Source organism: Bacillus sp. NPDC057893 (genome assembly GCF_042796455.1).
Taxonomy (GTDB): domain Bacteria; phylum Bacillota; class Bacilli; order Bacillales; family Bacillaceae_G; genus Bacillus_A.
Window position 1 is genome coordinate 1232074 of sequence record NZ_JBHVNG010000002.1, and the last position, 115343, is coordinate 1347416.

The window sequence follows — 115343 nt, forward strand, 5'->3', positions numbered from 1 at the left end:
TAAATGGTGAACCTGAACAGGAGATGAGAACATGATTGAAGTACTATTATTTGCACATTTGCAAGAAGAAGTAAGTAAGCCGGCCTTGCAAATAGATTGTGAAAATATTACGGTTGCTGAGCTAAAGGATGTTCTTATAAAGAAATACAACGTAGCAATTTCAAACGAGATTATGGTCGCTATAAATGAAGAATACGCAAATGAGGACGACATCATTCAAACTGGTGATGTAGTAGCAATGATTCCGCCAGTAAGTGGTGGTTGATTCTTTTCAGTCTAATCATGTGAGTACGTGATTAGACTGGAGGGAATTAATATAACTATGCATACATAGGAGGGAACAGGATGAAAAGTCCTAATTTTCAATTAAGTTTACAAACTTCTAATCTAGTTATCGGTTTTATGGTATGGGTCATTTTATCATCATTAATGCCATATATTAAAGCGGATATTCCATTAACTGCGGGAGAAATTTCTATGGTCACAGCAGTACCGGTTATTTTAGGTTCTATTCTTCGCATTCCAATTGGTTATTGGACAAATCGTTTCGGAGCAAGAAAGTTATTCTTTATTAGTTTTATTCTATTATTATTCCCTGTCTTTTATATTAGTGTTGCCAATTCTATGATGGATTTAATTATTGGTGGCTTATTTGTAGGGATTGGTGGGGCTGTATTCTCTGTAGGGGTAACTTCTTTACCGAAATACTTCCCGAAAGAGAGTCACGGTTTTGTAAATGGTATTTATGGTGTAGGTAACGCCGGAACAGCAATTACTTCATTTTTAGCACCTGTCATTGCAACTTCATTTGGCTGGAGAACGACAGTACAGTGTTATTTAGTTTTACTTGCAGCATTTGCACTTATGAACTTTTTATTAGGCGATCGTAAGGAAAAAAAGGTGAATACACCATTAATGGAACAAATAAAAGGTGTATATAAAAATGAAAAACTTTGGTTTCTATGTATCTTTTACTTTTTAACATTTGGATCATTTGTTGCATTTACAGTATATTTACCAAACTTTTTAGTATCTCACTTCGGATTAGAGAAAGTAGATGCAGGTATGCGGACAGCTGGATTCATCGTATTAGCAACAATCATGCGCCCAATTGGTGGTTGGCTTGGTGATAAATTTAATCCATTTAAAATATTAATCTTCGTATTTATCGGTTTAACACTTTCAGGTATTATTTTATCATTTATGCCTAGTATGAACGTGTATACATTTGGTTGCCTACTAGTTGCATTCTGTGCAGGTATTGGAAATGGTACAATCTTTAAGCTTGTTCCAATGTACTTCTCTGAGCAAGCAGGGATTGTAAATGGAGTTGTATCAGCTTTAGGCGGACTAGGAGGGTTCTTCCCACCATTAATTTTAACATTACTATTCCAACTGACAGGCCATTATGCAATTGGGTTTATGGCGTTGTCAGAAGTAGCACTTGCTTGTTTAATCATTACAGTGTGGATGTATAGTCAAGAGAAGCTGTTAGTGATGTTAAAGAATAATTAATAGGGGAAAAAAGAACCGTCCCAAAGTATTCTGGGACGGTTCTTTTAGGAATAGGCTTCGTCATGTTTTATCGTTAAGTCGATATAATTACATTTACTATCACTATCTTAACAAAAGCTTGTTTTCTAAAATAGTGTGGTTTTAAAATGAAAAACAGAAGAGTTATGGAATTTTATGTTAAAATATAGATAACAGGTGTTATTCAATTAAAGGGCAGGTTAGTTGAAGAAATGTTAAATCTCTTCCAAAGGTAGAACTAATTTTTAGAATACAAATATTTAATTTGATCGGGGTGTTTAGATGAAAAAATTATATAAGTCTACTCAAGATAAACAAGTATCAGGTGTATTAGGTGGCTTAAGTGATAAGTATGGAATTGATGTTAGTATCCTTCGAATAGTAACTGCATTGTCAGCCTTTTTTACTAGCGGAATAACAGTGTTAATTTATATAATAGCTGCAATTGTTTTGCCTACAGATAAAGAAATTAAGGGATAAATGTATAAAATCAAAGCTAATTCAACAAACGTCTCTCAAAGAACGTTTGTCCAAAGTTAATTAATATTTTATAGCTAAGAAATAGATTACAATTTGCGAGTACGAGAAAGTCTTTTTATAAGATTAGGAAGGACAGAAGTTAACTCTTGCTTCATACGTTTTGTAAACGATGGATCCTTACCTGAAGTTGAAATAGTGACAACATATTCATCATTTCGGATGACACCAGGTGTGTGAAAGGATGATTCTGTACCATCACTTACAACGTTAACCCACTGGAAATCATGAGCAGCTTGTTTGACCATCATATTGACAGCATAATGATTTGTAGCTGCATAAATAAGATGAGCATCTTTAATATCATCATTCGTAAAAGTTTTTTGCTTCCATGTAATATAAGGAAGTTCCTTCATTTTCTCGCAAATCTCTGGGCTGACAACGGTGACAAAAGCGCCTGTATCCTTTAATCCAGACGCTTTTCGATATGCAATTTTACCTCCGCCAATTATAACGACCACTTTCTTATGTAGATTAAACATAAGAGGGTACATGCTATACATACGCACATTCCTCCATTCGTTCTAATAAAGCTGCCTTCATATATGCATCAAATTGAAGACAGTTGCAAGTCGTAACGTGATCATACTTTTTGGTATGCAACTTAATTTTTTGAAGCAGCAAACCGGTAAAGAGAAGGTACGGCATGACATATACATGGGACGCAGTCGATGTTATAGTCCTGAGCTCAGCAGTAAACGAGGGAGTTCCTTTCGTTAAAAAGGAACAACATACTGGCATACCGAGTTTTCGTCCGGCAGCTGCTCCAATTTGTTGTAATTCATAAATAGGCTGAGGATCACTACTACCTCGTCCTACGAGTAAAACGCTACTACTTTGCATTGGTATAGTTTCACGTATTCTTTTCACTACAAGTTCAACCATATGCGGATGCGTACTAAAAGGTGGCGCAACTGAAAATGTTATATGTGGATATTTCTTTTGCACTTGCTCTATTTCAAAAGGAATATCACGTTTATAATGAGCTGCCGCAAATAATAAAACAGGTACAATCATTATTTCAGTTGCTCCCTCTAGTATCGCTTCTGTAACTGCATCATGAATGGTAGGAGTTGTTAGTTCAAGAAAAGCTATTTTTTGAATTCTTTCGTTACGTTCTTTCATAACAGAGTGAATAAAGTGAATGAATTGTTCGTTACCTTCTTGTAGTCGGCTACCGTGTCCAACATATACAATTCCTTTCATCGTGCCACCATGTCTTTCTTCATAACGATTTCTTGTAATTGATGATCTACGTTATGAAACCCGACTTTATTCGCATAGTGTAAAGTTGGAACATCGGTATATGAGAAGGGAAGAGTAAGAATATCTATAAAGCCAAGGCGTTTTACTTCTGATAGAAACGTATCAATTGAAGCACGTCCTTCAAATACAATGCTATCCCATGAGAATTCAGAAAGCATACGGGAATGAATTTCATCGAAGCGATGATCAATTGTATACTCATGAGTCATCATATAAGATCCAGCACCAATTTTTTCTTGAATGAAAGCAATTCGATTAATATTCCGGCCTAAATAAACAGTTGTATCGGAAGAAAACTGTGCTTGTTTACTTAATAGTCCATATTGCATCAGCTTTTCTTGAGTGGCACCGTTCATATATTGCGGTTCTGCCTGTAAGGAACGAATATCTTTATGATGTTTACTACATGATTGCATCAAGATTTCTACACTCTCAGCTGAACAAAATACAAGGCGATTAACGCTAAAAACTTCATTGACTTGTTCAGAGGTTAATGTGTATTTTTCCTTTTTGAAAGTTGGAATTTGATATATTTCTGCACCGTATTCTTGTAACATTTGTTTTATTGCACTTTCTTTATTTGCTGCGGATGCAAACAAAACTTTCTTGCTGTGTAATGGTTTACGTTCTTTCCAAGCGATTTGGTTACGTAAGGAAACGACATCACCAACAATCGTCATGGAAGGGTTAGAAATATTTTCGGTTTTGACGTTATGAACAATGGTTGCTAGTGTCCCTATGACAACGCGCTGCTTTCCTGTTGTACCCCATTCAATGACTGCTACTGGCGTATCTTCTTTTTTTCCTGCTTGTAGTAAGTTTTCACAGATTGTAGGTAAGTTTTTTATACCCATATAGTAGGCGATTGTGTCGCTGTTGTGGGATGAATTATATTTTCCATGATCGGTTAAAGGACCTTTTGCATGTCCAGTTAGTAAAGTGACGCTATTACTGTAGTTACGGTGGGTGAGGGGGATACCTGCATAGCTACTAGCGGCGATGCTAGATGTAATACCTGGTACAATTTCATACGGAATGTCCGCTGCTGCTAAAGTTTCTGCTTCTTCACCAACACGGCCAAAAATAGATGGATCCCCGCCTTTTAAGCGTACAACGGTTTTTCCTTCTTCCGCAAATTGAAGGAGGTGGGCGTTAATCATTTCTTGTCGCATAGTATGATTTTTCGGCATTTTTCCGCAATAAATAAGTTCGCATGTTTCTTTCGTATAATTAAGAAAGGTAGGATTTAATAAGCGGTCATATAAGACAATATCTGCACGCTTTAAGCAGTCTATCGCTTTTTTTGTAATAAGCCCTTCATCACCTGGTCCTGCACCAACTAAATATACATATCCGTTCATATTCGCACCTCATCTATTTTTATTTAAAAGGAAGCCAGGGGAGGCCTCCTTTTGTCGATTACATGTATAGATAAATATCCCCGTCAATAACTTCTACTTCGTACGTTTGAATACAACCGTCATCAGGTTTTTGAACTTCACCTGTTAGTAATGAAATTTTCCAATCATGTAGTGGGCAAAAGACGAATTCCCCAGATACAATTCCTTCGGCTAATGGACCGTTTTTATGAGGACAACGATTTTCTACAGCTCGAACATCGCCATTTGAGAGACGAAATAGGGCGATAGACATACCTTTCATTTGCACCTCTTTACCAATTTGAATAGGAAGGTCTTCCGCACGCATAATTTTTATTTTTTCTTTCGTTTGTAACATATAGTGCACGCTCCTTATTTTACAGTTTCTACTTCATACATCGCTTTTAGTGACTTCGTTTCAAGTGCTTGTCCCCATGCTTCTGTATATGTGCTACGAGCTGTTTGGAAACGCTCATTTAACATAGTGATCATACTTGTATCTTGTAGTATTTCTTTTATGTGATCGAAGCTTAATCGTTCTGTCCAATAGGCAGTACGTTCACCGTAAATACCAGTTTCACGATAATATTGCATGTAAGCTGTAGCGATGCGAAGAACATCATCTTCAGTAGGAACAATCATTACAAAATCAGCTTCACGTACTTCTGTACCACCATTTCCGCCGATATACAGTTGATATCCATTTTCGACACAAACAACGCCAAAATCTTTCGTAAGTACTTCCGCACAGTTACGTGGACAACCCGTTACACCCATTTTCATTTTATGAGGTGTATCTACCATTTCTAATGATTGTTCAAGTAGCATACCAAGCCCTAATGAATCTTTCGTACCGAAACGACAGAAACGAGAACCAACACATGATTTTACATTACGAAGGGATTTTGAATACGCATATCCAGAAGTCATATTTAAGTCAGCCCATACGTTAGGTAAATCTTGTTTCTTAACACCATATAAACCGATTCGGCTCGCACCTGTAATTTTCACAAGAGGAACATTATATTTTTTTGCGACTTCAGCAATTTTCATTAAATCATCTGCTGTTGTAACTCCGCCGTACATACGTGGAATAACAGAAAATGTACCATCATGCTGGATGTTACCGTTCATTCTTTCATTAACGAAACGGGATGATTTATCATCTGCATATTCTTTCGGAATCGCCATACGTAAATAGTAGTTTAATGCAGGACGACATTTCGAACATCCGTCTTCATGTACAAAACCAAGTACATTTCGTACTTCTTTTGGTGATTTTAAACCTTTCTCATGAATCGCCGCTACGACTTCATCACGTGATAAAGTTGTACATCCACACATACCGGTAGATTGCGTTGAGGCATCAAAAGCATCTCCAAGTGTATGAGATAAAATTTGTTCAACAAGTGGGCGACATTTCCCACAAGACCCTGCAGCTTTCGTGCATCCTTTAACTTCTTCAAAAGTTGTTAAGTCCTGTTCTAAAATTGCATGAACAATTGCACCTTTTGTAACACCGTTACAACCGCAAACAGTGTCATCAGCACTCATAGTAGCAACGTTAAGTTCACTTTCTTCACCAGCTTTGTGAAGAAGGGAAGCGGATGTATATTCTTGTATATCTTCTTCTTTCTTTAACATGCTAAAGAGGCGTGTACCATCAGCAGTATCACCATATAAAACAATACCAACGACTTTATTGTCACGAATCAATACTTTTTTATAGGAACGTTTACATTCATCAAAGATTGATATTGCTTTCGTTTGATCATCTTCATAAATTTGGCCAGCAGAGAATAAATCACAACCTGCAACTTTCAATTGTGTACCAACGATACTACCCACATATCCATCAGTTTGTAAATTCGTTATATGCTTTGCTAATATTGCGCCTTGTTCATAAAGGGGAGCAACAAGTCCATATGCAATACCGTCATGTTCTGCACACTCTCCAACCGCATAAATTGATTCTTCATTTGTTTGCATGTAGTCATTGACTACAATGCCGCGATTTACAATTAAGCCAGCATCTTTTGCTATTTGAGTATTCGGACGTATTCCGACAGCCATGACGATTAAATCACAATTTACAATTTCACCATCTTCAAATTGAATAGCCTCAACATGGTCTGTACCAAGAATCTTCACAGTTTTCTTTTCCATAAGAAACTTCATGCCTTGCGCCTCTAAATCCTCACGCAGTAGGGAAGCAGCTTTGGAATCTAGTTGTTGCTCCATTAAGTTCGGCATTAAATGAACAACATGTACGTCCATTCCTAAGTCAATGAGGCCCCTTGCTGCTTCTAAACCAAGTAATCCACCACCAATGACAACGGCCTTTTTCTTATCTTTAGCGGTATTAATCATAAATTGTGTATCTTCAATTGTTCGAAACCCTGTCACACCGGAAAGGGCGGAACCTTCAATAGGCAATATAAAAGCACTAGAACCTGTTGCGATAATGAGTTTGTCGTATGTAAGAGTACGACTTTTTTCTGTGACAATAACCTTTTCTTCTCGGTCAATACTTTGAACTCTCTCGTTTGTATATAAAGTTATCCCATTTTCTTCGTACCAACTATATTCGTTCATAATGATATCTTTCATATTTGTTTTGCCTTGTAGAACATGAGAGAGCATAATGCGATTGTAGTTTGGATGCGGTTCATCTCCAAAAATAGTAATATTATATAAATCACTATCATGTTTTAATATTTCTTCCATACAGCGTATTCCAGCCATACCATTTCCGATCATAACTAAACGTTTTTTCATATTCATTTCCCCTTTTATGTGAAATGTTGAACAAAGAATTATATTTCTATTATAGAAAATCAAAAAAAGGGGAGATGTGATATTTATCACATTTTTATAATGATTCACAAATTGTTAAAATTCGGATGTATGTGAAGGGGGAAGCGAAAGGATAGACGGATGCTTAATAGTCTGTAGGGGAATGAATAAACTCCCATTGATTAGAAGTTTTACTTAATGAGAGAATATGTTTTTTAGTGGAATTAAAGAAGAGAGGAAGGAGGAATAATCAGTTTGGAATGAAGAATTCTCCATAATAGGCTGTAGTTATTCTTCTGAAAGTTCTTTAAAGAGGAAGACCTCTCGTAAATGTTTTTTAATCATTTTTTCTTTCATAAATACAACTCCTTAATGCTACCTGATATATTCCTTCGATAAATTAAATTATATCAAGCTGTCCAGTGAAACGGTGGGGGAACGTGTGAATAGTTTTTACAAAATGAAAAGCAGGACATGAGTAAAAATGCTCATGTCCTGCGCCGTAATTATGCTTTTGTAATTGCACGCGGAAATAAAATGTTATTTTCCAAATGAATATGCTCAAATAAATCAGATTCAAGAGCTTCAAGGCGCTGGTAAACAAGGCGATAGGTGCCGCAAGCTCCTTCTGGAGGAGTAAAGTCATTGGTCACTTTACGAAGTTCTTTAATAATATTGCCAGCATGGTTATGCTCATTTTCCAGCTCATCTACTACTTTACGTAATTTTACATAGTTTTCATCAGTTGGATTTTGTTCGAATTCTAAAATTAATGGGAAATCTTCCGTTTCTTCTTTAATTAGATGCTGTTCTAATTCAATCTTAAGTTCATGAAATAGCTTATGAATTTGGGCTAAATGAGGCTGACCTACCCCATGAACGCGTAATACTTTCGTCACATATGGACTTAACTGTGGCAACTCTTCATTTAAATAGCGATGATGCTTATTTATAACATAATCAATCAATTCGCGATAAGAAGCATTTTTCCAATCAATTTCCGATTCGTTTAATAGTTTCGTTTTATGATAAAGCGTGTTTAATTTTGTGATTACCTCTGTTGCTGATAAATTTCTTTCATTAATTGCATCAATAAGTGGTCTATTTCCACCACAACAAAAATCTATTCTATATGATTTAAAAAGATCACTAGCTTTCGGAAATTGTGTAACAATTTCACCAACAATAGAAGTTTCAGTAAATGTATGTTCCATATGAATGCCTCCATAGAGTTTAAATTTAATATCTAGATCAAGAATAGCGATAAATTAAAATCAATGTGGTGATTTAAATCACTTATTATGTGTCATTTTTGAGAATAATAAAAGGAGTTTTATTTAAGTAAGAGGAAGCGTAATTCGTCGCAATACTTTACGATAATAAAAAAAGAAGCTTAGTAGAAGCTTCTTTTTTTATTACTATCTTTCACACGCAACTCCATCGCCATCACGATCAAGTTTAGAGCTATATCCTGGTTGGTCTCTATATAATGGAGCTTTCCCAGCATTTTTAACTTCAGTACAATTTTTGAAATATGTATTACTATTGCTTCCAGCAGCCGGTTGTGTTTGAGTTTGCTGTGCTTTTTGTTGTTCCTGTTGTACGCGAGCTTGCTCAGCAGCTTGACGTTGTTGTTCTTCTTGTTGTTTGTGAGCTTGTTCAGCAGCTTGACGTTGTTGCTCTTCTTGTTGTTTGCGAGCTTGCTCAGCAGCTTGACGTTGTTGCTCTTCTTGTTGTTTGCGAGCTTGTTCAGCGGCTTGACGTTGTTGCTCTTCTTGTTGTTTACGGGCCTGTTCTTCAGCTTGACGCTGTTGCTCTTCTTGTTGTTTACGAGCTAGTTCTTCAGCTTGGCGTTTCTCATCTTCTTGCTTACGAGCTAGTTCCTCAGCTTGACGTTTCTCATCTTCTTGCTTACGAGCTAGTTCCTCAGCTTGACGTTTCTCATCTTCTTGTTTACGAGTTTTTTCGTCATCTTCTTTCTTTTCTAATTCCTTTTTCTTTTCGTCATCTTTTTTCTCTTCACTATTAGAAGCGACTTGTTTATTCGTTGCTGTCGTTTTTTCAGAAGAAGGACTTGAAATACCTGATAGCGCAACAAAAATGACAAATAAAACAGCTGTAATTATAAATTGTTTTTTTGCTACACCTGTTTTCTTAATAACAGATAATATTGCAAGAACAAGGAAAAATATAAATAGAATGAAACTTAAAGTAGAAAAAAATTCGACGACTGGGTGTTCAGATTCTGTTGTGCCGGTCACCATTAAGACAATTGAAATCATAAAAAGAATAACAGTTGGACGACCATATTGTTTTGCTTTTCCATTTTTCTTAAAGAATGAAATGATACATAAGATTAAAAGAATGATAGCAATCAAAAATAAAGCTACACCAATATTACTCAAAATAGCCATTTTCATACCTCCATTTGTAAGATTTTCTCTATTGATTATATAGGAACTTATTGGATATTACACGTTTTATATAAATTTAGAAAATTAATATTTTTAATAGATAAATAAACATTTATTTTATATATAAGGAAAAATAGATTTAATTCCTATTACCTTTTGAAAAGATTTTCATAGATTATAGTATCCCATTTGAAAGGAGGAGATTTGAATGGAATTTCAATTGTTAGTTAATTGTGTGTTACAAGAAGGGAATGCTTACTTTTTAGTAACAAAAGTAGATGATGTTATTACGTTGAAGGTGCCAATTACAGCAGGAGTAGCAGGTTTATTTTTAGCTTTAGGTGTACCAAGATGTTCTTAATTTAGATTTCTATAGTAAAAGGATGAGGGACAAGCCTATCCTTTTACTATTACATAATTTTATTATGTAAACTAATTAAGTTTTGCTGGTTTTTTATACTAATTTTGCAATAGCACGTTTAAAATGGACATGCATATACTATAATGTTTCATCGGCCTTTGATGATGAACGATAGTTTTAAAAAGTGTATCGAAAGTAGAAGTGATACTCTTTTCAATAATGAAAATAGAAGAGGTGCTAGTATATATGAAAAGACGAACGTATGAAATTCCAATCGCGTTGCGAAGAGAATGGTTTTTAATAGAGTTAGCGCATTTAACAAAAAAATATGGAATCGAAATTGCAACTAGTAAAATAGAAGATGCACCATTCCTTAGAGATCAAGTTACAGAATTGAGAATAGGAGCTGGTTTGCAATACGATAAATATGATGATGAGTACATCATCGAATTTTAAACAAAGAAGCTGCGTATAAAAGGTTATTAAAGAGACCTTTTATACGCAGCTTTTTTTGTAAAGAGAAAGCTTTATTGAGAAATACTCAAAACGCTTATTGTAAAAAGGAATGAAGGAATGTTGAGAGAATAACGTTTGATAAGAAAGGAATGCGGCTATTAAGTTCTTATTATAATGTATCGTAAAAGTAATTGATTAAATGGAATTTAAAACACTTGGTGTCCAATTGAATGGTAACGCTTTCTTTCGGGCGGAAAAGGGGGATGTTAATGGGAATTATGAAAAGGAGTATAGCATTATTTATTGTACTTTGTTTTATGAGTCCGGTGGTTTTTAGTACAAATGTACACGCGGAGGTTGTAACAGAGCTTAAGACTGGTTTTCCAGATAAAGAAGTATTTACTCCTGGAGAATGGTTTTTAGGTCAGAAACCTGCTAATTATGATGAGAATAAACCACCAATTCTCTTTGTGCAAGGAAGAAACGGTAATGCGGATAGTTGGTATGGAAAGACGGTATATCATGATATGAATGATATGTACGACTACGCTTTGAAAGCAGGCTATCAAACTGTATTTATTCAATTATACGATGCTGCTGGGAAAGGATCAGCTAGCCAATGGGACAATGGAAAATTGTTAGCACAAAAGCTTGAAGAAATTTATAATCATTTTGGTAAAAAAGTAAATGTTGTAGCTCATAGTAAAGGTGGTATCGATACACAAGCTGCGTTAGTTGGATATGGAGCGAATCGATTTGTTGGAAATGTTATTACACTTGCCACTCCGCATTACGGATCAAATTTAGCGGATTTATCATATAGTTGGTGGGCAGGGTGGCTCGCCTCTATATTAGGTCAAAAAGATGATGGGACATATTCATTGCAAATAGGTGAAATGGCAAAGTTTCGTTCTACAATAGATAATAATCCTGCAGCTAAATTAAACCGTTACTATACGGCTACTGGGACAAGCTGGGGACCTGTTTTTTCAGCATTATCTATGGGCGGCTTGTATTTGTCATCATACGGTTCTAATGATGGATTAGTGAACGAATGGAGTGCTAAGTTACCATATGGAACACATTTATTTACAGATTCACGATTTGATCATGATAATATACGAAAAGGTTCAGCCGTTTTTGCACGAATTGAACCATATTTACGGACAGCAACTGTACCAGTACCAGCTTTATTAGCCCCGAGTAATAGTTCAGAGGAAAAGGTAGAACAATTAAACACAACTTCTAATCAAGCTATTTTAGGAGGAGAGTTGTCACAAAATCAGTGGGTAGGACAAACTGTCGCAGTTGATAAAAAAGCAGAAGGGGTAGTTTCTGTTTTAACAGCTTCTTCGGATGTAGAAATACAACTAATATCTCCAAAAGGAAAAGTTTATACAAATAAAGATAGTGCTGTATCTACTGGTGAAGATGAATCTTTCTTTAAAGGGGCGACTATAAGAACATTTAAATTTGATAAAATGGAAGCAGGAGAATGGCAAGTTAAAATGATGGCGAAGCAGCCGAAAGATGCATATTTAATCGTGACCGATTACAAAAAAGATGCTCCGTTCGTCCTTCAAATGCCGGCAAAGGTTAAAGTAAATAAAGTAGAGTATAAACTCAAAAAATCACCTGCAGCTCCAGAAATGAAAGGCGATCTTTCAGTAACAGTAAGAGTAATTAATAAAGATGGAAAATTAGTTTCTGAATCAAATGAATCGCAAAATATTAATACAACTACATTTACAGGTGCTTTGAAAAATATAGAACAGCCAGGTGTATATAACGTTACAATTGATATGAAAGGGATGAATAAGGAAGGACAACCTTATAATCGTACGATAGTTAAATCGGTTTATGTGGAGAAGTAGGAAAGAATGAATCTGTTTTAATAAAAAAAGTGCCGAATTCTTGTGGTAGAAGGATTTCGGCACTTTTTCATGTTTACTAGATGAATAGAAAAGTGAAATAGGAGTTTATGTTCTATAAGAGGACGATAGGAATCAAAAAAACGTTATGCAATAAAAAAAGATGCTGAATTAGCATCTGAATGTGAGGGAATAGTATTAACTTAGTTTTGTAACTGTTAATTCAACTGAATTTATACCATTATCACAAGTTACAATACTTTGATGATTAAAACCACTATTATTTCTAAGTTGAAGAGTTGAATTAGCTGGTACCGTAACAATAGTTTCGCCAACTAGTTGAAGGCATTCGTTATTTGATGAAGTATTCATTTGAAAAGTGAAATCACCTTGGCTATTAGCAAGAGGATTGTTATTTAAAAATATAGTTATGACTGGAATATGGGGAAATACAGGATTTAAGGTAGTGTTAATACTTGAAATGAAAGAAACTCTATAATCACCAGCTTTACTAAATTGTATAGTAGTCGGATTTAGTAAGGAAACTCCTCCTGCCAAAGGGCCAACGTGATTAAATGGAAAAGAATCGCCAAAAGGAACAGTTATAAACTCAGTTTGCCAAAAGTGCCGTAAGCTGGTTTAGATGATTTATGTGAATGGTCGCATGAACATTTTTTATACGAACTGGAAGATTGATGGCATGAACATTTTTTATACGAACTGGAAGATTGATGGCATGAACATTTTTTATATGAGCTTGAAGAATGATAGTATGAACCCAATATACTACCTCCTATTATTAATAAATGTATAACACATAGTAGTCTATGCAATTGAAAAGTAATTGGCGTGTATACTTGTCCATATGTAAGGTGATAGATTTGGGATAAAAAGATAGCATCATATAAAGTGCTCTAATGAGGAGATATAGTTTTCAAAAGAATAGAATTAGAATATTATATGTTATGACTTTTGAAGACGAAAAAGGCTGAAAATTTAGCAGATAACTCTATCCCAGGTTTTAAAATGTTGAGATATGTAAACTTTAAGATAGTATATCGCCAAAGTAAAGAAGAGAAGTATTTAAAGGACAGCATTTTAGTTAAACAGAGAAATGGATAAAGCGATGACTAAATTTCCAACTTAGTCATCGCTTTTTATTTATGCAATTGAGCAGGAAGAAGACAAAAGATATCGAATGAATGTAATTATACAGAATTGTTTGCTTTTGGTATGAATAGTAGTTAAAGATACGTCAGTTATATTTCAAACCGTAAGAAAAGAGAGATTAAATAATAGAGGGAGCAACGTACATGGAAAATATATTAAAGGTATCCTCAAAATCAAGTCCAAATTCAGTGGCAGGTGCAATAGCCGGTGTACTAAGAGCAAGTGGCAAGGTGGAAATTCAAGTAATTGGAGCGGGTTCTTTAAATCAAGCGATTAAAGCAATTGCGATTGCAAGAGGTTTTGTCGCTCCAAGTGGAATTGATTTGGTTCTTGTTCCAGCGTTTCAAGAGGTTACTATCGATAATCAAGAAAGAACAGCAATCAAACTAATTGTAGGTCCTAGAAGGAGAAGGTCTTAATAGCGAACACTAATATAAGGGGATTTGAAAAGGTCAATAGACTCCAAAAAGTTAGACACGTTATTTCATTTGACAGTTCCTTGGGCGTGGATACAGTATTGTACCGGATTTATGACTATTAATTCTCTCTTATATTTAGCGGGTTTTTCTAGAAACTTAAAAATGCCAAATCCTTTGATACATAAGGGATTTGGCATTTTTGAGGTTTTTATGTTTTTTAAAATCAACAATTCTAAAACTGCTCATTCTTCTCCCAAGATTCTACAATATAATGAGCAATCGTTGGGTTGAATCCTTTACCAACTAAGAACATAATCGCAGCAACTTCTGTTAAAGCATGTTTGTGTGATGTATGTTTCGCTTCATTTAAACCGTAATCTACCCAAGGTTTTACGAAATCAAGTACAGGTTTTTTTAAAGGTAAAAACTGTGTACCGACAACTTGTTGGATTTGTTGTTGCGTTGGTTCTGTAATAGGTCCTGGTGGTAAAATTTGTGGCTGCGTAATATCGAGTGTCGGCCCAGGCGGTAAAATTTGCGGTTGCGTAGGATCGATAGTTTGCGGTGCTGGCGGTGAGACACGTGGGTCATAGTTTGGCTGATACATTTGTTGTTGGTATTGCGGTTGTTGTGGCTGAGTTGTGTATGGATTTTGTTGATATTGTTGTTCTTGAGTGTACTGAGTTGTGTATGGATTTTGCTGATATTGTTGTTCTTGAGTTGGTGGTGCTGCATATGGATTTTGAGGATATTCATAATTTGGACGTGTGTCATATGGATTTTGTTGATATTCAGTTTCTTGAGTTTGCGGTGTTGCGTATGGATTTTGTTCGTATTGAGGCTCTTGATGTTGTGTCTCTTCCTCCCCATGCTGTTCAGCATATCTTTGTTCCTGATGTTGAGGGGAAAAAGGTTGTTGTGGGTAAGGCGGTTGATTATTATAGAACATGTTTATTCCTCCTTCATAATGATGCCTACCACCTAGTGTATGGGCAGACAAGAAAATATGTGATGAAAAAATGCGGGCGTGTTACAATAAGTAACTGGGTGAAGATAAAATGATAAAACAAGAAAAAATTCAAAAAACAATAACTTTCGTAAAGCATATTTTAGAAAAAGATGCGAGTGGGCATGATTGGTATCATATTGAACGCGTACATAAATTGGCGATTTCTTTATCTGAGCAAGAAGGGGGAAATCGTTTTATAATTGAAATGGCAGCATTACTTCACGATGTAGCAGATGAGAAGTTAAATGTGAGTGAAGAAGCAGGAATGAAAAAAGTTTCTGATTGGTTAGACGAGTTACATGTTGAAGAAATGGAAAGTAGACATATTCTTCACATTATTATGAATATGTCTTTTAAGGGTGGACATGGTGGTAAAGTAGAATCATTGGAAGGGAAAATTGTTCAAGATGCGGATCGTTTAGATGCTCTTGGTGCAATTGGAATAGCTCGGACATTTGCATACGGAGGGGCGAAAGGAAGATTAATGTATGATCCAACTATTCCGCCTCGAGAAGTGATGACGAAAGATGAATATAGAAAAAATAATGATCCATCTTTAAATCATTTTTATGAAAAACTTTTAAAACTAAAAGATTTAATGAACACGAACGGAGCAAAACAAGAGGCTGAAATTCGTCATCGTTATATGGAACAGTTTATTGAACAATTTATGAAAGAGTGGAATGCACAAATATGAAAATGTTAACTGTGGAGAACTTATCGAAATCATATGGAGAAAAACCGTTATTTGATGGATTATCATGTAGTATTACAGAAGGACAACGTGTCGGAATTATTGGTGTAAACGGTACTGGTAAATCGACATTATTAAAAATTATTGCAGGATTAGAAACTCCTGATATAGGTGATATGACGCATTCACGTGGTTATACAATTAGTTATTTATCACAGCAACCAGAGTTTGATGAAAAACTAACAGTATTAGAGCAAGTGTTCCATGGTGATACACCTTTAATTCGTCTTCTTCGTGATTATGAACAATCGTTATTAAATATCGAAAAAGATCCAAGTAATGAAAAAGTACAGGAACAATTATTTGCAGTGCAGCAACGTATGGATGCAATGAGTGCATGGGAAGCAAATGCAAATGCGAAATCTCTTTTAACGAAATTAGGAATTACAGATTTTACGGCAACTGTTGGAAATTTATCTGGTGGACAGAAAAAACGTATCGCAATGGCACAATGTTTTATTGAAACACCTGATTTATTAATTTTAGACGAGCCTACGAATCATCTTGACCATGAGACAGTTGAATGGTTAGAAGAATATTTAGCAAGATATACAGGTGCGGTATTACTTGTAACCCATGATCGTTATTTCTTAGATCGTGTGGCAAACCGTATTTTTGAATTAGATAACGGTAAACTATATAGCTACGAAGGAAACTATAGTACATTTTTAGAAGCGAAAGCACTTCGTGAAGAGCAAGAATCGGCACAAGAATCAAAACGCCAAAATTTATATCGTCGTGAACTTGCTTGGATTCGTCGTGGTGCAAAGGCCCGTTCTACGAAACAAAAGGCACGTATTCAGCGTTTTGATGAACTAAAGGGACAAGAAGGACCAGCAGCAAAACAGTCAGTTGATATTGCATTAAGTGGAAGTCGTTTAGGAAAGAAAGTACTTGAATTAAAAGATGTAACGAAAAAATTTGGTGATAAAACAGTATTACATAACTTTAATCATATTGTGAAGCCTGGTGATCGTATCGGAATCATCGGAGCAAATGGAAGCGGAAAATCATCACTATTAAATATGCTTGCAGGAAAACTATCTCCTGATAGTGGTGAAATTGAAGTTGGGCAAACTGTAAAAGTTGCTTATTATACGCAAGAAAATGAAGAGATGAATTTAAATCAGCGTATGATTGAATACATTAAAGAGATTGCAGAAGTTATTCATACGACAGACGGAAAAGTAATTGGCGCATCTCAAATGTTAGAACGTTTCTTATTCCCACCGCATTCACATGGAACAACGCTTGGTAAACTATCTGGTGGCGAAAGAAGACGTTTATATTTATTGCGTATTTTAATGGGAGAACCAAACGTACTATTACTTGATGAGCCTACGAATGATTTAGACACACAAACATTAACAGTGCTAGAAGATTATTTAGAAGATTTCCCAGGTGTCGTTTTAACTGTATCGCATGACCGTTACTTCTTAGATAAAGTAGTAGATGAATTGTTCATCTTTAATGGCGAAGGCGAAGTGCGTGAATTCCTAGGTAGTTATACGGACTATTTAGAAATGGAAAAGACGAAAGAACTTATTGAGAAGGCGGAAGTTCAAAAAGAGAAAAAAGTAGTAGAAGAAGCTCCAAAACAACAACGTAAACGTAAACTTTCATACAATGAGCAGCGTGAATGGGAAACAATTGAAGATACAATTGCCGAACTAGAAGAGAAAATTGAGTCAATTGGAGAAGAACTTGCGAAAGTTGGATCTGACTTCACAAAGGCACAAGAATTATCTGAAGCACAGCAGAAAACAGAAGAAGAGCTAGAAAAAACGATGGAAAGATGGAGTGAACTATCAGACATCGTTGAAGGATTAAAATAAAAACAAGCTGCATATATTGAAAAGTAAAGAGAAAAACTTTACACTATTGGTAGAACCTATTTTAGGAGGGGAAAAAAATGAGAACATCTAATCCAATGTTGAAAAAAGAGGCATTCCGTAAAGAAGGAGCAAATGCTTCTGCGATGACTATTGGCGGAACAGTAGGCAAAACGTTTATCATGCTTATCTTGCTGCTTGCAACGTCTGTCTATTCATACATACAGATGACGCAAGGTACGATGAAGATGCCAGTATTAATTGGTGCTTTAGTTATTGCGGCAATCGTTGCGTTTGCGTCTATATTCTTCCCACGCATATCACCTATCGGTGCACCAATCTATGCAGCGGTAGAAGGGGTAGTATTAGGAAGTATTTCAGCGGTTTATACAATGAAATTTGGCGATACTATCGTTTTAAACGCTGTATTACTAACAATTTCTATTCTATTTGCGATGTTAGTTTTATATGCAACGCGCGTAGTAAAAGTAACTGATAAATTCCGCACAGGTGTAATAGCAGCGACAATGGGAATTGCGGTAATGTATTTAATCGTATTCTTACTAAACATGTTCGGTGTAACTGTTCCGTATATTCACCAAGGTGGTACAATTGGTATTATCATTAGTGCAGTTGTTATCGTAGTTGCTGCATTAAATTTATTACTAGATTTCGATTTAATCGAAAGTGGTGCACGTAGCCAAGCTCCAAAATATATGGAATGGTACAGTGCAATGGGTCTAATGATGACGCTAGTATGGCTATACTTAGAAATTCTTCGTTTCGTTTCTTACTTTACGAAAAATGACTAATGAAAAAAACCTGCATGAAATATGCAGGTTTTTTTGTTTTCAAAGATAAATTGAAAATATGGATGTTGGCGACTTGAATTGAAGGGGGATGGAATATGATGAAAGAGAAAAAAGGAATTATGAAAAAACTATTTTCTAAAAGTTTTTTCATAGAACTAGATGACGCTTTAACATATCCGTCAGCAGAAGTCATTCGTTCAGCTATTGAAGGATATGGGGCTGAATGTAATGAACAATTAAAATTTGAGAGTAAAGTTAAACCGATTACTTTCTACTTAGAAAATGTAATGTATCGCGCTAAAATAAAGATGGCTCGCGGAGGATATTACATATCTTGCAGTGAAGTATAATATTTTTGGAAACCTTACATGTTTAAAATATGTAGGGTTTCTTTTTTAGTTTTGTATGATATAAAGTAATATTTTTTATTTACAAACATGCCGTTTTGTACTTTTTACCCTTCCAACATTTTTCTTTACAATGAAGAAAAATATGTGAGGTGGTATAACTTATGATGAATCGAGTTGTATTAATCGGTAGATTGACAAAGGAGCCAGAATTATACTACACAAAACAAGGAGTTGCTTATGCACGAATATGTGTTGTGGTGAATAGAGGTTTTCGAAATAGTATAGGTGAACAACAAGTCGATTTTATAAATTGTATTGTTTGGCGAAAATCGGCTGAAAATGTAACAGAATATTGTATGAAGGGCTCACTTGTTGGGATTACCGGGCGTATTCATACGAGTAATTACGATGATGAGCAAGGAAAGAGAGTATATAGAACTGAAGTTGTGATTGAGAGCATTACATTTTTAGAGAGAAGGCGGGAGGGTGCATCGGGGGGAAATGTAAAAGAGCATTAAAAATTAAGAGGGCTATGTAGCATAGCCCTCTATTATTTTTGATTGATACCTTCCCAAACAACATCTAACTGTTGATTGAGTATATTTTTCGCGTTTGTTTCATTAGAATCTAATAGCGATTGGGACAGGAGTGTATAAAAATAGGTACCCATAATAGTAGAAGTGATAATATTTATATCCCATGGACTATTTAATTTTCCTGTTTCTTTCGCTGCTGTAATAATCGAAGACAAACTTTCTTGTAGCTGTTGTATACTTTTTAATTCATTTTCTACTAAGTAGTTAGATTTAATAATTTCAAAAACAGCATGCGTCATTAATTCTCCATGTCCAGTAAATCGGTCCAGTAAATCTCCTAAAACAAGTTTGATTCGCTCTTTCGGATGTTCCACATTTTCATACGTTTTTAAACTTTCATTCCATAACTCCATTTGAGAATCACCTAAAAATAATAATATGTTTTCTTTTTTCGGAAAGTAGTTGAAGAAAGTTCCTTTTGCAATCCCGCATGCAGTAGTAATGTCTTGAACCGTTACATTTTCGTACCCACGTTCTTGAAAGAGTTGTACTGATTTTAGGAATATAAGTTCTTTTAATTCTTTTTTTCTCGTTTCTCTAAGCATATAATCGACTCCTAACACAAACAATTATATCTGTTTATTAGATAATCTCAAACGAAATTGTATTTCATAAATAAATTTACTGTTTAATGAAGTTTGATACAATCATGGGAGTTTTTAGGTCGTGTTGTATTTGAACACCCTTTGTGGATGTAGCGTTAGAGTTAGAGTTTTCCATTATTGTAATTGTATCGTCATCATTTACTAAAATTAATAAAGTTTTTATAGATTGATCTTCATATACAATTTCCATTTTACTTGATACGGATTCCATAGTTTGTTTAGTTAAAGAAACCTCTTTAGGTGTACCTGCTTGAATAGACTTAAGTATTTGTACAATAAATCCTTTATTGTTTGTTTCTGCTTTTACTGTATTATTTTCCTTTACATGTAACAACTTTATATTCGCTACATCCGTTGTTTTTAATGTAAGTTTTGAGTCTTCTTTATTTGAGGCGGAAGAAGTGCATCCAAGTAAATTAATAAATAATACAGTTGAAAGAAGGATAGAGAGAATTCTGTTCATACTTTTCGCCACTTTTCGTTGTAGTTTCGTGTTATAAATGAAAACTGTATAGTTCATGAGCTTGTTTTTCAGAAACCCATTTTGGGATACGTTTCATTACTTCGTTTCTTACTATAGTTAAAGGTTTACTTTCTATTTGCGCCATTTTTCCAACTTTCCACGCAGTATTTGAGATTATTTCAATTCGTGCTCGTCTTTTTTGTTCGTATTCTATAAATGCTTGACGATAGTGGGCGTTTTTTTTGATACATTCAGCAAATATAATAGCATCTTCAATTGCCTGACAAGCTCCTTGACCTAAATTAGGTGTAAGTGCATGGGCAGCATCCCCAATAAAGACGATGCGTTTGTCAAAAAATTGTTTCATTGGAGTGATGTCTACAATATCACGATGAATCATAGTAACGTCCGATGCATTGTTTAAAATATCTGGGATAGGACTATGGTAACTTTTGAAATGATTATATAAATCTGCTGTTGTGTATGCTGTGTATTTTCGGTCCCTAGCTTTAGCATTTATGAGCGCATACCAATATACTTCGTTGTTTGGAAGAGGAACGATACCGAATCTACCGTTTGTTCCCCAAGTTTCAATAAAATCATTTTTTAAAGAAAGATTATGAGCTGGAGTTACGCCGCGCCAACACGTATATCCGGCATAACGATAACCATCGCTTTGTATTACTTGTTTTCGAACGACAGAATGAATACCATCAGCAGCAATGAGTATATTACCGAGTGCTTCACTACCATCTTGAAATAATATTTTTAAGGCGTTTTCTTCATTTTGTTCTATTTTTACGCATTCTTTTCCCCATTCGACAGTACCTTTTTGTAGTTCTGAAAGAAGCAATTGATGTAAATTTTTTCTATGAATGGAGTACATTTTTGGATAACAAGTTGGAATGGTCAATTTACTTAATATAGATCCTTTTTCTGACACAAGGTTAAAACCGTCACTTTCGTTCCCGAATTTTTTTATTTGCTTAGAAATTCCGTATGGTTCAAGTGCCTGCATTGCATTTGGGGCAATGATAATACCTGCACCAGCAACAGTAGGTTCAATATTTTTGTCATACACTTTTACATCTAATCCTATTTTTTGTAAGGAGATTGCTGCGCAAAGACCAGCAATACCACCACCTATAATCATGACATTATTCATGTGTTATCCCTCCATAATTAAGTGACTTAACTCATAAAATGACCGTGGTCATTTTATGAGTTAAGATTAATACCTTTTTTTGTTATTGTCAATTAGACTTTTAACTATAGTTCCGGAACGATTAGGTGAAAATAGAAATAATTGAAATTCTAAAAATGTAGAAGAGGAATTAGTAAAATTAAGCATCCGAGTAGGAGTATAGAGTGATAACATGTTACAATACAGCTAAGAACAAGCAATAAAGGAGAGTTATTTTACGTGAAGATTAAAGCTATTGAACCGACGCCAAGTCCGAATACAATGAAAGTTATTTTGAATGAAGTATTACCATCAGGAGCACGTAATAATTATACAAATGAAAATGCAGAACAAGCACCAGTACAAGTGCAAGAAATTTTGAAGATTGAAGGCATTAAAGGTGTGTATCATGTTGCAGACTTTTTAGCAGTGGAGCGAAATGCGAAGTATGACTGGAAAGTTTTATTACAACAAGTTCGTGCCGTTTTCGGTGAAGAAATAGTAGAAGAAAGCGAAGAACAACAACTTTCTCACTTTGGAGAAGTGAAAGTGTTTATTCAAATGTTCTTTACTATTCCAATGCAAGTGAAGTTAACTGATGGGATGACAGAAGAGCGTGTTGGCTTACCTGATCGTTTTAAAGAATCCATTATGAAAGTGCAAATGTCTGCACCTAACGTTGTGAAAGAACGTAAGTGGGTAGAGCAAAGTACACGTTACGGTAATTTTGAAGAAATCGGGAAAGAAGTAGTAGAAGAAATTGTTGCTGCTTATTCGGAAGAACGTGTAAATGAAACGGTTAAAGAATTATTAGATCAAGCGGGTGCTGTTGAAGTAACGATTCAAAAGCGTGAGCCATATAAAGTAACAGAAGAGATGATGAAGGATTCCGACTGGAAAAAACGTTTTGCAGCTTTAGAACAAATGGATCCTACTGAAGAAGATATGCCAGTATTGAAAATGGCGTTAGATGATGAGAAAGTATCTATCCGCCGCCTAGCAACAGCTTATTTAGGTATGGTAAAAGGTGATGGAGTATTGCCGTTATTATATAAAGCGTTATTAGATCGTTCTGTAAGTGTTCGCCGTACAGCGGGAGATTGCTTATCGGACGTAGGTGACCCAGCAGCGATGTTCGTTATGATTAAATCTCTGAAAGATTCAAGTAAATTAGTACGCTGGCGTGCAGCAATGTTCTTATTTGAACTTGGTGATGAAAGTGCAATTCCCGCATTAAAAGTAGCAGAAGATGATCCAGAGTTTGAAGTAGCAATGCAAGCACGTTTAGCTTTAGAACGTATTGAAGGCGGCGAAGAAGCAAAAGGTTCTGTATGGAAGCAAATGACGGAGTCTCGTAAAGGGGAATAATGTATGATTGTTTTCTATGATAGTTGGTGTCCGATGTGCACGGCAGTGGCAGAACGTACGAAAAAAGTAGATAACAAGGGCAAGATGACATTTGTTTCATTTCGAGATAAAGATGTAGTGGATCAATACGAACTTTCTGAAGAATTACAGCGCAAGATGGAACAAAGATTGTATATTTTTAAAAACAATAAATGGTACGATGGCATTCATAGTATATATGTATTAGCGAAGGCCGTTCCATCTTATTGGTTTGCAGTGCCTTTTATAAAACTATCTATCGTACTTGGATTTGGAAGTAAAGTATACGATTATATCGCTAACAATAGAAAACTTGTCCCAGTCGGACATTGCCGTGAAGGGGTTTGTGAAATCCCTTCAAAAAAATGAAAACGTCACTATCTTTCTTTTGCACCTATTAATAGAGCGTGATATGATGAATTTGGAATGAAAGTTGAAGGAGAGATACAAGATGTCAAATGCTTATGAAGAATACATGCGCCAAATGGTAATTCCAATGCGCCAAGAGTTAGTGCGTTCTGGATTTGAAGAGTTAACTACAGAAGAAGCTGTAACAGAATTTATTGAGAATGCAACAGGTACAACATTAGTTGTTATAAACTCTGTTTGTGGTTGTGCAGCTGGTTTAGCACGCCCATCAGCAGGTCAAGCGGTTGTACGTGCTGAAAAACAACCTGATCATCTTGTAACTGTATTTGCAGGTCAAGATAAAGATGCTACTGCGAAAATGCGTGAATACTTCGGAGAAATTCCTCCATCTTCACCATCTATGGCATTACTAAAAGGAAAAGAAGTTGTTCACTTCATTCACCGTCATGAAATTGAAGGCGCAACAATGGACGAAATTATTACAAACTTAGAACAAGCTTTCGAAAAGAATTGCTAAAGTAGGGGGAGAGTAAATCTCCCTCTTTTCTTTATATAGAGGTGAAAAAATGATAGTAACAACAGCAGGAAGAACAAATAAAGAAATGACAGCTTATGCAAATAAGGTAGCAGAAGAATTAAATTGTTCTTTCGTTTTACGTAATGATATACCTGTGCACAAACTGCATGAGCAGTATGAACAAGATGTGCTTATCGTAGGGAAAAACCGATTAGCTATTTATCCAGAAGGTACGGAAGAGTCGTTTTTCTTTCATCCAAACTCAGCAATGTTTCGTGTGAAAAGGTTAATGCGCGGAGAACACGATCCCTTTGTACAAGCTGCTAAACTAGAGAGCGGAATGACAGTATTAGATTGTACGCTCGGTATGGCATCAGATAGTATTGTTGCTAGCTATATTGTTGGTGAGAACGGAAAAATAACAGGGCTTGAAGGAAACGGATATATGGCGTACATCATGGGAAAAGGCTTGAAAACATGGTCTTCATCCGTTTCTGAAATCGATGAAGCAATGCAAAGAATCGATGTAAAACAAACTGAGCATTTCGCATTTTTAACGCAATGTGAAGATAATAGTTATGACGTCGTATACCTTGATCCGATGTTTGAAGAAACTGTCATCGAATCAGATGGAATAAAAGGGTTAAAACATTTCGCTTTGTATCATGATATTACTGACGAAACAATTGCGGAAGCGAAGCGTGTGGCGAGAAAACGTGTCGTTCTGAAAGATCATTTCCGTAGTTCTAGATTTGAAAAGCACAATTTTCACGTATACAAAAGAAAAAGTGCAAAATTTCATTTTGGTGTAATTGACCCTTGCTAATTGTTTGAAAAGATGTATAATAAGCAATAATTAAATATACTATCTGTGATGAAGAGAGTAGTCTTTTTCAGAAGGAAAGCGAACTAGGGATGGTGTGAGCCTAGTGCGGAAGAAAAAGATGAAGCGCACTTCGGAGATGCTTCTTGAATGAATAGTAGAGTAAGCCGAGGCCCCCTGTCCTCGTTATAAACGGGAAAGTGGTTCGTAATGAACAACAAGGGTGGTACCACGGGTTAAAACTCGTCTCTTTTTTAGAGACGAGTTTTTTGTATTCAAAAAATAAGGAGGTTGTATTATGGATTATAAAACGCAGTTTGCAAAAAGTTTATCGAATATTTTTACGAATGAATTAACGCAAAATCAAATTTTAGATTTAATCGAAACACCAAAACAAGATGAATTCGGAGATGCAGCGTTCCCATGTTTTTCACTAGCGAAGCAATATAGAAAATCACCAGCTACTATCGCAAAGGAAGTTGCGGAGAAATTAAATGACCCATTTTTTATGAAAATAGAGGCTGTTGGCCCGTATGTAAACGTCTTTTTTAATCGCCAAACAGTAAGTGATGAAGTATTAAAAACAATTTTAGCGGAGAAAGAAGAGTACGGTCAAAATCATTTTGGATGTGAAAAAACAGTAGTTATCGATTATTCCTCTCCTAATATCGCGAAACCTTTTTCAATGGGGCATTTACGTTCTACAATGATCGGTAATTCGCTGAAACATATCGCCGAAAAATGTGGATATGAAGTTGTGGGAATCAATTATATTGGAGATTGGGGAACACAGTTTGGGAAGTTAATTACTGCATATAAAAAATGGGGAAATGAAGAAATAGTTAAAGAGGATCCAATACGTGAGTTATTTAAGCTATATGTTCAGTTTCATGAAGAAGTAAAAGAGAACAAAGAACTAGAAGAAGAAGGACGCTCATGGTTTAAAAAACTAGAAGAAGGAAATGAAGAAGCAGTCGAACTTTGGAATTGGTTCCGTCATGAGTCTTTAAAAGAATTTTCTCGTATTTATGAACTTCTCGGTGTGGAATTTACAAACTTTCAAGGAGAAGCTTTCTATAACGATAAAATGGAAGACTTTATTGGGATTTTAGAAGAGCACGACTTACTGGAAGAATCAGAAGGGGCATTAGTCGTTAATTTAGAAGAAGAAGGTATGCCGCCATGTTTAATTAGAAAATCAGATGGTGCTACCATTTACGCAACACGTGATTTAACAGCGGCATTGTATCGTCAAAACACATACGAATTTGATAAAGCTTTATATGTAGTAGGACCCGAACAAAGCTTGCATTTCAATCAATTTTTCACTGTATTAAAAAAGCTTGGCTATAATTGGGTGGGTGGTATGGAACATGTACCGTTCGGGTTCATATTAAAAGATGGTAAGAAAATGTCGACACGTAAGGGCAGAATTATTTTATTAGAAGAAGTGCTAGAAGAAGCTGTTGCACTTGCGGAACAAAATATTGAAGAGAAAAATCCGAATTTAAAACAAAAAGAAGAAGTGGCAAAACAAGTCGGTGTTGGAGCAGTTATCTTCCATGATTTAAAAAATGAGCGTATGCATAATATTGAATTTTCATTAGAAAATATGTTGAAATTTGAAGGAGAAACAGGACCATATGTGCAGTACACGCATGCGCGTGCCTGTTCAATTTTAAGAAAAGAAAGTGTGGAATTTGAAACGTGTACTTTTGCATTAAAAGACGATTACAGCTGGAGTGTAGTAAAATTACTCAACAAATTCCCGCAAGTAATTGAGGCGGCCTTCAACAAAAATGAGCCATCGGTTATTTCAAAATACGTATTAGATGTAGCACAAGCGTTCAATAAATATTATGGAAATGTTCGTATATTAGAAGAGAACGAAGAGAAAGAGAGTAGACTCGCATTAGCTTACGCTGTGACGGTTGTATTAAAAGAGGGATTACGTTTACTTGGGGTGGGGGCACCTGAGGAAATGTAAATAAGAATATAATCATTATTAACCCAAGTATATTATAGCAGCGAACTGACAACCCAGGTCTAGGATGAACCTGGGTTGTTTTTTATTAATATATAATTCTTTTGCAAAATCAATTAAAATCTATTTAGAGAGGGTGATTCATATTGATTCGAACTTTTATTTTACAAATTCCTTGTCATAGAAGATCGGAAAGAAGTTTCCTTAAACTACAAAAATACATACCTTTATGTGCGCGTTGTACAGGCATGCTTATCGGTATTTTAATGTTTCCAATTTATTTTTATATGACACCTTCGTTTCTTTTGGCAATAATACTATCATTTTCCGCTCAAATTCCGTTACTTATTGATGGATTTACCCAAAAATGGAAATGGAGAAGCAGTACAAATTTACTAAGAGTAACGACCGGTTTATTAAGCGGTAATGGTATGGGGCTATTTATTGCCTCTAGCATTATATGGATAACATCTAAAAGCATATATTAACGGAAGGAGAACTTTACATGTTTTGGATTTACTCAGTTCTAATTCTTATTTCAGGAGGAAGCGGGATTAGTTTTCTCATTCATGAAAGAAATATAGAAGCAATAATTGCTTTTGTTATTTGTACAATATTTATTGTGTTACTCTATTTTCACCTAAAAAGAAATGACGAACATAGAAACTGTGATTGCAGTACATTAGCTTGTACTGATTATACTGATTGTAATTGTTAAATTATGTGAGTGGGAAAGTTAGTGTATCGTTTAAGGTATACTAGCTTTTTTTATTAGAAGTGTAGGAATGTGACTATTAAATGGAGAACTTTAGTTTTGTATATAAAAGGAGGTGTTGGACCTGGAAGAGTATGATTGGAATAGTAAGCTAGCGTATTTAAGAAATACGAGAGATTTATATTATAACGATGATTATTTAAGTTTTTTAGTCAATTCAGTTTGGAAGATTACTGGACCCGTACATATTGTTGATTATGGTTGTGGATATGGTTATTTAGGTTTAATTTTGTTACCTTTACTTCCAATTGGATCAAAGTATACAGGGATTGATAGGGGAGAAACATTAATAGCTGAAGCGAGAGAGTTGTTTCGTGCACTCCCATATGAAACAGAATTTATTGAGGGGGATGCGACAGAAATTGAATTGAAAAATAAATACGATATAGCTGTCAGTCATGCTTTTTTATTACATATGAATTCGCCCAAAGCAATGTTGCAAAAAATGATAAATTCGATTAAGGAGGGCGGACATGTTATTTGTTTTGAACCACATTGGATTTCTAATATGTCTTCATACGCACTAGGTGGAGTAATTCAATCGGAAATTATCCAGCTTGGTGTTTTGCAGAAGCTATTTGGAGAAGATACACATAGAAGTGGTAAAGACGGCAATATTGGTATGAAAATACCGATGTTTTTAAGTGAATTAGGTGTGAAGAATATTGAATGCAGAGTAAGCGATAAAGTGAATTTTTTAGATTCTAATATAACCCAAAATGATAAGCAAGGATTATATAATTCTCTAAAAGAAGAGGGCATTGCTAGTAATCCAGGTGAAAAACAGCAATTTATAGACCGTTTAATGAGTCGGGGTTTAACAGATATTGAAGCGTTTCATATACATTCTTCTTTGGTGTACGCTCCTAATATGAAAATTACATACGGTGAAATAAGGAGATAAATCTAATATTAGAAAAGTAGGGATATAATGAGAATTGCTACCCTCAACATTTGGAATCATCAAACTTTGTGGTCAGAGAGATTTGAGGCTATTTGTGAGGAAGTTCAAAATGTTGCTCCTCATATTCTAGCTATTCAAGAAGTTAGGAGTCATATGGATGATGAAAAGAAGATAAATGTAGTACAATATATCGCGAATCAAATAGGTTATCCATTTTGTATATTTAAAGAGTATCATGCGTATTTCCGAGTGATCATTACGGTGTTTTTGTAGATATAAAATTTGATAAGTGAAACAACCTCTCTAATATATGAAATAGAAGGTAGGGCAATTGTTGTTTTGTCGGTAAATCGATATTCCTTGTCGGATCGTTGATATATTATGAATTATGATAGATATATTTAAAAAATCATTAATATAATTTCATTTACTGAGAATGACCTCTTAAGAACATACATTATTTCATCAAATTAAACAAAATAACGAGAAAAAGTATCGTTTTTAAGATATTTAGTTATAAACTTGAATAATATTAAATAATATCGTTCATTATATAAGGTTTTAGTTGAATGCATACTATATGATGTGTAAAATCTAAGCAAGTAGGTTAGAATACTGCTTGCAAATGGCAGTATAAATAATAATTTGAGGTGAATGCATGCTAGATTTTAAGCAATTAGAGATTTGTTTGAAAGAAAAAAGATTTGTAGATGGATTACAGGAGATAAATAATGAAATTGCACATATAAAAGAAACGAAAAAGTTATCATACGTGAAGAACTGGCTTTCTAACGTTTCATCATTTGCCGAGTTTGATACATTAATTCGTCTTGCTGATGAAGGGTTGATGCACCAATATAGCTCTTTTTTAATTCGTTATACGTATAAAAAATTCCCAAATATGAGAACGCTCTCTTTATATTGTGATGAGCTAATTGATGAGCGTAAAATTCTTGATGCTGAACAATTGTTAAAAGATTCTTTGGAAGAGGTAAATGAAGAGGAAATTGATGCGGATGTTTTAACGAAAGCATATTTTACGTTAGTTAGATGTTTGTTAGATATGAAGCGCAATGAAGAGGCTTATGCCTATATGCAAAGGGCGGAAAAGTATAGTACACGTGCAGTTTTTGAAAAATGGGGTTACTTATATATACAGACTGGTGAGTGGGAGAAGGCAGAGGAACAACTTTTATCCGGTCAGCAACATAAAGATTGTGAAGAGTTAGCTACGTACTTATTAGCGCAATTATATGCATATAAAGGTGAACAGCAGCGAGCATTACAACTCATTAATGATGCGATTGCAAAGTTCCCTCAAGTACCATATTTCTATTTTGAAAAAGTAAAATATTTATTAGATTTAGAGCGTTATGAAGAAATGTTAGTGGTAATAGATAAAATTAATCATATGCTTCCGCATCATGCATATACAACTTATTTTATACATTTACGTGCAGAAGCATTTTATAAAATGAATAATATTCATGATTTGCAAGCACTATTGAAAAGTGAAAAGAGTTTGAAAAATTCTCTATATCATCATATAGAAAAAAATCCTGATGGAAAAAAGGTGCGCTTACCGATAGTTCCGGTTGTACAAAAGGATAACTATTGCGTTCCGACTAGTTTGGAAATGATGTTAGGGGTATGGGGAGAAAAACGTACGCAAGATGAAATTGCACAACATATTTTTGATGTAACAGGCTCTAAGTTTTCAGATACAGTTACATATATAGAAGAGCAAGGTTACGAATATCGTTATTTTCAAGGGAATGAGAAAAATTATAAGAAATTACTCAATCAAGGTATTCCCGTTTTATTAAGTATAGATATTGAGCACGCTTCCCATGTACAAGTGCTTTCTGGTTATGACGATGTACTGCAAGCTTTTTATATTCAAGATCCGAATTTCTTGGAACCGATTCTTGTGGAATATGATAAGTTGCAAGAAAAATATCGTTATACAGATTGTTTGGCTATTACGTTTACACCAAAAGATAGAATAGAACAACTTTCATTTTTAAATGAGGAAGAACACACTTATTATAAAACAATCTTTTCTCTTACAGATCATTTAGCTGAGCAAGATAAAGAGGGGATTGAAAAGTTAGTATTATTTTTAAAAGAAACAAGTGAAAATCCAAACACTTGGCTATATACGATTAAACATTTAGATGCTGAAGTAGATAAAGAGTTTATTCAGTTTTGTATAGAAAAGTTAATGGAAAAGTTTCCGAGCTCTGACTTTGTGAAATTGCATAGTGCACAGTGCTTTATCCGCCTGCAAGATATGAAGAAAGCAGGACAAATGCTTCAAAGTGTGGAGAAGAAAAACAATCAAGCGTTATATCATTTTATAAATGGACGTTATTCTTTTGAGCAAGATAATTATACAGAAGCGATTGCTAGTTTTCGTTCATCATTACAATTGGATGCAGATCAACCAGTTGCGTGGAGTTTCTTAGCATTATCATACATGTATATGGATCAATCTGAAAAGGGGCTAGAGTATTCTCTAACAGCTATAGAACGTAGCCCTGAAAGGTTTACGCTTGTAAATCACGGTTTAATTTTAATAGATTTAGAACGATATGAAGAAGCATATGGATTCTTTAATGATTTATTAAAAGAATATAAGTATGAAGCGCACATATGGTATGAACGTGCAAGATGTGCTCAGCATTTAGGGAAAGTGTATTTGGCAGTAAAAGGAATTAAAGTGGCGATTCAATTAGATAAAACGGCAGCATATTTATATACGAAGCTTTCGGAAATCTATGAATCAGATTTGGATGATGGGAATAATGCGAAGGAAATTTTATTACAAGGAATTCAAAATTGTGAAGATCAGACATCTTTATATGTTCGTTTAGGAGATGTGCATTTTCAAAATGATGAACTTGAAGAAGCGGAAACTATATATAAGCGTTCTTTAGAAGAAAATAATGAAGATGTATATGCCCATTTCGGTTTAACTCAAGTTTATATGGCAAAGGAACAATATGAGGATGCAAAAAACTATATTGTTAGTATTAATAAGCAATTTGAAGACAATCAAGATTTCCTTATGAATGCTGGCATGGTGCTATGGGATGCTGAAATTGCATTAGGTGGGGATGAAAAAGAGTTAAAACTTGCACTTTCTAAATTAGAGAACGGTATACGAAGAGTATACGCTAATATAGCGATCGTGTTGGATGAGTATGTAAATCGAATAAAAGACACAGCTTTTGTGCAACGAGGCATAGCGTTTTTAAGAACGTTAGAAAAAGAGAAAACGGAAGTAATTGAATACGGTTGTTACGCTGGTGTTTTATATGAATCTATTGGACAGTATGATCAAGCAATGAAGAGATACAACAAGGCAATAGAACAAAAGAGAACTGCATTTCCATATTTTCGAATCGGCGAAACATATATGGTATTGGGACAATTGACAGAAGCAAAACAAGCGTATGAAACATGTTTGGAACTCAATGGGAATTTCACAGGTGTACATGTGCAACTAGCAGAAATATATGAAAAAGAAAAAAATAGTGATAAAGAACAAAGTCATATGGTCCAGGCAATGAAAGAAGAGCCTTTGCATATTAATATGGAATATTTGGCACAGCTTTCAGTAGATTTGAATCTTCATGAAGAATTGCTAGTTGAACTAGAACAATTAGCAGAAGAGGTACCAGAAATATGGCGTTTAGATGCAATTGCATACGTATATGGTGCGATGAATGAGGTAAATAAAGAAAAAGAATATATTGAATGTGCAATGAAAATAGATGAAGAGCATGTGGAAGTACTATATCATTATGCGAAAGTACTTGTTAAAAAGCAGAATGTAGAAGCCATTCAAGTTGCGTTAAAAGTAATGCATAAAGATTTGGAAAGTGAACGTATATTTGGTGTGTACGTAAAAGCAATGGAACAACATAAAAAATTATCCCAAATACGAGACGCACTTCATACGCTAAAGGTGAAAAAAGCAGAAAGAAGTACAGCGTTTATGTATGCAGCTACTGCGGTTGCCGAAAGATTAGTAGAAAGGCAGCAAAATGAGCAACCGAAAAAATCTATATTTACAAGAGTATTTTATCATATGAAAAATCGTGCGAAGGAAATTTCAATGATTACAGTTGTTATCGATTTATTTGAAATCTCCTTAAAGTTAAATCCAAAAAATAGTATGGCAGCGCAGCGTTTCGCAATATTTTATGAGAATGCAGCGATGAATAAAGAAGCGATAGAGGTATTACAAACATCGTTAGAAAATAAGTGGGATTATGATGTAGCGAAGCAACTTGTAAATCTTTTCATTGATTGTGAGGAAGAGGATATGTTACGAGATGCTTTTGAATTAACGAAACAAATGGTTCGAGACCTACCAGATGATTATGATACCCTTCTTTTACAAGCGAATGTATTATGTAAAATCGGAGAAGAAAGAAAAGCAGAAAAAATTTGCGTACAATTAATTGAGAAAACACCATTTGTAAGTAGAGGATTCCTTACTTTAGCAGAAATATACCATAGTCAAGAGAGAATTGAGGATGCGATTCGTTTATTAGAAGATGCTTCTGAACATCATCCAAATGAAACGGCAATTCTTCTTGCTTTAGCATCTTCGTATCATAAAGCTGGGCAAACGACAAAGGCAGAAAAAATAACAAGTGAAATATTAGCAATTGATGCTACTGACTTGTTAGCAAGATACGATCATGCTTGTTATTTAACATTATTAAACAGAAATGAAGAGGCGAAAGAAGAGCTTAAAATTGTGCTTCGTGAAGATGAAACGGGATTTTTTGCTGAACTTGCAGAGAAAGATGAAGATTTAGCGGGATTGCGAGAATTTGAAAAATAATTGTATAGGAATAGAAAAAAAGGATATAAATAAAAATATATTTCGAATTAGTTGACAATTAATTGCCCAATGGCATAAAATAACTTTTAATAAAGTATACAAATCTGAAGACGAGAAAGAGTAAAATAGTGAGCTGTTCCCCAGAGAGCCGGTGTATTGCTGAAATCCGGTGTGCAGACGTTATTTGAAAATCATCTCCGAGGAGCCGTGGCTGAATAAAGTAAGCTCGGACGGATGTCTACCGTTACAAAGAACGCGTATGTTAGTACGTTGCTAAGTGCTATTAGTGGAAAACTAATAGAATTAGGGTGGTAACGCGGGTAAACCCGTCCCTACTTCATAGGGACGGGTTTTTTGTGTGCTTTTAAAAAATTCAAAGGAGTGATTGTACATGAAAAAAGTAGATGTAAAAGAGTCAGCTGTAGGGAGAGAAACACGTATTCGTAAGCAGTGGAACGAACAAAGTATTTTCGAGCAATCAATTCAGAATCGAGAAGGCGCACAATCTTTTGTGTTTTATGAAGGGCCACCAACTGCGAACGGATTACCACACGTTGGCCATGCACTTGGGCGGGCGATTAAAGATTTAGTAGCGAGATATAAAACGATGGCTGGATATAAAGTTTTAAGAAAAGCCGGATGGGATACACATGGATTACCTGTAGAATTAGGTGTTGAAAAACAACTTGGTATTTCAGGTAAACATGAAATCGAAGAGTACGGAATTGAACCATTTATTCAAAAGTGTAAAGAAAGTGTATTCACATATGAGAAGCAGTGGCGTGAATTTACGGAGAGTATTGGATATTGGGTGGATATGGATGATCCGTACGTTACTTTAGAGAATCCATATATCGAAAGTGTATGGAATATTTTAGGGACGATTCATGAAAAAGGCTTGTTATATAAAGGGCATAGAGTTTCACCATACTGCCCAAGCTGTCAAACATCTCTTAGTTCACATGAAGTTGCACAAGGATATAAAACAGTGAAAGATTTAAGCGCGACAGTTAAGTTTAAAGTGAAAGATAGTGACAATGAATATTTCCTTGGATGGACGACAACACCGTGGACACTCCCAGCGAATGTCGCACTTGCCGTACATCCGAATATGGAATACGTAAAAGTGAAACAAGAAGGGTATGTATACATTGTTGCGAAAGAACGTGTACAAGAAGTACTAAAAGAAAACTATGAAGTACTATCTGTTCATAAAGGTGAAGAATTATTAAACACATCGTATACAGCACCGTTTCCAATGAAGGAAGTTACAAATGGATACCGTGTTATTGCGGCAGATTTTGTTACGGCAGATAGTGGTACTGGACTTGTTCATATCGCACCTGCATATGGGGAGGACGATTATAGAGTCGTTCAAAGTGAAGGGTTATCATTCTTACATGTTGTAGATGAGAAAGGTGAGTATACAGAAGCAGTACCCTTCTTAAAAGGAAAGTTTGTAAAAGAATGTGACGTTGATATCGTTCGTTATTTAGCTAAAGAAGGTTTGCTGTATCATAAAGAAAAATATGAGCATAGCTATCCACACTGTTGGCGCTGTGATTCACCATTACTTTATTATGCAGGAGAAAGCTGGTTAATCCGAACAACTGAGATTAAAGAAACATTTTTACAAAATAATGATTCTGTTACGTGGTATCCAGACCATATGAAGCACGGACGCTTTGGTAAGTTTTTAGAAAATATGGTGGACTGGAATATTAGCCGGAATAGATATTGGGGAACACCGTTAAACGTATGGGAATGTGAAAGCTGCGATCATCAATTCGCACCGAAAAGCATTGCCGAATTAAGAAAGCATAGTACGAAAGAAACACCCGAAGATTTAGAATTGCATAAGCCATATGTGGATGAAGTGCAAGTTTGCTGTGAAAAATGCGGAAGTACAATGAATCGTACACCAGAAGTAATTGATGTTTGGTTTGATAGTGGTTCCATGCCGTTTGCACAATATCATTACCCGTTTGAAAATAAAGAGTTGTTTGAAGAACAGTTTCCAGCAGATGTTATCGCAGAAGGAATTGATCAAACACGCGGCTGGTTTTATAGTTTATTGGCAGTATCAGCGCTATATACAGGAAAAGTACCGTATAAACGAGTGTTATCACTAGGGCATGTTCTAGATGAAGAAGGACAGAAAATGTCTAAAAGTAAAGGGAATGCACTAGATCCTGTTGATTTAGTAGAGAAGTTTGGTGCGGATGCACTAAGATGGGCTCTACTCGTTGACAGTGCTCCGTGGAATGCGAAGCGTTTTTCTGAAAGAACCGTACTGGAAGCAAAATCGAAATTTGTAGATACATTAGTCAATGTGTATAGCTTCTACGTTTTATATGCAAATTTAGATGAGTATAATCCGAAAGAAACGTATGATGTAAAGCGTACGAAATTAGATGAGTGGGTATTATCAAGACTGCATAGCACAACAAAAAAGGTAAGAACGGCACTTGATGATTATCAGTTCACGAATGCAGCTCGTGAAATTGCTACTCTTGTAGATGAAGTGAGTAATTGGTATGTACGACGTTCACGTAATCGTTTTTGGGAATCTGGTATGAATCCTGAAAAAGCAGCTGCGTATGAAACACTTCATGAAGTGCTTGTAACAATTAGTAAATTAATCGCACCATTTACACCGTTTGTAGCTGAGGATATTCATCTGAATTTAGAAGGAAGCAGCGTTCATTTAGCAGATTATCCGGTTGTAAACGAATCACTTATCCAGCCTGAGTTAGAAGCGGAAATGGATGCTGTTTTACAAGTTGTTGAACTTGGAAGAAGTAATCGTAATCAACATTCATTAAAAGTAAAACAGCCGTTGGCAGAGCTTGTATTACTTGAGCATAAAGAGAATAATATCGATTGGGAATCTTATCGTGATATCGTAATGGATGAGCTTAATGTGAAAGCATTCCATGTTGAACTCGATGAAACGAAGTATACATCCTATCAATTAAAGCTGAATTTTAAAACGGCGGGACCGAAGTTTGGTAAAAATGTGAATGCGGTAAACGGGTGGCTAAAACAATTATCACAAGAAGAAGTACAAGACTTTGTATCTACAGAAAGAGCAGTTTACGAAGCAGCATCAGGAGAGGAAGTAGTTGTAACGGCTGAAGATGTATTGGTAGAGAAAGTTGCGAAATCAGGATTCTCCAATACGACTAACGGACAATATACGGTTATGTTAGATACGAATGTAACGGAGGAATTGTTACAAGAAGGGGTAGCACGTGAATTTATTCGCGCGGTTCAAGAATATCGTAAACAGTTGAATTTACCGGTTAATTTACGAGTGGATGTAATTCTTGATACAGAAGAAGAACTACAGCAAACGTTAACGAATTATAAAAATCTATTGGAAGAAAACTTACTCGTCAAGCAATTTACATTTGGTCACTTAACGAATGAGGACGATGAACTTTCTTTAGGTGAGACAAAGATCCGAATTAAATTAAACGCGGCTAATTAAAGAAAAAAGGAAGTTGGAATCATTCCAACTTCCTTTTTTGTATGAAGATAAATTAATCAGTTATTTTCCGCATAATCCATTCGATAGGTCCTCTAGAAAAGTTCCTTCGCCATAATACGCTAAATAAAATACTGAAAATGAAAAATGCAGTAGCAAATAATAAAACGAAAAGTAGTGTTTGATGTTCCATACGATTTAATACAATCAATGCGCCAATACCGATAAATACATGACTTACATAATGCGTTAATGTTAATTGTCCTGTTTGTATAATGGAAGTAACAAACCAATTATTTTCATATTTTTCAGCAATGTAGAGGCAAATTATTAATATAGCAATAGCAGATCCTGTAGCGGATGCGACGTATAATATATTGGGTAAAATGGGTCCTGTGTTAAACAAAAATGTAGAGGCTGCTTCACCAATGTATGGGATAAAAAGGTGTGTTAACCCTTTTGATAATAGCTCTATAATTACGGTTACTGTTAAACCCAGTAAGAACAACCAATGTCTAATTTTCCTATTATGAAGATCTAACCTGCCAATTATCATACCGATTAAGAAGAAAGAAAACCATGGGAAAATAGGGTGATAGCCATTAAAAAATAAGTTGCGAAGAAAACCTGTTAAGGTCCAAAAGTCTATATAGTTTATAAATGGGATTGTGCCTCCCCATCCTTCGAAGGCGTTGAAAGTAAGTTGGAGATATTGTGCAGCAAGTAAAATAATGATAGAAAGCCATATTAGTATAGTTCTTCGTACAGTAATTAGTAATGCAGCGATGAAAAGGTAAACGCCGTAGTAGTGTAAAATATCACCCGTCCATTCCGTTACATACAATAATAATCCTAAAATAAATAAGAATAGTGATCGTTTCCAAATCAATATTCGGCTGGTATTGATTTTTATTTTCTCTTGGCTAGCAACAGATGATTTAGTCATTAAAGTTATGCCAATCCCAGCAAGTATAACAAACAAGGCAGAAGCTCTACCTTCAAAAAGCGTCATAAAGGTTTTTAACAGAGGAGGCCCATTTCCTTCCGCCCCTGTTATCACCATGAAATTAACTAGTAACATTCCAAACATTGCCCACGCTCTAGCAAAATCTAAGCCGAAAATTCGTTTTTTAGTTTTCATACGAATCACTTCTTTCGAATATGCTGTGGACAGCTTCAATCCATATTTGTTTATAATTCATATTTACATCAAACATCATGAAGTTTCCGATATTATCAAGAACTAATGCTAACATATGAGCTTTTGAAACTAGATTTTTATTTTGAATGAGTTGAAGTTCATTTGCTTTTGTTAGGAGTGATTCAAATCCGTTTAAATATTCTGTTTGTACAGTTAGTAATCGATCTTTGTACATATCGTTTCTTGAAGATAGTAATACATATTCTTGTAATACACGATTAAAATAAGGATCTTTCTGTTGTTCGTCTATCATTTTAAAGCCAATTTCAACACATTTCTCAATGAAATTCTCTTTCGTAAACTCTTCTGTATGAAAGAATGAGGAGAACTGCATCGCTGCACATAATTCATTAAAAATACTTTCAATTAATGCATCTTTAGATTTAAAGTAATAATAAATAGATGGCTTGGCAATACCAACTTCTGCAGCAATCATTGTATAGGTCGTTTTGGCAATGCCGTGTCCGGCAAATAGTCGATAACTTGCTTCGACTATGGAAGAGAGTGTTTCTTCACTTTTGCTCATAATAAATCCTCCTAAAAAAGGTTACATAAATCGTATCATTCATTAACAATATTTTCAACCTACCGTTAGGTAAAAAATAACCTATTTTTTTACACATTAATTTAAAAAGTATAAGGTAAAGGAATTTACAAAAGAAATATATTTCTACAGTATTTTTCTCGTTTTACACATAAATATTGAGAAAATTTCACTTACCCAAAATGTAAAGGTAATAGAATTGTTTGTATAGAATTACTCGTAGATTCACTTTATTTCGTTACTTGTGGACAGTAATAGCCTTATAGGAATGGGGTAAAGGGTTCAATTTATTAGGGGGAGTGGTTTTATGTTAAACAAAAAAATGGTGGCAATGGCAATGACTATACCATTAGTAATGGGGACAATTTCTACTGTTTCAGCACTTGAAAAACAACAGCAAGTAAAGCTAGAAGCTTATTCACCACAGAAAAAAGCAATTGAATATTTAAAAGGGCATGCTACGGAATATGGATTGAAGGCGGACCTTTCAGACTTACAATATATTTCTACAACAGAAACATCAGTAGCTTCATATGTTAGGTTCCAACAAGTAGTTAATGGTGCTCCTGTATTTTCAAAACAAATTACAGTTACTCTTAATGGACAGGGGCAAGGAATACTGGCTGTTTCTGATTACCAGGCGGTTCAAAGTGTGAAAGAAGTAGCAAAAAAGATTAGTGAAAAAGATGCTGAACAAAAATCAATGGCGTATGTTGGAGGAGAAAGCGAGCAAAACCTATGGGCTCCTACAGAGAAAGAATTCGGATATATTGTTGAAGAAGGAGTCGCTATTCCAGTATATAAAGTTGTAGTCCATTCTAATAATCCATTCGGTGCATGGGAAACATTTATTGATGCGGAAAACGGAAAGTTAATTAAAAAGATCGATATAAACCGAAAAGCAGAAGGAACTGGGAAAGTATTTTTACCTAATCCGGTCGTATCAAGTGGTAGTTTAGCAGGATTAAAGGATAATAATGATGCAGATTCTACAGCGTTAAATAATCAACTAAAAACAGTTACTTTAAAAGGTCTAGATGGTACAGGATTTTTAATTGGTGAGTATGTAACAATTTCTTCAAAAGCGAAGACGAAATCTACAAACTTACAATTTAACTTTACACGTGCAAATGATAGTTTTGAAGATGTTATGTCGTATTATCATATTGATACATTACAACGGTATATTCAAGGATTAGGCTTTAAAAATATTAATAATCGTTCGATTAAAGTGAATGTAAATGGTACAACTGATGATAATTCATTCTATTCACCATCAACGAAAGCTTTAACTTTCGGTACTGGTGGAGTAGATGATGCGGAAGATGCAGGCATTATCGCGCATGAATACGGGCATTCAATTCAAGATAATCAAGTGCCTGGATTCGGAAGTTCACCAGAAGGTGGAGCGATGGGAGAAGGGTTTGGAGACTTCTTAGGTGCTACTTATGAAGATGCAGTGTCGACAACAGGTTACGGAAAAGCATGTGTTGGAGAATGGGATGCGACTGCTTACTCTAGTTCAGATCCGACATGCTTACGCCGATTAGATAATAATAAAGTATATCCGAAAGATATTACGAATGAAGTACATGATGATGGGGAAATTTGGGCTCAAGGTCAATATGAAATGGCGCAAGCTTTTGGGCGTGATGTAGCAACAAAAATTATTTTACAATCACATTGGTCATTAACGCCAAATGCTAAATTCCGTGATGGTGCAAAAGCAATTAAGCAAGCGGATGCTCTTTTATACGGCGGACAACACGCAGCTGAAATTGATCGAATTTGGACAGCGAGAGGAATTAGTACGAATTAATATAAAACGTCGTGGCATTTATAAGCCACGACGTTTTTAATTTGTTCAAGGACTGGTACTAGTAAATTAAATTATATCAGTGATAATATAAATTTATTGGCGATTCATTTCATACACTAACGATTCGACAAAATTACTATTTTTCTTCTTTAAAAACAAAATGCTCTTTAAACTTTCTAGCTTCAACTTTTTGACCGTTTCGCATAGAGCGGAAAGGATGTTCTTGCCACGTAATGATAACGTTAACCTCATCTGCTTTTGTAGAAACTGGGAAGTTAGCGTGTTCAAATCCAGTTTTTCCACTTGCTAAACGACTTTCCTTTAGGGAAAAGAGTTCATATTTCGTTTTTGTGTTTGGCTCGTTGCGGAAGACTTCAACTTGTACGTTATACACTTCGCTTTTTCCGATATTTTTTACAGAGAAATGATATGTTTGAAATACACCTTTTTTAGGTTGCAACAATTTTTCACTCGTTTTTTTCACTTCATCAATATTCACGTGCCATTGATCAGAGTTTTGAGAGATTGGTAAAGATTTTGGTGAATATGCGTACGTTTCATTTACTACAATTAGGCAAAACAAAAGGAAGAAGAAACTAAGTGCTTTTTTCATATACACACCTCGCTATAAAATTTTTTATTAATATGCGTAAATGGAATGGAGGTTATGTAATAAAATGGAAGTTGGGTGGTAATTTGATTCGAATACATTTAAAGAAACTTGAAGAAGTAGTAGGCGGTGAAGGGTTACAAGATTCATTTCATCATATAGAGATGCATGGCGTCTGCATTAATTCCAAAAAGATTAAAGAAGGAAATTTGTTCGTTCCAATTATTAGGGTGAAAAATGGACATGATTATGTGAAAGAGGCAATGGATAACGGAGCTGTAGCTTCGTTATGGAAAAAGTCTTACGGAATTCCGCCAAAAGGGATGCCGATTATATTTGTAGATGACACTTTGGCTGCCTTACAACAATTGGCATGTTATTACCGGAATGAGTCAAACGTGAAAGTAATCGGTATTACAGGTAGTAACGGAAAGACAACAGTGAAAGATATAATAGGTGCAATTTTAAATTCTACTTATAAAGTGCATAAAACGCAGGGGAATTTAAATAGTCAATTTGGTTTGCCGCTAACGATTTTAGAAATGAAACAGGGTACAGAGTTTTTAATACTAGAAATGGGGATGAGTGAAACAGGACAAATTCGTAACTTATCACAAATAGCGCAGCCGGATGTAGCGATAATTACAATGATTGGGCAGTCTCATTTAGAAACGTTAGGATCAAGAGAAGTGATTGCGAAGGCGAAATTAGAAGTGATAGACGGATTAAAAGATGAAGGAATGTTCTTATATAATGGTGATGAGTCATTACTTTCTCGAAATAATAATATGCCAGGTATAGAATGTAAGTCATTTGGTGAAAAAGGTACAAATGATTTCTATCCCAATAATGTACAATTAGATGAATATGGTGTTCACTTTAAATTAAATGATTCAAAAAAAGTACAGTATGATGTTCCTTTACATGGAAAGCATAATATTTTAAATGCGATCGTTGGAATCGCCGTAGGACAATTTTATAATGTCCCTACAGAAAAAATACAAGAAGCATTGCAGCAAATAAATATTACTCATATGCGTTTTCAGTTTCTAACCGCTAAAACAGGTTTTACGATTATTAATGATGCATGGAATGCCAGTCCATCTTCAATGAAGGCTGCAATTGAAACGTTAGAGAAGTTAAATGCTTATGAGAAAAAAATCATTGTCATTGGGGATATGTTGGAGTTAGGGAAGGAAGCTGAAACTTATCATAGAGAAATTGGTAAAATGTTAAATCAAGAGAATATTTCATATGTGTTTACTTATGGAGAGATGGCAGAAATAGTGGCGGAAGAAGCGATGAAGACATATGCTACAGGACAAGTGCAGTCATATAATAATAAAGCTAAAATAGCAGAGGAAGTATTGAAAATTATAACGAAAAAGGATGTCGTATTATTGAAAGGCTCTCGTGGAATGGCTTTAGAGGAGATTGTGCAAAATTGGATATGAAAAATCAGAATATACTTTAAAAAAGCTTGCGTTTTATAAAATAAAGAGATAGAATACTCTGTAAATATAAAAAGTGATGATTAGGAGAAGTACATGATGCAAGGGTCTACAGAGAGCAATCGGTTGCTGGGAAGATTGCGATACCGCATGATGGAAAGACACCTGTGAGTGTTGCTTTGAACGTGATAATTAGTAAAAGCAAACGGTACCTACCGTTATCAGGACTAAGATGGTCATTATGACAATTTGGGTGGTACCGCGGAAAAAATCCGTCCCTATTTTTAGGGGCGGATTTTTGTATTCTTTGAAAGGAGGTGAGTGACCGTGGATGATGACGATGACAACAATAATGTAAATAAATATAAAATTATTGGAGGGAAATATAATGGATCAAATAATGAAGCGTTCACTCACACGAGAATGTACGGAGCATAGCGGAAAGATTGTATTACTACAAGGGTGGGTAAAAAAGATTCGTCATCTAGGTAATGTTAGTTTTTTATTATTACGGGACCGAACGGGAGTTATTCAATGTGTATTAGAAAACGGGTTAGCTGGATACAAAGTAGATGTTGAAAGTGTCGTCGAAGTAATTGGTGAAATAGTAGAGACACCGAAAACAGAATTAGGTATTGAAGTACTTGCGCGTGAAGTGAAAGTATTAAATGGTGCAGAACCACTTCCATTTGAAATAAATAAAAAGAAGTTACAAGTTGGTTTAGATCAACTATTGAATGAGCGGGTATTATCATTAAGACATGAGCGAATCGCGGCGATTTTTAAAGTGAAATCGACACTCGTTCAAAGCTTTAGTGAATTTCTAATAGAGAACGATTTCACACGTATATTTACTCCGAAAATTGTCTCACAAGGGGCAGAAGGAGGAGCAAATGTTTTTAAGCTTCCATATTTCCAAAAAGAAGCGTATTTAGCTCAATCACCACAATTTTATAAACAAATGATGGTAGCAGGAGGGCTCGAGCGTGTTTTTGAAATTGCTCCTGTGTACCGGGCTGAACATCACAACTCCTCCCGTCATTTGAATGAATATATATCGTTAGACGTAGAGCTTGGATTTATTCATGATTTTCATGAAGTGATGCAATTAGAAACAGATGTTTTACGATATATGTTTCAGCAAGTAGCAAAAAACTGCGAAAAAGAACTACAACTATTACAAATAGAAGTGCCTGTCATTACTGAAATACCTAAAATCACATTGTTAGAAGCTCAAGAAATTTTGAAAAATAAGTACCGGAAAGAATCGCCGATGGGGGATTTAGATACAGAAGGTGAAAAGTTACTAGGGAAATATGTGAAGGAAACATATGATAGTGAATTTGTCTTTATTACACATTATCCGAAAGAAGCGCGACCGATGTATACAATGCCAAATAAGGAGAACGAAGCCATAACGGATTCATTTGACCTATTATATAAAGGATTAGAAATAACTTCAGGTGCACAGCGTATTCATAATCATGAAATGTTATTCGCATCTTTTAAAGAAAAAGGATTACATCCAGAGAAATTTCAATCTTATTTAGATACATTCCGATACGGTTGTCCACCACATGGTGGTTTTGGGATAGGATTAGAAAGGGTTGTGTATCGACTTTTAGAATTATCCAACGTGAGGGAAGCGAGTGCTTTTCCGAGAGATTGTACACGTCTTATACCATAAAAAGAATCTTCGCGATTATCGCGAAGATTCTTTTTTAATGTTCTTTTATTTTTACATTGAAAGTTTATAAAAAACCTTTTCGACAAAAAAAATAATATATACCTTGACAGTAACAAATATAACCGATATACTTCATATTAATTTCAAAAGAAAATATATTCTAAATATTAAAATGTGTTGAATAGGAGTAGTAAGGTCATGTATTTGTGCAGAGAGCTATGGGTTGGTGCGACATAGTCAAATGACATCCTGAACTCGCCTAGGAGCAGTAAGGTAGAACGGAATTACATTCTTAGTAAATCTTAACGGTTAACCTTCGATATTAGGTTTGTAATCAAACGATTACTACTAAGGTGGATTCATAATGGAATCAATAAGGGTGGTACCGCGTTAAGCAAATGGCTTAGCGTCTCTTTATATAAAGAGATGCTGAGCCATTTTTTATTTTATAGAAAAAGAAATGGAGGGTTTATTCGGATAGGTATATAAAATTTATTTATTTATATAAAAAGATTTAAATAGGAGGAAAATAAGATGAAACAGACGGAGCAATGGACTTCGAAATTAGGATTTATAATGGCTGCAGCAGGATCAGCAATTGGACTAGGCGCAATATGGAAGTTTCCTTATATTGCTGGAAAGAGTGGGGGAGGAGCTTTCTTTTTAATTTTTATATTATTTACTGTATTAATTGGTCTCCCGCTATTAATAGCTGAATTTATGATTGGACGCAGTACACAGAAACAAGCAGTTGGAGCATTTAAAAGTATCGCACCAAATACAGGCTGGCACTGGATAGGACGCCTTGGCGTTGGAACTTGTTTTATACTACTTTCGTTTTATAGTGTTGTAGGCGGATGGGTATTAATTTATTTATTCAGAGGAGTAACTGGACAACTTATTACTCCAGGACAAAATTATAGTGCATTATTCACAGAAACAATTGGAAATCCGGTTTGGGGTATTACTGGACATTTCGCTTTTATGTTCATTACGATATGGGTTGTATCAAAAGGGGTACAAAACGGAATTGAAAAAGCAAGTAAATATATGCTACCAGCATTGTTCGTTTTATTTGTCGCCCTTATTATTCGTTCATTAACACTTGATAATGCGATGCAAGGTGTCAAGTTTTTCTTACAACCAGATTTCTCAAAGATTACTTCAGAAAGTATTTTGTTCGCAATGGGCCAATCATTCTTTGCGATTAGTATCGGAATATCAATTATGGTTACGTATAGTTCCTATTTAAATAAAAAAGAAAGTTTACCAAAATCAGCAGTTACGATTGTTGGGTTAAATTTATTTGTTTCTTTATTTGCGGGTCTTGCTATTTTCCCAGCAGTATTTTCATTAGGAATGGAGCCGACGGAGGGGCCTGGATTACTATTTATCGTATTACCATCTGTATTTAGTCAAATTCCATTCGGCGGATTGTTCTTAACTGTATTTCTTGCGCTATTTACATTTGCCACATTAACATCGGCATTTTCTCTACTAGAGACTGTTGTTTCAGCATTAGCAAATGGTGAGCAAGAAAGAAGAAACAAACTATCATGGATTATCGGTTTTTGTATTTTCCTAGTAGGTATTCCATCAGTACTTTCATTTGGCATATGGAGTGATATTACAATCTTTGGTAAAAATATTTTTGATGCAGTAGACTTCTTATCTAGTAATATATTAATGCCACTTGGAGCACTATTTATTAGTATTTTCGTATCATTCAAAATGGAAAAGAAAGTGTTAGAAGCAGAATTTTTCGTGGGTGGAAATTACGGAAAGAAAGTATTTACTTGCTGGGCATTTTTACTTCGGTTTGTAGCACCACTTGCAATAATTATTGTCTTTTTAAATGTAATAGGGATTATTTAGGATTAAATGTTATAATATTCAGTAAAAAAACGAGGTGATGATTATAAAGATGAATTTGATTGAAGTTGGGAAATACATGAACATTAGAGGAAAAAAACTATACGTCGAAACACATGGCTCTCCTGAAAGTAAAGCAGTCTTATACTTGCACGGGGGACCAGGAGAAAGCTGCTATGATTTTTCATTTCATCAAGCGGAACGATTAAAAGATTCCTTATATGTAATTATGATAGATCAAAGAGGAGTTTGTCGATCAGAAGGAATTACTGAGGAAGAACCTTTTGGATTAAATGATTTAGTTGAAGACTGTGAAGAACTAAGAAAAGTATTGCAAATTGAGAAATGGTCTGTAATAGGACACTCTTTCGGTGGATATTTAGCATTGTTATATGCGGCGACATATCCAAATTCAATAGAGAAAATAATATTTGAAGGGCCAACTTTCGATTTTTCATTAACAAGTAGAGCTTTGTTACAAAAAACAGGGGATTTATTAATAAAGTATGGAAAAGAAGCAGAGGCAGAAGAGTGCCTGAATTATTCATCTAATAATGCTAGTTCAGAAGAGTTGCTAGAAGCTTATATAAGATTAAGCTCTGAATTAGAAGAAAGAAGAATGGAGATTTACAATTATAAGGAAGATGAGACGGACGATAGTTTATATAGTGACGAAGAGTGGGAACAATTTTCAAATCGTTCAAAAACCCATTTTGATAGATTAAAATCAGAGGGAGCATGTCATACGTCATTATTATCAAAAATAAAAGATGTACAGAATCCAATGTTATTAATTGTAGGAAAATATGATGTAGTAACGTGTGAAAAGCAAATTGAAGTATTTAATCGAGATTCTCTAAATGGAAAGCATATCATATTCGAAGAAAGTGGTCATACACCACATTATGAGGAAGCAGATCGATTTACTGAAACAGTTATTCATTTTTTGAAATAAAAAAGAAAGGGTGCTTCTAATAATAAGAAGCACCCTTTTTAAATTTCGGGATAAGTGATTGTAACGTTAGGCCATTTGCTTTGCCAATTCTTTTTATTAACCCTATTTTTATACATATGTATTCGTTCTTTCGTTTCAAGAAAATGAAGTGTAGGTTTCACTTGTAATGAAAGCACATCTTCAATTCCGCACGGGGATGTTAATATGACATTATTCTTCTCGTCTAATGTAACACCAAGTGCGGTTGCTGTTTCAGGAAATTTAGAAATAGCATCAACAGCAGAAGAATATGGTGGCATGTTATTCACCACATGCATACGAGCTTGATTCTTAACCGACCAAGGGATAGAATCATTCAAATTTGTCAGTTCCTTTTCTAATGATTGTTCGTATGACTCATCTTTATGTAATGGATCAAAATAAATAACATCGACGTCTGGTGTAGCCGTTCTTGTTTCGTAGTTATGCAATGTGTCCCAAATTTTAGAACGAACAAACCCAGCACAAATCCACCAATCAGGTAGTTGTAATGATTTTGCCATTTGTAATACGTTCATCATCCACGGATCATTTTTTATCAAGTGGATGATATCGTGCTCTGTTTTTATAGTCATTTGTTATCTCACCTACTTTTTTAGAGAGCGAATTAATTCATAAGCTTAATAATCCATGTAATCCAGTAAGCACCTGGTATGAATAATAGTTGCGCTAATAATGTACCGAGAAGTCTAGAAATCATTAGCCAACCATACATCTTACTCATTGCTTCAGCACCTTCTTCTGATTGAAGAGCCCGTTCTGTTAAAAGAGCGATACGTGGATCTAGTAAAACTGTTAATAAAATAGTAGCAAAACCATTAACAAGACCAGAAGCTGTAGTAGCTTTTGTTGCATAAGTCGGATTTAAAAAAGAAGCATATAGTGCGGAAAGAACACCAGCTGTATAAATGGCAGTGGCAAACATATTAATAAGCATAATTCGCTTCGGAATTCCGCCAATACGCATTCGATGAATCATCTCAAACTTTGGAAAGCGTACATATTTTTTTGTGTACTTTAATTTTTGAATGTTATTCGTCTTCATCATTCGAATGAATGAACCATCTGTTTCAAAGTTTTGAATGACGTATCCAAATAGCTTTGTCAAAGTTGGATAGAGTATAATCGCGAGCAATGTACCGACAGAAGCAGATAATAGAACGAGCCGTATAATATGCTCTAAATCAATAGAAGAATCTAGCTTTGCTTCATCGACAATACCACCAATTAAAAAAGCTTGTAGTAAGTTAGATGTTCTTGAAATAAGTAGTACCATTCCTACGATGGATAAGGCAACGACAATCTTTTTTAAACGGACACCAGCTAATCGAATACTATAAGAGCTAGTTTCAACTGCGTGGATAACAATTGTGAAAGCCATTATAAAAATTAACGTAATTGACATGTGATTCACCAGTTTCTATTAAATTAATTATAACTTTTTCACTTTATCATATCTTTCGTGATTTTGTAACTGAAAGTATAAGGGTTAGAAAGAACAATTTTCCGAAAAGTTAAATAGTGATATTATAGTAAAGGTGTAAGTAGGATAATGGCCTTAATGGGGTACATATAAAATCAGTGGGGGAATGAAATATGTATACAACATTTCTATTTGATTTAGATGGAACATTAACTGATCCGAAAGAAGGGATAATAAATTCTGTTCTATACGCGTTAGAAAAAATGGGGATTGAAGAAGTGAATATAAGTGAGTTAGATTCATTTATCGGTCCACCAATTCAACAATCTTTTGCAGATAGATATAATATGAATGAAATAGAAGTAGAACGAGCAGTGTTTTATTTTCGGGAATATTTAAAGCAAAGTGGTCTATTAGAGAATAAAGTATACGATGGAATTCCAACCCTATTGCAAGAATTAAAGGATGCTGGCAATCGTTTGTTTGTAGCAACTTCAAAGCCTACTGTATTTGCGAAACAAGTAATAGAGCACTTTCAGTTAACATCTTTTTTTGAAGAGATTGTTGGGAGTGATTTAGATGGGACAAGAATAAAAAAGGAAGAAATAATTGCTCATATTTTACAAACAAATGAAGAACTTCAAAAAGAAGAAATGGTGATGATTGGTGATAGAAAGCATGACGTAATCGGTGCGGGCAGTAACGGAATTGCTTCAATAGGTGTATTGTATGGATATGGTAATGAGAATGAATTGAGTGATGCTAGGGCGATTCATATAGTGAAAGATGTCGAAGAGTTACAAAGCTTCTGTATAGAGAATAGTACGATAAAACTATAGAAATAGAACCTAGAAATCCCTTTATAACATATGACGATGAAATCGTTTTTGTTTAAAGGGATTTTACATATGTAATCGAATACTTATAATTAGACATTTTTAGCATGAAAAATTTGTAATAAAAAGAGGAGGAATGTCATGAGAAAAAAGGGCTCGAAATACGAGTGAAAGTCCGTTGTCAAAAGATTGAATTTTCAGTTTAAAAGGAGGGTTATAATTGGAGCTAGTTATTATTTTATTAGCACTTAGTTTACTCATGTTTGTAGCATATAAAGGATTTTCTGTAATATTATTCGCACCGATTTTTGCATTATTTGCGGTATTTTTAACAGAGCCTAGTTTTGTATTACCTTTCTTTTCTAATATTTTTATGGAGAAAATGGTAGGATTTATTAAACTATATTTCCCTGTATTTTTACTTGGAGCAATATTTGGGAAAGTAGTAGAAATGTCAGGAATCGCTGATTCCATCGCAAAGACGATTGTAGAGTTAGTTGGAGAAAAACGTACAATTTTAGCGATTGTTTTAATGGGAGCTATTTTAACGTATAGCGGTGTTAGTGTGTATGTAGTGGTGTTCGCTATATTTCCGTTTGCGGCTAAGTTGTTTCGACAAGCGGATATTCCGAAGCGTTTAATCCCCGGCACAATCGTTCTTGGAGCAGCAACATTTACAATGGATGCGCTTCCTGGATCACCACAAATTCAAAATGTAATACCTACAACTTTTTTTAAAACTGATATTTATGCAGCGCCGATACTTGGTATTTTAGGAGCAATTTTTGTTTTAACGTTAGGTTTACTTTATTTAGAGAGTAGGCGTAAGAAGGCAAAAGCAGCAGGAGAAGGGTATTTTGGTTTTAACGATGGGAATTCTGAAATGGCAGCATCTTTGCAATTAGAACAAAAAGATATGCCGATATTAAGCAGTATTGAAATTACAAGAGTACAGCAAGTAATTGCGTTTGTACCACTAATCTTAGTAGGTGTAATGAATAAAGTTTTCACAATCATGATACCCAAGTGGTATCCAAATGGTTTTGATTTCTCAGCTATTGGTATGAAAGCATTTGGAAAAGTAGAATTAAGTGCGGTAGTTGGAATTTGGTCTGTAGAATTGGCACTTATTATAGGGATTTTATCAACGCTTTTATTATATTGGAAACGAGTAGTAACTGGATTTCAAGCTGGATTGAATACGAGTATTGGTGGAGCGCTACTTGCAACAATGAATACAGGAGCTGAATTTGGATTTGGTGGTGTTATTGCAGCACTTCCAGGTTTTGCAATTATGAGAGATAGCATCTCTGCAACTTTTACGAATCCATTAGTAAATGGGGCAGTAACAACGAATATTTTGGCGGGTATTACTGGATCAGCATCAGGAGGAATGGGGATTGTTTTAAGTGCGATGGGGGATAAATTTATTGCAGCGGCCAATCAATATGATATTCCATTAGAAGTTATGCACCGCATTGTATCAATGGCATCAGGTGGAATGGATACATTACCACATAATGGTGCCATTATTACTATTCTAACGGTAACAGGATTAACACATAAACAGTCATATAAAGATATATTTGCTATTACAGTTTTGAAAACGTTTGCTGTGTTTTTAGTTATCGCATTCTATACTTTAACAGGAATTTATTAAATAGATATTTTATAGACTAAAACATTAATTAGGGTAAGAAGGGGTGGAGTACTTGCAAGAGGTTGCTGAGTTTCGTATGCCGAAGTCTGTATTATATGGAAGAAATTCGCTTGAAAAGCTGGGGGAGCAATCCAAGAAGTTGGGGAAAAGAGCGTTTATAGTTACAGATACAATTATGGAGAATTTAGGATATGTTGAGAGGTGCATAAAACAACTAAATACGAAAGGTATTACTGTTATTACATATAATAAAGTAAATGCTGAGCCTACAAATATACACGTGTTAGAAGCGTTAACTATTTGTAAAGAAGGAAAGTGTGATTTTATAATTGGTATTGGTGGTGGAAGTTGTATTGATGCTGCGAAAGCAGTTGCAGTGTTATATACAAATGGTGGTGAAGTGGAAGATTATGTCCAAAAGGATATGGAAATAGACAATGATCCGCTACCACTTATTGCAATCCCAACAACTTCTGGCACTGGATCGGAAGTAACAAGTGTAGCAGTAATTACGAATAAACGAACAGATGTAAAAATGATGATGAAGCATCCGAGTTTTACCCCGCAAGTAGCGATTATTGACCCGATTTTAACACGTTCAGTACCACCTCATATTACAGCAGCAACAGGGATAGATGCATTATGTCATGCAGTCGAAGCATATATTTCTAAAGTTTCACAATCACTTACAGATGTACTGGCACTTTCAGCTATTGAAAGTATTATGAAATATTTACGTATTGCATATGAAGATGGAGATAATATGGAAGCAAGGGAAGCAATGATGATCGCTTCATTACAAGCTGGAATTGCATTCTCAAATGCATCAGTTACGTTAGTTCATGGTATGTCAAGACCAGTAGGTGCACTATTTCATGTACCGCATGGTATATCGAACGCCATACTATTACCTACAGTTTTAGAGTTCACAAAAATAAGTGCAGTGAAAAGGTTAGCCGAGATTGGACGCAATTTAAACAAAGATCTCTACTCATATTCTGAGGAAGAAGTAGCGAATTACACGCTTGCTGAAATAAAGAAACTTTGTTTTGATCTTTGCATTCCAAATTTAAAAGAATATGGAATTGATGAAATTGAGTTTGAAAATGCTATTTCTAAAATGGCCTCGGATGCAATTGAAAGTGGTAGCCCAGGAAATAATCCACGAGTTCCTTCTAATAATGAAATTAAACAGTTGTATCGAGAATGTTTTAATTATCAATATGAAGATTCTATAAAAACATTAGGGAGTTAATTTCAGAATATTCTTATAAAATTTCCTTGGAAATAGTTAAAACAAGACTTTATATTATAAATTTAAAGTCTTGTTTTATTGTGTATAATATACATAATAAAACATTGTTATTAGTTTAGAAAAAAGTTTAGGTAGGTGTTGGGGTTATATGAAAACGATAGGGCTTATAGGTGGTATGAGTTGGGAATCAACTTCGGAATATTATCGAATTTTAAATGAAGAGATAAAAAGTAGATTAGGAGGATTACACTCAGCAAAATGTTTGATTAATAGTGTAGACTTTGAAGAGATTGAACGATTCCAGTCTAACGGGGATTGGGATGGAGCAGGTGAAGTATTAGGGAGTGCGGCGTATTCATTGCAGAATGGAGGAGCAGATTTTATAATCATTTGCACAAATACAATGCATAAAGTAGTGGAGAAAATAAAAGAGAATATTAACATCCCCGTATTACATATTGCTGATACTACTGCAAAAGAAATTAAAAGAAAAGGTATTCAAACGATTGGTCTACTTGGAACAAAATATACAATGGAGCAAGATTTTTATAAGTTACGCATAGAAGAGAATCATATAAAAGTAATGGTTCCATCAAAAAAGGATAGAGATAAGATAAACGAAGTAATATATACAGAATTGTGTTTAGGAAAGATAACATCTCAATCTAGAGAGTATTATAAAAGAGTTATAGAAGAGCTAGTACAAGAAGGGGCACAAGGAATCATATTAGGTTGTACAGAAATAGGATTATTAATAAAGCAGGAAGACGTATCAATACCGATATTTGACACAACTCATATACATGCAATTGAAGCGGTTAATTTCGCTTTACAAAATAGATTATAATTATATTATGTAACCTAATTCATGTTTGTGGAAAACATTCAGAAAATATTTTATAATGTAAGTGGTTACATTTAAGGGGGAATGCGTATGTTTTCAGTTCAACCAATCGCATTTGTACATAATGAAAGAAAGGAAATAAAAGATGATGAGTGGGGAGAAGTAAGATCCTATATTACTTTAACTGAAATGTATACAGAGGAAAGTATAAAAGGGATTGAAGATTTCTCTCATATTGAAGTTGTTTTTTATTTTCATAAAGTAACTGATGAACAAATTCAATATTTTGCTAGACATCCTAGAAATAATAATGATTATCCTAAAGTAGGCATTTTTGCACAGCGCGGGAAAAATCGTCCGAATCGCATAGGAGCAACAATTGTAAAGGTGATCAAAAGAGAAGGTAAATCAATTATTGTTGAGGGGTTAGATGCTATTGATGGCACCCCTATATTGGATATAAAGCCGATAATGAAAGAATTTATGCCGAAAGAAGAAATTCTACAGCCTAAATGGGCAACGGATATAATGAGACAGTATTGGAAGGGGAATGGAGTAAAATGAGAATATATGAGGCAACAATTGCAGATTTAGATGGACTAGCATCAGTTTTTAATAACTATCGTATGTTTTATAGACAAGATTCCGATATAGAAGGAGCAAAAGCATTTTTGCGAAATCGAATTGAGAGAAAAGAATCAGTTATTTTCGTGGCAGTTGAAGACGGTGAATATATTGGATTCACACAATTATATCCATCATTTTCTTCTATTTCGATGAAAGAATTATGGATATTAAATGATCTGTTTGTACAAGCCACTAAGCGCGGAGCAGGAACAGGTAAAAAATTATTAGAAGCTGCTAAAGAATTTGCATTAGAAAATGGTGCAAAAGGTGTGAAATTACAAACGGAGATTGATAATTTATCAGCACAGCGATTATACGCTGAAAATGGTTATTTGAGAGATAATCGTTATTTCCATTATGAATTAACGTTTTAAAAAAATATAAGATTAAAGAAGACGTTTTCATTGTGAAAACGTCTTTTTTAATTTGTATTATAGTTGATTTAAAACCCAATTTGTAGCATCTTCAAAGGTTTCTGCAATGTAGTTTGGTTCAATATGTGCCCATTTGTCTCGGTACGTATGTAAAGCATCATATCCAGCGCCTGTTCGAACTAATATCGTTGTCGCATGTACTGTTGCTCCTGCAACGATATCAGTCCAGCGATCACCAATTACAGCACATTTTGTTAAATCAAGCCCGTGTTTTTCAGCTGCTTGCAGCAGCATACCTGTACTTGGTTTACGGCATTCACAACCATCACCGTGCTTGTGAGGACATATGTAAATATCATCAAAGCCGAAACCTTTTAATTCTTGTGTAAAATCAGCTACAGTTGCTATCCCATCTGCGATACCTGGTTGATTTGTGAAAGAGAAAATTTTTATATTTTGAGCTTTTAGTTTTTGCAGAGCTACTTTTGTAAAGGGGAATAAGGTAAAAGATCCAGGATAATGTATTGTAGTGTCGCCGCCAATTGTACCGTCACGATCAATGAAAATTGCTTCGATGTTTGTCATAGTTTTAGTCCTTTCAATTAAAAAGTAGTTTAAAAATGTTTTACAAATCGATATCCATTTACTTCATATCCTAATTTTTTGTAAAAAGGATGTGCTTCTAATCTATTTGTTCCACTGACTAGCCATGTGCCGATACAATTATGCGTCTTTGCTAATTGCTCCGCATAATCCATTAATATTTGTCCAATGCCTTTCCGCCGTATTGTAGAATCAACACTAATAATTGAAATCTCTCCATAACGAGTTACATCTTCTAAATTTTCACGTATACGAAATCCAAGTAATCCAAATATAGTTTTTTCTTCCTCATAAACATATAAAAAATCAAACGGACTCATTTGTACGAATTGCAATCGGTTGTTCATATCTTCATAGGAAATAGAGGAACCTTTTAATTCTTTCGTTAAAGAACAAAGTGCATCTATATCATCTATCATCGCTTCACGAATTTGAAAAGACATATTATTCACTCCAATAAAATGTAATCAACATTTAATATTCTGTTAAAAAATATTTTTTCCTGCTATGAAAATAAATATTTTATAATGATATATAGATAGCTATATGTTATTCTTTTCCTTGATTGTATTGGAAATGGAAAGAAGGGGAACGTATGTTGAAGGTGAATATCCGCTCAGCCGGATATGAAATTGGTGAAAAGACAGTTCATGATATTGCATTTGCAATTGAAAAAGGCGAGTTAGTGGCTCTTATTGGTGCAAATGGCGCAGGAAAGAGTACGACAATTAAATCGATACTCGGTTTGCTTGTCAATACGGATGGTGAAATCTCGTTTGGTGAAAAGAAAAATCCATATGCATATGTACCGGAGCATCCCACTTATTATGATTATTTAACTTTATGGGAGCATATTGAATTGTTAATGGCTGCCCGTGGAAATGAAGAGGGAAATTGGGAGGACAAAGCAAGGGAATTATTACATACGTTTCGAATGGAAAAACATATACACGAATACATATCAAAGTTTTCAAAAGGTATGAAACAAAAATCGATGCTAATATTAGCATTTTTAACAGAGCCAGATTTCTATATTATTGATGAGCCTTTTATCGGTTTAGATCCAGTAGCCACGAAAGACTTTTTGAATTACTTATATAAAGAAAAAGAGCGAGGAGCAGGTATATTACTTTGTACGCACGTGCTGGATACAGCTGAAAGAATTTGTGAAAGATTTTTACTCATTTCGCAAGGTACATTAGTTGCAGATGGGCATTTAGAGGCGATCCGATCGTTAGCAGAAATGCCAGGAAGTACACTGTTAGATTGTTTCGATGCAATTGTAAGGCGGGAACAAAATGATTAAACAACAGTTTAATAAAAGGTTACGTCATGAATTGCAAAGAAAATGGAAAGCGATTCGTTCTGTAACAGATTGGACAGTAGCATTATATATTGTTATTCCCGCACTTATATTTATTGTAATGTATTATCGTTCATTATGGGTAAAAGAACTATCAATGGAAGAGACCGTTTATTTTGGATTAGGTTTACTTGCATTTTACTTTGTTACATTTTCAAGAGGAGTTCGCTCATTTTTTGAACAAGCAGATAGCTTATTTTTAATTTCGTACCCAAATCATATGCGAAGATTAATGAAGCTTGGAATGATATATACGTTAATTCGGATTGCAATAACGAACGCAATTGTAGTATTCATTATGTTGCCTATATTGATGAAAAGTATGGGAGCGACAATTATACAAATCGTACTGTTCTGGATTTTCTTTACTGTTTTTCGATTTATGCTATCTTTGTTGACGAGATTCATAAATGTACGTGTGGGGAAACGATGGGTTTTATTGATTATAAAAGATGTTATATTTTCTTTTAGTTTGATTTTTTTTGGAATCAGTGTATTTTTCATTTATAAAAATCCATTGTATTCCATATTATTTATCGGTCTAGCAGCTTTATTTACTATAGTCTTGGTAAAAGAAAAGATGAATTATAAAAATTTCTTTTTTAAAGAAGTTGAGAAAGAAAAAGAAGAAAGTATGCGTTGGACGGTAGGGATTATGCAAGTTGGTGGCCATGCTGCGAAGCCGAGTAGTTCGAATAAAAAACCGTGGATGTTCCCTCGTTCTAAAAAGATATTAGGAAAAAAATCTGATTCGCGTATTGTAGAAGCTTTTTTAAAAGAATTTTTGCGTACAAGTAGTGCTTTAATGTTTTATGTTCAAATTGTATGTATAAGTACTGTAAGTATTATCGTGACTCCGCAGTGGATAACAGCCATTATTCTTGTATTTGCTATAGTTGCTATTTCTCGCTATGCGCGTGATTATTGGAATGAATTTACGAAGAAAATGTTTCTACATTTATATTGTGATGAAGGAGAATTACTATTATTAAGGTGGAAGGCGGATCGTTATTTGCTCCTTCCAGTCGTATTTATGTACGCAACAGTCATCCTCTCACAGTTTTATTTATTGCCAGCAGTAATTATTGGAGTTATTTTTATAGCATTCATTGGTTGGATTGTATTTTTACCATAGAAAAAGAGCCGGAAATGGCTCTTTTTCTAGTCTGTAACACACTGATAAATAAAATATACTAAAACGAGTATGCTTGCGGCGGAATATATGACATCTAAAGTCATCTGATCGCCTCCTCATTGTTGTTGTATTTCTAGTGTATGAAATCTTACAATTTCATATTCAAGTGGAAAATATGTGAACGTTAACAAATTTGTAAAGTGCAAAAATTACAATCATTTTGTATAATAGAAGAAACAACCGTTATATAAAATATAATGAGTGAAAGGGGAGGGAACATAAATGCCAAATTGGTTTAGAAAAACCTTAGTCGCATTAATTACCGTATTTACGTTTGGTTTAGTGACGCCTCCTTCCATATTGCTTGATAATGCCAAAGCTGCGGACAAGTCTACGAGCACAGCTGGGCAACAAAATTTGGAGAGTACGTCCTATACATATGAAGAAGCGAATGACAGGTTAACCACCGATACTTTTATTACTTATGCAATGCAAGAAGCAGAGAAGCAGTCGATGCAAAAGTTTGGAACTAAAATTGGTCCAGTAATTGAAGATGAGTTTAAAGATGTAATATTACCGAAAATTGAAGAGGCAATTGCTGAGCTTGCCAATGATGTACCAGAGGAGTCGTTACAATCATTATCGATTTCTCAGAAACCAGCTGGTGGAAATAATGAAAAGATTTTTCACGTTTACGATACGAAATCTGGAAATGACTTACTACGATTTCATGTAAGGAGAGATCATCCACCGCAAGATGGTTATTATTTCAATTTCCACTATCATCGTTTTGATGATGGATACTCTGGACATCATGAATTAGGAAATATTTATTGGAATACGAATGTACCGCCAAAATGGCTTTCTTAAAAAGAACAAGAGAAAATCTTGTTCTTTTTTTGTTGATAAAAGGGTAAGACAACTATGTTGTTGAATACCATATGTTTAAGAAAAAGAAGAAAAGGGAGTATGGGGATGCAAAAATATATTGTTTTTGACTTTGATGGCACATTAGTAGATTCACAAAATATATTTGTACCGATCTATAATCAAATTGCTGAAAAGCATGGTTATAAAACGGTAAGGGAAGAAGAAATTGAGCATTTACGTAAATTAACGATGCCAGAGAGATGTAAACAACTCGATGTACCACTGTATAAACTACCGATATTAGCGTTAGAGTTTTATAAATTATATCAACCCGCTATAAAAGATCTTGTTTTGTTCCATGGGATGAAGGATGTATTAGATGAATTACATAAAAAAGGCTACGGGATTGCCGTCATATCATCGAACTCAGAAGAGCATATTCGGGCGTTTTTACACAATAATGGTATCGAAAATATTCAAGAAGTGTATTGTTCTAAAAATTTGTTCGGTAAAGATAAAATGATAAAAAGATTTTTAAAGTCGAAAAAGCTAACAGAACAAGATATGTTGTATGTCGGTGATGAACAACGTGATATTGCAGCTTGTAAAAAAGCTGGTGTGAATGTCATTTGGGTTTCGTGGGGGTATGACGTAATTGAGACGGTAAAAGGAGACGCGCCAGATTACATGGTTAATACGCCAGGGGAAATTGTGCAAGTAGTACAGGCAACACATTCTTAATATAAATAAACTTCGAGCAGGTATTCATCATATTGAATTTTGGGTAGCAAAGTTTCTTACTGGTAATAAGGTGAAGGTTATACGTGGTCCTATTGAAATGAATCATTATTCGGATGGATATACAATAGACTTTTATGACCCGAATGGGTTTATTATAGAAGTAGCGTATACACCAAATGTAGAAATGTAAGGGGAATAAACATGAAAGCAACTACAGCAGGGCAAAACAATATAAAAATATTAAAAGATGCAGCAAATATTGAAGAAATTTCTAAAGGTTTCTCTCCTGATAAGAAATATATAATTACGAATGCGAGTAATGAAAAATATTTGTTACGGACAGGTGATGCAAAAGAGTATGAAAGAAAAAGACTAGAGTTTCACATTTTAAATGAAATGCAGAAGCGAGATGTACAGGCCCAAAGACCGATTGAATTCGGTATGTTGGAAGAAGGTGTATGTTATAGTGTTTTTTCATATATAGAAGGGGAAGATGCGAAGAAGCTATTGCCTACGTATTCACCAAAAGAACAATATAATATTGGTATAGAGGCAGGAAAAGATTTAGCAAAAATGCATACATATGGAGCTCCTAAGGATATACTTCCATGGTATGAAAGAGCAATGAAAAAACACCGAAAATATTTAGAGGCATATAAAACATGTGGAATAAAAATAAAAAATGATGATAAAATCATAAAGTTTATAGATGATAATGAAATGTATTTACAAAATCGCCCAAATCGATTTCAACACGATGATTTTCATTTAGAAAATATAATTGTGCGGGATGGGAAGTATGTAGGTGTTGTTGATTTTAATGGATACGACTGGGGCGATCCACTTCATGATTTCGTAAAAATTGCACTATTTGCAAGGGACATTAGTATTCCGTATTCAATCGGACAAATAGAAGGATACTTTAATGGTAGAATTCCAGAGGAGTTCTGGAAATTATATGCGGTGTACGTTGGCATGACAGTTTTCTCATCAGTTGTCTGGAGCTTACGAGCAGCACCGCATATGTTAGATGATACGTTAGAACGCCTTACTATAGTTTTAGAGGATCATAAAAACTTTGAGTTATTAAAGCCAATTTGGTTTCAACCAGAAAAGATTGATATGAAATAGAAAAGGTAGGTGTGATTCACATCTACCTTTATTTTTTACCATTCTTCGTTTTGAAGCAGTTGTAATGCTAACTTTAAATCCACATCTTCTTGTATATCAGTAAATTGTACTGGTGTTAGTTCTCCTTGTCTCTCTAGTTTCTCAATTGTCTGTAAATAAGTAGTAGGATCGTCCCATCCTTCCTTATCTATACAGCCTGAATAATCGTGATGAGTAATCGAAACTACTTCTTTAAAAATTTCTGTGTACACAGTTTTTCCTCCTTATAATTTAATTAGTTGAATAAAAGAATTCTGTGTTATGTATGTATTATCCTTTATTTGGATAGGGGTTTTATTACAAAACATTAGGAACGAGGAATGTTTGTTACCAAGCTATTTATAGGAAATGCGTTGATGAGATAGCAGAGCTTCTTGCTGTTAATAAGGTAAAATTTATCCGTGGTCCTATTGAAATGAATTATTATTCGGATGAGGACTACTCGATTGATTTTTATAACCCGAATGGAATTATATATACACTGAATGTGGGAAGATAAGGAGAAACTTGACGTCTCCATTATAATAAAAAAAGGGGGTGGGTTATTGAAAATCAGGCAAGGCAAATATGAAGAAATAAAATTACGCGATAGAATTCCAGGAATGGTTGAATATATAGAAGATACAATATTACCTACTGGTTTTCACTATTATATTCCTCCTCACTGGCATAGAAGTATTGAAATTAGCTTAGTCGTATATGGAGAAGTTTTCTTGTATGTGAATGGGCAAAAAAAGAAAGTATCCGCTGGCGAATTTATTTTTGTAAATAGTGGCGATGTTCATGAATTCGAAAAAGTTGAAAATACAAGTTGTGCAGTAATGATGTTAATTATTTCTTATGAATTTCTTAAAGAGGTAAATGGAGATTTTGATAAATATAGATTTAATATAAAAGAATCAGTTGTTCAGAAAACTAATCTCCAGCAAATGTTTTATGAATTAAAGGGGTTAGTCACAAATTCTGATGATTTAACTTACATAAAAATTAATAGTTTAATTTATGAAATTGTTTATATTCTATTGCGATATTGCAAAGATGGGGAGAGTATAGACGATAATTATCAACTTGGAAATAAACAGAAAGAAATGATTACGTATATTTACAAACATTATGATGAGGAACTAAAACTGAAAGATGTGGCTAAACATTTTTTTGTAAGTGAAGAACATTTTTCGCGTATGTTTAAAAAATCATTCGGATCAAATTTTACCACTTTTTTAACGAGATACAGGCTCTATAAAGCTTATGAAGATATTATTAAAAGTACAAATTCTATACAGGATATAGCAGTAAAACACGGATTTCCCAATGTAAAATCGTTTATTTCACAGTTTAAAGACAAATATGGATACACACCATTACAGTATAGGAAGAAAATCATATCAAAAAATGACAATAATCGAATCAAATATGAACAACAATAAAAATACGTTCCATGGTACATTTTGTACATGGAACGTATTTTTATTTAGTAAACGGGAAGTTATATAATCTCGAATGATGAAAGCGCTTGAATTTAGAGGGGAGAAATATTAGATGACTAGAAAATATGACTTAGACTTATTAGAAGAAATTCAAGAAAAACAAGAAACCATCAATGTGCAGGGGGCAAAAGTCTTAGTAAAAAACATACCAGATTGTGATGAAAAAGGTGCGATGGATCCACGTCTTTATAAGGACATGAAGGTTCAAATGAATGTAATGAGGTTTATGCCTAAAAATATGATGAAAATGGATGCTTCTGAAAAATCAGTAAAGAGTATGAGGAAGCAATTTAATACGATTAAAAGTGTTCCCATTGTCACTAAAGACATTAATATTATGCATAAAACTGTGAAAGCAGAAGATGGATTTGATATTCCAATCAGAATTTATAATAGTAGTTCTAAACGAGAGAATGCACCAATTCTATACTTCATTCATGGTGGCGGATTCATGGCGGGATCACCAGATGTGGTTGAAGAACTTGTGAAATTAATTGTAGAGAAAACAGAAATACTAGCCGTTTCTGTAGATTATCGATTAGCTCCAGAAAATCCTTTTCCAACTGGGCATACAGACTGTTACACAACTTTAAAGTGGATTTATGAGAATGCTGGTACATTAGGCGGTGATAAAAATAATATTTTTGTGGCAGGTGATAGTGCAGGAGGGAACTTAACACAGTATTGTACAACTAGAGATTTGGAAGATGGTAGGAAGTACGTGAAGGGACAGTTGCTACTGTATCCTACAATTAATATGTGTGATTATGAAGATGAATTTTATTCTTGGAGTATAGATAAATATGAAATTGCTCCAAAGTATAAAAAAGGATTAGAAAAAATGCTTACTATTATGCGTTCTATGGTTGGAGGTATGTCAGAAGTACTGGGTACGAAAGAAATTGATTCTAAGTATTTAAGTCCATATGTTGATGTATCCCCAGACTATCCAAGTACATTTATTACGGTAGGAGAGCATGACTTTTTAATGATAGAATGCTTAGCTTATGCAGCTAAATTAACTAGCAAAGGAGTTGATACCGAAACAGTCCTTTATCGAGGTTTAGGGCACGCTTATGGAGATAACGTAGGCGTTTATCCTCAAAGTGAAGATTTAGCAATTGAGATGGGGAATTTTATATTAAAGCATAGTGGAAAGTAGGAGAATGATGAAAAATAGAAAAGTGATGTCAATTGCTAGCTTTGCTATTTTACTATGTATCTTTGCATTTACAGACTTACAAATATCCAATAGTTTATATGAACCAACTAATAAGATTGCTCTTTTTTTACAAGCTAAAGGAGTATTTTGAGCTTATATAATGATGAATGGTTTGAGTAGTACTAAAGTATCATTTGTTTAATTAGATAAGTAAATTAATGGTTTTAGATGGAATTTCTACTTGTGAAAAAATAGAGAGAAGCGAAAGCTTCCCTCTATGAAATTAACTATTCAATTTTAGTAAATGTAAGCGGCTGAGTACTTAGCATAGCGGGCACATGTAACTGAAGTGATGGGAATTCACCATTCACATTCATTTCATATGCAAATAATAGATTCATTTTTGCTTGGAACAAGTCAACTGGTGCGGAGAAAATGTCGTAATGATGATGCTGTAATTGAATCTCCATCTCCATAAATTGTACGTGTAATGAATCATCCCGTTTATATACTTGTAATGCTCCATAAGCAGGATGCTCAAAAGTACCAGTGTAGTCCTCTAATTTGTGAGAAGGTGCAGTCCCTTTAATTTGTTCAGGAAGGGATTCAGTTGCTTCTTTCATCATTTCCTTCATTTTTTTAGTATCTTCTACAGCACGTTTATGCCAATCGATGCCTTCTAATTCAAGTAGATCGTCATAAATTTGGTTAGCAAGATAAGTAGGGAGTAATGTGCCTCCAGCATTCGTTAAAATGACAAGGCCTACATTTTCTTTTGGCATGAATGAAACAAGTGCCGAAAATCCATCAATATTACCGCCATGATGAATCACTTTATTACCACGATAAGCGCTAATAAACCAACCAAGGCCGTAACTATTTAATGGAGATTCAGGGAGTGATAGAACTGGTTGATCTGGAATGGAATTGTGTGGTGTATACATTTGTTGTAATAATTCAGAGGAGATTAATTCATGATCTCCAAACTTTCCTTCGTTTAAGTGAAGAAGTACCCAATTTGCCATATCTTCAATTGTAGAATTAATACACCCAGCAGCGCCAACTGTATCAATGTTACGGAATGGAACTTCTTTTATTTCACCGTCATTTTCAACGTAAGGTAAAGCGTGATTATCTGTATTTTGTGAGTCTGTAACAGAGAAGTTTGTTTGATCCATATTTAAAGGCTCTAAAATATGTTCTGTAACATATTGTTCCCATGTTTGATTCGTAATGTTTTCTACAATATAACTAATTGTCGCATACATTAAGTTGTTATAAAGAAATGCTGTGCGGAACGGAGCATCAAGTGATAAATGTTTTATTTTTTCTACTATATCTTTTCGAGTTAAAGAAGAGCTGTACCAAAGAGCATCATGACGACTTACCCCAGTACGATGAGAAGCTAAGTCTCGTCCTGTAACTTGTGAGCTAGCAAGTAGTTCAGATAAAGAGAAGTTAGGTATATAACTCTGGACAGGAGTATCCCAATTAAACTTTTTTTGCTGTGCTAATAAACTTAATGAAAGTGTGCCAAAAGCTTTCGTTGAGGAACCAATTGCGAACCGAGTACTCGGTGTAACAGCCTCTTTTGTCTCTATATTACGATAGCCGAAACCTTCCGAAATAATAACTTCACCGTCTTTGATAACAGCTACAGCAGCACCAGGAACATTTAAATCCTTCATCATTTTTTCAACCGTTGTTTGTAAAGAAGTCATAACAGGAGTTTCAATTTTAGACATACTTCTAACCTCCAAATATAAATTTTATCCTACCGCACTATACTTTCGGTAATAGAAAATGAAAACCTTTATAAATGTGGAAAGTTAATAATTTTGTAAGAATTACTGAAATAATTTTTATTTATCAAGATTATTAAATTCGCTGTTTTTCATGTTATGATAAATTGCATATAAGATTGAAAGAAGGTTTTTCTACATATGAAACATGCTGAATATGAATACTTAAATTTATGCCGCCATGTAATGGAGCACGGTACGAAGAAAGAAGATCGTACAGGGACAGGAACAGTATCTGTATTTGGATATCAAATGCGTTTTGATCTGAGTAAAGGATTTCCTTTATTAACGACAAAGAGAGTACCATTTCGCCTTGTAGCAAGTGAACTGCTTTGGTTTATGAAAGGTGATACAAATATTCGTTATTTATTGCAACATAATAATAATATTTGGAATGAATGGGCGTTTAAGAGCTGGGTAGAAAGCGATGAGTATACTGGCCCTGATATGACAGATTTCGGTCTTCGCTCACAACAAGATGAGGAATTTAAGCAGCAATACGATGAGCAAATGGAATTGTTTAAAAAGAACGTTTTAGAAGACGATGAATTTTCAACGAAATTTGGATATTTAGGAGACGTATACGGAAAACAATGGCGTGCTTGGAAAACGACAGCTGGTGAAACACTTGATCAGCTAAAAGATGTAATTGAAATGATTAAGAAAACGCCAGATTCACGTCGCTTAATTGTTTCTGCTTGGAATCCTGAAGATGTACCAAGTATGGCTTTACCGCCTTGTCATACGCTATTTCAATTTTATGTAGCGGACGGAAAACTTTCTTGTCAGCTATATCAAAGAAGTGGAGATATATTCCTTGGAATTCCATTTAACATTGCAAGTTACTCATTGCTAACACATTTAATTGCACATGAATGTGGTCTTGAAGTAGGAGAATTTGTTCATACAATTGGAGATGCACACATTTATACAAATCATTTTGAACAAGTAGAAAAGCAATTGGCACGCGAACCACGTCTATTCCCGAAACTTACATTAAATCCAGATGTAAAATCTGTGTTTGATTTTGAAATGGAAGATTTAACTATTGAAGGATATGATCCGCATCCAGCAATTAAAGCACCGGTTGCAGTGTAATTGTAGAGGAGATGACAAAATGATTGTTTCATTTATGGTCGCAATGGACGAGAATAGAGTAATTGGGAAAGATAATAACTTACCTTGGCGTTTACCGAGTGAATTACAATACGTGAAGAAAACGACGATGGGCCACCCGCTTATTATGGGAAGAAAAAACTATGAAGCGATTGGTAGACCGCTTCCAGGAAGACGTAATATTATCGTAACACGTAACGGTGATTACCATGTAGAAGGTTGTGAAGTTGCTCATACCGTAGAAGAAGTGTTTGAACTATGCAAAAATGAAGAGGAGATTTTTATTTTTGGCGGAGCGCAAATTTATGATCTCTTTTTACCTTACGTAGACAAGTTATATATAACAAAAATCCACCATGCATTTGAAGGTGATACATTCTTCCCAGAAATGGATATGACAAATTGGAAAGAAGTTTTTGTTGAAAAAGGTTTAACAGATGAAAAAAATCCGTATACGTACTACTGCCATGTATATGAGAAGCAACAATAATAATAAAGATTGATGTGAAAATCCACATCAATCTTTTTATTTGTATCCATCAATATAAGTTTATAGATGATATTCGATAGTGCTATAATGAAATATAGCATGTAAAATATGCTAAAATTTTCAAAAGTATTCATGTAGAAAGAGGAGGAGAATCGATTGAGAAAGATATGGGGGATTCTATTTCTTTGCTTAACATTCATGTTAGTCGGATGCGGCAAAGAAGAAAAACCACAAGAAGCGTTTGATACATATGTAAAAGCATGGAATAAACAAAAATTTGCAGATATGTATGATCAATTATCAGAAAATGCAAAAAAAGACATTTCACAGAAAGAGTTTACTGAGAAATATGAAAAGATTTATTCTGGTATTGAAGTGAAAGACTTAAAGGTAGAAACAGGGGAAGTAAAAGAAGATAAAAAAGATGAAGGCCCTGTTCCTTTTAAAGTAAGCATGGATACAGTTGGTGGTAAAATCACTTTTGGCCATGAAGCAAAAATGGTGAAAGAAAAAGATGGGGATAAAGAGTCTTGGAAAATAGATTGGACTCCTGATTTCATTTTCCCTGGCATGACAAAAGATAGTAAAGTGCGTATGCAGACAACACAACCAAAACGTGGTGAAGTTTACGATCGTAATGGAAAAGGTCTTGCGACGAATGGTAAAGCTTCTGAAATCGGAATGATTCCTGAAAAGTTAGGGGATGCTGCTCCGCAAACGAAGGAAACGGTAGCGAAGTTGTTAAATATGTCTGTAGAAGAAATTGATCAAAAACTAGCTGCTAAATGGGTAAAACCAGGGTATCTCGTACCAATTGGAATTTTGCCTGAGGGAGCAACGCAAAATACCTACATTGATTTACCAGGTGTAGCAACAAAACCTGTAAATGTTCGTACATATCCGTTAGGGGAAGCAGCAGCTCATCTAACTGGTTATATCGGAAAGGTGAATGCTGAAGATTTAAAAACGCTACAAAAGAAAGGCTATCAAGCCGATGAGCCAGTTGGTAAAGCTGGTTTAGAGCAAGTATTGGAAGAACAGCTACGCGGGAAAAAAGGTGGCCGTGTCTTCATGGAAGATGCGCAAGGAAAAGAAATTAAAAATTTAGTGAAAACAGATGCTGTTGATGGAGAAAATGTAACTTTAACTATTGATAGTGCTACTCAAGAAAAAATTTATAATGAAATGAAAGGAGAGGCTGGATCAAGTGCTGCAATTAACCCGAAAAGCGGGGAAACGATTGCACTTGTAAGTAGTCCAGCATACGATCCTAATCTTATTGCGAGAGGGACATCAAAAGCTCAACGTGAAGCTTGGAATAATGACCCGAAAAAACCAATGACGAATCGATTTACACAATTATCGGTTCCAGGTTCTGTATTTAAGCCGATTACAGGTGCAATCGGTCTTGAAACGAAAACAATTGATCCAAAAGAAGAGTTGAAAATTGAAGGATTGAAATGGACAAAAGATTCTTCTTGGGGTAATTATTATGTAACACGTGTGAAAGATGCGAATCCGATTGATTTTGATAAGGCGATGAAATACTCGGATAATATTTATTTCGCGCAAGAAGCTATGAAAATCGGAAAAGACAAATTTATGAGTGAAGCAAAAAAATTCGGATTCGATGAGAAATTACCAATTGAATATGGATTCCCAGCTTCTAAAATCGCAAATGATGGTATTAAAAATGATATTCAAATGGCAGACACAGGTTATGGACAAGGACAAGTGTTAATGACTCCTCTTCATTTAGCTTTAACGTATGCGCCAATTGTAAATGATGGAACGATTCCCACGCCGTATATCATTAAAACAGATAAACAACCAAAAGCTTGGAAGGAAAATGTGATTTCTAAAGGAAATCAAGATATATTGAAAACGGCTTTAACAAAAGTAATTAATGATCCAGATGGTACAGGGAAAATTGCTAAAATTGATGGAATGACTCTTGCTGGAAAAACAGGTACAGCGGAATTAAAAGTATCTAAAGAGGCCGAAGGAAAAGAACTAGGCTGGTTCGCTGCATTTGATTTAAATTCACCAGATATGGTCATTACAATGATGATTGAAGATGTAAAAGGTAGAGGCGGAAGTAACATTCCAGCTGAAAAAGTGAAACATGTTTTTCAAAAGTAATAATTGATGAAAACTATCTCCATGAAATATGGAGGTAGTTTTTTTATTTTGGTTAAAATCTTAATATTTATATACAAAAACAAGAAGAAGCAATATAAATTATTAACTTACGAAAAAAAAGTAGCTATTTTTTATTGACATTAGTTGAAAGTTTTTATATCATACTTACATAAGGTAAGTTATTTACTTTAAAATTATAAATCTCAAATTAAAGATAAAATTAAAGGGAGAGAATACAATGACAAAAGTACTATTTATTACAGCAAACCCAAATTCAGCAGAAGGTTCTTTCGGAATGGCAGTAGGAGAAGCTTTCATCGAAGCTTATAAACACGAGCATCCACAAGACGAAGTTGTAACAGTTGATTTATTCAATACTACTGTACCAGCAATTGATGCAGATGTATTTGGTGCTTGGGGTAAATTTGCAGCAGGTGAAGGCTTTGAAACTTTAACAGAAGTTCAACAACAAAAAGTTGCAGCAATGAACACAAACTTAGAAACATTTATGCATGCAGATCGTTATGTATTCGTAACTCCAATGTGGAACTTCAGCTACCCAGCAGTAGTGAAAGCATACTTAGATAACTTATCAATCGCAGGTAAAACATTCAAATATACTGAAAATGGTCCAGTGGGCTTACTAGAAGGCAAAAAAGCACTTCATATTCAAGCTACAGGCGGCGTTTACTCTGAAGGAGCATACGCATCTATGGACTTCGGTCGCAATCACTTAAATGCAGTATTAGGATTCATGGGTGTATCAGACACTGAATATATTGCAGTTGAAGGAATGAATGCAAATCCTGAAAAAGCACAAGACATTAAAGAAGCAGCAATTGTAAATGCACGCGAATTAGCAAAACGTTTCTAATATAGAAAACTTCAAAATGTCCAAACACTTGTTGTTTGGACATTTTTTCTTCTTTTTCCTTCGTTTGTCTAGTATAATGAAGGTCGGAATGATAATAGGTGGGGGTTCTGTATGATTCAAACGTTTTTTAAAATCTTTTATTTAATTTTAATCGTAATTGCGATTACACCAAGGTTGTGGCGTATAAAAAGAAAAGTAAATACGATGTCACCGCAAGAAAAAGATAGTGTTGTGTATAAAACCACAAACTGGTTTGGTAAGAAAATGGTGGGTGTAACTGGATCGACTGTAGAAGTAAAGGGACTTGAAAATGTTCCGAAAGACAAGCCGGTACTAGTTGTAAGTAATCATCAAAGTAATATGGATATTCCTGTTTTACTAGGTTACTTAAATAAGCCAATTGGATTCGTTTCAAAAGCGGAAATTAAAAAGTTTCCGGTTGTACCAACGTGGATGGAACTAATGAATTGTGTGTTCATGGACCGCAGTGATCGCCGTCAATCTCTTAAGGCAATTAAAGATGGAATTGAACTGTTAAAGAACGGACATTCTATCGTAATTTTTCCAGAGGGAACGAGAAGTAAGGGTGGCGAAATCGGTGAGTTTAAAGCAGGGAGTTTTCACCTTGCAGTAAAATCTGGCGTATCTATATTACCAGTAACTTTAGATGGTACATATAGGATGTTTGAGGCTAATGGAAATCGTATGAAACCAGCTCATGCAACATTAACAATTTCTAAGCCAATTACACCTGAAGAATATGCAAGTATGGATGCTAAAGAGTTAACCCAGCATACAAAAGATATTATTGCATCTCAATTACATAAGTAATAAAAAAGTTTCAGCTTAAACAAGCTGAAACTTTTTTTATGCTGCGGGTAAGACATAAAACAGTACGCAGAAAAACATCATTGTACTACCGCCTAGTACGAAGAGATGCCAAATGGCATGATTGAACGGAAGCTTTTCCCAAAGGAAGAATATAGCTCCGACAGAATACAAAATGCCGCCTATTAATAGTAGTGAGAAGCCGTGACCGGTTAAATTTTCATAAAGGGGTTTAATGGCAACGATGATGAGCCAACCCATAATGATATAACATAATGTTGATGTTTTAATAAAGCGACGAACAAAGAAGATTTTGAAAATAATTCCACCAATCGCAAGGGTCCAAATAATTGCGAGTAAAGTCCAACCGAGCGGGCCACGCAGTGTAATGAGTAGAAATGGTGTATACGTGCCGGCAATTAATAAATATATGGCGGAGTGATCTAAAATGGTAAATAACTTTTCTACTTTTGGATGATGGATACTATGTAGCAGTGTAGAAAATAAGTATAGCAAGAACATGCTTACGCCATAAACGGTAAAGCCAACAACAGCAGATGCTGTACCATGTTTGGAAGCATGAATAATTAATATGATTAAGGCAGGGATGCTTAAAATGGCACCGATACCATGGGTAATTGCATTCGCAATTTCTTCTTTTACAAATTGGGTCATTCTTGTAATTTTTTGCGTCATAATGTTAATCCCTTTCACTGTATTGAGATAAGTTATATTTTCCTTAACCATATCATATACAAAAGGAATAGAAAATGATATTTGTATAATTGATTTTATTTTTGAATTTTTTTGACAAAAGACAACGGATACATTGACGTTTACGGAATTTTTTGACAAAATGAACTTATGGAATAGTAGGACAAGGAATCTACTTATGAAGGGGATGGGGAAATGTTTTCAAATATTGGCTTTCCAGGGTTAATTTTAATTTTAGTAGCAGTGTTAATTTTATTCGGCCCAAAAAAGTTACCGGAAATTGGGAAAGCTTTAGGGGAAACGTTAAAAGAATTTAAAAAATCAACAAAAGAATTGACTGATGAGGCATTTCAAGAGAAGGAAAAAAATAAATAAAAGAATATGATGAAGTTTTTCTCGGAATGGATAAATAAAGTGTGGTGAACGAGATGGAAGATCGGGAAATGAGCGTAGTAGAACATATTGTTGAGCTTCGCAAACGAGTAATATATACAGTATTATCCTTTGTATTATTTTTAATTATTGGATTTACTTTTACGAAGGATATTTATTTTTGGCTTGTAAAAGATTTACCAATGAAATTAACTGTTCTCGGTCCAAGTGATGTGTTGTGGATTTTTTTCTTGATTGCTACAGTATTTGCTATCGTTTGTACAATTCCTTTTGCTGCGATACAAATTTGGTTATTTGTAAAACCAGGTTTACATCCCAATGAACAAAAAATGACATTAATGTATATACCGGTATTGTCTATATTATTTATAGCAGGCCTATCTTTCGGTTATTTTATCGTCATGCCATTTTTATTTCATTTCCTAACTACAATTGGTAATGAGATGTTTAATACAATGTTTACAACGGAAAAATATTTTCATTTCGTATTAAATTTAACAGTTCCGTTTGCTGTTATATTTGAATTACCTGTAGTTGTTATGTTTTTAACGAGTATAGGTCTTCTAACGGCAGAATTTCTTCAAAAAATAAGAAGATATGCTTATGTCGTGTTGATTATAATTGCATCGTGTATATCGCCGCCAGATTTTTTATCACATAGTTTAGTAGCGGTACCGCTTATTTGCATTTATGAAATTAGTATCGCTTTATCAAAGATAGTTAGTAAACGAAAACAGAAAAGAGAAGAAGAAACACAGTCGAAAAGTGCCTCGTCATAAAGGCACTTTTTAATTTATTTGTTATACTCTAGCTATAATTGTATACAATATATAGAAGGAAAAAATTATAGAATCTCCAAAATTTAGACAAACTTTTCATTTTTATAAGGTTATACTGAAGTTATCAAGCTATATATGGGTAATAAGACTCCCGTCTCAAAGTATATATAGGACAGGGTTCGAATTAGGTGGATATAAATGAAGTATTAACTTCTAAACGGGGGCGGCTTAAGGATATTTTAGTATTCATAGGAAACCTACACTAAAAAACGTGTTAAAGAATAAAGTGGAGGAAGTTCAAAAATCCAACGAAAAAGAGGATTGATATTGTGATTACGAAAAGTTTTTATTTCACTCATGCAACAGGGAATTGTATTAAAATATTTGAAATCCCTGTCCTACAAACACAGCATCCATTAGCGTTTCTAATTCAGTCTCGTCTTCAATTGTTTATTGCAAAGATTCAAAAACATAAAAACCCAAGAGTCTCGTACTCTTTCCGTGAATATTTACAAAGTTGTTTGAAGTGGAATGATTATTCAAATGTATATAAAACAAATACTCTTGAAAAGAATGCATAATATACAGCAGGGACAGAGTTAGGTAGGCTCTGTCTTTTTCATTTTAGGTATAAAAATATAATTAATTTGGTGAAATTTATTCGAAATTGTTGAAAGCATCAGGAATGCTAGTATAATAACAGGGAGAGCGTATTGGAAAGGGAAGAATATGATATGCAAAAAATTAAAATTGTAACAGATTCAACGGCAGATTTAACTCAAGAAGTGATTGAGAAGTATGATATTCATGTTTTACCATTATCTATTTCTGTAAATGGACAAACATACTTAGATCGCGTTGATTTACAACCAGATGAATTTATTGAAGAAATGGCGAAATCAGAAGAATTACCAAAAACATCACAACCAGCTATGGGTACATTTGTAGAAATGTATGAAAAGTTAGGGGAAGATGGAAGTGAAGTGCTTTCCATTCATATGACAGGTGGAATGAGTGGCACAGTTGCAACAGCAAATAGTGCTGCATCAATGACAGATACGAAAGTAACAGTTGTTGACTCTCAATTCATTAGCCATGCATTAGCATATCAAGTAATTGAGGCTGCTAAAATGGCAAGAGAAGGAAGCTCATTAGAAGCTATTTTAAAACGTATTGATGAAGTGAGAAAAAATACTCGTTTATACGTAATCGTAGATACATTAGAAAACTTAGTAAAAGGTGGGCGCATTGGTAAAGGTAAAGCACTTATTGGTTCTTTACTTAATATTAAACCAATCGCAAGTTTAGAAGGCGGCGTATATAATCCGGTAACGAAAGTACGTAGCCAAGGGCAAATTGTAAAAACATTGGCTAAAATATTCGATGAGGATACTGCTGGAAAAGTGGTGAAAGCTGTTGCGATTCCACATGCTAAAGCAATTCCTTTAGCAGAAAGTGTAAAAGCTGCTGTTGAAAAAGTGAATGGATTCACTCAATCAGAGATTTTCTATACAACACCAGTTATCAGTACTCATACAGGACCAGGAGCAATTGGTTTTATGTATTTAGCAGAGTAATAAAGAAGCTACTTGAAATGAATTTTCAAGTAGCTTTTTTATGTGTATATGAAGTAAGAAATGAGAAGGGCAATACAGGCGCTTCCGCTAATGATATAGCGAGTCTGTAAATAATCTTTCATGGAAAACACCCTTTTCGATTTTTTAAAGTATATGATAAATTACTCGGAAAAATTAGTTCTATTATACATGAGAAGTTTCTGTGATTTTTACTGGTTCTTTATCTGGGACAATAGGGCTATAAGTGAAAGTTTGACCTAAAAAGAGAACATGTAGTTGTTCCCACGGTAGCATTCGTAAATTCCAGTTATTTCGTAGTCGTGTTACTGCTTCCCTTGGTGCTTCATCTGCTAAAGCAAAAGTACCGTAGTGCATGGGAATGAAATGTGTAGCTTTTATATCTAGATAAGCTTGCACAGCTTCTTCTGGTGAAACGTGAGACACTTTCATAAACCATTCTGGTTCATAGGCACCAATTGGCATAAGTGCAATATCGATTGAAAAACGTTTGCCAATCTCTTTAAATCCTTGGAAATAACCACTATCACCACAAAAATAAATGGTTTCTGAAGAAGTCATATTATCAATGATCCATCCTCCCCAGTGAGAGGTGTTCATATCAAATAATGTTCTTCTCGTCCAGTGCTGGGCAGGTACGAAGTGAAAAGAGACTTCATCAATTATTGTACTTTCCCACCAGTTGTATTCTTCTACATTGGTGAATTTTTTACGAGTAAACAATTTTTTTAGCCCAATAGGAACAAGGTATAAGGCATCATCATTTAGTTGACGAAGAGATGAAAAGTCTAAATGATCATAATGACCGTGTGAAATAAGAACAATATCGATTTTAGGTAGTTCTTTTATAGTGAGCCCGGGCTCAGTAAGTCGTGGAACTAACTTTAATTTATTAGCCCATACTGGATCTGTTAAAATATTTAAGCCGTTCGTTTGAATGAGAAAAGTTGAATGACCAATCCATGTGACAGTCGTTTTTTTAAAGTTATTTAGCAGAAATTTACTTTGTTTAACAGGTGATTGTTCTACTAGAAAAGAAAAGTCTTTTTTGTTTTGCTTTCTCTCTTTACGCCAGCGTAAGAAGGAGCGAATTGATTTTTTTGTACTTACATTATCCATATTTTCATAGCGCTTTGCCATGAACATCACCTCATTTAAAATCGTTGTAGTTGTATTGTACCGAAATGTTGTTAAGGAATACAGTGTTTAACATGGATTAATGTTTAAGTAATTGTAAAAAAATAGGGGGAGGTATTTACAAATTTAACAATGAACTTCGTTTCGCAAATAATGTTTAGAAAAATAATAGTAGTAAAATATATTTTGTCTAGTACTTAGCTTAAAATAAAGAAGTAACATACGTAAATTCGTACGATTTCGTGAACAAATGAAGTAAACAATTTTCTCATAGTATTTACTTTTGTTATGATGTACATAACTTACATAAATTAAGGAAAGAGAAAAGAGGTTTAATAATGAAGCATTATCAAAAGTTAATTGGTCTTATGGTTATATTTTGTCTCTTTGTACTTGCAGGTTGTAGCAGTTCCGGGTCAAAATTACGTAAACCGTTAAACTGGGATTTAGAAACTTTCCAATTTACAAATCAAGAAGGAAAGCCGTTTGGTACAAAAGATTTAAAAGGGAAAGTTTGGGTAGCTGATTTCATGTTTACAAACTGTCAAACGGTTTGTCCGCCAATGACTGCTAATATGGCAAAATTACAGAAGATGGCAAAGGAAGAGAAGTTAGACGTTGAGTTTGTATCGTTTAGTGTAGATCCAGACCTTGATAAGCCAGAAAATCTGAAAGCTTTCATTCAAAAGTTTACAGAAGATACTAGTAATTGGAATTTATTGACGGGTTATTCGTTAGAAGATATTACAAAGTTTTCAAAAGAAAATTTCCAATCGCTTGTAGATAAACCTGAGAATGGTCAAGTTATTCATGGAACATCATTTTTCTTAATTGATCAAAATGGGAAAGTAATGAAAAAATATAGTGGCATTAGTAATACGCCATACGAAGATATAATACGTGATATGAAGCGGTTAGTGGATTAAAGAAGAAGGGTGCATGGCACCCTTCTTTTTTTCATTAGTCTATAGATAAAATGTCATGTTGCTGCGGAAGTTTCGGTGCACGAATTTCTAACACACCATTTTGATAGGAAGCTTTCGCTGCTTTTTTATTAATGGAATATGGTAACTTAATCATTCTTGCTGCTTCTGAAATGGAACGTTCTCGGCGATAATAGTTATGAGATGTTTGTTCTTCTGTCTCTTCAAGGATATCTTCTTTTACAGAGACTTTTAAGTATTCGGTTTGTATTTCAATTTGAATTTGTTCTTTTTGTATACCCGGTAGTTCAGCTGTAACAACGAGTTCTTCACCAACTTCATATAAATCTACAGGAAATGTTAATAAACGATTTCCTTTTTGGAAAAAATGATTCAAATCAGCGATTACATTGCGAAGTGGTGTTTGCTCAAAAAAATCATCAATTTGCTTTAAATAATTGCGAACCGGTGGGCGAGAAGTATCTTTTTTTTCTTCACTCATGGTATTCCCTCCTAGAAATCAATTTGCAATATCATATGACAAAAGCGGAGAAAGGTGATTGCCTAATTTTCATGTTTTCATAAAAAATTGTTAAAAATGTGAAATGGAGTGATTTTTTTATAGTTTTTGGTCGCCATATTCAGCTGATTATGCTAGTATAAATAGGGTTGATATATAGTATAGAAACAGAATGAAAACCGAAAGAGGGTAAGAAGTATGTGTGGTTTTGTAGGATGTTTATGTGAAAACCCTAGAGGATTTTCAGAAACAGAAAAACATCAATTTGAAAATATGAACACGATGATTTTCCACCGCGGTCCAGATGACGAAGGATATTTTCGTGATGAACATGTACAATTTGGCTTCCGCCGTTTAAGTATCATTGACTTAGAGGCAGGACATCAGCCGCTAACTTATGAAAATGATCGATATGTAATTATTTTTAATGGTGAAATTTACAATTATGTAGAACTACGTGAAATGTTACTTGAAAAAGGTGCAACTTTTGCTACACAATCTGATACAGAAGTTATTATTGCATTGTATGCACATATGAAAGAAAAATGTGTAGACTACCTTCGTGGTATGTTCGCATTTATGATTTGGGATCGTGAAGAAAAGAAACTTTTCGGTGCACGTGACCACTTCGGTATTAAACCTTTATACATCGCACAACAAGGTGATACTACATTCTTCGCATCTGAGAAGAAAAGTATTATGCATGTAATGGAAGACAAAGGGGTAAACCCAAAGTCACTACAACACTACTTTACGTACCAATATGGTCCAGAGCCAGAAACATTAACAATTGATGTTAACAAAATTGAGCCTGGTCATTACTTCGTAAAAGAAATCGGTAAAGAGATGGAAATCCATCGCTATTGGAATCCTTATTTCAACGCTTCAAGCGCAACGAAAGAGGAGCATATCCAAGCAATTCGTGATGTATTATACGATTCTGTAAAAGTACATATGCGTAGTGATGTACCAGTAGGTTCTTTCTTATCTGGTGGTATCGATTCATCTATTATTGCTTCTATCGCAAGAGAAATGAATCCAAATCTATTAACATTCTCTATTGGTTTCGAACAACGCGGTTTCAGTGAAGTTGATGTTGCGAAAGAAACTGCTGAGAAATTAGGAGTTAAAAACCATAACGTATTCATTACAGCGCAAGAATTTATGGATGAGTTCCCAAAAATCATTTGGCATATGGATGATCCTTTAGCGGATCCAGCAGCTGTACCATTGTATTTCGTTGCGAAAGAAGCGCGTAAACATGTAACGGTTGTTCTTTCTGGTGAAGGTGCAGACGAGCTATTTGGTGGATATAACATTTATCGTGAGCCAAACTCTTTAAAAATGTTCTCTTACATTCCTAGCCCAGGCAAGAGTGTTCTAAAGGCATTAAGTGGCGCTCTTAAAGAAGGGTTTAAAGGAAAAAGCTTCTTAGAGCGTGGATGTACGCCAATCGAAGAGCGTTACTATGGAAATGCGAAAATCTTCCGTGAAGAAGAGAAAGCTGAATTAATGAAGTATTACGATGAAAGTGTTAACTATATGGATATCACGAAACCATTGTATAACGAAATTAAAGATTATGATGATGTAAGTAAAATGCAGTACATTGATATGTTCACATGGTTACGCGGCGATATTTTATTAAAAGCTGATAAAATGACGATGGCAAATTCATTAGAACTTCGTGTACCGTTCTTAGATAAAGAAGTATTTGACGTTGCATCTAAAATTCCGACAGAATTTAAAATTGCAAATGGAACAACGAAAGCTATATTACGTGAAGCAGCTCGTGGAATTGTTCCGGACCACGTGTTAGATCGTAAAAAGCTTGGATTCCCAGTACCAATTCGTCACTGGTTAAAAGATGAAATGCACGATTGGGCTGTAAATATTATTAAAGAAAGCAAAACTGAGCATTTAATCGAAAAACAGTATGTATTAAACTTACTGGAAGCACATTGTGCAGATAAAGGCGATTATAGCCGTAAAATTTGGACTGTACTTGCGTTTATGGTATGGCATCAAATTTATGTTGAGCATAAATACGATACGAATAAGTTCCACGAAGAAACAAAGCGTGCGTATAGCTTAGTTTAATAAAAAACCTTAAGGTCGCATTCGATCTTAAGGTTTTTTTCATAAATTGCATTTATTATTGATACAATAATAGTAAAAGGATGGACAACATATGATTACGTTTGAGAAAGTAAATACAGAAAATGAAAGCGCTGTAAAAGAAATGTTTCACTCACACAGCTTAGATGAGAAAAAGGTTCAGTATTGTGTAAAGGTTGATGATACATATATTGGTGTAATAGATTATAGCGTTCAAGAAGAGAGTGCTATTTTGTCACAGTTAATTATTCATTTTGATTATCAAGGTTATGGATACGGGACAAATACGTATTTTACATTTGAAGAAATGATGAAACAGAGAAATGTGAAAGAAATAAAAGTATTGCAAGAGATGTTTACTGAACAAGCTAAATCTTTCATAGAGAGATCTGGTTTTATTGAGGAAAATGGAATATATGTAAAGAAAATATAGTGAATATTGATTGCTTGATGAAATGAATATGGGGTAGGTGAACGTATGACAATGACTGCTGGTCTTGCATTAGTTGGAAGTTGCTTTATTGTAGCAGAGTTATGCCAGATTTTCATTCGAAAAAAAATGTATAAGAAGAGAAGGCCATATGAATTACAATATATACCTGTGTTTGTAATTTTGTTTTGCATGTTATTTGTATTACAAAACGCATCTCATTTCCCGCCTCTTTTGAACATCTTTTTGAAGTTTGGTTTGCTATATAGCGGTGTTGGAATATTTCTTTTGTGTCTTTTATTTTGCGTACGTTACATCCACTATCAATCATACATATTCATTTTAAATTGGTTAAAAAAAAGTGATAGAACCCCCCTTACATAAGGGGGGTTTTTATTTGTACTTGTAACGGAACTTGTACAATTAACATAAAATAGGACGAGTAGAAATGAAAGCTTATTACAATAAAGAAAGGAACGAAAAAGATATATGAAACTTGTTATAGACGCAGGGCATGGTGGATATGATTCTGGTGCTGTTGGTAATGGGTTAGTGGAAAAAGAGTTAACACTTCAAATTGCTAGACGTGTGCGAGATATTTTATCTGCAAATTATCCAATCAATATTAAAATGACACGTGATAGTGATGTGTTTATCTCTTTATCAGAACGTGCTAATATTGCTAATTCATTTGGTGCAGATTATTTTATCTCATTTCACATTAATAGTGGCGGTGGCACTGGAAATGAAAGTTATATTTACAACGCGCTATCTAATAGTAGTTCCGCATATGAAAAGCAACAAAAGATGCATGCAGCAGTCAATCCTGTATTAACAAAATACGGCCTTCGTGATCGAGGAGCAAAAAAGGCAAATTATGCGGTACTAAGGGAGACTGCAATGGATGCAATTTTAACAGAGACTGCCTTTATTGATACAACGTTTGATGCTAATTTATTGAAAAATCCACAATTTATTGAAGATTTAAGCCAAGCATATGCAAACGGAATAGCAGCTATTTTTGGAGTAGCTCCAAATCCGCAGCCTCCAAACCCAGAGCCAACTCCACAAACGAAGGGGATTGCCTATATACTTGGGAAAAATGTGAATTTAAGAAGTGGCCCATCAACGTCTTCTTCAGTTATTCGTCAGCTAAACTCCCCAGAATCGTATGTCGTATATCAGGAAAGTAACGGATGGTTAGACTTAGGAAATGGACAATGGGTGTATAATGACCCTTCGTATATTAATTTTGTAAAGACGAGCAATAGTGATGGAAGCGCAATTGGTGTCGCATATATTCAAGGAACGAATGTGAATTTAAGAAGTGGTCCATCAACATCTTCTTCAGTTATTCGTAAATTAAATAAACCAGAATCTTATTTAGTATTTATTAATCAAAACAGTTGGTTGAACCTTGGTGGAAATCAGTGGGTGTATAATGATTCATCATATATTAAATATAATCAATATTGAAAAATATTTTTTGAAATAAATGAATGATTGAGTGCATCACTTTAAATAGGTGATGTACTTTTTTGTTTAGTTAAATGCAGAAAATTCCTTCTTTTAAGTATGGATAAGTTGTACAATAAAACCAATCATGGAATAAAGGAGTGGGAAGGAATGAAAGCTACTCATAAAGATTGGATTTTGTTTAACGGAAGAATTGTAAATACGAAGGAAGAACAGCCGATGGTTGCCTTAGAAGAGCGGGGACTCCAATTTGGTGACGGCATATATGAAGTATTTAGGCTATACGATGGGAAGCCTCATTTATTAGATTTACATTTGGAACGATTTTTTAAATCTATGAAGGAAATTAAAATTGTTCCGCCGTTTACAAAGGAAGAGTTAGTTGAAGAACTTCATCAAATGATTGAAAGAAATCAATTTCAAGAGGATGGGAATGTGTATCTTCAAATATCACGTGGAGCTCAAGCTCGAAATCATGTGTATGAAAAAGATTTACAACCAACATATTTTGCGAATATTGTTTCGTTTCCAAGACCTACCGCTACTATGGAACAAGGAATAAAGGTTACTGTAGAAGAGGATATACGCTGGAAGTTCTGTCATATAAAATCTTTAAACCTTCTACCTAATATCATGATTAAAAATAAAATAAACGAGCAAGGGTATCAAGAAGCGATATTAGTACGAGATGGAGTTGTAACAGAAGGGTGTCATTCGAATTTCTTTATGGTGAAAAATAATAAATTAATTACACATCCGGCCGATAATTTTATTCTACACGGCATTACTCGCCACTACGTTATTACATTAGCGAAAGCTTTACATATTGAAGTAGAAGAGCGTGAATTCTCATTACAAGAAGTATATGAAGCTGACGAATGCTTCTTTACAGCGACACCACTTGAAATATTCCCTGTTGTTCAAATTGGTGATGAGAAGTTTGGAAGCGGCGAAAGAGGACCAATTACGAAAAAACTACAAGCTGCATATGAAGAAAGTATTAGTTTGTTTAAAGTGACAAATTAATAATAAGGAAAAAAGCTGGTATTCCCCCAGCTTTTTTTCATGATATAATTCAACCATAGGATAAATTTTGAAAACGCTGTAAAAAGGGGATTTAATGTATGAATTATGAAGATTTTAAAGAAGTAATTCACGGTAGACGAAGTGTTAGAAAGTTTACAGAACAAGAAGTATCCATTAGTGATATAAAAGAAATTATTGATTGTGCTCGTTATGCACCGAGTGATACGAACTCACAAACGTGGGAGTTCTTGGTCATTATGAATCGAGAGAAAATTAAAGAAATTGAACAAATGACATGGGATGCATTACATAAACTTGCGGCAAAGGCAGCAGAAAATGGAGAAGAGAAAGCAGGGAAATTACTTACACGTTCTTTCGGTCCATATGCGACAGCTTTCTCTGAGGCGCCAGTATTAATTGTATGTTTAGCAACGCCGTACGAGTCAAAGTTTCGTGAAAAGATATTTGATCCAATTGACTTCGTTCCTGATTCAGTATGGGAAGAGGAGGGAATTAAGAGTAGCTGTCTAGCAGCACAAAACTTAATGTTGGCTGCACATGCGAGAGGACTTGGCACTTGTCCAATGACAGGACCTGTATTGTTAGCTCAAGATGAACTGCGAAAATATTTACAAATTGAGCTTCAAAAACAAATTAATATGGTAATTTCACTCGGCTATCCGAAAGATAAACCGAAGAAACTTTCTCGAAAAGAAGTAGATGAGATCACAACATTTATTTTTTAAATGCTATGTGGAAAAGACATTGAAATAACAATGTCTTTTTATTTTGCGTGGATATTTTTTTTATGAATTGGGCTAAAATGATGAATAAGGTGGAATTACTATTTATTTCTTTAAAAAAATTAATGTTCTATTAAGGAAAGTATGGTACAGTAATCGTGAGCAAGCTACTAGTATTTGTTCATGAAAGTGTTAAAAATAGTTTTAAAATTACAAAGTTATTTTTGTATAATGAAATTACAGGGGGGATGAATTTTGAAGAAATTCATAATCGCTGGATTGTCTGTATTGTTATTAGTAGGCTGTGGTGCTCCAAAGGAAAAAGAGGATGCACAGTCAAATCAGGAAGAACAAGTTGTAAATGCGAGTGATGAGAGTATGGTTGTATTTCCTGAAGGGGCAGTACCAGTTGGAGAAGGGAAAGTAAAAGTCATTACACCAGATGGTACTTCTGAAAACGGCAATATACCGACTGTATTTATCAAAAAAGATACTTTAATTCAGCAAGTTGAATTAGAACTTTCTAATTTTCAAAACGATAAAGAAACATTCGTATTTGTAGATCAAATATTTGCAGATAAACATCAAGTAACTAGTACAACACAGACAACAGTACAATTAAAAGAAAAGACACTTGAGACAGGTAGTCATACGATTACTGCAGCTCAGTTTGATAATAATGACCCAAAAGGAAAAGTCATTAGCTTTAATCAAGCGACGTTTGAAACGAAGCCAGCGTCTTAATTATGGATAAAAAGTACATTACTTCAAGTAGTAGTGTACTTTTTAATTTGGATATAATTAGGTTATTGAGAATGATTTTTTCACTTTCTAGTACGTATGAATAGTAAGAAATTACTCTTTACTACTACGAAAGTGAAAGAGGTGGAAGGTGTGCAGCGATTTGTTCGTATCATCTTGCTTAGTATGATGATTTCGATAATCTGGTTTACTTTACAAGAGGTGGTTGAAGTTACGCTCAATTATCAAATCCATGACATGCTAATAGGAACAGCATGTTTTGTCATTGTGTATCTGTTTTATGATAAGCTTAGATTAAGGTAAGTTTTGCAAGAAAAATGTAGGTATTTCATTTGAAATGTCGAATAGTACATACGATGTCGTAATAACAAATTTTCTATTGTTTATTGTGAAACAGGAGAGGGAGAGATAGTAGTTATGAAACGAGCTCTTATTAATATCGATTATACATATGATTTTGTAGCTGAAAAAGGTGCCTTAACTTGCGGGAAACCAGGTCAAGAAATTGAGAAGGAACTTGTACATATAACAAAGCAATATATTGAAAATGGAGATTACGTAGTGTTTGCAATCGATAAACATGAAGAAATTGATGAATATCATCCAGAAGCAAAATTATTCCCTCCTCATAATATAGCAGGTACAAACGGAAGAGACTTATTCGGTGAATTACAGGATGTATACGAAACATACAAAAATTCTGAGAATGTATACTACATGGACAAAACGAGGTACAGTGCATTTGCTGGAACAGATTTAGAGATGAAGCTTAGAGAAAGAGGAATAGAAGAAGTTCATCTTGTAGGGGTTTGCACTGATATTTGTGTTCTTCATACAGCAGTAGATGCTTATAATAAAGGATTTAAAATTGTTGTATATGAAAAGGCAGTTGCATCTTTTAATGCGCAAGGACATGAATATGCACTTGGACATTTTAAATCTTGTTTACATGCAGAAGTGAAGTGAAAAAGAGGCCTTTAAAAAGGTCTCTTTTTCACATTTAAATAGAAACGACTTGCTGTTGAATTAACTTTTTAATGAACGGGCTAATGTTTTCTGGTAGCCCATTTAAATCAAAAAATTGTACATGTAATGATTCAACTCCATCAGCTTTTAGCAAGCCACCTTTAATATCTTTGCAAAGGTAAGCGATTGTTATAGGATAAAATTCATCTCCGTTCGCTAATTTCACAAAAAACTCTTTACCTGAAAGTACACTTACTAACTGAAGTGTACCAATTTCAATACCTGTTTCTTCAAGCACTTCTCGTCTTCCGGCTTCTTCTGTGGATTCACCAAGTTCCACAAAACCTCCAGGAACACCCCACATGCCATTTCGTCTTTGTTGTAGTAATATTTGTCCTTGATCATTTAAAACAGCTACAGCAACTCCTGCTAAATTGAGTGGTCTTGATCCAACAATTTCTCTTAGTTCTTTGATATATTCCATAAATTGTAACCTCCGTGAAAAAAGTATCAAATGAACTATTCGGTGTTATGTGAATGTATTCCTTTGAACGAGGTGAGTATTACAAAGTTGTTTATAAAAATTTCTATTGTAATCTCCCTTTAGATTATTAAAAAGGGTATATTTATAGTAAATAGAAAAGGGCATCAGAAGTTGAAAGATTGATGAAAGGGTTATATTGCTGAAGATGAACTAGGGATACAAATACATAGTTAAGAAAGTAAAATGAAAGGTCAGGGGAAAAAGTTGCAAAAGCAAATTTTGAGATAATCAATAAGTAATTACAATAGATTAGCTCTGCATGAAATTTTTTAAAAATAAGGAAGTGGATAGATGAGTGTATTAACGTATACTGAAGATTTTTTTAATTATGTAAGGGAGTTTTTACTTTTAAGGTTTTTACTATTTGCTTTAGTTCTTATGATTATTTCTTTTGTCATAAACCGCGTTATTGATTGGTTTTTTAGAAAATCAAGCTTTTTTGATGAAGAGGTAGAACAGACGATTCAAAGTGTAATTCGATCTATTTTTAGATATATCATTATCATCAGTCTTATCATATATTTAATTAGTCAATTTGTAGATATAAAAAGTATTATTGCAGGTGCAGGGATAGCGGGAGTTGTCATCGGTTTTGCTGCGCAACAGATGCTAAAAGATGTCATATTAGGCTTTGCGAGATTAGCGGACAAAGAGTTTCGTGTTGGCGATTTTGTTACTTTTAATGGAACAAATTCAGGAACTATTGAGGAAATTAGTATTCGTTTTATGCAAATACGTGAATGGTCAGGAAAACTACTTACCATACCACATGGAGAGATTAGAACGATACAAAATTTTAATAAAGGATGGATGCGAGTAATTGAACGCATCACGGTAAGTTATCAGGAAGATCCTACAAGAGTTAAGGAATTGTTAGAAGACGTATGTGTTATTTGTAATGGAAAATTGGATCAGAGTCTTTATAGAGTAGATGATGAAGCTGTTGAACCATTTAAATATGTTGGGGTTACAGACTTAAATCCTAACCTTAAATATGTTGGATATGAATTTTGTATTACAGGTTTGATTAGGCCAGAAGATTATTTTGAAACTTCTAGACAAGTAAGATTTGAATTAATGTCTATGTTCCATAAAAATCAAGTACAAATGCCAGCAGCGAATATGCTCGTTAACACTGAAAGTTTACAGAATATCCATGTGGGACAATCTTTATCAGACAGTTAATGAAAACTAGCTAATTTCTGTTTTGGTTTAGAATTTAGATTTGCAAATCAGCAGATTTGGATGAAATGTATGGGATATCTCCGAAAAAAGAGCTGAAGGAATTCGGTTCTTTTTTTGTTTGTAGAATTTAGAAATTTCTTAATGTTATAATGATAGTTGGTGATGAGAATGAACTTTGAAGAAAAAGAGATGCATCGTTTAGAAGCATTAAAAGAAATTGCGGAATTGCTAAATGAAGCAACGAATTTACAGGACATGTTAGAAAAAGTTTTACATACATTATTACAAGTTATGGATTTACAAACAGGGTGGATATTCTTTATTGATGAAAGTGGAAAGCATCGTATGCTTGTAGACGAAAACTTACCACCAGCTCTTACGTGGAAAAAGAAGAAGCCGATGTGTGAAGGAGACTGTTGGTGTGTAGAGCGTTTTGTGAATGGCAGATTAGAAAAAGCGACAAATATTATTGAATGTAAGCGAATAGAAGATGCGATTGAATGTAATTGGGGTGAAACAGAAGATGTTACACATCATGCGACAATTCCACTTAGGTCCGGATCAGAGAAATTTGGTCTATTAAATGTGGCCGCACCTCATAAGACTCATTTTTCTGAGGAAGAGTTAGCGTTATTAGAATCGATTGCATTTCAAATTGGAACGACAATACAACGTATTCAGTTAGTGGAGAAAGAACGTAAATACGTAGTTGTAGCTGAAAGAAATCGATTGGCTCGTGATTTACATGATTCAGTTAAACAATTGTTATTTTCTATTATGCTAACAGCAAAAGGAACTCTTAATATGACTGAAGATAGAGAACTTCAGGAGATGCTAGGTTATATTGGGGAATTATCGCAAGAAGCATTACAAGAGATGACGCTATTAATTTGGCAATTAAGACCTGAAGGATTAGAAAAAGGTTTAGCAGAAGCAATTCAAAATTACGGGAAGTTATTAGGGATCCAAGTAGAAGTTCGTATTGATGGAATGGTTTCAATTGGAGATGAAATAGAAGATGTTTTATGGCGTATTAGTCAAGAAGCACTACATAATTGTAAAAAACATGCTTCGTGTGAAAAGGTAAATGTTCGTTTAAGAATGGAAAATAACCAGTTACATTTTCATGTAGAAGATAACGGCATAGGGTTTATACAGAATCAAGTAAGAGAGTCAGCGTTTGGTTTGAAAAGTATGAAGGAACGAATCGAATTAATGAAGGGGAATTTTCGAATAAAAACAGAACTGGAAAAGGGAACGAAAATAGAAATTCAATTACCGGTTTGAAAGGGAGAACGTCTATGAAAATTAAATTACTACTTGTAGAAGATCATCATATCGTTCGAAGGGGACTCGTATTCTTTTTGAAAACGAGAGAAGAATTTGAAATTATTGGGGAAGCAGAAAATGGTGAAGAAGCATTAACTTTCGTTCAAAAAGAAAAACCAGATGTAGTATTAATGGATTTATCAATGCCGAAAATGGACGGTATTGAAGCGACGAAACGTATAAAACAATACGATGAGGCGATAAAGATACTTATGTTAAGCAGTTTTTCAGAACAAGATTATGTTTTGCCAGCATTAGAAGCTGGGGCAGATGGATATCAATTAAAAGAAGTACAGCCAGATCAACTTGTTGCGTCAATTGTTGCGGTATATCAAGGGAATGCGAATTTTCATCCGAAAGTAACACCTGCGCTATTAGGGCGGTCAGTATTCAAGAAAGAAAAAGAAAATCCTTTTTCGATGTTAACGAAAAGGGAGCAAGAAGTACTTCGTGAAATTGCGAAAGGAAGAAGTAATAAGGAAATTGCAGCGGCGCTTCATATTACAGAACAAACGGTTAAAACACATGTTTCTAACGTATTGGCTAAATTGGAAGTAGATGACCGCACACAAGCTGCATTATACGCAGTGAAACACGGGGGAAACTAATAATAAATATGAATAATTGTGTTACATGTTACGCCAGAATACATATGAGAAATTAAAATGTATAGAGATGCCGAATAAAGGTTTTTCTTCTTTCAATAATTAGGTACAATAAAGTGAAACTTTAATCAGTGGGGGGTCCATCCTCACTGATTATTAGTTGAACCAATCGGGTTTTTACGGGCAGTTGATCTCCCATCTAACTCCCTTGCATTCCTCGGATTTTGAGGTGGGAGTCTTACTGCCAGTTAATACGGGATAAAGCTACTATGGAAGGAGAAGATATGCTATGCCTGGTACAAGAAGTGGGATTGGAAAGCTTCAGGCTTCGTTAAATGGTTTATCACCGAAATTACGAAGTATTGCTGAACATATTTTGAAACATCCACAAGATGTTGTACATAAATCGATTACGGAATTAGCGGAAGTTACGAATAGTTCCGAAGCTACGATATTCCGCTTATGTAAACACCTTGGTTTTCAAGGGTTTCAAGATTTGAAAATTACATTAGCTCGTGAAATTGTACATACACCGATGCAAAATATTCATGAAGAAGTATCAGCAGAAGATAGTATGGTAACTGTTGCTAAAAAAGTTTTTCATTCGCATATTACAGGACTGCAAGATACATTGCATTTGTTAAATGACACCGCACTTGAGCAAGCTGTACGAGCTTTGCAAGAAGCGAACCGAATTGAGTTTTACGGAAATGGTGGCTCTGGAATTATTGCGATGGATGCATATCATAAATTTATGAGAACGGGTATTTCTTGTATTTCTCATACAGATTCTCATTTTCAAATTATGGGTGCTGGTTTACTTACAAAAGAAGCAGTAGTCATTGCAATTTCTCATTCTGGTAGTAATAAAGGATTACTGGAAGCATTAGAAGTAGCAAAAGCAAGGGGAGCTTGCATTATTGCGATTACGAGCTATCAAAAATCGGCATTAAGCCAACTTGCTCATATAACGCTATATACTTCGACGCGTGAGACTGAATTTCGTACGGAAGCAAGTTCATCACGATTAGCGCAGCTTAGTTTATTAGATACTTTGTATGTGGGTTTGTCGTTGCAACGACAGGAGGAAACACTGCAAAATTTACAAAGTATACGTGAAACAATTTCAATGAAGCGAATATAAAAAGCTCTTCAAATGAAGAGCTTTTTTATATTGGTGGATAGTTTGATTATATAATCCCTAAATGTAGTTGATTTATTTTCCTGTAGAAAAATGCGACCTACTTATATTCATAAGCGCTCATCTTTAAAAACATTCAGTTAAAAATACTCTATATAATTCACATATGTAAAATAAAAAACCAATTTATGCAATAATTCAAACATTGTTCATAAATTCACAATTCTCTTATGAAATATCATGTTATGATGAACCTGTAATGATGATTGAACACTTAAATTTGGTACAATAATTAGCCAAAATAGTGAGGACAGTAGTTGTGAGATAAACTCATTAAAACTCTAAAACACTAAAGGGGAGATCACATATGAAAGCAGTAGTAGTTAATAAAAACAGCAAAGCAAACATTGAAGTTATTGAAAAGGAATTACGTCCGTTACACTCGGGTGAAGCGCTAGTAGATGTAGAGTATTGTGGAGTTTGCCATACTGATTTACACGTTGCGAATCATGATTTTGGAAACACAGATGGCCGCATCCTTGGTCATGAAGGTGTAGGTATTGTTACTAAAATTGCTGATGATGTTACTTCACTAAAGATAGGTGACCGTGTAAGTATTGCATGGATGTTCCAATCTTGTGGACGTTGTGAATATTGCGTAACTGGTAGAGAAACTTTCTGTCGTGAAGTTAAAAACGCTGGTTATTCAGTAGATGGTGGTATGGCTGAACAATGTATCGTTACAGCTGATTATGCAGTGAAAGTACCAGAAGGATTAGATCCTGCTCAAGCATCATCAATTACATGTGCAGGCGTAACTACATATAAAGCTATTAAAGTATCAGATATTAAACCTGGTCAACCTATCGTAATTTATGGTTGTGGTGGATTAGGTAACTTAGCTATCCAATATGCTAAAAATGTATTTGGTGCAAAGGTAATTGCAGTAGATATTAATGACGACAAATTAGCCTTGGCAAAAGAGGTTGGTGCCGATATGACTATCAACCCAATTACTCAAGGTACAGCTGATAAGATTGTTCAAGAGGAGTTTGGTGGGGCATATGCTGCTGTAGTAACAGCCGTTTCTAAAGTAGCATTCAACTCAGCGGTTGATGCAGTACGTGCCTGCGGTAAAGTAGTTGCGGTAGGTTTACCAGTAGAAACTATGGATTTAAACATTCCACGACTTGTACTAGACGGAATTGAAGTAGTTGGTTCTCTAGTAGGTACTCGTAAGGATCTAGAGGAGGCATTTATGTTCGGTGCAGAAGGAAAAGTAGTCCCGGTTGTTCAAACTTGTCCTTTAGATGAAGTACAAGGTGTATTCGAAGAAATGGAACAAGGTAGAATTCAGGGACGAATGGTAATTGATTTTAAACAACACAATTGTGATTGCAATTAATTCACTTTAAATATAAAAAGCATGAGTCTAGCAAAGGACATTAAAAAAAGTTAGACGGCATAAAGAAGATGATCCCTGTATTCAACAAGGATCATCTTCTTTATATTCCACTAATATCAATGCCGATTAATGAGAAATGATTAAAGGTTTAATTTATTTGCAAACGAAAAAGAATCTTTATGTTTAACAAATTTTTTATGATCTGGAACGGATTGAATTGCTACAGTTTGCGAATCTCTTGCTTTCAGTGCATCTTGAATCCCGATTGTCATAAGCTTAATAAATAGAATCGTAATAAAGAATGAAGCGAGAGTATAAAAAATAATCCACCATGAAAGATTCATTTCATAACGATTTAATCCAATAAGGCCTGCCCAATCATTAGATAGAGAAACAGGTTTGAGCACTCCGTCATAGAGTTCACGCATTTGTATCCCGCCAATTACAATATTAAGCAATGCTAAATGGATAACGAGGATGAGCGTTTGGACGATATGTTCCATAAATAATACAAATAAGCGGTCAAGTAATAAGACTCGTAAGTGTTTTTTGATAATATGAAAACGGCTAGCACCCAGTAATTGTGAACTTAAAATGTAATCTCGTTTCATAAATTCATCAACCTCTGAGGATATATATAAAGAAAGTGTAGGCAGAGCGACGAAAATAAGTACGAGTACTTGATAAAACGTAAATGAAATATTTGGATCTAATCTATCAGCATTTGATGTGATTACAATATTAACGGGCGTGATGAGTATGAATGCGATAAATAGAGTTGGAATATAATAAAAAACTTCTGAGCATGCCTGGAAAAATTCCTTGAATTTTGGAGCATATAAACTTAAGAGGATTCCTATACATGTTCCGCATAAAATTCGAAAGAAGCTAATTGCCACGGCTAATAAAATGGTGAATTTTGCTCCTTCTACAATTTGTAAGAAAACAGACTCTCCAAAACGATCAGTTCCAAAAGGCGGCATTAACGATGGTGGAAAGGGGGCCTTTCCAAGTAATTCGTTATTGTCATTGTAAAGTAACTGAGGAGGTTTTGGGATGTTATCTTTAAAGAACCAACTATAAATAAAACTAGCTGAAATAAGTATGAAAAGATAAGTAAAGCCGATTAAAAAGCGTTTTGATTTCCAAATAGATTTCATAGAGCTGCTCCTTTCAATTGTTTTTGCCATCTATTCATCATAAAAGTGATTATTTGAAAAATAGAATAAAACGGTAAAATAATCATGACGAGTATGATAAATGCAGCAGGAGGTGAAACAAACGCCTTCCTAAATAAAAATTGAATAATGCCTTCCATATTAAAAACAAATTCTAAAATGAATAAGTTAGAAAGTAAGAAAACAAAAATCGTTTTTAAATGGTGAAAGAAGTGGATAGATATATTTTTGAATAAATGAATGCATAGTATATAACTTGATGAAAGTCCTTTTCCATATGCAACCTCTACGTAATGTTTTCCATGTTCTTCTTTTATGTATAACACCATCATCCGAAACATTTGTAATGTAGGTAAGACTGCTAAAGATAAAATGGGGAGTAAATAAGCTCGATTTTCATTAAAAGAAATAATGGTGACAGGAGATTCCCCGAATTTCTGAAGTACCCATATGAAAAATATTTGCAAACAAATCATCATCATCATATCAGGGACAGCTTCTAATATGAACACAATTCGGTTTATCCATTTTTTTATATAATCTTTTGCTAAAAAATAAAAAAATGCCATACTAGATGATAGAAAGAGCGCAAGAAAAAAGGCTATAAATAATACAGTAAATGAATATAGGTAAGGTTCTAAAACAGTTGGAAATAATGGTGTCTTTTTGAAACTACCAAATTTCGGGTCTGATCCGATAACTACTAATGATTCAGGGGAGAAAACCTGTTTTAACATAGTAACGATCTGATTAAAAAAATAAATTGGTTGAAAGGTAAATCCTTGTTGAGTGATAAATAAATAAGGTAAATTTAGTAATAGTAAGAGTGATAAAAGAATTGATGAAAGCTTAATTGTGAATTGAGATATTGTATTTAACATTAAATCCCTCCGACATCTTTTTACAACATTATACAATAAAGTTTATATTTTGTTTTGATTTTTCTGAAAAATATAAATACTATTAGATTTTATAGTATGGAACATATATTTACAAGGTAAAAAGTGATAGTAGGGAGCCGTGCTCTATGTCCATCAAGATAAAAGGACTAGTGAACCTAAAGCAATAAAAAGAGCAAAATGCACAAAATTTCCGTATTGGTGGTAATTGCTTTTCTTAACTTGATGGATATGTGATGTGACCCCTAATAATGAATATTGCTTTTCAACTCCTTTTTCATGCAAATGAGTAGAAAATATGGAAGGACTATGTATGTGTTGTTAATGAGAGGAAAAGAGTGTGTTGCGAAACGAATATAATGCAACTTTACCGCACGGAAAAACTAATTTTAGTATGTAAATGAAATGGAATGAAGAGGTTTATTTTTTTGTCATGAAAAAAATTTTCTTTCTGAAACTTGATTTAAGAAAAAATATTTTATATACTAATTCATGTAAACGGTTTACTAGATCGTATTTTGCTAGAAACGAAGGGAAGATTCGCATGGAAACAAGGGGGAGAGTAATCGGGATTGACATCGGTACCACAAGTACGAAGACGGTTGTGTTCACAGAAAAAGGAAAAGTCGTTGCGTCACATGCAATTGATTATCCAATTATTCAACCGAACGTCGGATGGGCTGAGCAAGATCCTGATGTAATATGTGCCGCTGTATACAAAACTGTAAGCGTTGCCATTGAAAAGGGTAATGTGTTACCAGAGGATATTATTTCAATCGGTATTAGTACAGCAATGCATGCATTAATTACAGTAGATGAAAACGGTGCGCCGTTAACGCGCTCTATTATTTGGGCAGATAATAGAAGCACAAAGCAATCAGAAAAACTATTACAACAAATGAATGGTCATGACATTTATAGAAGAACTGGTACACCTATTCATCCTATGTCACCACTTTCTAAATTACTGTGGATGAAGGAAGAAGAAACGGAGTTATTCAGAACTGCTTATAAATTTATTTCCATTAAAGAGTATGTCATTTATCAATTATTCTCACGCTATGTAGTTGATCATTCAATCGCATCAGCTACTGGGTTATTTAATTTAGAAACATTAAACTGGGATGAAGATGTTTTAACTATGTTAAATATGTCACCAGAACAATTATCAACACCTGTACCAACTACATATATTTTATCGGGAATGAAGCCGGAATTAGCACAAAAGATGGGGATTCATGAAGATACTCCAGTTGTTATTGGTGCGAGTGACGGTGTTCTTGCAAATGTAGGTGTTGGTGCAATATCACCTGGCTCAGCTGCAATTACGATCGGGACAAGTGGTGCGGTTCGAACAATTTCATCGAGTGTTAATACAGATGAAAAAGGAAGAACTTTTTGTTACGCATTAACAGATGAACACTGGGTTATCGGTGGGCCAACGAATAACGGTGGAATATTACTTAGGTGGTTACGTGATGAATTTGGTAGCCCGGAACAAGAGGTAGCGAGGAAGCTTGGGATTGATCCTTATGATTTATTAATTAAGTATGCGGAAAGTGTACCAGCTGGTGCAGATGGATTACTATTTTTGCCGTTTCTATCTGGAGAACGTGCACCCTACTGGAATGCAAATGCTCGAGGTACATTCTTCGGGATAAACCTTCAGCATAAACGAGAACATTTTATACGTGCAGTTATGGAAGGTGTCTGTATGAGTGTATATTCAGTTGCACTTGCAATCCGTGATTGTACAGGGCCACTTACTGAAATACGTGTTTCAGGAGGATTTGCGAAGTCTGCATTTTGGAGACAAATGCTCTCCGATATGATGGGAAAAGAATTGCTTGTTCCTGAAAGTCATGAAGCATCTGCGCTTGGGGCAGCGGCACTTGCTTTATATGCGGTAGGAAAAATTGATTCTCTTGACGAGGTGAAGGATTGGATTGATATTGTCCATCACCATGTACCAAATAAAGAAAATACGGCTATTTATTTAGAAATGTTTTATATGTATGAACGACTTTACAATCGCTTGAAAGAAGAATTTGATTGTATAGCTGCTTTCCAACGTAAACAATAGGGGGATTGGGAGAAATGGTAGTTGGAATCGTACTAGCGGCAGTTGTCATACTACTTCTACTTATTACAGTAGTGAAATGGCATCCATTTGTCGCATTAATTTTAACAGCAATCGGAGTTGGGCTAGCAATGGGGATGCCCTTAATTGGAACTTCACCACAACATCCGGGGATTATCGATTCTATTAAATTAGGTCTTGGTAATACGTTAGGGTTTTTAGCGATTGTTTTAGCTTTAGGAACAATGCTTGGAAAAATGATGGCTGAGTCTGGCGGTGCTGAACGAATTGCTAACACATTAATTGGACGTTTTGGGAAAAAACGTGTTCACTGGGCAATGATGTTCGTTGCATTTATAGTAGGGATTCCGGTATTTTTCCAAGTTGGATTTGTACTATTAATTCCGTTAGTATTTACAATTGCGTTAGAAACAGGGGTATCACTTATTACAATCGGTATTCCGCTAGTAGCAGGTCTTTCGGTTGTACACGGACTTGTTCCACCGCACCCAGCAGCTATGGCAGCGGTAGGTATATTTAAAGCAGATGTAGGGAAGACAATTTTATATGCAATAATTGTCGGACTTCCAACTGCAATAATTGCAGGTCCGCTTTACGGGAAATGGATCGGTGCTCGTATACATAAAGAAGTACCATTAGATATAGCGGAGCAATTTATTGAAAGAGATAAGAAGAAGGAACTTCCTAGCTTCGGAAATACATTGTTTACTATTTTACTTCCAGTATTTCTTATGCTAGGTGCATCGATAGCGGAAGTAGCATTAAATAAAACAAGCCAACTTGCACAAGTATTGCACTTTATTGGAGATCCAATAGTCGCATTATTAATTGCAACGATATATTCTTTCTTTAGTCTTGGCTATGCAAAAGGGTTTTCTAAAGACAAAGTCTTACAAGTTACAAATGATTGTTTAGGCCCAATTGCAAACATACTGTTAGTTATCGGTGCAGGTGGTGCCTTTAATAAAGTGTTATTAGATTCTGGAATTGGAACTACAATTGCGGAGATGGCGAAAGAATCACATATTTCACCAATATTATTAGGGTGGGGAATTGCTGCACTTATCCGAGTTGCAACTGGATCAGCTACTGTTTCTATGATGACAGCAGCTGGAATTGTAGCACCGATTGCAGCAAGTACACCTGGGGTAAATGTTGAACTACTAGCACTTGCAACAGGAGCAGGGTCATTAATATTATCACATGTGAACGATTCTGGATTTTGGATGATTAAAGAGTATTTCGGAATGACTGTGAAAGAAACATTATTAACATGGACTGCAATGGAGACAATACTATCTGTTGTAGCACTTGGACTAATTTTGTTATTAAATATATTTGTATAGAATGGGAGATTGATTAATATGAAACTAGGTTTAATTGGATTAGGAAAAATGGGATTCCCATTAGCTGAACACTTACATGAAGACAAGCATGAAGTAGTTGTATACGATGTAAATAATGAGCTTGTTGAAAAGGCAGGAAAACTAGGGATTACTGCACGTCATACATTAAAAGAAATGATCGCTGAACTAGAAGCACCTCGAACAATTTGGGTAATGGTACCTGCAGGAGAAGTTGTTGAGTCAGTATTAAAAGATGTATATCCATTATTAGAGGAAGGCGATATCGTTATTGAAGGTGGAAATTCATTCTATAAGGATACGTTGCGTCGTGCTGAAGAAGCGAAAAGCTTTGGCTTACATTACGTAGATATCGGTACATCAGGCGGTGTAGAAGGAGCTAGATACGGTGCGTGCTTAATGGTTGGTGGAGAAAAAGAAATCTATGATCAATTAGAACCTTTATTTAAAGACTTAGCAGTAGAAAACGGTTATTCTTATGCAGGGCGCGTTGGAAGTGGTCATTTCTTAAAAATGGTTCATAACGGTATTGAATATGGAATGATGCAAGCAATCGCTGAAGGATTTGAAGTGTTAGATAAAAGTGATTTTGATTTCAATTATGAAGATGTTGCAAAAGTATGGGCGAACGGATCAGTTATCCGCGGCTGGTTAATGGACTTAACTGAAAAAGCATTTGTAGAAGATCCAAAACTGGATGGCATTAAAGGTGTAATGAACTCTTCCGGGGAAGGAAAATGGACTGTTGAAACTGCGCTTGAACTACAAGCAGCGGCACCTGTTATCGCAATGTCATTATTTATGCGCTACCGTTCTCAAGAAGATGATACATTCCATGGAAAAGTAGTTTCAGCACTACGTAATCAGTTCGGTGGACATGAAGTTGTAAAGAAATAAGTAATGTTTTTGAAAAGAAACTTGTGCATAAGCGCAAGTTTCTTTTTTTATATAGTGTAAGAAACTCCTATTTTAAAAATACCAATCAACCATCGTTTTTTTATTACAAATGACAGCTTCAACGCTCATTGATTGAACAATGTATTCTATATGTTCATTTTGTACTGATTGTATCAAATATAAAGCGAAGCATGAAGGATGTCTCCACATAAAAATAAGAATAAATAAAATGAAGTTTTCATAAATAGTAAGAGGGTGCTTATGTCATCAGTGTAGCTATGAAATGGTGTTACATATGAGAAGAGCGTGTTAATAAAATATGAGGTGGTTAAATGGGAAATGAGCAGGTGAAGAATGTAAAGGAAGAAAAAAAGTTATGTCTTTGTATGATTGTAAAAAACGAATCTAGAATTATGGAAAGGTGTTTAAATGCAACAAAATCAATTGTAGACTTTGTTTCTATTTGTGATACCGGATCGACAGATAATACACCAGAGATTATTGGGAAATGGTGTGAAGAAAATGAAATACCGGGAACAGTTCATCATGAGCCATTTAAAAACTTTGGTTATAACAGAAGTTTAGCTGTGTCATTAGCGCAAAAAACATATCCAGAAGCAGATTATTTATTAATACTTGATGCGGACATGATTTTAGAAGTTGAGCCAGATTTTGATAAAAGTAGTTTAACTGAAGATCATTACCTTACATTGCAATATGATATTCATATTAAATATTGGCTTACACGCCTTTTAAAAGCTTCTTTACCATGGAAATCAGTCGGTGTTACTCATGAGTATTGGGATATTGATCGTTCCAAAGTTGGAGCGAATTACAATACGAGAGTAGCTAGGTTAGAGACTCTTGTCGTGAATGATCCTGGGGATGGTGGAAGTAAAGGTGATAAATTTGAACGAGATGAGAGGTTGTTGTTACAGGGGCTAAACGATCCAGAAACAACGCCCGATTTGCATATAAGATATTTATTTTATTTAGCCCAAACTTATTTTCATTTAAGTCAATTTGAAGATTCGATTAAATGGTATAAAAAACGAGTGGAAGCAGGGGGATGGGTTGAAGAGGTATTCTATTCGTTATTACGAATAGGATTTTGTTATGAACAGTTAGCAAATCGTTCAGCCAATAAACAACATGAAGTAACCGATGTGAATGAAAAAGAACAAGTTATGAAACAAGAAGAGCAATATGTAGCTTTAGCGGTTTATTATTTTCAAAAAGCGTGGGAATATAGACCAACTCGGGCTGAACCATTATATCAACTTGCAAGAATGTATCGACTAAAATCTCAAAATAATATTGCTTTGATGTATGCCCTGCAAGGGAAAGAAGTTCCTTTCCCAAAAGATGATCTTCTATTTGTAGATTATCATGTGTATGATTACTTATTTGACTATGAAATTTCTATAAGTGCTTTCTATATACCTCACAAAAAACATTTAGGTGCAAGGTCACAAAAGTATTTGGAATCGAAAAAAGAAGAGATACCGTTGCATATAGCAAATATAGTAGAAAATAATGCGAAATTTTATTAAATACATTTTCGGTTAAAGGAGTAGTGGAGGAATCATGGAATTAATACGATGGGCGATTGAACTAGGGGAATCGGTGCATGGAAATACGTATGAAGAATTGATGCCACTACTAGACTATTATTATGATCGTGATCATTTAAAAGCGTATTGTATCGCAAATCTTCTTTTAGATATGGATGTATCGGATGAGCATCGGGAAAGAATCGAATTAAGAAGATGCATTGCTGCCTATTATGCTGGATTATATAAAGTAGCAAAAAAACATGCAAATGAGTTGTTACTTAAACACCCGGATGTGGATTTATATAAAAATAATTTAAGGTTAATGGAAGCTTATTTGAATAAAGAATATGATTATTGTCTTTTTATATGCCCGAAGACGTACGGTAGTTTCATAGATGTTGCACGAGCTTTGAAATGGCGATTGGAGCAGGAAGGAAATACAGTAATTATATCAGAAACAATACTAGAAAATGTGAAAAATACAATAGTTTTTGGAGCACATACATATGCATATAACCCGAATCTTCTTCCGAAAGATGCAATTATTTATAATTTAGAACAGCTATACGAAGGAAGTCCATATGCGCACCCGCTTTATTTAATATTATTAAAAGATAGAGTGATTTGGGATTATAGTAAACAAAATATAGAATGGTTAAAACAAAAAGGGGTAGGAAAAGAGATTAAGCATGTAGGAATGAACTACGCCCCAACTTTAGAAATAAAGAAAGATGCATTTGAGGATGAAGTTTCGGAAGATATTGATATCCTGTTTATAGGTGCACTCAATCCGAGACGGCAAGCCATTTTCGATCAATTAAAAGTAGTTGCCCCAAATTTAAATATTGTTTTTAAAAATAATGCGTGGGGAATTACTAGAAATGAATTAATTGCAAGGTCTAAAATTATATTAAATATTCATTTTTATTTATCAGGAATTCTTGAAACGCCTCGAGTTTCTCATGCAGTTGCAAACAAGAAATTTATTATTTCGGAAAATAGCAATCCAGAGGACGAAATAGAGTGGCCAGGAATTGTATTTACACCATACGAAAAAATTATAGAAAACGTAATGAAATATATAGAATTACCAGAAGAACGGACAAAATTAGCTAAAAAAGCGTATAACCATTTTGAGGCTAAAGAAAGCATGCTTACACTTAAACATAAAGGTGAAAAAAACTGATTTTGTTAAACTCATACGAAAGTATGAGTTCTTTTTTATTTCTCATACTATTTTATGAAAGCTTTTACCTCTTTTTACTGTGTTTTGTATAGAAATTTCTGATAATATAAAGGTAGAATTTGAAAACAAAGGGGAGAAATAATTATGAAACTAGTCGTTATTAACGGTACACCAAGAAAATTCGGTAGAACTCGAGTGGTGGCAAAATATATTGTAAATCAATTTGAAGGGGAGTTATACGATTTAGCAGTAGCGGAATTGCCTTTATATAATGGGGAAGAATCACAACGTGAATTAGAAGCGGTAAAAAAATTAAAAGCTTTAGTGAAAGCAGCGGACGGTGTAGTACTATGTACACCAGAATATCATAATGCGATGAGTGGAGCGATGAAAAATTCGTTAGATTACTTAAGTAGCAGTGAATTCATCCATAAACCTGTCGCTTTGTTAGCTGTTGCTGGAGGAGGCAAAGGGGGAATAAATGCATTAAATAGTATGCGCACTGTCGCTAGAGGCGTTTACGCAAATGCAATCCCAAAACAAGTAGTACTTGATGGATTACATGTGCAAGATGGTGAACTTGGAGAAGATGCAAAACCATTAATTCATGATTTAGTTAAAGAGCTAAAAGCATATATGAGTGTATATAAAGAGGTGAAAAAACAATTAGGGGTTGAGTGATATGTCCTCTCTTTATCATGATTCTCGTTTGTATTACATTCTAGGGGCCAATAGTTTATCTGCTATTGGTTCCGGGATTGTAATGATAACGATTCCGTGGTTGCTAATCAAGGAAAGTGGGGGAGAGACAACCTTTGGGTATGTTTCTATCGTTGCAACCCTCATTATGTTTTTATTAACGCCGTTTATCGGGCAAAGCATTGATCGTTTTTCAAGAAAATCTTTATTGTTATGTAACGAAGGTATTGGGATAGCGATTATAGGAATGATGGCTATATGGGGATTTACTGGGGAATCATACAATTCTATTCATTACATTATTATTTATATAGCAGGTTCTTTCTATTATCTATTATTCTATCCTACAATTTTTGCATTTAACCAAGAAATCTTTCAAGCAGACCATTATAAAAGTTTAAGTGGCACGATGGAAATACAAGGACAGTTAACACAAGTTATTTCAGGAGCGGCAGCAAGTTTCTTAATTGAAATTGTATCTTTGAAATGGATTTTATTAGTAGATATGTTAACCTTTGCAGGAGCATTTTTTCTTTTCTTATGTATACCGTATGTAAAGAAAAAAGAAGTAAAAGGGAAAGTAACATTTAAGAAGCAATTGTTCGAAGGAATTTACTTTATGAAAAAGCGCCCTAAGTTCTTTTGGTTTTTACTTGCCACTTATATGCCGTTTATCGGTGTTATGATGGCAAATTATTTAATACCAGTTTATATTTCAGATATCCTCAAAGCTAGTGCCTCTGTATACGCGATAGAAGGTATGATGTATGGTGTTGGGGCTGTTATTGCGGGAATCAGTATTCCAATTTTGATGAAATATGTCAAAACAGAAGTTTCAATCGTTATGACGATGTTCATTTATATAATTTCAATTACCTTAATGATCATTGAACCTTCCATAATGTTGTTATATGGACTTGCGATTTTTCATGCGATTGGAAATGCTGGTACAAGAGTGGCGAGAAATGTATTGATGATGGAGGAAATTCCAAATGAAGTAATGGGACGTGTAGACAGCTTATTTCGATTAATTGGTACAGGAATTCGTATTATATTGTTAATGTTATTTACGGTGGGTGTGTCTAAAGTAGGAGTAATGATACCGTTTTATTTGCTAAGTTTCATATTGATCCTTTCATTAGGAATTGCTGTTTACTATGTAATCTCCAAACGTAAAGTGGAAGCGAATGTTTCTAATAAATCAATTGTTTAAAAAATACTTCTGCCTCCTTTTCTTTTTCTATATAATAAAAAGAAAGGGAGTGTTAACTTTTTTATGAACAAATGGATATTGCTTATAATCTTATTACTACCTCCGCTATACATCATTTATATGACGTTTCGAATGAATAAAGTTGCTCGTGAAAAATTGAGTAATCACTCTCCATACGTTCTTATATTAGGTGCAAAGTTATTTGGAGATAGACCGTCTTTATCTCTTCAAAACCGTTTGGATGTGGCGTTGGAATATTTATACTCTCACTCTGAGGTGAAAGTAATTGTTTCAGGTGGTCAAGGGGAAGATGAAGATATACCGGAAGCTCATAGTATGAGAAACTATTTAATGGTACACGGTATAGATGAGAGTCGTATTTTAATTGAAGACCGCTCTACAAATACGTATGAAAATTTAAAGTTTAGTATGGATTTATATGATGTAAAGCATGCGGTAGTTGTAAGTAATACGTATCATTTATATCGAACGAAAATAATTGCAAAGCGTTTAGGAATAAAGATGGAAGCTTTGGCTGCTGAAGCACCGAGTCGTTCCAAGAAAAAAGCGTATGTACGTGAATATGTTGCTATTATGAAGACAATATTATTCGATCGCTAGAGCTCAAATAAGGGCTCTTTTTTTATATAATAAAGCGTATCATTTGAAATGAAGTCCGTATTCCATCAAAATAAAGGAAACAGCAATAAAGGAGTTGTGTTTGTGATTCAGTTTAATTATGTGTCAAAAGCGTATGAAGATGGCACAAAAGCAGTGGATTCATTACATTTAGAAATTAAAAAAGGAGAATTCTTTGTTCTCATTGGTCCGAGTGGTTGCGGGAAAACAACGACAATGAAAATGATTAATCGTTTAATTGAAACGACGGAAGGATCAATTTTGATCGATGGAAAAGATATTCAAGATTATAATATAAACGAACTGCGTTGGAATATAGGGTACGTGTTGCAGCAGATTGCGCTGTTTCCACATATGACAATTGCTGAAAATATTGCAGTTGTCCCTGAAATGAGAAAGTGGAGTAAGAATAAAATAAAAGCGCGTGTTGATGAACTGCTACATATGGTTGGCTTAGAACCAGATGTATATCGTGATCGCATGCCCGATGAATTGTCGGGAGGGCAGAAGCAGCGTGTAGGTGTAGTGAGGGCGTTAGCTGCTAATCCGAAAATTGTTCTTATGGATGAACCATTTAGTGCTTTAGATCCATTAAGCAGGGAACAGCTCCAGAAGGACATTGTACAATTGCAAAAAAAAATCCAAAAAACGATAGTGTTTGTAACGCATGATATGCAAGAGGCATTATCACTTGGTGATCGCATTTGTGTAATGAAAGAAGGAAAAGTAGTTCAATTAGATACACCTGAGGGCATTATACATAATCCGAAAAATGAGTTTGTAGAGGAGTTCATTGGAAATCGTGGACGACCTTGGTATGAAGGGAAGATTGTAGAAGATGTATTGCCGCTAGACGATAGCATACGAGTAGAAGGGAATGTTTTATCTTTAAATTCTCCTTTACAAGAAGCCCTAGTCCGCGTACAAGCTGAAGGTTCTGTACCGGTTGAAGAAAATGGTCAATATGTTGGAGCGTTAACAAGTCGTCATATAGTAAATTACATTGTTGAACAAATGAAGGAGAGAGGCTAAACAGTGACTGATTTTATTCAAACGTTTCAAGAACGAAAAGTAGAATTGCTGAGTGCGTTAAGTGAGCATTTACAAATATCGCTTATTTCATTATTTTTTGCCGTGATTATTGCGGTTCCTCTTGGCATTCTATTAACGAGAAAAGAACGGATGGCTGAATTTATAATAGGGACTTCTGCTGTAATGCAGACTGTGCCATCACTTGCATTACTTGGACTTTTAATTCCATTAGTAGGAATCGGAAAACTTCCAGCCATTATCGCATTAGTTGTGTATGCGCTATTACCTATTTTGCGAAATACGTATACAGGAATACGGGAATTAGATGAATCACTTATAGAAGCGGCGAGAGCTATGGGAATGAATAGCTGGAGAAGATTATGGAAGGTAGAGCTTCCTCTCGCATTGCCAATTATTATGGCTGGTATTCGGACAGCGATGGTATTAATTGTTGGAACGGCTACATTAGCTGCTTTAATAGGCGCTGGTGGACTCGGTAAGCTCATACTACTCGGTATCGATCGGAATGATCATGCGCTTATCATTTTAGGGGCCATACCAGCTGCGTTACTCGCTTTATTCTTTGATATAGTACTTCGCATGCTTGAGAGGCCAAAACGCTCATATAAGCGCGTTATATTAACGATATGTATAGTTGTAGTAATGATCGCTTCGCCATTTCTTTGGAATACACAAAAGAAAGACATAGTTATTGCTGGCAAACTTGGATCTGAACCAGAAATTTTAATTCAAATGTACAAGCAACTTATTGAACAGGATACAGATTTACAAGTAGAATTAAAGCCAGGCCTTGGGAAAACAGCATTTGTATTTGAAGCGTTAAAATCAGGTGAAGTAGATATATACCCAGAATTTTCAGGAACAGCTTTATCTACTTTCGTGAAAGAAGAACCGAAAAGTACAAATCGTGATGAAGTATATGAGCAAGCTCGTATGGGAATGGAAAAGAAATATAATATGGTTATGTTAAAGCCAATGGAGTATAACAATACATACGCACTAGCTATGCCAAAAAAAATAGCAGATCAAAATAATATAAATACAATTTCTGATTTAGGAAATATTTCACAGGAAGCTAAGGTAGGATTTACATTAGAATTTGCTGATCGTGAAGATGGTTATAAAGGTATGCAAAAATTATATAACTATAAGTTTTTAAATGTTAAAACGATGGAACCGAAACTACGTTATAGTGCAATTCAATCGGGGGATGTTAACGTAATCGATGCATATTCAACAGATAGTGAATTAGAGCAATATGGACTTAAAGTACTAAAAGATGATAAAGGGTTATTCCCGCCTTATCAAGGAGCACCATTATTAAGAAAAGAGACGTTACAGAAATATCCTGAACTTGAAAAAGTACTGAATAAATTATCTGGAAAGATTACAGATGAAGAAATGCGAAAAATGAATTATGAAGTAAATGTGAATGGTAAAAGTAGTGAAGAAGTAGCGAAACTATTTTTACAAAAAGAGAATTTACTTCGTTAATTTTACAAGAAATATACAAATTTATATGTTTGAAATGACCGCTCATTACAAAATGAGCGTTTTTTTTGTGCATACTTATACATTTTTTCAAAAAAGTATTCCATTTTTCTTCATTTTCTTTTAGAATAAGTAATGTTTTCCTGAAAAAATATAAGAGAAACGTCTATTAGAGAAAAAGGTGACTTTAATAGTTGAACGAACATAACACCTAGAATGACAGATGGGGTGGTACAAATAGAAAAGAAATTAGGGTTTTTTCCGTTAATCGCATTAGTAGTTGGAACGATGGTTGGTGGCGGTGTTTTTAGTTTACCGCATGATTTAGCAGTAGGAGCAAATAGTGGTGCAACGATAATTGGTTGGTGTATTACAGCAATGGGAATGATTCCACTTGCGCTCGTATATCAAACGCTAGCAAGACAAAAACCGGAGCTTGAGGGCGGGATTTATAGTTATGCACGAGCTGGATTCGGTGAGTATATTGGTTTTAACAGTGCGTGGGGATACTGGTTGGCAGGGATTTTAGGAAATGTCGCAACAATTATGTTACTGTTTAGTACATTAGGTTATTTCTTCCCGATTTTTAAAGGAGGAAATAATGCTGCGTCTATCATTGGTGCCTCTCTTTTATTATGGTCACTTCATTTTCTTATATTATTTGGAATTCGTGAAGCTTCCATTATGAATGTTATCGCAACAATTGGGAAATTAGTTCCAATCGTATTGTTTATTGTCGTGATGGTAACAGCGTTTCGCTGGGATACATTTACACATGACTTTTGGGGCGAAGGAACTATCTCAGTTTCCTCTGTACTAGGTCAAGTGAAAAATACCATGCTCGTAACCCTTTGGGTGTTCATTGGGGTTGAGGGAGCAGTTGTATTATCAGGAAGAGCTAAAAATAGCAGAGACGTTGGAAAAGCGACAGTACTTGGACTTATTTTAGTAATGTCTATTTATATTTTAATTTCTGTTCTGTCAATGGGAGCCATGACAAGAAAAGAACTTTCAGTATTAGAGACTCCTTCTATGGGACATGTATTAGAACATGTTGTTGGGCCATGGGGTGCAATGGCAATTAATATTGGATTAGTTGCGTCACTTGTAGGTACATTAATTGGCTGGTTTTTACTTGTTTCTGAAATTTCTCACGTAGCAGGAAAAGACGGTGTGTTTCCGAAAGTCTTTACGAAAACAAATAAGAAGCAAACGCCGCATATGGCATTATGGATTTCAAATATCGTTGCCCAAACTATATTTATAATCGTTTTGTTTTCACAATCGACATATCAAATTATGTATTTCATTGCGTCAACATCAATTTTATTACCGTATTTATTATCAGCGCTATTTCAATTGAAATTAGTCATCACGAAAGAGCTGAAAGTTGCGAGAGTAAAAAATGGATTGTTAGCATTAATTGCTTCCCTATACTCTGTATGGTTAATTTATGCAGCTGGTTTAAAGAATTTATTACTTGTTTCGATTGTATATGGAATCGGGATTATCGTGTACATGTTTGCAAGAAAAGAAAAAGGGAATCGGTGTTTTGTAGGTATAGAGAGATATGTGATGTGGGCAATTGTTATTGCAGCTATCACATCACTTTATATGTTACTGACAGGAAATATAAAAATGTAAAAGTCCTTTTAATTTAAAGGGCTTTTTTCCTTGTCTAGAGAATATTTAATACATAAGATATTCAGGAGGGATGAAAATGGAAGAAAAAGAACAGTTGTCTAGAATTATGGATTTAGCTAGTGATTTAAGAAAAGTATTAGTGCAAGAATCTTTTTTTAATCATCATCCTGAACTTCGAGGCGTGATTGAAAATTTAGCGAGTTCTGTAGAGAATTTGGCGAGTTTGCAGCAAAATAAAGATGAAAATGCCGAAGATCGATTACGGTACGTACTTGCTAAAATGAAAATCGCTCATAATGCCATTTTACAAGAAAAAAAAGCATTTCCTTCTCATTAATATACGTTTTAATTTTGAACCTGACGGATGACGTCAGGTTTTTTATTTCTAGTTTTAGATTGTAGTTCATACAATAAGAATAGTATGAAAAAAAGAAGGTGACTACGTTGAAATTACATAAAGCTCTTCATCCAAGTTTTATAAAGCGAATGTATTATATGAGGTTTATTGGGAGGTTTGCAAAAGCTGAGGGAGAGAAGAATGGGGAAAATTTCTTTGTACAATGTCTTTCTCCAATACCTTTAACTTTACAAGAGTTATTTCCGACTGGAAAATATTTGTTTGAAGGATTATGCAGTAATAAAAAGAATGAAAAAATCTTTACTGATTTAAAGAAGCGTAAATTAGAAAAGCAACTGGTTATGTTTCGTCTTTATTATGATCGTGGAAATTTATTTCTGGAATTAATATGCACAGAAGAGCCTCAGGAAATAGCATCTTCATATAAATTGATTCCTTCACCAAAGGTCTCAAATTATAAAAAGAGAGCGTCTTTGGAACGGAAGTTAAGCAACGGTTACTTATCATTTCTTATGCCTAAATTACCAAAAGACTTTGAGCCTCCAGAATTATTGTGGCATGAAGGAAGGCTGTATGGAAATTTATCGTTAAAATCATCAATAAGTTCAATTTCATATTTTGAGCAAAGAAAAGAATGCAAATATATTGAAATAAACGATTGGATGAAACATGTAGAAATAGCAGTAGATGATTATTTATATTTTGTAAGTGAAAATGTGTATGATCAACTAAATAAACGAATTGTTGAAGAAGGTAAGTTAGTTGAAGTAGAAGATATTAAAATGCAAAAGGAGGACTGGGAATGGGATGAGCGTGAATCCTCTTTTTTGCAGTATGTACAAAGTATGGTTCGTAATAAAGGGCTATATTTGGATGATACAGATATATATAATTTTCACATTAGTGTTAAAACCAATATGTTAACAATTGTTGGTGGCATACCAGGTGTTGGGAAATCACGCTTTGTGCAAGCTTATGCAGAAGCACTTGGATTACGTTATGGTGAAGAATTAATTTGGATTCCGATTTCACCAGCGTATCAAGAACCACATGATATTCTCGGTTACCTTCATCCGAATGGTAATTTTATTGAAAGTGAAACGAAGTTAGTTCGGACATTGTTAAAGGCTAAAGAAAACCCAAATCAATTGTATATAATTGTGTTCGATGAAATGAACATGTCACATATTGAGCATTGGTTTACTCCGTTTCTATCTGTTCTTCAACTTGAAAAGAAAAATCGTATTTTGAGTTTGTATGAGCAAATACAAGAAATAGAAAATCAAATTCCACCTTCAGTGGAAATAGGTGAGAATATTATTTTCGTAGGCACTGTAAATTTTGATGAAACGACGAAAGAGCTTTCCGATCGATTATTAGATCGAACAAATTTGATTACATTACAAAAAATTCCGTTTTGCGAGATGAATATAGAACATGAGAAAGTGGTTCAGCAGCCCCCGCTAAAAGTAACAACGGGAGAATTTCGACTCAATTGGTTTAGGAATAAAGAGATGATCGAAGTGTTTACTGAAGAGGAATTAGAGTTATTGGATAAGTTACATGATGTATTATCATCACACGATATATCAAAAGGAATTTCTTTCCGATGTGCAAGCGCAATCGCTACGTATTTGCAAAATATACCGTTCCAAAATAATCAGTCCTATATGATTAGCAGGGAAGAAGGTTTTGATTTGCAAATAAAGCAGCGTGTATTAACGAAATTAAGGGGGACAGAAATGACAGTGGGCTCTCTACTTTCTGAAGAAGCAAAAAGGGGAGCGACATTGATACCACTTTTACAGTCTCCGCTTGCAAATCGTGTATCTACATTTGAACATTCTTTAGCTTATATAAGACAAAAGCGTAGAGAACTGGAGCTGTATGGCTATGCAAAATGAGGAGCGTTATGAAACAGCAATCGTCGATACGAAAGAAACGCTCCCATTTGTATTGAAGCTAATTATTGGTACGGAGGGGAAAGGCGATTTTATCCTTTTAAACCGGCTTTGTACGTCTACTACAGCATTAGTTCAATGTATTTATAAAGTACAGGAATTAAAACCACTGAAATTGCATTTCCATTATCAAAATCCAATGGATATTACATTCATATGGAATAAAGTATATGAGGGACAAAAGAATATAAAAGAGTCACAATATGAACTAAATGAAAAAAAACAAAGAGTATTAGTGTATGAACATGGAAAAACTGAATTTTTTTATCCGTGGCGCTGTGGCTTATACCATTTTGAAGTGCGTATAGAAGATAAAACTTATTATGGTGCGTTTCAAGTTGTTCCTAAAAACTTTTTTGATGACCAATTTGAAATGATTCAAGATTATGTGAAGTCAATTTTAAACGAGTTAATTTTAGATAGAGGTTATTACAAGAAAACTTTCTCAGCACTTAGCGATATTGAAGATTCTTCTTATTTGGTATTGTTAAGAAAGTTGCCACAAAAAATGAAAAGAATAAAACAAATTTTTAAGAAAGTAGAATCGAATGCGGAATTTGTACACGAATATGAATGGGAAACGAAAGAGCGGAAGACAACGAGAAAAACTGCTATTATGACAGAAAGAAAGCTTTATGCGAAATATTACAACCGTAAATTTAAGGAGAAAAAAAATAGTATTGAAAATGCATTTCTTAAATTTAAAACGATGCAATTTTATTATTATTTACTTGAAGCAGAAAGTTTTGTACGTAAAACTATTGAAATACTAGAAGGAGAAAAGAAGAAAAAGTCAGACGAATTTCAAGCTGTTAAAACAATTATGAAAACGATTGAACGAAATGGATCCGTGACGGATAGGGAAAAACAAAAATATAGAAATCTACATTTATTGAAAGAAGCAGATTTACGGAAAAGTTCTGTGAAAATACAAGAATATAAAATACTAGCTCATATCGTATATGAAAGCGTGCAATACTTTCGAAATTTATTGTATTCTCCATTTTGGCGGGAAGTTTCTGAGACAGCTACCATTAATTCGAACACTTTATCTATACCACATCAGCAATTAATCCACCATTTAGAATTGTTACCGCAACATACAGAGCAACCCCCATCTTTATTATTCGTATATAAACCAACGTTTTTAGTGTATGAGTATTACGCTTTTTTTATTGTTATTTCTATATTAGAACAAATCGGATTTGAAGATAAGAATCCTATCCGTGAACAAATACAAGAACATTTTTATTTAGACGGATTACAAGATGGAACGACAGTGATTTTACATCGAGATGATATAAAAGTGTACGTCGCGTTTAATGATTTAATTGAAACACACCCTCTTATTGCACTAAGCAAAGGAAGTAATTTTTATAACGGAGAGGATACAAAGAAACCGGATATTCGTTTAGATTGTTATGTAAAGGAAGAAGAGAAGTATGTATATAAATCTTCTATTATTATCGAAGTGAAATACAGCCCTATGTACAATATTTTTCAGCCTGTCGGTAATACAAAAGCAACTGAGCAAATGTATAAATACTGGTCCATTAAGTATGTAGAAGAACAGAATGGCAAAAGAATTTTTAAGCGAAGAGCGATTTATGAAGTGATTTGTGTATATCCAGGTAGCCATATGCATAGTAAAAAAATTGAATCTGGTTGTGGAGTGTTTTTACAACTATATCCATATAAAACGAAACAAGGAGAAGAGAAGTTGGCTGGGAAGCATGGGATGATTCAAATTTTTGAGAAATGGTTAAAAAGTAATAAAATGTAAAAGAAATCCTTTTTAATGAAGGATTTCTTTAGGTTAAGAAGAATTATATGCCATAAGGAAAGAAGCATAACGTGGGTCGAACTTGAAAGGATAAACATTTTTCATTAGAGCAATTAACTTTCTTTGTATGTATGATTGTATAAGAAAGTAAGAAATGGTACATGCGGGGGAAAAGAGTGTGAAATAGGAATTTAATTCAATTTGCAGAATATAATAAGACATAAATATTTTTAGTTGCATACGAAGATTTGTTCTTATATGATAGTGAGTGAAAGCGTTATCAAAAAACAGAACGGCGATGGGAAAGGCGGGTAAATATGTTCCAGCGTGTTCAAACAAAGGAAGAACATTTTTGGTTCGAGCAACTGTGGGGAGATTTTTGTGAAGAAAGAAACTTAATGTTTGTAGAACGTAATTTAAATCCATCACGATTTTTATTAATAGAAGATGAACATCATATTGGTACAGTAGAATGTATTAAGTTTACAGTACCTGAACAATCAAATTCTGAGTTTTTCTATCCGTTTTCTAAAAATGATTTAGTGAAAGATTTGAAAAATGTGTATGAAATAGGAAAGTTAAGTATTGCGAAAACGTCTCGGGGGAGAGGACATTTCAAAAGGCTGGCAGCTATTTTATTTATGCATGCGTTAGAGACGAAAGCGGAATGGTATATTGCAGCAGTTACAAAAAGAATGTATATGTATTTACTTACACTCGGTTTTCCAATTGAACCGATAGATAGTCCATTCCAGTTTCATGATAATTTACAAGGTGTACCAGTGCGGATTCATGCTCGAAAAGGGGCTACACATCTGTATTCTTTGAAAGAATTCCGTGATATTATTCAAGGGAATGCTCATGCGCAGGTACTTATTGCAGAATACAGTAAAAATATTATGTTAACAAAATAAAAATATATGAATATGTATAGTATGAAGAAGGGTGTCATATTACAGTCATCTTTCTTCATACGAAAAAGTAGACCCTTATTTTTGTAATAAGGGTCTACAAGGTTATAGTCCAAATATACTAAAAATCATTTTACGACGCTTCGGTTTCTTTTCTCTTTCATATGTTGGTTTTGCATCAGGAGTAATGTATATTGGTTCTTCTTTTTTTAGGGCAGCTTCTAGTTTTTGAATTCGTTCTAACATTTCTTCCATTTCGCGGCGATGTTGTAAGAGTTGGTATGTAACGACATCATTTGCTTTATCTTGCATTTGTTCTTCCATTCGATCTAGTCTTCTCGTAATTGTGGTTAATTGAGCTGTTAATTGTTTAAAATCATTCGATGATGTATTTTGAACAATTGTGTTTACTTGAGTTTTTAATTTTTCTATATCATTTGAAGATGTTTTTTGAGTAGTTTGAGAGTTTTGAGGCTGGTCCATTTGAGAACGATGGTATTCTAACATTTGATCTAAATCAACTTGTGTGAAAATAAAATGACCATATTTATTTTTTTTTATCGTAAGATTTAATTGTTGTGCAATCCGGACAACAGCCTTTGGGCTAACACCTAATTTCTTTGCGATAAATGGTGTTTTATATTCCAAAATAATCCCTCCTATATACATCCTGTTGAATGATTTCTAGTTATGTAGCAAGTTCCCTTCAGGTGTGACAAAAGAAGTGTGGAATCGGCAAAGAAAGTGTTTTTTCACGAAGTTTAGCTGTTTAGCACATACGATGTATATAAATTATTTTAAAATATCGGAAAATTGGGATTATTATAGTTTGACGATAATAAGCTAATTAGATTATCATAATTATAAATATCTTTTTTATGTATGCATATAATATATAAAAAGGTGGTTAATAATGTAGAATTTTATTAGAGTATAAGAATGCTTACTTCACTTGAATAAATTTAAGTAGGAGGTGGCTTCCTTGCTTACACTGTAAGTAAGGAAAAGTATTTGGACATATATAGTATAAGTATAGTGATTGTTTTAATTGCCTTAACGGCATTTTTCGTGGCAGCAGAATTTGCAATTGTTAAAGTGAGGAGTTCACGAATTGACTATTTAATTGCAGAAGGAAATAATCGTGCACTATCTGTCAAAACAATCATTACAAACTTAGACGAATATTTATCGGCTTGTCAATTAGGAATAACTGTTACAGCTCTTGGGATTGGGTGGTCTGGTAAACCGGCGCTAAAGCACATGTTTGATGTGCTGTTTGCAAATTGGAACGTCCCTACTCAACTCGCAGACATTTTCGCTATAATTTTAGTGTTTTTGTTTATCACATTTTTCCATGTGGTAGTAGGAGAGTTAGCTCCAAAAACATTCGCGATTCAAAAAGCAGAACAAGTGAGTTTCTTTGTTGCTAAGCCACTCATTTTTTTTAATCGTATTGCATTCCCATTCATTTGGCTTTTAAATGGATCAGCTCGGTTAATTACAAAGTTTTTTGGGTTGAAACCACCAAAAGGGCATGCTGAAGTGCATTCAGAAGAAGAATTGCGCTTGTTAGTTTCAGAAAGTTATAAAAAAGGTGAGATTAATCAATCTGAATATAAGTATGTGAATAAAATATTTGAATTTGATGATCGTATTGCGAAAGAAATAATGGTACCACGAACAGAGATGAATATTTTAAATAAAGAAATGCCTGCTGAAGAGGCTTTACAAAAAATGTCTCATGAAAAATATACGAGGTATCCGGTTGTTGATGGTGATAAGGACCATGTAATAGGCTTTGTGAATTTTAAAGATATATTTACAGATTTTGTGAAGCATCGAGTTGTTAGTGAAAAGACAGTGGAGCAATATATTAGGCCAATTATTTTAGTTATTGAATCTATCCCAATTCATGATTTATTTTTAAAAATGCAAAGAGAAAGGACACATATCGCTATATTAATTGATGAATATGGTGGTACATCAGGTCTTGTAACCGTTGAAGATATTTTAGAAGAAATTGTAGGGGATATTCAAGATGAGTTTGATACTGATGAACAGCCGGAAATTCAACAAGTTAGTGAGACGAAAACAATTTTAGAAGGAAAAGTACTTGTTAGTGAAGTGAATGCATTATTAGGTTTGACTATTGACGACGATGATGTCGATACGATCGGCGGTTGGATCCTAACAAAAAATATTGAGATTTCCGAAGGTGATACCATTGAAATTGAAAAGTATAAGTTTTGTGTGAAAGAATTAGATGGACACTATATTAAGAGGTTAGAAGTAACGAAACCTTCAGAATCGATTGTTATTGTAGGAGATGAAAAAAAGATTTCGCTCCAAGAACAAATTAGTTCGTAAACTCTGCTTTGTAGCAGAGTTTTTTTTGAGCAAAATGTTTTTTGGTGTATTAGGGCTATGATACAATTACATAAGTCAGACCTTTCACCAGGTGAAATAAAGGTAATGTATTATTGTATACATATATTTGGAAGGAGAACCACTATGAAAAAGCATTTATATATAAATGGGATATGGAAATCAGTAGGGACGTATAAACCATTGTATGCACCATATTCTGAAGAAACATTAGCGGAGATTGCGCAAGGTACAGAAGATGACGTTAAGGAAGCGGTAGTTTCGGCTAAAAATGCAATGAAAGAAATGAAAAAATTATCTGCATACGACCGTGCAAATATTTTAGAAAAGGTTGCACAAAAAATGGATGAGAGAAGAGAAGAGTTTGCAGAGATTATCGCAAAAGAAGCTGCAAAACCAATTCGTGCTGCACGGGGAGAAGTAGATCGCACTGTTCAAACATATAAGTTTGCAGCTGAAGAAGCGAAGCGAATATATGGTGAGACGTTACCATTAGATGCTGCGCCAGGAGCAGAGGGCCGTATAGCGTATACAATTCGACAACCAATCGGGGTTATTGGTGCTATTACACCGTTTAATTTTCCGCTTAATTTAGTAGCACATAAAGTAGGCCCAGCAATTGCGGCTGGAAATACTATTGTGCTAAAGCCAGCAGACCAAACGCCACTTTCGTCGTATGCATTGGTAGAATTATTTGAAGAAGCTGGTTTACCAAAGGGAGCTTTCAATATAATTTCTGGACCTGGATCTGTTGTAGGTGAGGCATTAGTAACAGATGAGAACGTTGCTAGTATTACTTTTACAGGAAGTCCGAAAGTAGGTATTGGAATTAAGGAAAAATCTGGATTGAAACGAGTGACGTTAGAATTAGGATCGAACGCTGCTGTAATTATTGATGAAGATGTTGAATTGACAGACGAAATAATTGAACGTGTAAAATGGGGCGCGTTTGTGAATAATGGACAAGTTTGTATTTCAGTACAACGTGTTTTTGTGCATGAATGCAAAATGGAGGAGTTTATTACAAAATTAACGAAAGCAATGGAAAGCGTTGTAGTAGGAGACCCGCTTCATGAAGAAACAGATGTATCGGCACTTATTTCAAAAAACGATGTAGAACGTATAAATTCATGGGTGGAAGAGGCAGTTAAGGAAGGAGCAAATGTTGTATACGGTGGTAACAAACGTGATGCAAGGATTTTTGAACCAACTGTATTAACAAATGTTCCAGAGTATGTATCTGTTCAGTGCCAAGAAGTATTCGGTCCACTTATGACTGTAAATACATTTAAAGAATTTGATGAGGCTTTAGAGCAAGTAAATAATTCACGTTATGGATTACAAGCAGGTGTATTTACAAACAATCTATGTAAAGCAATGCGTGCAATTGATGAATTAGAAGTCGGTGGTGTCATGATTAATGATATTCCAACGTTCAGGGTAGATCATATGCCTTATGGTGGTGTAAAAGAGAGTGGCACAGGCCGTGAAGGAATTAAATATGCAATAGAAGAAATGACAGAAATGAAATTAATATGTATTAAAAAATAAAAAGTACACTTTTTTAATCAAGTGTACCTTTTATTTTACTTCATTTCTTGTTTGAAAATATCATCTTCGGCATAAATGTGTTCTTTGTCTACAGCAGTGCTATGAGATAGTACTAAACCGATTGGTGTTTCTGTGCCTTTATTTTGAACAATTGTAAAAGGAACATTTTTTTCATTTGCTAATTTAATGTATTTTGATAAATGTGGGTAAGCAATGCTACCATTTAGGAATAGTTGTAATGCTTGAGAAGAACGCATGCTACCTGTTACTTCTGTATACACATTACTTTGCATTACTTGACCGATGGTTAAAGCGATCTCTACACGCTCACGTAATGTAGTTAAGTACATATTACGTTCTTCTGGTTTGTTTTGCTTTTGGCCATATATGCCTTCTTGGAGATAGTCTTCCACATTTTTATTTACCATATTTTTCACACCTTTCACTTCTTATTGTACGCAAGAATTAAAAAGGATGCAAAAAAGTAGTTTTGAACAGGAAAATAATTTGAAAAATGAGAAGGGAAAAGGGATATATGAATACAACTTATTTAAATAAGAAAGGAAAAATAAATTTTATCAACAGAAATTAACAAAATGTGACAAAAATCTATTAACGAAATGTGTTTTTTGTGTTAATATTCAAAATATAAAGGGTATTCGTCGTATGGAAATGGAGGGAATGGAGGTTTTTCCAATCGATAAGGATATTAAAGAAGTATTTTGTTCGCACTTGAAAAACAACAGGCACCAATTCGTAGAGAACTGGAAAAACAAAATGATAATTTC

At 34.5% G+C, this 115343-nt stretch carries 112 protein-coding genes, 4 pseudogenes and 4 other annotated features (2 of these 120 only partly in view); of the genes and pseudogenes, 86 read left to right on the forward strand and 30 right to left on the reverse strand.

Translation table 11 applies throughout. The annotated features are described in order from the left end of the window. The 4 genes from ACFVQC_RS15125 to ACFVQC_RS15140 form a co-directional block, all read left to right on the forward strand. Window positions 1–35, forward strand: partial view of a molybdenum cofactor biosynthesis protein MoaE gene (locus ACFVQC_RS15125; RefSeq protein ID WP_377893141.1) — the 3' portion only. The gene continues 436 nt to the left of window position 1, outside the view; only the last 35 of its 471 coding nucleotides appear in the window; its start codon lies beyond the left edge, outside the window; the stop codon is at window positions 33–35. After that, window positions 32–265, forward strand: coding sequence for a molybdopterin converting factor subunit 1 (gene moaD / locus ACFVQC_RS15130; protein WP_377893139.1), 234 nt, complete (start codon window positions 32–34; stop codon window positions 263–265). The genes ACFVQC_RS15125 and moaD overlap by 4 nt, the downstream gene beginning before the upstream one ends. 80 nt (window positions 266–345) lie before the next feature. Beyond that, window positions 346–1515 (forward strand): nitrate transporter NarK, encoded by a 1170-nt coding sequence (gene narK, locus ACFVQC_RS15135; RefSeq protein ID WP_377898607.1) that lies wholly within the window; start codon window positions 346–348, stop codon window positions 1513–1515. 300 nt (window positions 1516–1815) lie between these two features. Continuing rightward, window positions 1816–2013, forward strand: a complete 198-nt coding sequence (locus ACFVQC_RS15140) for a PspC domain-containing protein (protein ID WP_033710387.1) — start codon at window positions 1816–1818, stop codon at window positions 2011–2013. Window positions 2014–2099: 86 nt separating this feature from the next. Here ACFVQC_RS15140 and ACFVQC_RS15145 read toward each other — a convergent pair whose 3' ends face one another. From ACFVQC_RS15145 to ACFVQC_RS15175, 7 genes are all read right to left on the reverse strand, one after another. Beyond that, window positions 2100–2573 (reverse strand): precorrin-2 dehydrogenase, encoded by a 474-nt coding sequence (locus tag ACFVQC_RS15145; RefSeq protein ID WP_377893135.1) that lies wholly within the window; start codon window positions 2571–2573, stop codon window positions 2100–2102. Continuing rightward, on the reverse strand, window positions 2566–3276 hold the full coding sequence (locus ACFVQC_RS15150) for a sirohydrochlorin chelatase (RefSeq protein WP_377893134.1): 711 nt from the start codon (window positions 3274–3276) through the stop codon (window positions 2566–2568). Before ACFVQC_RS15150 ends, ACFVQC_RS15145 begins: the two co-directional genes overlap by 8 nt. After that, window positions 3273–4697, reverse strand: a complete 1425-nt coding sequence (locus ACFVQC_RS15155) for a uroporphyrin-III C-methyltransferase (RefSeq protein ID WP_377893133.1) — start codon at window positions 4695–4697, stop codon at window positions 3273–3275. Before ACFVQC_RS15155 ends, ACFVQC_RS15150 begins: the two co-directional genes overlap by 4 nt. 58 nt (window positions 4698–4755) lie before the next feature. Further along, on the reverse strand, window positions 4756–5073 hold the full coding sequence (gene nirD, locus ACFVQC_RS15160) for a nitrite reductase small subunit NirD (protein WP_377893131.1): 318 nt from the start codon (window positions 5071–5073) through the stop codon (window positions 4756–4758). 14 nt (window positions 5074–5087) lie between these two features. Continuing rightward, window positions 5088–7493 (reverse strand): NADPH-nitrite reductase large subunit, encoded by a 2406-nt coding sequence (nirB, locus tag ACFVQC_RS15165; protein ID WP_377893128.1) that lies wholly within the window; start codon window positions 7491–7493, stop codon window positions 5088–5090. Window positions 7494–8017: 524 nt separating this feature from the next. Beyond that, window positions 8018–8725 carry an iron-sulfur cluster repair di-iron protein gene (gene ric / locus ACFVQC_RS15170; RefSeq protein ID WP_377893127.1) on the reverse strand — a complete coding sequence of 236 codons (708 nt, stop codon included), beginning with the start codon at window positions 8723–8725 and terminating at the stop codon, window positions 8018–8020. 204 nt (window positions 8726–8929) lie between these two features. After that, the gene (locus ACFVQC_RS15175) at window positions 8930–9925 is read right to left on the reverse strand and encodes an excalibur calcium-binding domain-containing protein (RefSeq protein WP_377898608.1); all 996 of its coding nucleotides are present in this window, start codon (window positions 9923–9925) and stop codon (window positions 8930–8932) included. 208 nt (window positions 9926–10133) lie between these two features. Between ACFVQC_RS15175 and exsG the strand changes: the two genes are divergently transcribed. The 3 genes from exsG to ACFVQC_RS15190 all read left to right on the forward strand — a co-directional run bounded on the left by exsG (window position 10134) and on the right by ACFVQC_RS15190 (window position 12616). Then, on the forward strand, window positions 10134–10286 hold the full coding sequence (gene exsG, locus ACFVQC_RS15180; RefSeq protein WP_000395676.1) for an exosporium protein ExsG: 153 nt from the start codon (window positions 10134–10136) through the stop codon (window positions 10284–10286). 246 nt (window positions 10287–10532) lie between these two features. After that, on the forward strand, window positions 10533–10742 hold the full coding sequence (locus ACFVQC_RS15185; RefSeq protein WP_377895631.1) for a hypothetical protein: 210 nt from the start codon (window positions 10533–10535) through the stop codon (window positions 10740–10742). Window positions 10743–11005: 263 nt separating this feature from the next. Next, a complete protein-coding gene (locus ACFVQC_RS15190) occupies window positions 11006–12616 on the forward strand; it encodes a lipase family alpha/beta hydrolase (RefSeq protein ID WP_377895629.1) in 1611 nt (536 codons plus the stop codon). A 195-nt stretch (window positions 12617–12811) separates the two neighbouring features. Here ACFVQC_RS15190 and ACFVQC_RS15195 read toward each other — a convergent pair. Then, window positions 12812–13395: pseudogene (locus tag ACFVQC_RS15195) on the reverse strand (preprotein translocase). A gap of 531 nt (window positions 13396–13926) precedes the next feature. Between ACFVQC_RS15195 and ACFVQC_RS15200 the strand changes: the two are divergent. Then, window positions 13927–14202 carry a stage V sporulation protein S gene (locus ACFVQC_RS15200; protein WP_002035358.1) on the forward strand — a complete coding sequence of 92 codons (276 nt, stop codon included), beginning with the start codon at window positions 13927–13929 and terminating at the stop codon, window positions 14200–14202. A 232-nt stretch (window positions 14203–14434) separates the two neighbouring features. Here the strand turns inward: ACFVQC_RS15200 and ACFVQC_RS15205 are convergent, their stop codons facing one another. After that, entirely contained in the window at window positions 14435–15151 is a 717-nt protein-coding gene (locus ACFVQC_RS15205) for a hypothetical protein (RefSeq protein ID WP_377895625.1), read from the reverse strand. A 109-nt stretch (window positions 15152–15260) separates the two neighbouring features. Here ACFVQC_RS15205 and ACFVQC_RS15210 point away from each other — a divergent pair, with 109 nt between their 5' ends. The 5 genes from ACFVQC_RS15210 to ACFVQC_RS15230 all read left to right on the forward strand — a co-directional run bounded on the left by ACFVQC_RS15210 (window position 15261) and on the right by ACFVQC_RS15230 (window position 19477). Beyond that, a complete protein-coding gene (locus ACFVQC_RS15210) occupies window positions 15261–15908 on the forward strand; it encodes an HD domain-containing protein (RefSeq protein WP_377895623.1) in 648 nt (215 codons plus the stop codon). Then, complete coding sequence (locus ACFVQC_RS15215; RefSeq protein WP_377895621.1) at window positions 15905–17800, forward strand: ABC-F family ATP-binding cassette domain-containing protein; 1896 nt, start codon at window positions 15905–15907, stop codon at window positions 17798–17800. Before ACFVQC_RS15210 ends, ACFVQC_RS15215 begins: the two co-directional genes overlap by 4 nt. 77 nt (window positions 17801–17877) lie before the next feature. Then, the gene (locus tag ACFVQC_RS15220; RefSeq protein WP_002148371.1) at window positions 17878–18609 is read left to right on the forward strand and encodes a Bax inhibitor-1/YccA family protein; all 732 of its coding nucleotides are present in this window, start codon (window positions 17878–17880) and stop codon (window positions 18607–18609) included. Window positions 18610–18704: 95 nt separating this feature from the next. Beyond that, window positions 18705–18959: a DUF4318 domain-containing protein gene (locus ACFVQC_RS15225; protein WP_002148369.1), complete on the forward strand. Its 255-nt coding sequence runs from the start codon at window positions 18705–18707 to the stop codon at window positions 18957–18959. A gap of 161 nt (window positions 18960–19120) precedes the next feature. Beyond that, the gene (locus ACFVQC_RS15230; RefSeq protein WP_377895618.1) at window positions 19121–19477 is read left to right on the forward strand and encodes a single-stranded DNA-binding protein; all 357 of its coding nucleotides are present in this window, start codon (window positions 19121–19123) and stop codon (window positions 19475–19477) included. A gap of 32 nt (window positions 19478–19509) precedes the next feature. On the opposite strand, the gene ACFVQC_RS15235 is transcribed toward ACFVQC_RS15230, so the two are convergent. The 3 genes from ACFVQC_RS15235 to ACFVQC_RS15245 all read right to left on the reverse strand — a co-directional run bounded on the left by ACFVQC_RS15235 (window position 19510) and on the right by ACFVQC_RS15245 (window position 21788). Next, on the reverse strand, window positions 19510–20100 hold the full coding sequence (locus ACFVQC_RS15235) for a TetR/AcrR family transcriptional regulator (RefSeq protein ID WP_377895616.1): 591 nt from the start codon (window positions 20098–20100) through the stop codon (window positions 19510–19512). Between the two features lie 76 nt (window positions 20101–20176). Next, window positions 20177–20623, reverse strand: coding sequence for a hypothetical protein (locus tag ACFVQC_RS15240; protein WP_377895614.1), 447 nt, complete (start codon window positions 20621–20623; stop codon window positions 20177–20179). Window positions 20624–20654: 31 nt separating this feature from the next. Then, the gene (locus ACFVQC_RS15245; RefSeq protein ID WP_377895612.1) at window positions 20655–21788 is read right to left on the reverse strand and encodes an FAD-dependent monooxygenase; all 1134 of its coding nucleotides are present in this window, start codon (window positions 21786–21788) and stop codon (window positions 20655–20657) included. 258 nt (window positions 21789–22046) lie between these two features. On the opposite strand from ACFVQC_RS15245, the gene ACFVQC_RS15250 reads away from it, so the two are divergent. The 10 genes from ACFVQC_RS15250 (at window position 22047) to ileS (ending at window position 36918) form a co-directional block, all read left to right on the forward strand. After that, on the forward strand, window positions 22047–23174 hold the full coding sequence (locus ACFVQC_RS15250) for a conserved virulence factor C family protein (protein ID WP_377895610.1): 1128 nt from the start codon (window positions 22047–22049) through the stop codon (window positions 23172–23174). A gap of 3 nt (window positions 23175–23177) precedes the next feature. Further along, entirely contained in the window at window positions 23178–23561 is a 384-nt protein-coding gene (locus ACFVQC_RS15255) for a thiol-disulfide oxidoreductase DCC family protein (protein WP_377895607.1), read from the forward strand. Window positions 23562–23643: 82 nt separating this feature from the next. Continuing rightward, the gene (locus ACFVQC_RS15260; protein WP_219918226.1) at window positions 23644–24078 is read left to right on the forward strand and encodes a BrxA/BrxB family bacilliredoxin; all 435 of its coding nucleotides are present in this window, start codon (window positions 23644–23646) and stop codon (window positions 24076–24078) included. Between the two features lie 49 nt (window positions 24079–24127). Next, the gene (locus ACFVQC_RS15265; protein WP_377895605.1) at window positions 24128–24904 is read left to right on the forward strand and encodes a class I SAM-dependent methyltransferase; all 777 of its coding nucleotides are present in this window, start codon (window positions 24128–24130) and stop codon (window positions 24902–24904) included. Window positions 24905–24940: 36 nt separating this feature from the next. Continuing rightward, window positions 24941–25155: a binding site (T-box leader), on the forward strand. A gap of 44 nt (window positions 25156–25199) precedes the next feature. Continuing rightward, window positions 25200–26888 (forward strand): arginine--tRNA ligase, encoded by a 1689-nt coding sequence (gene argS, locus ACFVQC_RS15270; protein WP_377895603.1) that lies wholly within the window; start codon window positions 25200–25202, stop codon window positions 26886–26888. Window positions 26889–27031: 143 nt separating this feature from the next. Continuing rightward, a complete protein-coding gene (locus ACFVQC_RS15275) occupies window positions 27032–27373 on the forward strand; it encodes a DUF2085 domain-containing protein (RefSeq protein ID WP_002127167.1) in 342 nt (113 codons plus the stop codon). A 351-nt stretch (window positions 27374–27724) separates the two neighbouring features. Continuing rightward, a complete protein-coding gene (locus ACFVQC_RS15280; protein ID WP_377895632.1) occupies window positions 27725–28564 on the forward strand; it encodes a class I SAM-dependent methyltransferase in 840 nt (279 codons plus the stop codon). 27 nt (window positions 28565–28591) lie between these two features. After that, window positions 28592–28837, forward strand: coding sequence for a hypothetical protein (locus tag ACFVQC_RS15285; RefSeq protein ID WP_377898609.1), 246 nt, complete (start codon window positions 28592–28594; stop codon window positions 28835–28837). 385 nt (window positions 28838–29222) lie between these two features. After that, window positions 29223–33425 carry a tetratricopeptide repeat protein gene (locus ACFVQC_RS15290; RefSeq protein WP_377895038.1) on the forward strand — a complete coding sequence of 1401 codons (4203 nt, stop codon included), beginning with the start codon at window positions 29223–29225 and terminating at the stop codon, window positions 33423–33425. A gap of 98 nt (window positions 33426–33523) precedes the next feature. Further along, window positions 33524–33762, forward strand: a binding site (T-box leader). Window positions 33763–33816: 54 nt separating this feature from the next. Then, on the forward strand, window positions 33817–36918 hold the full coding sequence (gene ileS / locus ACFVQC_RS15295) for an isoleucine--tRNA ligase (protein WP_377898610.1): 3102 nt from the start codon (window positions 33817–33819) through the stop codon (window positions 36916–36918). A 52-nt stretch (window positions 36919–36970) separates the two neighbouring features. On the opposite strand, the gene ACFVQC_RS15300 is transcribed toward ileS, so the two are convergent. Together ACFVQC_RS15300 and ACFVQC_RS15305 are read right to left on the reverse strand one after the other, a co-directional pair. Next, entirely contained in the window at window positions 36971–38056 is a 1086-nt protein-coding gene (locus ACFVQC_RS15300; RefSeq protein ID WP_377898611.1) for a DUF418 domain-containing protein, read from the reverse strand. Continuing rightward, window positions 38046–38642 (reverse strand): TetR/AcrR family transcriptional regulator, encoded by a 597-nt coding sequence (locus ACFVQC_RS15305; protein WP_377898612.1) that lies wholly within the window; start codon window positions 38640–38642, stop codon window positions 38046–38048. Before ACFVQC_RS15305 ends, ACFVQC_RS15300 begins: the two co-directional genes overlap by 11 nt. A 325-nt stretch (window positions 38643–38967) precedes the next feature. Here ACFVQC_RS15305 and ACFVQC_RS15310 point away from each other — a divergent pair, with 325 nt between their 5' ends. Further along, window positions 38968–40479 (forward strand): M36 family metallopeptidase, encoded by a 1512-nt coding sequence (locus tag ACFVQC_RS15310; protein WP_377898613.1) that lies wholly within the window; start codon window positions 38968–38970, stop codon window positions 40477–40479. Between the two features lie 136 nt (window positions 40480–40615). On the opposite strand, the gene ACFVQC_RS15315 is transcribed toward ACFVQC_RS15310, so the two are convergent. Next, entirely contained in the window at window positions 40616–41092 is a 477-nt protein-coding gene (locus ACFVQC_RS15315; RefSeq protein WP_377898614.1) for a hypothetical protein, read from the reverse strand. Window positions 41093–41124: 32 nt separating this feature from the next. Between ACFVQC_RS15315 and ACFVQC_RS15320 the strand changes: the two genes are divergently transcribed. The 4 genes from ACFVQC_RS15320 to ACFVQC_RS15335 all read left to right on the forward strand — a co-directional run bounded on the left by ACFVQC_RS15320 (window position 41125) and on the right by ACFVQC_RS15335 (window position 47054). Next, entirely contained in the window at window positions 41125–42543 is a 1419-nt protein-coding gene (locus tag ACFVQC_RS15320) for a UDP-N-acetylmuramoyl-tripeptide--D-alanyl-D-alanine ligase (RefSeq protein WP_377898668.1), read from the forward strand. 67 nt (window positions 42544–42610) lie between these two features. Further along, window positions 42611–42823: a binding site (T-box leader), on the forward strand. A 105-nt stretch (window positions 42824–42928) separates the two neighbouring features. Further along, a complete protein-coding gene (gene aspS / locus ACFVQC_RS15325) occupies window positions 42929–44227 on the forward strand; it encodes an aspartate--tRNA(Asn) ligase (RefSeq protein ID WP_377898615.1) in 1299 nt (432 codons plus the stop codon). A 168-nt stretch (window positions 44228–44395) separates the two neighbouring features. Further along, window positions 44396–44644, forward strand: a binding site (T-box leader). A gap of 117 nt (window positions 44645–44761) precedes the next feature. After that, a complete protein-coding gene (locus ACFVQC_RS15330) occupies window positions 44762–46102 on the forward strand; it encodes a sodium-dependent transporter (protein ID WP_377898616.1) in 1341 nt (446 codons plus the stop codon). 37 nt (window positions 46103–46139) lie between these two features. Beyond that, a complete protein-coding gene (locus tag ACFVQC_RS15335; protein ID WP_377898617.1) occupies window positions 46140–47054 on the forward strand; it encodes an alpha/beta fold hydrolase in 915 nt (304 codons plus the stop codon). Between the two features lie 38 nt (window positions 47055–47092). Here the strand turns inward: ACFVQC_RS15335 and ACFVQC_RS15340 are convergent, their stop codons facing one another. After that, complete coding sequence (locus ACFVQC_RS15340) at window positions 47093–47668, reverse strand: nucleotidyltransferase family protein (protein ID WP_377898618.1); 576 nt, start codon at window positions 47666–47668, stop codon at window positions 47093–47095. Between the two features lie 32 nt (window positions 47669–47700). Beyond that, window positions 47701–48498, reverse strand: a complete 798-nt coding sequence (locus tag ACFVQC_RS15345; protein WP_002189473.1) for a lipid II flippase family protein — start codon at window positions 48496–48498, stop codon at window positions 47701–47703. Between the two features lie 191 nt (window positions 48499–48689). Between ACFVQC_RS15345 and ACFVQC_RS15350 the strand changes: the two genes are divergently transcribed. The 6 genes from ACFVQC_RS15350 (at window position 48690) to ACFVQC_RS15375 (ending at window position 54112) form a co-directional block, all read left to right on the forward strand. Beyond that, a complete protein-coding gene (locus ACFVQC_RS15350) occupies window positions 48690–49355 on the forward strand; it encodes an HAD family hydrolase (protein WP_377898619.1) in 666 nt (221 codons plus the stop codon). Between the two features lie 217 nt (window positions 49356–49572). Next, entirely contained in the window at window positions 49573–51012 is a 1440-nt protein-coding gene (locus tag ACFVQC_RS15355; protein ID WP_377898620.1) for a GntP family permease, read from the forward strand. Between the two features lie 52 nt (window positions 51013–51064). Further along, window positions 51065–52267 (forward strand): alcohol dehydrogenase EutG, encoded by a 1203-nt coding sequence (gene eutG / locus ACFVQC_RS15360; RefSeq protein WP_002148280.1) that lies wholly within the window; start codon window positions 51065–51067, stop codon window positions 52265–52267. 148 nt (window positions 52268–52415) lie between these two features. Further along, the gene (locus ACFVQC_RS15365) at window positions 52416–53114 is read left to right on the forward strand and encodes an aspartate/glutamate racemase family protein (RefSeq protein ID WP_002148279.1); all 699 of its coding nucleotides are present in this window, start codon (window positions 52416–52418) and stop codon (window positions 53112–53114) included. Between the two features lie 87 nt (window positions 53115–53201). Beyond that, complete coding sequence (locus tag ACFVQC_RS15370; protein WP_002148278.1) at window positions 53202–53675, forward strand: SAM-dependent methyltransferase; 474 nt, start codon at window positions 53202–53204, stop codon at window positions 53673–53675. Then, on the forward strand, window positions 53672–54112 hold the full coding sequence (locus ACFVQC_RS15375) for a GNAT family N-acetyltransferase (protein ID WP_377895024.1): 441 nt from the start codon (window positions 53672–53674) through the stop codon (window positions 54110–54112). Before ACFVQC_RS15370 ends, ACFVQC_RS15375 begins: the two co-directional genes overlap by 4 nt. A 57-nt stretch (window positions 54113–54169) precedes the next feature. Here ACFVQC_RS15375 and ACFVQC_RS15380 read toward each other — a convergent pair whose 3' ends face one another. Then, window positions 54170–54697 carry an HAD-IIIA family hydrolase gene (locus ACFVQC_RS15380; RefSeq protein WP_377898621.1) on the reverse strand — a complete coding sequence of 176 codons (528 nt, stop codon included), beginning with the start codon at window positions 54695–54697 and terminating at the stop codon, window positions 54170–54172. Window positions 54698–54726: 29 nt separating this feature from the next. Continuing rightward, a complete protein-coding gene (locus ACFVQC_RS15385; protein ID WP_377898622.1) occupies window positions 54727–55158 on the reverse strand; it encodes a GNAT family N-acetyltransferase in 432 nt (143 codons plus the stop codon). A 152-nt stretch (window positions 55159–55310) separates the two neighbouring features. Between ACFVQC_RS15385 and ACFVQC_RS15390 the strand changes: the two genes are divergently transcribed. From ACFVQC_RS15390 to ACFVQC_RS15410, 6 genes and pseudogenes are all read left to right on the forward strand, one after another. Further along, entirely contained in the window at window positions 55311–56021 is a 711-nt protein-coding gene (locus ACFVQC_RS15390) for an ABC transporter ATP-binding protein (RefSeq protein ID WP_377898623.1), read from the forward strand. Continuing rightward, window positions 56014–57213 carry an ABC transporter permease gene (locus tag ACFVQC_RS15395; RefSeq protein ID WP_002148272.1) on the forward strand — a complete coding sequence of 400 codons (1200 nt, stop codon included), beginning with the start codon at window positions 56014–56016 and terminating at the stop codon, window positions 57211–57213. Before ACFVQC_RS15390 ends, ACFVQC_RS15395 begins: the two co-directional genes overlap by 8 nt. A gap of 282 nt (window positions 57214–57495) precedes the next feature. Beyond that, window positions 57496–58083, forward strand: coding sequence for a YpjP family protein (locus tag ACFVQC_RS15400; protein WP_002148271.1), 588 nt, complete (start codon window positions 57496–57498; stop codon window positions 58081–58083). 105 nt (window positions 58084–58188) lie between these two features. Further along, on the forward strand, window positions 58189–58824 hold the full coding sequence (locus ACFVQC_RS15405; protein WP_377898624.1) for an HAD family hydrolase: 636 nt from the start codon (window positions 58189–58191) through the stop codon (window positions 58822–58824). Window positions 58825–58867: 43 nt separating this feature from the next. Beyond that, window positions 58868–59014 (forward strand): annotated as a pseudogene (locus ACFVQC_RS30225) (VOC family protein); the annotation flags it as partial. 11 nt (window positions 59015–59025) lie between these two features. Next, a complete protein-coding gene (locus ACFVQC_RS15410; RefSeq protein WP_377898625.1) occupies window positions 59026–59955 on the forward strand; it encodes an aminoglycoside phosphotransferase family protein in 930 nt (309 codons plus the stop codon). Window positions 59956–59990: 35 nt separating this feature from the next. On the opposite strand, the gene ACFVQC_RS15415 is transcribed toward ACFVQC_RS15410, so the two are convergent. Continuing rightward, window positions 59991–60206 carry a hypothetical protein gene (locus tag ACFVQC_RS15415; protein ID WP_377898673.1) on the reverse strand — a complete coding sequence of 72 codons (216 nt, stop codon included), beginning with the start codon at window positions 60204–60206 and terminating at the stop codon, window positions 59991–59993. 89 nt (window positions 60207–60295) lie between these two features. Between ACFVQC_RS15415 and ACFVQC_RS15420 the strand changes: the two are divergent. The 4 genes and pseudogenes from ACFVQC_RS15420 to ACFVQC_RS30230 all read left to right on the forward strand — a co-directional run. Beyond that, window positions 60296–60493 (forward strand): annotated as a pseudogene (locus ACFVQC_RS15420) (VOC family protein); the annotation flags it as partial. Window positions 60494–60539: 46 nt separating this feature from the next. After that, on the forward strand, window positions 60540–61421 hold the full coding sequence (locus ACFVQC_RS15425) for an AraC family transcriptional regulator (protein WP_377898626.1): 882 nt from the start codon (window positions 60540–60542) through the stop codon (window positions 61419–61421). Window positions 61422–61533: 112 nt separating this feature from the next. Further along, window positions 61534–62643, forward strand: a complete 1110-nt coding sequence (locus ACFVQC_RS15430; protein WP_377898627.1) for an alpha/beta hydrolase — start codon at window positions 61534–61536, stop codon at window positions 62641–62643. Between the two features lie 7 nt (window positions 62644–62650). Then, a pseudogene (locus ACFVQC_RS30230) lies at window positions 62651–62785 on the forward strand (phosphatase PAP2 family protein); the annotation flags it as partial. A gap of 145 nt (window positions 62786–62930) precedes the next feature. On the opposite strand, the gene ACFVQC_RS15435 reads toward ACFVQC_RS30230, so the two are convergent. Then, a complete protein-coding gene (locus ACFVQC_RS15435; protein WP_377898628.1) occupies window positions 62931–64388 on the reverse strand; it encodes a serine hydrolase in 1458 nt (485 codons plus the stop codon). A 198-nt stretch (window positions 64389–64586) separates the two neighbouring features. On the opposite strand from ACFVQC_RS15435, the gene ACFVQC_RS15440 reads away from it, so the two are divergent. The 5 genes from ACFVQC_RS15440 (at window position 64587) to ACFVQC_RS15460 (ending at window position 69898) form a co-directional block, all read left to right on the forward strand. Further along, the gene (locus ACFVQC_RS15440; protein ID WP_002148258.1) at window positions 64587–65543 is read left to right on the forward strand and encodes a thymidylate synthase; all 957 of its coding nucleotides are present in this window, start codon (window positions 64587–64589) and stop codon (window positions 65541–65543) included. 19 nt (window positions 65544–65562) lie between these two features. Then, on the forward strand, window positions 65563–66051 hold the full coding sequence (locus ACFVQC_RS15445) for a dihydrofolate reductase (RefSeq protein ID WP_377898629.1): 489 nt from the start codon (window positions 65563–65565) through the stop codon (window positions 66049–66051). A 156-nt stretch (window positions 66052–66207) separates the two neighbouring features. Continuing rightward, a complete protein-coding gene (pbpC, locus tag ACFVQC_RS15450; RefSeq protein ID WP_377894952.1) occupies window positions 66208–68193 on the forward strand; it encodes a penicillin-binding protein 3 in 1986 nt (661 codons plus the stop codon). Between the two features lie 238 nt (window positions 68194–68431). Further along, window positions 68432–69067, forward strand: coding sequence for an FMN-dependent NADH-azoreductase (locus ACFVQC_RS15455; RefSeq protein WP_377894954.1), 636 nt, complete (start codon window positions 68432–68434; stop codon window positions 69065–69067). A gap of 111 nt (window positions 69068–69178) precedes the next feature. Beyond that, the gene (locus ACFVQC_RS15460; RefSeq protein WP_377894955.1) at window positions 69179–69898 is read left to right on the forward strand and encodes a lysophospholipid acyltransferase family protein; all 720 of its coding nucleotides are present in this window, start codon (window positions 69179–69181) and stop codon (window positions 69896–69898) included. A 36-nt stretch (window positions 69899–69934) separates the two neighbouring features. On the opposite strand, the gene trhA is transcribed toward ACFVQC_RS15460, so the two are convergent. Next, complete coding sequence (gene trhA, locus ACFVQC_RS15465; RefSeq protein ID WP_002118985.1) at window positions 69935–70591, reverse strand: PAQR family membrane homeostasis protein TrhA; 657 nt, start codon at window positions 70589–70591, stop codon at window positions 69935–69937. 213 nt (window positions 70592–70804) lie between these two features. On the opposite strand from trhA, the gene ACFVQC_RS15470 reads away from it, so the two are divergent. The 4 genes from ACFVQC_RS15470 to ACFVQC_RS15485 all read left to right on the forward strand — a co-directional run bounded on the left by ACFVQC_RS15470 (window position 70805) and on the right by ACFVQC_RS15485 (window position 73358). Next, window positions 70805–70984, forward strand: a complete 180-nt coding sequence (locus ACFVQC_RS15470) for a twin-arginine translocase TatA/TatE family subunit (protein WP_002012719.1) — start codon at window positions 70805–70807, stop codon at window positions 70982–70984. Window positions 70985–71037: 53 nt separating this feature from the next. Then, complete coding sequence (gene tatC, locus ACFVQC_RS15475) at window positions 71038–71781, forward strand: twin-arginine translocase subunit TatC (protein ID WP_377898630.1); 744 nt, start codon at window positions 71038–71040, stop codon at window positions 71779–71781. Window positions 71782–72110: 329 nt separating this feature from the next. Further along, on the forward strand, window positions 72111–72362 hold the full coding sequence (locus ACFVQC_RS15480; protein WP_002158010.1) for a DUF2535 family protein: 252 nt from the start codon (window positions 72111–72113) through the stop codon (window positions 72360–72362). A gap of 153 nt (window positions 72363–72515) precedes the next feature. Next, entirely contained in the window at window positions 72516–73358 is an 843-nt protein-coding gene (locus tag ACFVQC_RS15485) for a DegV family protein (RefSeq protein WP_377894958.1), read from the forward strand. Between the two features lie 183 nt (window positions 73359–73541). Here ACFVQC_RS15485 and ACFVQC_RS15490 read toward each other — a convergent pair whose 3' ends face one another. Beyond that, complete coding sequence (locus tag ACFVQC_RS15490) at window positions 73542–74516, reverse strand: MBL fold metallo-hydrolase (protein WP_377898631.1); 975 nt, start codon at window positions 74514–74516, stop codon at window positions 73542–73544. 335 nt (window positions 74517–74851) lie between these two features. Between ACFVQC_RS15490 and ACFVQC_RS15495 the strand changes: the two genes are divergently transcribed. Continuing rightward, the gene (locus ACFVQC_RS15495; RefSeq protein WP_377894961.1) at window positions 74852–75439 is read left to right on the forward strand and encodes an SCO family protein; all 588 of its coding nucleotides are present in this window, start codon (window positions 74852–74854) and stop codon (window positions 75437–75439) included. A gap of 34 nt (window positions 75440–75473) precedes the next feature. Here the strand turns inward: ACFVQC_RS15495 and ACFVQC_RS15500 are convergent, their stop codons facing one another. Further along, window positions 75474–75938, reverse strand: a complete 465-nt coding sequence (locus ACFVQC_RS15500; protein WP_377894963.1) for an Hsp20/alpha crystallin family protein — start codon at window positions 75936–75938, stop codon at window positions 75474–75476. Window positions 75939–76154: 216 nt separating this feature from the next. On the opposite strand from ACFVQC_RS15500, the gene asnB reads away from it, so the two are divergent. The 9 genes from asnB (at window position 76155) to ACFVQC_RS15545 (ending at window position 83477) form a co-directional block, all read left to right on the forward strand. Then, window positions 76155–78056 (forward strand): asparagine synthase (glutamine-hydrolyzing), encoded by a 1902-nt coding sequence (asnB, locus tag ACFVQC_RS15505; RefSeq protein ID WP_002148240.1) that lies wholly within the window; start codon window positions 76155–76157, stop codon window positions 78054–78056. 91 nt (window positions 78057–78147) lie between these two features. Further along, entirely contained in the window at window positions 78148–78507 is a 360-nt protein-coding gene (locus tag ACFVQC_RS15510) for a GNAT family N-acetyltransferase (RefSeq protein WP_377894965.1), read from the forward strand. 45 nt (window positions 78508–78552) lie between these two features. Then, window positions 78553–78888 (forward strand): hypothetical protein, encoded by a 336-nt coding sequence (locus ACFVQC_RS15515; protein WP_377894966.1) that lies wholly within the window; start codon window positions 78553–78555, stop codon window positions 78886–78888. A 105-nt stretch (window positions 78889–78993) separates the two neighbouring features. Further along, window positions 78994–79980 (forward strand): N-acetylmuramoyl-L-alanine amidase, encoded by a 987-nt coding sequence (locus ACFVQC_RS15520; protein WP_377898632.1) that lies wholly within the window; start codon window positions 78994–78996, stop codon window positions 79978–79980. A 150-nt stretch (window positions 79981–80130) separates the two neighbouring features. Beyond that, window positions 80131–81006, forward strand: a complete 876-nt coding sequence (dat, locus tag ACFVQC_RS15525; RefSeq protein WP_377898633.1) for a D-amino-acid transaminase — start codon at window positions 80131–80133, stop codon at window positions 81004–81006. 98 nt (window positions 81007–81104) lie between these two features. Next, complete coding sequence (locus ACFVQC_RS15530; RefSeq protein ID WP_377898634.1) at window positions 81105–81752, forward strand: nitroreductase family protein; 648 nt, start codon at window positions 81105–81107, stop codon at window positions 81750–81752. 252 nt (window positions 81753–82004) lie between these two features. Then, window positions 82005–82493, forward strand: coding sequence for a putative periplasmic lipoprotein (locus ACFVQC_RS15535; RefSeq protein WP_377898635.1), 489 nt, complete (start codon window positions 82005–82007; stop codon window positions 82491–82493). Between the two features lie 96 nt (window positions 82494–82589). Next, window positions 82590–82814: a hypothetical protein gene (locus tag ACFVQC_RS15540; RefSeq protein ID WP_377894972.1), complete on the forward strand. Its 225-nt coding sequence runs from the start codon at window positions 82590–82592 to the stop codon at window positions 82812–82814. A 114-nt stretch (window positions 82815–82928) separates the two neighbouring features. Next, window positions 82929–83477, forward strand: a complete 549-nt coding sequence (locus ACFVQC_RS15545) for a cysteine hydrolase family protein (RefSeq protein WP_377894973.1) — start codon at window positions 82929–82931, stop codon at window positions 83475–83477. 34 nt (window positions 83478–83511) lie between these two features. Here the strand turns inward: ACFVQC_RS15545 and ACFVQC_RS15550 are convergent, their stop codons facing one another. Further along, window positions 83512–83961, reverse strand: coding sequence for an NUDIX hydrolase (locus ACFVQC_RS15550; RefSeq protein ID WP_377894974.1), 450 nt, complete (start codon window positions 83959–83961; stop codon window positions 83512–83514). A 351-nt stretch (window positions 83962–84312) separates the two neighbouring features. Here ACFVQC_RS15550 and ACFVQC_RS15555 point away from each other — a divergent pair, with 351 nt between their 5' ends. From ACFVQC_RS15555 to adhP, 5 genes are all read left to right on the forward strand, one after another. Beyond that, a complete protein-coding gene (locus tag ACFVQC_RS15555; RefSeq protein ID WP_377894975.1) occupies window positions 84313–85206 on the forward strand; it encodes a mechanosensitive ion channel family protein in 894 nt (297 codons plus the stop codon). 168 nt (window positions 85207–85374) lie between these two features. Next, on the forward strand, window positions 85375–86493 hold the full coding sequence (locus tag ACFVQC_RS15560) for a GAF domain-containing sensor histidine kinase (RefSeq protein WP_483861777.1): 1119 nt from the start codon (window positions 85375–85377) through the stop codon (window positions 86491–86493). Between the two features lie 14 nt (window positions 86494–86507). Next, window positions 86508–87143, forward strand: coding sequence for a response regulator (locus tag ACFVQC_RS15565; protein ID WP_377898636.1), 636 nt, complete (start codon window positions 86508–86510; stop codon window positions 87141–87143). 286 nt (window positions 87144–87429) lie between these two features. After that, complete coding sequence (locus ACFVQC_RS15570; RefSeq protein ID WP_377894979.1) at window positions 87430–88284, forward strand: MurR/RpiR family transcriptional regulator; 855 nt, start codon at window positions 87430–87432, stop codon at window positions 88282–88284. Window positions 88285–88648: 364 nt separating this feature from the next. Next, window positions 88649–89686 carry an alcohol dehydrogenase AdhP gene (gene adhP, locus ACFVQC_RS15575; protein ID WP_377898637.1) on the forward strand — a complete coding sequence of 346 codons (1038 nt, stop codon included), beginning with the start codon at window positions 88649–88651 and terminating at the stop codon, window positions 89684–89686. Between the two features lie 140 nt (window positions 89687–89826). Here adhP and ACFVQC_RS15580 read toward each other — a convergent pair whose 3' ends face one another. Together ACFVQC_RS15580 and ACFVQC_RS15585 are read right to left on the reverse strand one after the other, a co-directional pair. Next, window positions 89827–90846, reverse strand: a complete 1020-nt coding sequence (locus ACFVQC_RS15580) for an ABC transporter permease (RefSeq protein WP_377898638.1) — start codon at window positions 90844–90846, stop codon at window positions 89827–89829. Continuing rightward, a complete protein-coding gene (locus ACFVQC_RS15585) occupies window positions 90843–91745 on the reverse strand; it encodes an ABC transporter permease subunit (protein ID WP_002148218.1) in 903 nt (300 codons plus the stop codon). The genes ACFVQC_RS15580 and ACFVQC_RS15585 overlap by 4 nt, the downstream gene beginning before the upstream one ends. A 562-nt stretch (window positions 91746–92307) precedes the next feature. Between ACFVQC_RS15585 and gntK the strand changes: the two genes are divergently transcribed. From gntK to gnd, 3 genes are read left to right on the forward strand one after another with little or no spacing between them, the layout of a single operon-like run. Next, a complete protein-coding gene (gene gntK / locus ACFVQC_RS15590; RefSeq protein WP_377898639.1) occupies window positions 92308–93846 on the forward strand; it encodes a gluconokinase in 1539 nt (512 codons plus the stop codon). A gap of 14 nt (window positions 93847–93860) precedes the next feature. Further along, window positions 93861–95210 (forward strand): GntP family permease, encoded by a 1350-nt coding sequence (locus ACFVQC_RS15595; RefSeq protein WP_377895966.1) that lies wholly within the window; start codon window positions 93861–93863, stop codon window positions 95208–95210. A gap of 18 nt (window positions 95211–95228) precedes the next feature. Then, the gene (gene gnd, locus ACFVQC_RS15600; protein ID WP_377895965.1) at window positions 95229–96125 is read left to right on the forward strand and encodes a phosphogluconate dehydrogenase (NAD(+)-dependent, decarboxylating); all 897 of its coding nucleotides are present in this window, start codon (window positions 95229–95231) and stop codon (window positions 96123–96125) included. A 72-nt stretch (window positions 96126–96197) separates the two neighbouring features. Here gnd and ACFVQC_RS15605 read toward each other — a convergent pair whose 3' ends face one another. Next, a complete protein-coding gene (locus ACFVQC_RS15605; protein ID WP_377895964.1) occupies window positions 96198–96335 on the reverse strand; it encodes a DUF2711 family protein in 138 nt (45 codons plus the stop codon). A gap of 122 nt (window positions 96336–96457) precedes the next feature. Between ACFVQC_RS15605 and ACFVQC_RS15610 the strand changes: the two genes are divergently transcribed. The 12 genes from ACFVQC_RS15610 (at window position 96458) to ACFVQC_RS15665 (ending at window position 110622) form a co-directional block, all read left to right on the forward strand. Further along, complete coding sequence (locus ACFVQC_RS15610; RefSeq protein ID WP_377898640.1) at window positions 96458–97678, forward strand: tetratricopeptide repeat-containing glycosyltransferase; 1221 nt, start codon at window positions 96458–96460, stop codon at window positions 97676–97678. 34 nt (window positions 97679–97712) lie between these two features. Beyond that, on the forward strand, window positions 97713–98867 hold the full coding sequence (locus ACFVQC_RS15615; RefSeq protein WP_377895962.1) for a CgeB family protein: 1155 nt from the start codon (window positions 97713–97715) through the stop codon (window positions 98865–98867). Between the two features lie 144 nt (window positions 98868–99011). Then, window positions 99012–99548 carry an NADPH-dependent FMN reductase gene (locus tag ACFVQC_RS15620; RefSeq protein ID WP_377898641.1) on the forward strand — a complete coding sequence of 179 codons (537 nt, stop codon included), beginning with the start codon at window positions 99012–99014 and terminating at the stop codon, window positions 99546–99548. A gap of 1 nt (window position 99549) precedes the next feature. Then, window positions 99550–100779 carry an MFS transporter gene (locus tag ACFVQC_RS15625; protein WP_377895961.1) on the forward strand — a complete coding sequence of 410 codons (1230 nt, stop codon included), beginning with the start codon at window positions 99550–99552 and terminating at the stop codon, window positions 100777–100779. A gap of 63 nt (window positions 100780–100842) precedes the next feature. Beyond that, complete coding sequence (locus ACFVQC_RS15630; RefSeq protein WP_002148207.1) at window positions 100843–101400, forward strand: YdcF family protein; 558 nt, start codon at window positions 100843–100845, stop codon at window positions 101398–101400. Window positions 101401–101502: 102 nt separating this feature from the next. Next, window positions 101503–102450, forward strand: a complete 948-nt coding sequence (locus ACFVQC_RS15635; protein ID WP_377895960.1) for an ABC transporter ATP-binding protein — start codon at window positions 101503–101505, stop codon at window positions 102448–102450. 3 nt (window positions 102451–102453) lie between these two features. After that, window positions 102454–103965, forward strand: coding sequence for an ABC transporter permease/substrate-binding protein (locus ACFVQC_RS15640; protein WP_377895959.1), 1512 nt, complete (start codon window positions 102454–102456; stop codon window positions 103963–103965). 213 nt (window positions 103966–104178) lie between these two features. Then, window positions 104179–105606 carry a basic amino acid/polyamine antiporter gene (locus ACFVQC_RS15645; protein WP_377895958.1) on the forward strand — a complete coding sequence of 476 codons (1428 nt, stop codon included), beginning with the start codon at window positions 104179–104181 and terminating at the stop codon, window positions 105604–105606. A gap of 76 nt (window positions 105607–105682) precedes the next feature. Further along, window positions 105683–105943: a hypothetical protein gene (locus tag ACFVQC_RS15650; protein ID WP_002085825.1), complete on the forward strand. Its 261-nt coding sequence runs from the start codon at window positions 105683–105685 to the stop codon at window positions 105941–105943. Between the two features lie 107 nt (window positions 105944–106050). After that, on the forward strand, window positions 106051–107868 hold the full coding sequence (locus ACFVQC_RS15655; protein ID WP_377898642.1) for an AAA family ATPase: 1818 nt from the start codon (window positions 106051–106053) through the stop codon (window positions 107866–107868). Then, window positions 107858–109708, forward strand: coding sequence for a hypothetical protein (locus tag ACFVQC_RS15660; RefSeq protein ID WP_377894942.1), 1851 nt, complete (start codon window positions 107858–107860; stop codon window positions 109706–109708). The genes ACFVQC_RS15655 and ACFVQC_RS15660 overlap by 11 nt, the downstream gene beginning before the upstream one ends. A 317-nt stretch (window positions 109709–110025) precedes the next feature. Next, entirely contained in the window at window positions 110026–110622 is a 597-nt protein-coding gene (locus ACFVQC_RS15665) for a hypothetical protein (protein ID WP_002148196.1), read from the forward strand. Between the two features lie 102 nt (window positions 110623–110724). Here ACFVQC_RS15665 and racA read toward each other — a convergent pair whose 3' ends face one another. Next, complete coding sequence (gene racA / locus ACFVQC_RS15670; protein ID WP_377898643.1) at window positions 110725–111267, reverse strand: chromosome-anchoring protein RacA; 543 nt, start codon at window positions 111265–111267, stop codon at window positions 110725–110727. 363 nt (window positions 111268–111630) lie between these two features. On the opposite strand from racA, the gene ACFVQC_RS15675 reads away from it, so the two are divergent. Together ACFVQC_RS15675 and ACFVQC_RS15680 are read left to right on the forward strand one after the other, a co-directional pair. After that, window positions 111631–112986: a hemolysin family protein gene (locus ACFVQC_RS15675; RefSeq protein WP_002148192.1), complete on the forward strand. Its 1356-nt coding sequence runs from the start codon at window positions 111631–111633 to the stop codon at window positions 112984–112986. A gap of 144 nt (window positions 112987–113130) precedes the next feature. Beyond that, on the forward strand, window positions 113131–114555 hold the full coding sequence (locus ACFVQC_RS15680; protein ID WP_377898644.1) for an aldehyde dehydrogenase family protein: 1425 nt from the start codon (window positions 113131–113133) through the stop codon (window positions 114553–114555). A gap of 35 nt (window positions 114556–114590) precedes the next feature. Here ACFVQC_RS15680 and ACFVQC_RS15685 read toward each other — a convergent pair whose 3' ends face one another. Beyond that, entirely contained in the window at window positions 114591–114983 is a 393-nt protein-coding gene (locus ACFVQC_RS15685) for a YueI family protein (RefSeq protein WP_377898645.1), read from the reverse strand. Window positions 114984–115221: 238 nt separating this feature from the next. Between ACFVQC_RS15685 and ACFVQC_RS15690 the strand changes: the two genes are divergently transcribed. Continuing rightward, window positions 115222–115343: the beginning of a BA2291 family sporulation histidine kinase gene (locus ACFVQC_RS15690; RefSeq protein WP_377898646.1), read on the forward strand. Its footprint extends 1012 nt past the window's final position; the window shows 122 of its 1134 coding nt (coding positions 1–122); its start codon is at window positions 115222–115224; its stop codon lies beyond the right edge, outside the window.

Excerpts from the sequence above, each read along its gene's own strand:
- moaD (WP_377893139.1), top strand. The coding sequence starts at position 32 with ATGATTGAAGTACTATTATTTGCACATTTGCAAGAAGAAGTAAGTAAG.
- narK (WP_377898607.1), top strand. The coding sequence starts at position 346 with ATGAAAAGTCCTAATTTTCAATTAAGTTTACAAACTTCTAATCTAGTT.
- ACFVQC_RS15140 (WP_033710387.1), top strand. The coding sequence starts at position 1,816 with ATGAAAAAATTATATAAGTCTACTCAAGATAAACAAGTATCAGGTGTA.
- ACFVQC_RS15145 (WP_377893135.1), bottom strand. The coding sequence starts at position 2,573 with ATGTATAGCATGTACCCTCTTATGTTTAATCTACATAAGAAAGTGGTC.
- ACFVQC_RS15150 (WP_377893134.1), bottom strand. The coding sequence starts at position 3,276 with ATGAAAGGAATTGTATATGTTGGACACGGTAGCCGACTACAAGAAGGT.
- ACFVQC_RS15155 (WP_377893133.1), bottom strand. The coding sequence starts at position 4,697 with ATGAACGGATATGTATATTTAGTTGGTGCAGGACCAGGTGATGAAGGG.
- nirD (WP_377893131.1), bottom strand. The coding sequence starts at position 5,073 with ATGTTACAAACGAAAGAAAAAATAAAAATTATGCGTGCGGAAGACCTT.
- nirB (WP_377893128.1), bottom strand. The coding sequence starts at position 7,493 with ATGAAAAAACGTTTAGTTATGATCGGAAATGGTATGGCTGGAATACGC.
- ric (WP_377893127.1), bottom strand. The coding sequence starts at position 8,725 with ATGGAACATACATTTACTGAAACTTCTATTGTTGGTGAAATTGTTACA.
- ACFVQC_RS15175 (WP_377898608.1), bottom strand. The coding sequence starts at position 9,925 with ATGGCTATTTTGAGTAATATTGGTGTAGCTTTATTTTTGATTGCTATC.
- exsG (WP_000395676.1), top strand. The coding sequence starts at position 10,134 with ATGGAATTTCAATTGTTAGTTAATTGTGTGTTACAAGAAGGGAATGCT.
- ACFVQC_RS15185 (WP_377895631.1), top strand. The coding sequence starts at position 10,533 with ATGAAAAGACGAACGTATGAAATTCCAATCGCGTTGCGAAGAGAATGG.
- ACFVQC_RS15190 (WP_377895629.1), top strand. The coding sequence starts at position 11,006 with ATGTTAATGGGAATTATGAAAAGGAGTATAGCATTATTTATTGTACTT.
- ACFVQC_RS15200 (WP_002035358.1), top strand. The coding sequence starts at position 13,927 with ATGGAAAATATATTAAAGGTATCCTCAAAATCAAGTCCAAATTCAGTG.
- ACFVQC_RS15205 (WP_377895625.1), bottom strand. The coding sequence starts at position 15,151 with ATGTTCTATAATAATCAACCGCCTTACCCACAACAACCTTTTTCCCCT.
- ACFVQC_RS15210 (WP_377895623.1), top strand. The coding sequence starts at position 15,261 with ATGATAAAACAAGAAAAAATTCAAAAAACAATAACTTTCGTAAAGCAT.
- ACFVQC_RS15215 (WP_377895621.1), top strand. The coding sequence starts at position 15,905 with ATGAAAATGTTAACTGTGGAGAACTTATCGAAATCATATGGAGAAAAA.
- ACFVQC_RS15220 (WP_002148371.1), top strand. The coding sequence starts at position 17,878 with ATGAGAACATCTAATCCAATGTTGAAAAAAGAGGCATTCCGTAAAGAA.
- ACFVQC_RS15225 (WP_002148369.1), top strand. The coding sequence starts at position 18,705 with ATGATGAAAGAGAAAAAAGGAATTATGAAAAAACTATTTTCTAAAAGT.
- ACFVQC_RS15230 (WP_377895618.1), top strand. The coding sequence starts at position 19,121 with ATGATGAATCGAGTTGTATTAATCGGTAGATTGACAAAGGAGCCAGAA.
- ACFVQC_RS15235 (WP_377895616.1), bottom strand. The coding sequence starts at position 20,100 with ATGCTTAGAGAAACGAGAAAAAAAGAATTAAAAGAACTTATATTCCTA.
- ACFVQC_RS15240 (WP_377895614.1), bottom strand. The coding sequence starts at position 20,623 with ATGAACAGAATTCTCTCTATCCTTCTTTCAACTGTATTATTTATTAAT.
- ACFVQC_RS15245 (WP_377895612.1), bottom strand. The coding sequence starts at position 21,788 with ATGAATAATGTCATGATTATAGGTGGTGGTATTGCTGGTCTTTGCGCA.
- ACFVQC_RS15255 (WP_377895607.1), top strand. The coding sequence starts at position 23,178 with ATGATTGTTTTCTATGATAGTTGGTGTCCGATGTGCACGGCAGTGGCA.
- ACFVQC_RS15260 (WP_219918226.1), top strand. The coding sequence starts at position 23,644 with ATGTCAAATGCTTATGAAGAATACATGCGCCAAATGGTAATTCCAATG.
- ACFVQC_RS15265 (WP_377895605.1), top strand. The coding sequence starts at position 24,128 with ATGATAGTAACAACAGCAGGAAGAACAAATAAAGAAATGACAGCTTAT.
- argS (WP_377895603.1), top strand. The coding sequence starts at position 25,200 with ATGGATTATAAAACGCAGTTTGCAAAAAGTTTATCGAATATTTTTACG.
- ACFVQC_RS15285 (WP_377898609.1), top strand. The coding sequence starts at position 28,592 with ATGAGAATTGCTACCCTCAACATTTGGAATCATCAAACTTTGTGGTCA.
- ACFVQC_RS15290 (WP_377895038.1), top strand. The coding sequence starts at position 29,223 with ATGCTAGATTTTAAGCAATTAGAGATTTGTTTGAAAGAAAAAAGATTT.
- ileS (WP_377898610.1), top strand. The coding sequence starts at position 33,817 with ATGAAAAAAGTAGATGTAAAAGAGTCAGCTGTAGGGAGAGAAACACGT.
- ACFVQC_RS15300 (WP_377898611.1), bottom strand. The coding sequence starts at position 38,056 with ATGAAAACTAAAAAACGAATTTTCGGCTTAGATTTTGCTAGAGCGTGG.
- ACFVQC_RS15305 (WP_377898612.1), bottom strand. The coding sequence starts at position 38,642 with ATGAGCAAAAGTGAAGAAACACTCTCTTCCATAGTCGAAGCAAGTTAT.
- ACFVQC_RS15310 (WP_377898613.1), top strand. The coding sequence starts at position 38,968 with ATGTTAAACAAAAAAATGGTGGCAATGGCAATGACTATACCATTAGTA.
- ACFVQC_RS15315 (WP_377898614.1), bottom strand. The coding sequence starts at position 41,092 with ATGAAAAAAGCACTTAGTTTCTTCTTCCTTTTGTTTTGCCTAATTGTA.
- ACFVQC_RS15320 (WP_377898668.1), top strand. The coding sequence starts at position 41,125 with ATGCGTAAATGGAATGGAGGTTATGTAATAAAATGGAAGTTGGGTGGT.
- aspS (WP_377898615.1), top strand. The coding sequence starts at position 42,929 with ATGGATCAAATAATGAAGCGTTCACTCACACGAGAATGTACGGAGCAT.
- ACFVQC_RS15330 (WP_377898616.1), top strand. The coding sequence starts at position 44,762 with ATGAAACAGACGGAGCAATGGACTTCGAAATTAGGATTTATAATGGCT.
- ACFVQC_RS15335 (WP_377898617.1), top strand. The coding sequence starts at position 46,140 with ATGATTATAAAGATGAATTTGATTGAAGTTGGGAAATACATGAACATT.
- ACFVQC_RS15340 (WP_377898618.1), bottom strand. The coding sequence starts at position 47,668 with ATGACTATAAAAACAGAGCACGATATCATCCACTTGATAAAAAATGAT.
- ACFVQC_RS15345 (WP_002189473.1), bottom strand. The coding sequence starts at position 48,498 with ATGTCAATTACGTTAATTTTTATAATGGCTTTCACAATTGTTATCCAC.
- ACFVQC_RS15350 (WP_377898619.1), top strand. The coding sequence starts at position 48,690 with ATGTATACAACATTTCTATTTGATTTAGATGGAACATTAACTGATCCG.
- ACFVQC_RS15365 (WP_002148279.1), top strand. The coding sequence starts at position 52,416 with ATGAAAACGATAGGGCTTATAGGTGGTATGAGTTGGGAATCAACTTCG.
- ACFVQC_RS15370 (WP_002148278.1), top strand. The coding sequence starts at position 53,202 with ATGTTTTCAGTTCAACCAATCGCATTTGTACATAATGAAAGAAAGGAA.
- ACFVQC_RS15375 (WP_377895024.1), top strand. The coding sequence starts at position 53,672 with ATGAGAATATATGAGGCAACAATTGCAGATTTAGATGGACTAGCATCA.
- ACFVQC_RS15380 (WP_377898621.1), bottom strand. The coding sequence starts at position 54,697 with ATGACAAACATCGAAGCAATTTTCATTGATCGTGACGGTACAATTGGC.
- ACFVQC_RS15385 (WP_377898622.1), bottom strand. The coding sequence starts at position 55,158 with ATGTCTTTTCAAATTCGTGAAGCGATGATAGATGATATAGATGCACTT.
- ACFVQC_RS15390 (WP_377898623.1), top strand. The coding sequence starts at position 55,311 with ATGTTGAAGGTGAATATCCGCTCAGCCGGATATGAAATTGGTGAAAAG.
- ACFVQC_RS15395 (WP_002148272.1), top strand. The coding sequence starts at position 56,014 with ATGATTAAACAACAGTTTAATAAAAGGTTACGTCATGAATTGCAAAGA.
- ACFVQC_RS15400 (WP_002148271.1), top strand. The coding sequence starts at position 57,496 with ATGCCAAATTGGTTTAGAAAAACCTTAGTCGCATTAATTACCGTATTT.
- ACFVQC_RS15405 (WP_377898624.1), top strand. The coding sequence starts at position 58,189 with ATGCAAAAATATATTGTTTTTGACTTTGATGGCACATTAGTAGATTCA.
- ACFVQC_RS15410 (WP_377898625.1), top strand. The coding sequence starts at position 59,026 with ATGAAAGCAACTACAGCAGGGCAAAACAATATAAAAATATTAAAAGAT.
- ACFVQC_RS15430 (WP_377898627.1), top strand. The coding sequence starts at position 61,534 with ATGACTAGAAAATATGACTTAGACTTATTAGAAGAAATTCAAGAAAAA.
- ACFVQC_RS15435 (WP_377898628.1), bottom strand. The coding sequence starts at position 64,388 with ATGTCTAAAATTGAAACTCCTGTTATGACTTCTTTACAAACAACGGTT.
- ACFVQC_RS15440 (WP_002148258.1), top strand. The coding sequence starts at position 64,587 with ATGAAACATGCTGAATATGAATACTTAAATTTATGCCGCCATGTAATG.
- ACFVQC_RS15445 (WP_377898629.1), top strand. The coding sequence starts at position 65,563 with ATGATTGTTTCATTTATGGTCGCAATGGACGAGAATAGAGTAATTGGG.
- ACFVQC_RS15455 (WP_377894954.1), top strand. The coding sequence starts at position 68,432 with ATGACAAAAGTACTATTTATTACAGCAAACCCAAATTCAGCAGAAGGT.
- ACFVQC_RS15460 (WP_377894955.1), top strand. The coding sequence starts at position 69,179 with ATGATTCAAACGTTTTTTAAAATCTTTTATTTAATTTTAATCGTAATT.
- trhA (WP_002118985.1), bottom strand. The coding sequence starts at position 70,591 with ATGACGCAAAAAATTACAAGAATGACCCAATTTGTAAAAGAAGAAATT.
- ACFVQC_RS15470 (WP_002012719.1), top strand. The coding sequence starts at position 70,805 with ATGTTTTCAAATATTGGCTTTCCAGGGTTAATTTTAATTTTAGTAGCA.
- tatC (WP_377898630.1), top strand. The coding sequence starts at position 71,038 with ATGGAAGATCGGGAAATGAGCGTAGTAGAACATATTGTTGAGCTTCGC.
- ACFVQC_RS15485 (WP_377894958.1), top strand. The coding sequence starts at position 72,516 with ATGCAAAAAATTAAAATTGTAACAGATTCAACGGCAGATTTAACTCAA.
- ACFVQC_RS15490 (WP_377898631.1), bottom strand. The coding sequence starts at position 74,516 with ATGGCAAAGCGCTATGAAAATATGGATAATGTAAGTACAAAAAAATCA.
- ACFVQC_RS15495 (WP_377894961.1), top strand. The coding sequence starts at position 74,852 with ATGAAGCATTATCAAAAGTTAATTGGTCTTATGGTTATATTTTGTCTC.
- ACFVQC_RS15500 (WP_377894963.1), bottom strand. The coding sequence starts at position 75,938 with ATGAGTGAAGAAAAAAAAGATACTTCTCGCCCACCGGTTCGCAATTAT.
- asnB (WP_002148240.1), top strand. The coding sequence starts at position 76,155 with ATGTGTGGTTTTGTAGGATGTTTATGTGAAAACCCTAGAGGATTTTCA.
- ACFVQC_RS15510 (WP_377894965.1), top strand. The coding sequence starts at position 78,148 with ATGATTACGTTTGAGAAAGTAAATACAGAAAATGAAAGCGCTGTAAAA.
- ACFVQC_RS15515 (WP_377894966.1), top strand. The coding sequence starts at position 78,553 with ATGACAATGACTGCTGGTCTTGCATTAGTTGGAAGTTGCTTTATTGTA.
- ACFVQC_RS15520 (WP_377898632.1), top strand. The coding sequence starts at position 78,994 with ATGAAACTTGTTATAGACGCAGGGCATGGTGGATATGATTCTGGTGCT.
- dat (WP_377898633.1), top strand. The coding sequence starts at position 80,131 with ATGAAAGCTACTCATAAAGATTGGATTTTGTTTAACGGAAGAATTGTA.
- ACFVQC_RS15530 (WP_377898634.1), top strand. The coding sequence starts at position 81,105 with ATGAATTATGAAGATTTTAAAGAAGTAATTCACGGTAGACGAAGTGTT.
- ACFVQC_RS15540 (WP_377894972.1), top strand. The coding sequence starts at position 82,590 with ATGAATAGTAAGAAATTACTCTTTACTACTACGAAAGTGAAAGAGGTG.
- ACFVQC_RS15545 (WP_377894973.1), top strand. The coding sequence starts at position 82,929 with ATGAAACGAGCTCTTATTAATATCGATTATACATATGATTTTGTAGCT.
- ACFVQC_RS15550 (WP_377894974.1), bottom strand. The coding sequence starts at position 83,961 with ATGGAATATATCAAAGAACTAAGAGAAATTGTTGGATCAAGACCACTC.
- ACFVQC_RS15555 (WP_377894975.1), top strand. The coding sequence starts at position 84,313 with ATGAGTGTATTAACGTATACTGAAGATTTTTTTAATTATGTAAGGGAG.
- ACFVQC_RS15560 (WP_483861777.1), top strand. The coding sequence starts at position 85,375 with ATGAACTTTGAAGAAAAAGAGATGCATCGTTTAGAAGCATTAAAAGAA.
- ACFVQC_RS15565 (WP_377898636.1), top strand. The coding sequence starts at position 86,508 with ATGAAAATTAAATTACTACTTGTAGAAGATCATCATATCGTTCGAAGG.
- ACFVQC_RS15570 (WP_377894979.1), top strand. The coding sequence starts at position 87,430 with ATGCCTGGTACAAGAAGTGGGATTGGAAAGCTTCAGGCTTCGTTAAAT.
- adhP (WP_377898637.1), top strand. The coding sequence starts at position 88,649 with ATGAAAGCAGTAGTAGTTAATAAAAACAGCAAAGCAAACATTGAAGTT.
- ACFVQC_RS15580 (WP_377898638.1), bottom strand. The coding sequence starts at position 90,846 with ATGAAATCTATTTGGAAATCAAAACGCTTTTTAATCGGCTTTACTTAT.
- ACFVQC_RS15585 (WP_002148218.1), bottom strand. The coding sequence starts at position 91,745 with ATGTTAAATACAATATCTCAATTCACAATTAAGCTTTCATCAATTCTT.
- gntK (WP_377898639.1), top strand. The coding sequence starts at position 92,308 with ATGGAAACAAGGGGGAGAGTAATCGGGATTGACATCGGTACCACAAGT.
- ACFVQC_RS15595 (WP_377895966.1), top strand. The coding sequence starts at position 93,861 with ATGGTAGTTGGAATCGTACTAGCGGCAGTTGTCATACTACTTCTACTT.
- gnd (WP_377895965.1), top strand. The coding sequence starts at position 95,229 with ATGAAACTAGGTTTAATTGGATTAGGAAAAATGGGATTCCCATTAGCT.
- ACFVQC_RS15605 (WP_377895964.1), bottom strand. The coding sequence starts at position 96,335 with ATGTGGAGACATCCTTCATGCTTCGCTTTATATTTGATACAATCAGTA.
- ACFVQC_RS15610 (WP_377898640.1), top strand. The coding sequence starts at position 96,458 with ATGGGAAATGAGCAGGTGAAGAATGTAAAGGAAGAAAAAAAGTTATGT.
- ACFVQC_RS15615 (WP_377895962.1), top strand. The coding sequence starts at position 97,713 with ATGGAATTAATACGATGGGCGATTGAACTAGGGGAATCGGTGCATGGA.
- ACFVQC_RS15620 (WP_377898641.1), top strand. The coding sequence starts at position 99,012 with ATGAAACTAGTCGTTATTAACGGTACACCAAGAAAATTCGGTAGAACT.
- ACFVQC_RS15625 (WP_377895961.1), top strand. The coding sequence starts at position 99,550 with ATGTCCTCTCTTTATCATGATTCTCGTTTGTATTACATTCTAGGGGCC.
- ACFVQC_RS15630 (WP_002148207.1), top strand. The coding sequence starts at position 100,843 with ATGAACAAATGGATATTGCTTATAATCTTATTACTACCTCCGCTATAC.
- ACFVQC_RS15645 (WP_377895958.1), top strand. The coding sequence starts at position 104,179 with ATGACAGATGGGGTGGTACAAATAGAAAAGAAATTAGGGTTTTTTCCG.
- ACFVQC_RS15650 (WP_002085825.1), top strand. The coding sequence starts at position 105,683 with ATGGAAGAAAAAGAACAGTTGTCTAGAATTATGGATTTAGCTAGTGAT.
- ACFVQC_RS15660 (WP_377894942.1), top strand. The coding sequence starts at position 107,858 with ATGCAAAATGAGGAGCGTTATGAAACAGCAATCGTCGATACGAAAGAA.
- ACFVQC_RS15665 (WP_002148196.1), top strand. The coding sequence starts at position 110,026 with ATGTTCCAGCGTGTTCAAACAAAGGAAGAACATTTTTGGTTCGAGCAA.
- ACFVQC_RS15680 (WP_377898644.1), top strand. The coding sequence starts at position 113,131 with ATGAAAAAGCATTTATATATAAATGGGATATGGAAATCAGTAGGGACG.
- ACFVQC_RS15685 (WP_377898645.1), bottom strand. The coding sequence starts at position 114,983 with ATGGTAAATAAAAATGTGGAAGACTATCTCCAAGAAGGCATATATGGC.